Below are 115,343 nucleotides of genomic sequence, written 5' to 3' on the forward strand. Positions count from 1 at the left end.
TATCGGCTCAGAGCTGTTAGGCTTAAGGTTACTCATTAGTGACACCTAACGCTTGTTTTTTGGTTGGGTTAACGTCTTTTATGGATTTTCCAGATTCGACCATTCTAACGAATAGTTCTTCTAATCTATTGGATTTATTGCGCATACTTAATACTTGTATCTCTTTTTGAGTTAACTGTTCAAAAACGGAGTTAAGGCCCGATTCCTTAGGCACATCCACTTCTAAAGTATGCTCGTCAACTAAACGGTATTCGAAGCCATCTAAAGTTAAAGAACTTAAGTTCTTTGATAAATCCAGCACAAAGGTTTCAATGTTTAATGTGGCAAGTAAGGCCTTCATACTGGTGTTTTTGACAATAATACCTTTATCAATAATGGCGATATTGCGACATAACATTTCTGCTTCTTCAAGATAATGGGTGGTAAGAATAATTGTCACACCTTGGCGATTAATCTCTTGTAAAAAAGACCACATAGAGCGGCGTATTTCAATATCTACACCAGCAGTAGGTTCATCTAGAATAAGTATTCTAGGTTCATGCATTAATGCTCTGGCGATCATTAGCCGTCTTTTCATGCCACCAGAAAGTTGTCTGGCAGGTGAGTCACGTTTGTCCCATAGGTCGAGTTGCCTAAGATATTTCTCAGCTCTGGGTTTAGCGACATCTTTAGGCACCCCATAATAACCTGCTTGGTTTAGCATGATCTGTATTAAAGGTTCGAATTGATTAAAATTAAATTCTTGCGGTACTAGCCCAATACAAGATTTCGCTTCGATAGGTTGAGTCGCTAGCGAGTATTCAAAGATATCAACGTCACCTTGAGTTTTATTCACTAGCGAACTAATGATCCCTATGGCAGTTGATTTACCTGCGCCATTAGGGCCCAGCAAAGCGAAAAAATCGCCTTGCTTTACTATTAAGTCGATGCCTTTTAAGGCTTTGGTGCCCCCCTTATAGGTTTTAGTTAATCCTTTGATACTCAGTGCGTTCATATTGACTGCCAGATAAAGTGTGAATCGAAATTGGGATATGCTCATGCATTTAAAATGTGTGCTTTATATATCGAATTCTAGCGACTAAAATTTGTAAAGATGTAGTTTATTTTAATAACAGAAGAGTCATATAACGGAGCTATAATATTGTGTTTACTATGCTTAATTCAAGCTTATGTGTGAATTGTTTTAGATTTGAGTCGAGAACGGGATATTGTCAGACAACTCTGATTTTTAGCAATCGCTTATATTTTCCAGTTATTGAAGTGATTAGCATTACGCCTAGTTCACGATTATACAGTTTAGGTCTGTGCAACGGTGATGGGAATGAGTTAGCTTTTATTTTATATATTAAAGAGACAAAAGGGCAATACGCCATTTTGTCTCTAATTAGAGACTATGATATTAACAGCCTTCAGGATCTGCCCCCAATTTTTTCTTGGTTGCAATGCATGCATCTTTTAATTTTTTAGCTGCATCAGTTTTTAACTCAGCTGCTTTTTCCTTAGTCGCATTGATGGTTTCAGAGGCCTTTTTAGCTGTGGCATCGTATGCGTCACCGGCCTTCTCTTTGGCTTCGTCATAAGCCTCAGTTGTGCTTTCTTTTAAATCATCAGCCATATCTGCTGCGCTGTCAGCAAGCTTAGATGCACCCTCTTTAGTTTTGCCATATAACACTGATGACTTTTCCTTTGCTGTAGTTACCATTTCTTTGGTTTCTACTTCTACTTCTTGTGCCGATTCTTTCTGTGTGTCAGTGCAAGCGCTCAGCCCAATGCTTAGTGCGGCAAATGTCATTGCTAGGGTTATTTTTGATAAGGTCATTATTATTCCTTGTGATGTGTCTAATAAATAGTGTCTCGCTTAATACGCTCTTAGAAAAAGCCTTTAGCTATAAAAAGCCTTTAGCCATAAAAAGCCTTTAGCGAATTCCGTTCCATGTTTTCAAAACGTTGATAAATATGGTGTTTATAAAGATTACTTTATATTCGTCAGAAAAAGAGGTTATTTATGTCTTTAATTGACGACAGGTTCGTATTACGTCGCAGTTGCTCGCACCATAAACCTATGAATTGGGTTCGGTAACACACTGTCAAATGGATAACAGGTAACTAGGGTAAGGCTGGATTGTTCAACATCAAAAGTGTCGTTGTAATTTTTACTTTGAATATAGTTTAGCTGTAAATTCAAAGCAATACGCAGCGTTGTCACTTTGAACTGTTTACGCTTGTGTCGGGTCTTTACTTCGATAAGGTCACCTTTCTTGAGTCTTTTTAGGCTATTAAATTGTGTATCACGGTGACCTATTATCACGCTGTTACCTTTTTTCCCGGTTCAGGTGTTGAGCTGATGTGGGTCGGTGCAAAAGCCAAGTTTCTAGCACTGGCACCAGCCAGCACATACCAGCTTTTGTCCTTAATGATGAGTTCAGCCACTGGATGAGTATCTGCCCAAGGCCAAGGCTTGTGTTGTTTATCAGACTGTAGATTTTTATGCCAAGCATGAGCGATGAGGTATTGTGCTAACTCTGCTTTTGCAAAAATATAAAACCCGCCAGAAAATTGGTAAACACCCAGCAACAGACTCAAGGTTATAATTTTATGCCTGATGACTAGGGATAGTAGTTTTGAAATACTACCTTTCTTCTTGTAAGTAAGTACATACATATAGCTAATCCAATTAAAATTAAGCCTGTTATTATCTTGATGGGTGCTGAAGTCGCTGTCTGAGGAAGGCTGCCAGATGATTGAACTAGTTGATTTGAGGTGCCTTTAGGTACTGGATCTGCTACTTTTTGAGTGTTTGATTGAACGTCAGCTGGGCCAGTTGGCGTTACATCTACGGCGACTAAGCTGGTGTGCTGACTGACTAAATGATGTGCAAGAGCTGTTTCTGTAATCTGAGATTGGTATTCATTTTGCTCGGCTACGGAACTGCTAGGTCGCATACTCGCGCGGCGCTTATCCCTAGTCAACTGGCTTATTTTTTCTCTAGCCCATAAAACATTGAGCCCTGAGATTGATTTTTGACAAGTCATTGCCAGAGTCTATATAACTGCTAGTGCCTAAAGAACTGCCAGAGCCTGAAGAACTGCCAGAGCCTAAAGAGTGTCCTGCTTCAATTATCCCGGCAGTTAGCCGGTAGCTCAGCACCAGCGGTTCGTCTTTATATAAGTCGCTTATAACGTTAGGGTAAAACTCTAACTGCCTATTCGATTGCAAGCTGCTGGAATTTAACTGCAACTCGATATCAGTCAAGGCTGGGTACTGTAATTTAGTTAATAATGTAAGCATCTTTTCTTGTACCTGAGCAATCGACCCAATGTAGGTAAAGGTTCCTTTGCCCATTTTGGCTGCTTCACTCATAAAGTAACTGTTAGGTGCACTACCTATACCCACAGTAAATAGGCGTGTGTTTACAAGCTTGTCAGCGATCAACTGCATTAATGATTCTTAGTTGCCCACGCTACCATCAGTAATGAAGACTATTTGGCGCAAAGTGCTCGAATCATTAACTCTAGCTTGGGAAAAGGCTAGTTTTAATGCACTTTTCATTTCTGTTCCACCATTGGCAGATAAACTATTTACAAAATGTTTTGCATCCTGTTTATTATTTTTGTTTGCTAATTTTGGTGATTTCCACAAATTTTGTGCATAACTATTAAATTCAATAATATTAAAATTGTCTGTTTCTTGAAGTTGCTCAACAGCCAAAAACAGTGCTTTTTTGGCTTGTTTAATAGCGTCGCTCTCCATCGACCCTGATGTATCGAGAACAAGAATCATTTCCCGTGGTTGAGTCTGCGTAACCTGCTCTGTATTGATTGGAGGTAGCAACATTATCAAACCATATTCATCGCCGTTAACTTGCTGGGTATAATTTACAGACTGCGGTGCTGCGCCTAATTCTGGTCGCCAGTTCAGAACAAAATCTTGGTTAGTAACACTGCCTTTTGATATTTGAATATGATGACTCCCATCTGTTAGTCGTTTAACAGTGATGGGATGGAATTCGCTTTTAATGCCTTTCACCTTAAAACCAGCATGTAAACTTACCCTTAACTCGGTGTTTGGTTGGTTATAATTGCTGTAAGGAAACTCTGACGGTGTTTGTGTCTCTGGTGTCTTGTCGCTGGGGAAGTATCGAGGTGTAATGGTCATAGGGAAACGCAGACTATATTGTTGTCGGTCAAAATTTAGCGTTTGCTGATATTCAATTGTCACTTTAATCGTCTCACCTGGGCCGATATTCGCTATGGAATTAGAAAACATATTGGGCCGTTGCTGTGCCACTAAACTGGCTTTTATGCCCTGCGCTTTAGCCTGAAGATAAATCTGCTTTGCTTCAGATTTTTCCTTAATCTTACCTTCTATTTTGCGCTCACCCACTGTCATCAAAAAATGATCGACGGCGGCATTTTCGGGCAAAGGAAATACGTATAGTGCATCGACCCAATTTTCACCAGTATTCTTAAAGGTTTGGGTCAGTTTAGTACGAGCGACGATACCTGTTACCTTGATATCAACTCTGGTTTTAAGAACTGGGCTTAGCGAGTGTTGTGCAACTGTTTCGCCCTGCACTAATTGTTGATGAATAAAAAACAAGGTGCCACTTTGGGCACTTTGATGATCTCTTATGGGTAGATTGATGAGAGCGACATTTACTTGTTTGTCTGGTGATCCTAATTTACCTGAAATGGAAGGTGTGTTGTGTTTGTTGGTAAAAGCGGGCACTGCATATTGCAGGGCCCCTATCGCAATAACCACCAAACTAACAACGGCAAGTTTAGGTAGTGATGACATAGCAAGGTTTCCTTTTTTATTGATTAGCTGCTGTCATTTCTGTCTGGTCATCAGATACTTTTAACATGACTCGGCGATCAAAAAAATCATCTTCGAAATGCACGCCTGCGCTAACTAATGAAGATTCACCGAATGAGTTAGTGATGACTTGCTCTTCTCTAACGTTCTTATTAATGAGGTAGTTTTTTACTGTTAACGCACGTTGCTCAGAAAGAGCTTGATTAAACGTGCTGTCGCCACGTTTATCAGCGAAACCTGATAAGGTAATGCTTAATGCGGGATTTTTTTGTAAAGTTTTGGCTATCAAGTCTAACTGTGATTTATAGTGTGTCTCTAAAACATAAGAAGCTGTTTTAAATTGAATATTACTTTCAATTTCCGGAACGCTATGATTAAACGTAGCTTGTTCCAACGCACTATCCATTGATGCTATTTGAACCATTGCACGTTCTTTTGCTTGCTCAAAATTCTGTTGCATTACAAACAATTGTTGGTCTTTTTGTTCAAGTGCAGTGTTAGCTGTTTCTAGCTTTTTATCAGAGTTCAGGTCATCAGCTATCATCACACCAAAAATGCCTGCGATTATCCCGCCTAGTGGTCCAGCGATGGCGGTGCCGATTACTACGCCTGAGCTAAGGCCAATGACTTCGTTGGTTTTTTCTTGAACACTGCGTTGTTCAGCAATTGCGCTGCCAGACAATAAGCAAGTGAAGGCGATCGCGGTAGTCATTTTAATACTGGTTATTTTCTTGTGTTTCATTGTTATCTCCAAGAGAGTGGTTGTTTGATTCCTCTCTAGTAAACAAATATTGTGTGGCTAATTCAGGGAGGGAAAATGGCAATCTAGAGGTCAATTGTGGCGGAAAAATGGAAATTGTAATTTTTGGCTATTTATCGACTTAACCTAAAGATGTTTTGCGATATAGTTCAGCTATAACTAAAGCCGCTATGAAATAAAGCGGCAATAAAGTAAACAGGCACAGGCTATGTCAAAACGTATCGCCTTGGTTGAAGATGACCAAGCATTAAGGGAAAACTATATTGCTGCGCTTAGCAAGCAAGGTTATGAGGTACAACCCTATCCTAATCGAAGTAGTGCAGAACAGGCATTTTCTGAGCGACTACCGGATTTGGCGATCATTGATATTGGTCTAGAAGATGAAATAGATGGTGGTTTTGCTGTTTGTCAGCAATTAAGAAGTTTATCCAAAACCTTACCTATTATTTTTTTTACTGCGCGAGATAATGATTACGACACTATTTGTGGTTTGCGTATGGGCGCTGATGATTATCTGACCAAAGACATCAGTTTACCGCATTTATTGGCCAGAATAGCTGCACTGTTCAGACGGACGGAACTATTAGATAGGCCACAAGCACAAACTGACCTGATTCAAACAGGTGATTTGCTGATGGACAGCAAACGTATGACTGTCAGCTGGAAAGGGCAGGGCATTGAACTAACTGTTACCGAATTTTGGATGTTACACGCGGTTGCTAAATTTTCGGGACATGTCAAAAGCCGCCAACAACTGATGGATGAATCAAAGATGGTCGTGGATGACAGCACCATTACATCCCATATCAAACGTATTCGTAAGAAATTTATGCAGCTAGACCCAGATTTTGACTGTGTCGAGACCGTTTATGGTATGGGGTATAGATGGAAAAGCGTGTAAATATGTTGTCACCGCTTAATGTCAGTTTGTGGGTGGCAAGTATATGAGCCGATTTCGCTTTGGACTGCGTCTTAAATTACTTTTTTTCTCTTCTTTTTTACTGGCTATTCCTTGGTTGGGATATCAATACGTATGGGAAATGGAAACCTATCTGCGCATAGGCCAAGAGCAAACCATGGTAGGTACTGCTCGTGCTGTGGCTACTGCTTTACATGAGCGCCCTGCGTTATTTGATAGTCAATCAGCCTATTTAACTGACGTTAAACCAGGCACTGATTTATACGCCCATAAAATTGCCTATCCTATTCAACTGGACGGCAAGTTAGACGATTGGCAAGACTATCGGCATTTGGCCATTGCTTATGGGCAACAAAACCTGATTGATCCTATTCAAGACTACAAATTGGACAGCCTGCACTTTAAACATATGGTGGGGCAGTACGATAGATTCTTATATGCAATGTTTGATGTCACGGATGACAAAGTATTACTCAGGCCAAACAATAGTTTACGTATTGATAAGAACGATCACTTACAAATAGCCATGACAGATAAAAATGGTTTGTTTCAACGCTATATTATTGCACCGTCAAAGCCCGGTTGGGTGAACGCATACCTGCTAAAAGATGACTTAAACTCGTTACAGCCAGAAAGGTTAGAAACTAAGATTCAAGGGCAATGGAGGGATACGTCAAACGGTTATCAACTCGAATTACGTTTCCCCTTGGCTATGATTTCAAGCAAAATTGCGTTTGCTATTGTTGATGTTGATGACCCAAGTACTAGAACTGTGGAACACATAATGGGAACAGCTAATCCGTCGCAAGTTGATTCACTGGGCACTGTACTGGTGCCTTCGCCGGAAATAGAGCAAATTCTTAAAGGGCTTAAATACTCAAATGCTAGGGTTTGGGTGGTAGATAAACATATGCGGGTACTCGCTCGTTCGGGCAATATTCAAAGGGCGTCTGGCGTGCAGAGTGATTCACAGAATAACTCACATATTGGCTTTGGAAGTGGGAATAAGTCACTGGATCAACGCAGCTGGTGGAAATATATTGAAAACAACTGGTTGTTACCGCTTTATTATCAAATATTGACTAAACCACCTGCTGATTTTGTAGATGACCTACGTGACGCATTTGCATTACAAGGCCAAGATATAAGCCAAGCATTAAAGGGTACACCCAGTTCTTTGTGGCGCTTAAGTTCAGATAATAAAGCGGTGATTATGTCGGCTGCTCATCCTATTTATATTGATGAAACGGTAATGGGGGCCGTGGTAGTAGAACAAACTACCAATGGTATTCGTACCCTTAGAAATAAAGCTCTGGAACAGCAGTTTCATTATATATTGCTGGTTATTTTAATCAGTACACTGGCGTTATTTTTAATGGCTTCACGTATTTCTTGGCGTATTCGTAAACTTAGAAATGAAACCGAAAGTGCAATTGACCAACAAGGCAAAATTATTGGCGATATTGTGCCTTCGACTACCCGTGACGAAATAGGCGATTTATCGCGTACCTTTACTCATGTGCTAAGCAGGCTCAGCCAGTACAATACTTACTTAGAGAATATGGCTTCTCGTTTGTCTCATGAGTTACGCACTCCTGTGGCGATTGTTAATTCTTCGTTAGACATTCTGCTATTGGAAGAACAAAACCCAGAGAAAAGACAATACGTGGATCGTGCGAAACAAGGTATTACCCGATTAAGTAAAATACTCTCAAATATGAGTGAAGCAACACGATTAGAGCAGGCGATCCAAAGCAACGATCGGGAACCCTTTGATTTAGATGAATTATTAAGAGGTTGTGTGGCGGGCTATCGTTTAGCTTACGCCGCTAGAAAGTTTGATGTGCAAGTGTCGGTGTCTAATTCGAAATTTCATGGTGCCCCTGAGTTATTCGCTCAGATGTTAGATAAAATCATTGCCAATGCGGTTGAATTCAGTCGAGAAAATTCTGCAATTAACTTGCAAATGGTGAATAGTGATCAAGGTTATGTGCTGACCATTGCTAACCAAGGCTGTTTGCTACCAGAGAATATGCAACACCAATTGCTTGATTCTATGGTCTCAGTTCGCAAACAACAAAACACCGAGCAACCTCACTTAGGCTTAGGTTTGTATATTGCTAAAATCATTGCCCAATATCACCAAGGTGATATCAGAATAGATAATCTTAAAGATAAATCGGGTGTAGTGGTGACCCTGGTGTTTAAGGATTAAAAGGCATGTGTAGCTAAGCTTACTATAGCCTAAATCAGCCTAGCCTCGTTTGTGTTTACGTGCCATTCCCCAACCTATGATACCCGCACCAATTATCGCGCCAATCCAAGCATAAGGTTCTGTGTCGGGTGAAAGCTGTTTGGCAAAGACGATTGTCATCATGGAAAAAATACACAGTCCCCAACCAAAAATTTCGACTTTACTTAAATATTTGGAGAGAAAAAAACTCGATTCTTTGGGTTTCTTTTGCATGCCTTGCCTCAGTGGTTTTGATACTTAATATACAGTGGGTCATATTCGACAATACGATACCAGCTAAATCAAAAAAACCAAGGTTTTCAGTCTACACATGGGTTCGCTTTCATAAACTCAGAGTTTAACTGACTGAATAAATGATGGGTGTTTATTGCGTATATAATTCAGGATGAATAAATGGGGCCATAGCAAGAATGATGGCTTGTCGGTATACACTTTCTCTTGTGGCTATACCATTGGTTAAAAGGCCTATAGCACCCTGCTTTTGTTTGACGTTGTCAGTATTAAAAAATCTGTCCATAACATGACCTAATTCTTCACCGTTTTTCAGTGCTTGATAGATGACGGGGGGCAAAGGCAGATTACAACTGCGTCCTATAGACATTTGCTTTTGATTTGCGATAGCTACAAATGCAAAAGTGGCTGGGCCGTATTCGAATTGGTCGACCCCGCCTTCAAGCGCAATATAAAAGTCAGCTTGAGAGTGTTGTTGGCAATATTGCACCCTATTGATGGCGCCAAATTTAGTTTCCTCAGTATTCATAGGCTGCTCAGATACGTTTGATGGAGCGTTTATGCCCACACATTCCACTTCTTTTAAACTTAAAACGTCACATATTGCGGTTCGAGCAGCACTAATTTTTACTGGGTTTTTTGATCCGACTACAATTTTTATCATTCTGATCCCCGATGCCTCATAAAATATTAATACGGTAAATTATTTAAGCGAATAGCTTTAAATTGTAGCACTAAGCGCTTTATTAATATTAAAACACTGCTCGATTACCTCGATTTTGCACGATATAATATTTGCTGTTTTTAAACCATAATAATAAGAGATACGTGGACCACCATGAATAATGTACCTCCAGAGTCTTTGATCCGCACTTGGGTGTGGATGATGTCCGAAAATAACGATCCAGAACTGATGAATAAAGGCCGAAAAAACCTGATTAACGCCTTTGGTAGTTTACAAAAAGCGATTGAGTATATCGAACAACAAGTTGATTCTAGTGAAGAGAATTAAAGCTTATTTGTTTTGAAAATTCATCAGTTAAAAGGTTACATTCAATCGATTTATTTGGTCGAGTACCCACAACAATTGTTGCTGCTTGATGGCTGTTGTCGTGTAGATATCAGTATGCTTGAACAGTTTATTACTGACGACTTAAGTCGCCCCTTCTCTGACTTAAAACTGATTGTAGTCACTCATATGCATCCAGACCATGCTGGCGCAGCCCATAAATTACGAACAATAACGGGTTGTAAGATTGCTAGCGCCAATATGCCGAAGCAGTGGTATACAGGTCTAAGTGGCAGACTTTCGCACCTAGTAGATATTGCTCTAGCCACATGGGTGGCAAGTAGAATAGGCAAAACTAGAAAAAATCTATGGTATTCGCCTCATTTGAAAATTGACTATGCATTGACTGATCAAGATACATTACCTGGTTTTGATGACTGGCGTGTATTACTGACAGCAGGTCATACCGATCGTGACTTATCTGTTTTGCATATAGCTTCAATGCGAATTTATGTAGCAGATTTATTAGTTAAGGTAAAAGACCGTTTTATACCGCCGATCCCAGTGAATTATCCTCAACAATATAGGGCTTCAATTTTAAAAGTACAGGCCTTACGGCCTGCCTCTATTATGTTGGCCCATGGTGGTGAAGTCATGTTAACCGAGCAAGACTTTGCGCATGTGTTGACAGTGGCGCCTAGAAAACCTTTTACTATTTGGACGCCAGCTAAAAATAAATTGAAGCGTCTATTACTCAGAAAAAAAGGCTAAGAATATATAGTCTTTTTTGAGTAATGTACTTCCAACTCTCCATAGTAGTGATTCTTCAGAGTACTACTTACTTTGAGCCAGAGTTGATTTATATCCGCATCGCTTTCATCTCATTTACACAATAATCTACCGCTCTTACTGTTAGAGCCATAAATGTTAGTGAAGGGTTTTGTACCGCGCTTGAGCAAAAACTTGCACCATCGGTTACAAATAAATTAGTAACGTCGTGACATTGATTAAAGCTGTTTAACACTGACTCTTTTGGATCTTTGCCCATCCGTGCTGTGCCGACTTCATGAATAGCCAAACCAGGGTTGCTGGTCTCGATCGAGTTATAACTATCGATTTCTGTTAGCCCTGCTTTGGTTAGCATCTCAGCTGCTGTTTGTTCGGCGTCTGCCATCATTAATTTTTCGTTCTCAGACCAAGTACAATCGATGTGGATGAGTGGAATGCCCCATTTATCAGTTTTAGTGGGGTGTAATGCCATGTAATTATCAAAACGTGGCAACATTTCACCTTGTGCGTGAAGGCCCATTCTCCATCTTCCTGGTTTACTAAGTTTGTCTTTGAAGTTTGCACCTATGCCTTGCTGATTAGCATTACTCTGCCAGTTTTCGCGATGACTGCCACCTGACAATCCATACCCACGAACATAAGTTTGTTTGTATAAAGAGGGTTTGTACTGAAAATTAGGGACTAATATGCCAGACGGTCGTCTACCTGAATAATATTCATCTTCAAAACCTTCCACTGTGCCTGTAGCACCTGCATTGTAGTTATGATCCATCAAATAATGACCCAGCACCCCAGAACTGTTAGCAATACCATTTGGGAAGGATTTAGTCTTGGTATTTAACATGATTTGCGCAGAGCCTAAAGTCGACGCGCATAAAAACACCACTTTAGCAAAATACTCTCGAGTACTAAGATCGTCGTTATCGACCACCCTTACACCTTTCACGCGTTGAGTTTTTTCATCATAAATCAGACTATGCACCACACTGTTCGGGGCAATCGACAAGTTACCTGTTTTAGCCGCAGCGGGTAGAGTAGAGCTTTGAGTAGAAAAATAGGCTCCAAAAGAACATCCCTTTTGACATTCGTTTCTGGTTTGACAGGTAACACGGCCTTGTTCTAAATGTAATTGTGTAGGCTGGGTTAAGTGTGCAGTGCGTCCCATGATGAGATGCCTATCTGGATATTGCTGCTCGATTTTTTGCTTCACATGTAACTCGGGAGCAGTCATTTCGAATGCGGGCAAAAACTCACTGTCAGGTAGTTGTTCAAGATTTTCTGAGCTGCCACTTATGCCTGCAAATTTCTCCACATGGCTGTACCAAGACTCAAGATCTTTGTAACGAATAGGCCAATCATTACCATGGCCATCTTCCTTATTAGCAGCAAAGTCATAATCACTGAGTCGATAAGACTGACGATGCCAGATAAGGGATTTCCCCCCTAATTGATTGGCTCTTATCCAATCAAACCCAGTCCCTTGTTCTGTACTGTAAGGCAGGTCTTTGTCATTACCAAAGAATTGTTTTGTCATGTCGCTGAAGGCATAACATTTTTTTTGTACCGTGTATTTTTCTTCAGTGAGTAAATTATCGACCTTGGTTCTATTTTCAAATTCCCACGGGCCTTTTCCTTCAGTAACATAGTCTTTTCGATGTTCGACTACTCGCCCGCGCTCTATCATTAAGGTCTGCATACCGCGCTCACAAAACTCTTTAGCAGCCCAGCCTCCAGTAATACCCGAACCTACCACAATGGCATCGTATACTTGGTCGCTTTCGTGAATATATAAATCTGTAGTCATATAATTTACTCGTGATTCCGTTTGGTTACGTCCATTTTCTATCAATAGAAACTAATAATATGCCTGTGGACCCCAAGATTTTGTATCTAAATTGGCAGGGATAGAACCGATAAAACCACCAGGAACAGGTTGGTAATTAAGTACTTGTGTGGTGCCTACTTCAGAGGTGAAATAGCCAAACACGATCAATGCTTTAAGAAACTTAAATTGACCTTTTTCAATATCTGACAATATGCTATCACTTTCAATGTCTATCAAAAGTTGCTGCTGCTGTTGGGGTTGCAATAATATAAATGTTTGACCGAATTTTTTAAGCGCCTGCATATCCACTGTATTGATGATTTGCTTACAGTCATCTTGCTGCTGTTTTGAGTGGCAGTGTTGAAGCTGGTGGGGAATAAATTCATGGCATCCCACTTCGACCGCACTAGGGGTGTTTGTTTTAGGCAGTATGGTTTCGCATAGGCTGTAAAGAACGCTCAATTCATGTTCTGAAAACAACGTACCATTTTGGGATGATTTGGGTCGTTGTACCGCAAATTTTTCGGCCACAGGTAGACTACAACCCGACAGCACTGCTGCAGCCGTAGTTGCACCAAATAAAGCAGCCATCTTTTTCATAAACAAACGGCGGTTATCTTGGTCATCTGTGTGTATATCTAACTCGGTTTTATTTGAATTAGTGGACATAACAATCTCCTCAATATTATTAGACTTAACACCTGCTTTATTTGGTAACATCAAATTATTAACGGACGCTTGGCTCAGAATTTTCTTTTCGCATAAACCAATAAAACCCGCCAAAAATAACAATTAAAGCAAGTGGGAAATACAGTAAGTTATTCAATGCAGCTTGGCCTGAAGCCATTGCTAAGTCGTTACCTGCTAAGCCCGCAATTTCAGCTTCTCTTGCTGCTGAATCTATCCAGCTCCCAATTACTGGATTCCACATACCTACCGCAAACATACCTGCGCCACCCATGAGTGACATGCCTAACGCACCTGTTTTAGGGGTATATTCACTGGTACAGCCAATCATTGTTGGCCAGAAGTACGTGACACCTAAAGCAAATACAACAGCAGCAAAATAAACAGCACTGCCTTGTAACTGCGTCATTAGAAACAATCCTAAACTAGTCAATATCGCTGAAACAAATAATACGCCAGCGGGACTGAGTTTATGCACCAGTGGGCCTGCATAAAAACGACCAACGGCCATAATGCCGGTAATCATCGCTAAGATAAGCATAGGCTGTGCACCAGAAGCGCTTAATATTTGATTGATCCATTGGCCTGGGCCAAATTCGCTGACGGCTGTCATGGTCATGCACACAATTAAAAACAGATATATAGGGTTAAGTAAGCCTTTTAAATTACTGCGAGTAGAGTTTTCTGCTTGGTTGAATTCAGGGAATTCAAAACCTAACATCATTATGCCGTAAATAGCTGTTGGAATTAACATAGTGGCGACTTGTGCTTCCCAGCCTAATCCCATTTGAGTCATACCTGCAGAGACGAGAGAGCCAATCACAATACCGCCAGGAAACCATACGTGAAACCGGTTTAACATGGTGGTTTTATTGTTGGGATAAAGTTGCGCAATAATTGGGTTACAGCCTGCCTCTACCAAACCATTAGCGATGCCAATAAGGAAGGTTGAGATCATCAAGCCCCAAAATCCATCAGCAAAAATAGTTAATACAATACCTAAGGCATGACCAATAAAGGCTAACCAAATAATCAATTTAGCGCCGATAGCGTTATACAATATTCCGCCAAATATCATGGCAACAGGGAAACCTAAAAAGGCCATACTGGCTATCCAGCCAAGTTCTTTTCCGCTTAAGCCATATTGCTGACCTAAATCACCTAATATTCCTGCTCGAATAGCAAAGGTCATAGACGTCACTATTAGGGCTATACAACTTATACGAAAAATGCGTTTAGCGTCTTTATCTGAAATGTTGGCTGTCACATCCATATTTTTCACCTTATTTAATACCGAGTATTTTATTATTCATGGCAACGTTTTTTTCTACACCGGCAAAGTCATCAAAGGCTTTGTCAGTTGGTTTAATCAGATGTTCGCTAATAAATTTAGCCCCCTCTGCTGCCCCGTCTAGGGGATGTTTAATGCAACATTCCCATTCCATCACAGCCCATCCATCAAAGTTGTATTGGGTCAATTTGCTGAATATAGCTTTAAAATCGATTTGACCATCGCCCAGAGAGCGAAAGCGTCCTGGCCTATCTATCCAATCTTGATAGCCGCCATATACACCACATCGTCCATTCGGGTTGAATTCAGCATCTTTTACATGGAAAGCTTTAATCCGCTCATGATAAATGTCGATAAAGGCAAGGTAGTCGAGTTGTTGTAAAACAAAGTGGCTTGGGTCATATAAAATATTAGCTCGTGGGTGATTGTCAACCGCGGTTAAAAAACGTTCAAAGGTCACACCGTCATGTAAATCTTCGCCTGGATGCAATTCATAACATACGTTTACACCTGCCTCATCAAAGGCGTTTAAAATAGGTAACCATCGTTTTGCTAATTCTGCAAAGCCCTGTTCTACCAAACCGGCAGGGCGCTGTGGCCATGGGTACATGGTGTGCCACAATAAGGCACCAGAAAAAGTTGCATGACCTTTTAAGCCTAAACGTTGACTGGCTTTAGCAGCATATTTCATTTGTTGAACTGCCCACTCGGTGCGTGCTCTGGGATTATTTTGTAGATGTTTTGGGGCAAAACCGTCAAACATCTGGTCATAAGCAGGGTTTACTGCCACTAATTGGCCTTGCAGGTGAGTAGATAGCTCGGTGATTTCTAGACCAGCTTGACTGGCAATGCCTTTGATTTCGTCACAGTAGTCTTGGCTTTTTGCCGCTGTTTCTAAATCAAATAAGCGGTCATCCCATGTAGGCACTTGAATGCCTTTAAAGCCTAATCCTGCTGCCCAATTACAAATGTCAGGAAAAGAATTGAACGGCATGTCATTGCCAGCAAATTGCGCAAGGTATATGCCTGGGCCTTTGATTTGTTTCATTAGGATACTCCTGAATTTATGGTGGGGGATAAATCGAAATCATGCCATTTCAATTCGGACTGACTAAATTTAACCGTGTTTTCGATAAAAGCCATACCTCGAATTGCTTGTTCAATGCCAGGAACATCGAATGTTTCGTTTGAGCATGGCACACCTTGTTCAAACGCTTGGATCTGTTTCGAAAAATTTTGATAAATATTGGCGAAGGCTTCTAAATAACCTTCAGGATGTCCAGCGGGAATACGCATGGCTGCCTGAGCATCTGCGCAAAATTCACCCACACCCGTGCGGATCAATTGGGTCGATTTGGTGTTAGATTTTAGCCATAAACTATTGGGCTCCATTTGTGACCAGTCGATACTGCCTTCATCTCCGTATATCCGCAAACGCAGATTATTTTCTTCGCCCACCGCTATCTGACTAGACATCAACACCCCTCGAGCGCCACTATCAAAGCGTAACAATACGGTGCCATCGTCGTCGAGCTTCCGGCCATCAACCACTGCGTTTAAATCTGCACACATGGCTGAAATTTTTGTATCTGTCACATATTCAGCCAAATTGGCGGCATGTACCCCGATGTCACCCATACAGCAGCTGACACCTGCTCTTGATGGGTCAACACGCCACTGCGCTTGTTTACTAAGCTCATCATCTTTATTCGCCAACCAATCTTGGCTGTATTCCACAACAACTTTTCTGATCTTCCCCAAAACGCCAGTGGCGATTAAGTGTTTGGCTTGTTTAATCAAAGGATAACCGTTGTAGGTATGAGTGAGTCCGTATAGTTGAGGCGAGGTTTTTAATATATCAGCTAAATCCAACGCTTCTTGAAGTGTGAAAGTAGCCGGCTTATCACTGAGTACATGAAACCCTGCTTCTAATGCCGCTTTAGCCACAGGAAAATGCAAATGATTAGGCGTAACAATAGACACAAATTGCATTCTTTGGTGCTTTGGTAACTTCGCTTCTGCAGCGAACATTTGTACGTAATCGGCATAACAGCGCTCAGCAGGTAAATAGAGTTTTTTACCTGAAGATATACTTTTTGCTGGATCCGAACTAAAAGCACCGCATACTAATTCAATATTGCCATCTAGATTAGCTGCCATACGATGCACTGCACCGATAAATGCGTCTTGGCCGCCACCGACCATTCCCATTCTTATTTTTGTGGATTGTTCCATGCTATTACCAAGTATTGATTTATGAGATTAATCAAATAATAAAAAGTTAAATATATGTTAATTATGCTAGCGTATTAACGATACTTATGTCTAAGATAAATTCGGCAATTCAATGCAATAAATTCGGCGCGTTCCCTTTTCATACTACTTTTTAAAACAACCACCTTTGTCGTTCACCTTTGGTTTAGAATGATCAAAAGAACAAAAAACGTCACAACACCTCCACTGTATATAAGAAATAAATAAGCTTAAAAGTGAAAGGAAAAACATGAGATTAATAACTGGTTTGTTAGGGGTAATGATTTTTTCGGCATCGGCCAAATGCCGAGCTTCGATATTTATACAGCTGATTTAAGTCTGCAAGGTAGTCAGCTAAAGGTAAGTCACCTTAAAGCCCTTACTAAGAGAGCAGAATATGATAACCAGCCTGTGTTTTTACCTGATGGTAATTCACTACTATATAGCGCTGCGCTGACCACTAACAACCTTAAGCAAACTGACAGTATGCTTATTTCACTTGAGTCTGGTGGGATCTCAAATCTTTCAAATTCAACAGAAAGTGAGTATTCACCAACGTTAATGCCTAATGGAAACAGTTTTTCTGTCATTCGGGTTGTGAACGACCAGCAAAAATTATGGCGTTATCCATTATACCCTCAACAACAATCAGCTACGCCTGCAAGTGAGTTGCTGACTAACATTAACCCCATTGGATACCACGCTTGGGTAGATGATAACCGAGTGATGTTGTTTGTTCTTGGAGAGCCCCAGACGCTGCAAATTGCTGATGTGCGAAAACAGTCGAGTCAAGTCCTGGATAAAAACCTCGGTCCAAGCTTGTTTGCGATACCACAATCGATATTGATGAGTTACACCGTATCGATTGGTGAAGGGGAAGATACCTAGTGGCAATTGAAAAGTTATCATCCAGAAACAGGCCAGATAGAACTGTTAACCACTTTGCCTAAAGGGGCTTATTATTATGCTTGGGCCGCAAACGGTTATGCTATTGCCGCAGTGAATAGCATATTGATGCAGTCGGATAAGACAAATTTTGATGGGGGCTGGCGGCCATTTGCGGATGTTTCAGAGGACTGCCCAATGGGAGTAACGCGTTTAACAACTAACGCACAAAATAGTAAAATTGCACTAGTATGCACTTTATAATTAGCTCGCTATTAAGCGCGAGCTGAATTTTGTTTAACTATCAGAATAGCTTCTAAAAATAAGGAAAGATTATGCTAAAGATTGCGACTTTCAATATTTAAAATTTAGACGTGTCGAGCGGTGACTATAGCACCACTTTACTCGAACAGATTCTTGCTTTTCACGGCACTTTGGTCAGGCTGGATGCCAACCCTGTGCTTACAATAATTACAGGGGCAGGAACTAGCGGCGCATGCCGAAATCACTCCGAACGAAAATTATCGGCACTGGAAACGTTAATTTTTGATACCCAATACGCTCACTATCAAATAGTGCATACCGTTACCTCAGACGAACAACCCTATGATAAACCAAATTCAGTCATACTATCCCGTTGGCCAATCTGCGTGTCTTTGCAATATAAACACCATCATTTAGATAAACTAGAATATTGAAAAGCCACAGTTTTTCCGGTTGAAACGGCAAAATATATCAGTTGGGACAGGCCTATTTTGTATGCTCAAGTGCAAGTACCTGATATCGGTTTAGTGCATGAGATGAATTTACATCTAAAGTCGCGTATAGCATCAAACATAAACGGCCAAAAACCAAATAATTACATATGGAAAAGTGCGGCTGGTTGGGCTTAGGGATATTTTATTTCTTCTATCAAGCGTGTGGACCAAGCACTCGAAACCAGAATGTTAGTGGATGCAATCTTTAAGCATTCACCGAATGCGAAGATTGTAGTTTGTGGTGATTTTAATGCTGAGCCAGGAGAAGTTAAGGTAGAAGCAATATGCGGTAGTGTTGAGAATACCGGTAATTCAGATTTACGTGGCAGTGTTTTGCCTCCATGTAGTTCTAGCATTGCTGAGTTAATTAAATTTAGTCAACTGCATCTCGGTAAAGGTACTTGTTAGTTCATATGTTGATTTCACAGTCTGTGTAGCACTTGTTTGTCAAAGCAGATATCTGCAATGAGAACCTGCATGATGAGAGTTTGCCATTTGCTAGCGACATTAAATATTCAGAGTCTGGCCACGCACCTTTTTTAGCGATGTTTAAATAATGAAAATCTACGCCCATAAACCGATCGTACAGGTCTTTATCAGTATTAACACGAATTGAAATTCGCTAGGTTATTTTCAGTCATTCTACGTTGTCTGCTGCAAGCTCATAGGTATTGTAAATAGCTTTGACTTTGTATGAAAAATTTGTACATACTTATGTTGAATTATCTTTTAATCAATACCGAACAATGAAATTTATTGCGCCAGCAATACTCTAAAATAGGAAATAGACATGTTTAAGCAATTATTTATTGACCACCCAAAGTCTGTCAACGAGACATACATACAACATTTTTTTACCGCAATGAGTTTTTCAATGAAGCTTTTTAAGGCAGCAATCGCCTGCTTTATACATGCCTTAGTGCCAGGTTTGTGCATAAAGACTGGCAGTAAATCGATATCGGAGTTGCATCTTAAGATGCTCACTTTTAGGGTTAAAGGTAGCAGTGAGGTAGCTTCAACTGAACATCTTGAAGGTTCGATAGAATATATGATCTAGCGAGTGTGTGATTATTAAAGGTAGATCAGCTTAGGAATAATATTTTTTTAGCACTTTCAGCATCTTGAGCACGACACACCTCGCCAATTTTAAGCGCACCCGTTTTAGTCATCATTTCACGGCCCACATCTGCTGACACAGAAACAACTAAGCCTCCGTTTGTTTGAGGATCTAGCAAACACTTAAGCACCGCTAAATCTATATCATTGGTATCACATTGATTTAGCATCGACATAAGCTGTGGCATTAATGTGGATTCAAATCCTCGGCGGCTCAAATCAAGTGCGCCACTCATTAATGGCACATTGTCGGTTGAAATTTTTATACAATATTCTGTTCCTTTAAGCATTTCTAAAAGGTGCCCAATAAGACCAAATCCAGTTACGTCGGTGGCGGCATGTACCTCTTTATCTTTTAGGGTCAAAAAAAACGGACGATTTGATTGCAACAAACTACTCCACAAGGCTGTAATACTTTGTGTTGTTGCCGCACCTTGGGTATCTGCCGCGAGTATAATGCCAGAGCCTAATGGTTTATTTAAAAGTAACCAATCACCGTCTTGAAGGGTGTTTTTTTGCCAATACGAATTACCTGCTGCATTAACTACTAACGCTAAGTGCGTCTCAACCCCTTCAGTGCTGTGGCCACCGACTAATGTAGTTTCATGGTGTAGCAAAGTTTCTGTGACGCCTTGCATTAAGCGTTTAAAGTCCCGTTTGGTCAACCGCGGATGTTGAAATTTTAAATTTACCCAGACCTGAGCGCTGGTAGGTTGCAAGCCCATGGCGTATAAATCATTGATGGCGTGATGGGTCGTGGCGACCCCCAATTTATAATAATCGTCACTAAAAGCGCGAAATCCATCCATGCTCTGCAATAACGAGGTGTTGTTAATAACCGCAGCAACAGGCGCATCTTCTGCCTGTGTTAAATCAGTATCAAAGTTTTTGTTTGGAAAAACACTGAGTTCTTTCAATGTCTCACTTAATAATTCAGGGCCAATTTTACTGCCACACCCAGCGCAATGCATGGGTTCATTGTTCATTTTAGGCATAGCGGGTAGGTTTTTAGAAAACAAAGCCATAAACTTTTGATCGATATGATTTTTCCATCGCCAAACCCATTCGCCACTTAAACTTAACCAGCCCCGTTGGCCCACAGCAACTTTGCCACCAAGTGAAATCAGTGATAAAAAATCGGTTTGCAACGACAGAGGCGTCATCGTTTGTTGGCTAAATACAGCATGCAAATTTTTGGTTAAAAAGGGTGCCGAACGCACCGCGTAAACACCTGCTTTGGGCCGAGGTGATTTAATCATTGTCGCCACATCACCGCAGGCAAAAACATCCTTGTGGGACGTGCTTTGTAAGTACTCATTCACAGCAATAAAGCCACTTTCGTCAGTATCGAGTCCTGCAAGTTTGGGCCATATAGGCGCAGTGGCTGGTGTGCACCAAATAGACTGTTGAATATTTAGTGTGTTGCCTGAGTCTGACTCAATTTCATTTTTAGTGACGCGGGAAACTTTAAACCCAGTAATTAAATCGATGTCGTACTGCTTAAGTGCAATAGCCACCTGTTTTTGTACGTTTTTATGAGAGCCAGGTAGTAACGTAGCGCCAGACTGCACCAAAGACAGCTTCAAAGCCTCACCTGCCTGCCTAAACCGATAAGCAATGGCCAATACCATTTCGATACCTGCAGCACCGCCACCAATAATCGCCCAATGGGCAGTATTATGTGCGGAACTCTTATCGTTAGTATCTTCGGTTTTTTCAGCAAGTAGTTTTCGCCACGTAGCAGTGAGTTGACTGACAGGTTTTACTCCAACAGCAAATTCACGGGCACCTTCAACATTGACGTTGGGTGTTGAACCGGTATTGATCGATACTTTGTCGTAGCCGATGCTGGCTTGGTTTTCTAATTGAATCGTTTTATTAGCGACATCAATCCCGTTAACGCGCCCGTGAATTAACCGAACCTGAGCCGCTTTGCACAGTTTGTTTAAGTCTAAGTGTGTTTCTGCTTCGCTGTAATGCCCGGCAATGTAACCAGGTAGCATGCCTGAATAAGGCGTTAACAAGGTATCGGTAATCAGTGTTAAGCGAACATTGTCTATGGGTTGCATCGCCAACATTCTTAATACCAGTGAATGTGTATGCCCACCGCCAATAAAAACTAAGTCACGTTCATGCATGATGTTGGTTTCTTATAAAAGTATTGGCAATCGCTTCATAGTTCGCGTGAAGAATGTTCATGATAATACTTCTAAACATCATTATTGTGTGGCCAGCCATTGAATGATCTCCTGATGAGTTCCTTTAAAAATAGTCTTTTCACTCTTTTGCTGATACTGATATTCGTATATTGGATCGTAATATTCACTGAGTAATATGTTAATAATGTCGTCAAACTCGGACCACTGGTTTTGACTTTTCAGTGCGATAATGGCTGAGCTGAGCATTGAGTTAATTAATGTGAAACGATCCCCTCCTAAGCGTTTTTTAATACGTAAAACTGCCTCTCGAATAAACTCATCCAATAAATCGTAAGACGTATCGGGGTTACTTTTTTGATAATGTTCAAAGGCATACATAAAGTAGTCTCTGCGAATGCGGGCAATACGTTCTTCATAAGGGGTTTCGAGCAAAATGTTACTCGCTAACTTAGTTGCCTCTAAATATTCTGGCAATATTACAATGCGACCAATTAGGCGTGACTCATCTTCAATCAGTACCGGTGAATCGCTCACATGGATGCGTTTTAACCATGCCACTGACCAAGCGTTTTCAAAGTTAATCTGTGCAGGCTGTGGAACAAAGGTTTTACCAAAGGCGCTGCCCCTATGGTTTGCTAAACCCTCTAGGTCAATAGAATGTGGCCAATCGTTGATCACTTCTGTTTTACCGCTGCCAGTTTTACCAGAGAGAACAAGAAATCGACTTTCACTGGCACGTTGTTGTAATTGCTCGAGCAGATAAGTGCGCATCGCTTTATAGCCACCTTCCACATAAGGTCGGTCTATGCCTACCTCATTCAGCCATTGCTGCGTAATGTGAGAGCGTAAACCGCCTCTAAAGCAATAAAAAATTCCGTCAGGGTGCTCATTAATGAAATTTTTCCATTGTTGTAAACGTTGCGTTTTTATATCCCCAAAAACTAATTGATGGCCGAGTTCAAGCGCCGCATCAGAACCGTGCTCTTTATAGCAGGTACCTACTGCTTCGCGCTCGTCATCGTTCATCAATGGCGCATTGATGCTAGAAGGAAAAGCCCCTTTAATAAACTCGATGGGCGCACGTACGTCTATCATCGGTGTATCGGATAAAAACAGCTGTTTGAAGTCGGTGATAGATTGCAAATTTAGGACTCAGATGGTGTGAAAATGTATTATTACGTGGTACGCAGGGTAACTCAAATAAGATTGAGTTTTTATTGATTTCTGCGTCAGAAAAATCAGGCGTAAAGTTCAAATTTGTTGCTGTCTAGGGTCATTAATTGCATCAGTTTGGGATGCATAAAAAGCTTTTCTTTACCTACTTGCTGTTCCTGTAATACACCAATATCCACCAATTGTTTAAGGTATACAGACGCGGTCTGCCGTTTGGCAATGTCTTTTTCAACCAGATTGGCAATGCGGCGATAAGGTTGCTCGAAAATGACTTGCACTAATTCGAAGTTATACATTTTGGCAAGTTTAACCTGATAAACTCACTGGTGTGTTCAATCAACGCTTTAACGACCGCTATTTTAGCCGTGGTCCATTGGGCCATTTGGGTAACGCCCTTTAACATTTAGATGCTCTAAGCTTGCCAGTCGCCGTCTTTGGTGACGCTATTTAACAAAGCGTAATATTCGGCTTTGTGCTGCACTAAATAGCGACTTAAATACAAGATGGGCAGGGTTAACAAGTCTTGCTCAATCAAATACAGAATATTCAATAAGCGCCCCGTTTTGGCCGTTGCCGTCATGGAAGGGGTGAATGGCTTCAAACTGGTAATGGCTTATGGTCATTTTAATAAGCGGATCCAGCCCATCGTTAGCGTGCAGAAATTGCTTCTCATTGCTGAGTAAATCACAGATTTGCTTTTCACCCAAGGGCGGCGTGTAAACAATATCACCACGACTAGGGTTGGCAATAACGGTACCGAGCACTTTGCGAACATCCATTTGCGTGCCTTTACGGTGCAACATACCTCAATTGCAGTATCAGTGCACAAAGGTCGCTCTTTAAGCCGTATAAAGCCATCATATAAATCGGTGCGATAACGCAAAGCTTCTTTAGTCGCAGGGTCTGCCTAGCTATCTTCCTGCGCATATTAAAACAACTTATCTGAGGTCATGATGATGCTCTCAATCTAAGAGCTGTCTTTTGCTTCTAACAAGAGTAATAGATTAATTAATAAGCCTTGATTGGGTAATAATGCCCTGGCCTGTTTAAGTTCGCCTAGGGCGGTGCGGGTCGGAATACAAGCTTTAAGTACAGGTACAGAATCCTCCACCTCTGCAGCAGGTGGCAGTGGCGGTAGTTGATTAAAGGGAATGTCGGCTTGCCAAGTCATGTTTAATTTATCTCGTTCTATCGACATGAAATGAGTATATATCGATGAGATCGATAGGTAAGGTCATTGTGTCGATAAAATTGAACCTTATTAACATAATTAATAAACTTGTATAAATATTCCAATTTCTACAAATTATTCAGTGCTTAAATATAGTTAATAGCGTTTTTTAACCATTTGCAGTAGACCTCTATTTACGCCCACAACTCAGCACGGCGTATATGGCCAATGATACAATCAAACTGATCAACTGAGGGAAGATCACCCATTGTGAACATTATTCTGCGTGCTCCTTAAAAAACAAAACCCACTTTAAAAGCGGGTTCCAAAAACTTATGTCTAGTTTCAAACTTTAATATCCAGTTTCAAATATTAATATACTCCTACAACAAAATATCTAAATAGTGTCTTTCTATTCCACTGTGACACTTTTTGCTAAGTTTCTGGGTTGGTCAACATCAGTACCTTTAATCACCGCTACATAATATGACAGCAGTTGAAGGGGTAGGGTATACACTATCGGTGCTATTGCTGCTTCACAGTGAGGTACATTGATCACGCGCATAGTATCGTCGCTTTTGAAGTTGGCTTGTTTGTCAGCGAAGACGTACATAATGCCACCGCGAGCGCGGACTTCTTCGACGTTTGATTTTAGTTTTTCGAGTAGTTCATTATTAGGTGCGACTACTATGACCGGCATTTCGTCGTCGATTAACGCTAATGGCCCATGTTTAAGTTCGCCAGAGGCATAAGCTTCAGCATGGATGTAAGAAATCTCTTTGAGTTTAAGTGCCCCTTCCATCGCTATGGGGTATTGATCGCCTCTACCTAAAAACAAGCTGTGTTGTTTATCGGCAAATTCTTTAGCCAGTTCTTTAATCCCTGCAGTTAACGTCAGGGTTTCTTCTAACTTAGCGGGTAAGCTATGTAGTGCTTTCACAATGTCGTCGTGGTCTGTTTGAAGCATGTTGTTATGTTGGCCAATCGCTAGGGTCAACATTAAAAAGCCAGTAAGCTGCGTCGTAAATGCCTTGGTGGAGGCAACCCCAATTTCTGCCCCTGCGAGGGTCATAAAGGCTAAGTCTGATTCTCTCACCAAGGATGAACCGGGTACGTTACAGATAGCTAAACTTGCTGAGTAACCTTGTTGTTTGGCAAGCCTAAGTGCCGCGAGTGTGTCAGCTGTTTCACCAGATTGTGAAATAGTGACGATCAAACTATTGGGATGCACAAAGGATTTTCGGTAGCGAAACTCTGAGGCAATTTCAACATTACAGGATACATTCGCATATTGTTCTAACCAGTATCGTGCTGTCATGCCTGAATGATAACTGGTACCACATGCAATAATTTGCACATGTTGAATGCCGGCAAATATTTTGTCGGCACCTTGGCCAAATATATTGGGGCTGATACCGGTATCACTTAAACGGCCTTGCAATGTGTTACGGATAACACTTGGCTGTTCGTGAATTTCTTTTAGCATATAATGGCGGTACCCACCTTTGTCTCCCGCATCGTGCTCTACATCAGATTCAATCACCTCTCGCTCTACGACAGCGCCACTTTGATCGTAAACCTGAATACTGGTACGGGAAATTTCGGCCACATCGCCTTCTTCTAAAAACATAAAGCGGCGAGTCACAGGCAATAATGCCATTTGGTCTGAGGCGATAAAGTTTTCGCCTATGCCTAAACCAATCACTAATGGGCTACCAGAGCGGGCAACAATAATGCGTTCTGGTTCCTGTTTATCCATAATAACCGTACCGTAGGCACCATGAAACTTAGTCACAGCATTTTGTACTGCTTTAAGTAAATCACCGCATTTATCCAGTTCTAAGTGAACCTGATGGGCAATGGTTTCGGTGTCAGTGTCTGAACTAAAACCATAACCGGCTTGGGTCAGTTCTTGGCGTAATGTTTGGTAGTTTTCGATAATACCATTGTGGACCACTGCAATACGCTCAGATGATAAGTGTGGGTGGGCGTTGGCTTCGGTTACTCCGCCATGGGTCGCCCAGCGTGTATGAGCTATACCGGTTGCACCTTTAACAGGTTGTTCTTTTAACGCTTGTGCCAGCTCTTTTACTTTACCTATTCGTCTGGTACGGGTGAGATTGCCTTGACTATCTAATAGAGCAACGCCGGCGGAGTCGTATCCTCGATATTCTAAGCGTCGTAAACCTTCTAATAATATTTCAACTACATTACGTTCGGCAATCGCCCCTACAATCCCACACATATTAAGCCTCAATCTCTGTTGTATTGGCGCAGATAACGTCTACGCCGTATTGTTCAATTTGTTGTTTTACATCTGCTGATATTTTGTCGTCAGTTACTAGAACCGAAATTGCACTCCATGGCAACTCTACATTCGGTATTTTTCTTTGGAATTTTTCCGACTCGGCCATAACAATCACTTGATTGCATACCTTGGCCATTGTTTGGCTTAATTGTGTTAATTCGTTAAACGTGGTGGTGCCTTTTTGCGGGTCCAAGCCAGCCGCGCCAATAAAAGCTTGATCAAAGTTATATTCATTAAGCACCAGTTCAGCCATTTTTCCCTGGAAAGAATGGGATTGAGTGTCCCATGTCCCTCCAGTCATTAAGACTTTAGGTTCGTTTTCCCGCTCTAATAAATAATTGGCTACTTGTAATGAATTAGTCATCACCAGTAAACCCGTCTTGTACTTTAATTCAGGCAATAATGCGGCGGTAGTACTGCCACTGTCTATGATGATGCGATTATGATCTTTGATAATAGAAGCCGCAGCGGCAGCAATCGCTTTTTTGTACGGAGATACCTTTTCATCTGACATTTCAGAGGAACTGGTGGGTAGTAAAATAGCACCACCAAATTTTCTGAGCAGTAAACCATTGCTTTCAAGTTCAATAAAATCCTTGCGAATAGTCACTTCTGAAGTGGAGAACAACTTGGCTAATTCATCTACTGCTACTTCACCAGTGCGGTTAAGCAGCTCAACGATTGTGCGTCTTCTTTGTTGGGTATTTCGTTTTTGCATGTATTTAGAATAAGTTTCAAATCGAAACTTATTCTAAATTTAATCTTACGAATTGCAAGTTATGTTTTTGTGAAACATTAAACTGAATCCACTTTAGGCATTTGTTAGGCATCAAAATTTGCGCACACAGAGCACAACATGCAGCTTACTTTTTTTGTGGTCGCTGCCAATTGCTTACATTTCTTTGCTTCGCTCTGGCAATGGCTAATTCATTAGCGCTTACTTCTTTAGTCACAACAGAGCCAGCCCCAACGGTTGCATTGACACCTATAATGGCTGGTGCCACCAGTGCACTGTTCGAGCCAATAAAAGCGCCATCACCAATAATGGTTTTGAATTTATTTACACCATCGTAATTACAGGTAATGGTACCAGCACCAATGTTGGCACCCTCACCAACCACGGTATCGCCAAGATAAGTGAGATGATTGGCTTTAGAGCCTTTGCCTAAGATGGTTTTTTTCATTTCCACAAAGTTACCTACACGAGACTGCTCCTTCATAACCGAGCCTGGGCGAAGTCGAGCATAGGGGCCAACACTACAGTGCTGGCCTACAGTGGCTTGTTCTAAGATTGAGTTGGCGTGAATAGTCGCGTTATCTTCGATGATGCTGTCTATTAAAATACAATTAGCTCCGATAGTGACGTTTGAACCAATTTTCACTTTACCTTCAACGATGACGTTCACGTCTATGCTGATATCTTGTCCGACGTCTAATTCACCTCTTAAGTCGAAGCGTGATGGATCTAATAATGATACACCTTGCATCATTAATGCTTGCGCTTGTTCCGATTGGTAAGCTCGTTCGATTGAAGCAAGTTGCACTCTATTGTTGATCCCTTCTACTTCAATTGCTGAGCTGGGCTGTGAAGCATGGATAGATTTACCTTCTTTGGCGGCCATTTCAATCACATCAGTTAGATAGAATTCGCCCTGAGCATTATTGTTGTTTAGGGCAGACAACCAACGTTTTAGATCTTTGCCCCCCATAATCATCATACCGGTGTTAGTTTCTTTGATTTGACGTTGTGATTCAGAAGCATCTTTGTGTTCAACAATGGCGGTGATTTGTTCACCTTGTCTGATTATGCGACCCATACCAGTCGGGTCTTTTAGTTCTACCGTAAGCAAAGCCAGGTCAGCATGTTTTTTTACGGCTATTAACTGCTGCAATGTGGACTCTTTAATTAGCGGCGCATCCCCCACTAATATCAGAACATCTTCATTATCTTGTATCTGAGGCGCTGCTTGTTGAACTGCGTGGCCAGTGCCTAATTGTTGGTCCTGTAAACACCATGTCAAATCATTGTGGCTCAGCTTATCTTGCAACTGCTCTCGTCCGTGTCCGTATACTAAGTGTATATGCGTGGCACCTAATTTTTTTACTGTATTAATGATGTGCTGAACCATGGGTTTGCCGCCAATGGGGTGCAATACCTTAGGCAAAGAAGATTTCATCCTAGTGCCTTTGCCTGCTGCTAAAACTACTACTGAAAAAGTCATTCAATTTCCTTTAAAAGAGAGATACCTGTTGCCCACTGGTGCGACATCCTAAATATTAACACATTCTACTTATTTGCTAATGTAGTGTCAGTAGCTGAATTAGTGTAAAAAAGTTTGGTTTATTCATATTCCAAGAATACTGAAGAAAGTGCAGCTGAATCATCAGAATAGTCATTCTAATATAAGGGCTTCAGATAGATTTCAACCAATATTAATAAAAAAAAGTACCAGGCTGATTACTCTGTAGACAATTCTCCGTTATGATAGGGTTCAGTGCCTTTTGGCATGTGTTATTGGAAGACAGATTAGATAAATTAAGAGCAAGGCTGCCCGTGAATATTTTTCGTACATTACATCGAAGTATCTTAATGCTGTTTGCAGTGGTTGTGATATCTATCGTCACCTTAGTCCATATCAGTGTATCTAAAATAGTTGCCGAACAAAGTAGAGCCCAACAAAAATCCCATTCTCCCGCGTTACAATTGGTTGTAGAACAGCTTATGCAGCCTTTGCATATTTCACAGACATTAGCTAAAGCAAAAGAGCTCAAAGACTTAATGCGCAGTCCGAAAGACAATGAAGACCAAATATTTGCGACCCTAAAGCGCCTGAATAAAGAATTTTCATTAAACTTTTTTATTGCTAGTGAGATTAGTCGTATTCAATATGATTCAGAAGGTAGAAAAATCGAACTGACTGAAGATAAAGTTGATTGGTATTTTCGATATAAAGCCCAGCCAGAAGATGCTATGGCCGATATTGGACAATGGCAAAATCCTCAGTTTTACATTGATTTAAAAATTTACGATGATGAAAACAATTTTCTGGGGGTATTTGGTGTAGGAAAAAGCCTGAATGCATTTACCAAAGTGTTTAATGAATATAAAAAGACCTACGGATATGATTTTATTTTTGTTGATCAGAATAAAGATATTACTCTAACATCTGATCCCGAGTTACTAATCAAAGGTGTGACGTTCAAAAACCTAGCAGGTTTACCATGGTTTCAAACATTAAAACCTGAGCAACAACAAGGGTCATTGAATAATTTGTTATTGAAAATTAATGGCCAAGAAGCACTGATAGCAGAACTTAATATTCAGCCCTTTGACTGGACTTTATACATCATTACTCCACTGCAATCTCGACAAACTGAAATAAGTCGAGGCTTTATTATTAGTATAGTGACCTTACTAGCCGTGATATTTGGATTGTTTTTATTGATATACAACTTGTTATATTACTTCAAAAAAGATATCCAAAAAATCAAACAAATAGATATCCTGACCGAGCTGGCTAATCGCAGTAACATCACCTTAAAATTTGAAGAACTGATGTATGAGAAGCAACCGGTAAGTGTAGTGTTAATTGATTTAGATAATTTTATGCCTATTAATGAAACTCACGGTAGGAAAGCTGGCGATATAGTGCTGCGTCAAGTTGCACAAATGTTACAACAGGATTCTCGTGAAAAAGATATTTTAGGGCGCTGGAGTGGAGCTGAATTTATTTTATTGATGCCTGATACTGGTCCTCACGAAGCGGTTGAATTATGTCAGGAGTTATGCAAAAAAATGGCGGCTATGACTATTACTACGGGGACAACATCTATCCATATAACAGGTAGTTTTGGGGTATCTTTTACTGCAACGCCTCGCTCTATGTCTGAAGTTATTTCTGCGGCAGATGATGCCTTATTTTCTGCCAAACGTGATGGTAGAAACATGGTTAGGATGCAGTTAATTGATTCTGATTGAAGCATTCAGCGTGTTGGATTAGATAAAACAACACGTTGCTCCAATTCTAACAAACCTGCTTTAATTGAAGTACCCCACGCATAACCCGTCAACTTGCCATTACTGCCGATAACACGATGACAAGGAACAACAATCGTAAAGGGGTTGCGCCCATTTGCTGCGCCAACAGCCCGGACTGCTTTTGGGTTGCCTATATCTTTGGCAATATCCGCATAACTAAGGGTTTTTCCATATTCGATAGTAGTCAGTTGTCGCCAAACTTGATGCTGAAAATTAGTACCTTTTGTGTTTAAGTCCAAACTAAATTGAGTTCTTGCACCTGCAAAATATTCTCCCAATTGCGCAACTGCTTGTTGGGTATTCAAACACCGATTGCTTGTTTTACACATATCTGTGACAAAGCGGATTGACGTAACGCCATCTTGGTCGGCACAAATTTCTAGTGTGCCAAACCTTGTATCCAAATATTCGAAAAAATGATTAGGTTTAGTCACGTCATACTCCAGAGTTGCAATGTTAGGTAGCTTCGCCATGGACGCGCTAATTCAGTTTCTATTTTTATTTTTGCCATTTGTTTTTTATAATTAAGTCAGTGTTGAGCCATATGTCTGGGCATGATTGCCCCCGCATTTTTGCATAGGCTACAGTCCAAGGTCCTATGCCTTTTATATTTAACCAAGTATCTACAGAAGCGTCTTGTGTGTCTGGTGAATCTGATGAGCCTACTAAGTTAAGGTGATGTTTTGCAAGCAGCCGTAAGGTTTGTTTGCGACTCTGTGGCATTTTTAGAAAACCAAGCTGACTATTTGCAATCGCTGCAGCTATTGGAAAATAAAGTTTCTCACCTTGTGTCTCGCCTAATTCCTTGGTTAATTGGGATAATAAGGTAACGGCCGCTTTGACTGATATCTGCTGACCTAGAATGGCACGACAGCCCGCTTCAAATGTATCCCATACACCGGGTATTCTTAATCCTGTGACTACCTTGTCTTCCGGTACTCCGCATCTTACTAATTGAGTTTGGATAGTTGTGGTATCTGCGTTGATATCAAACATTCTCTCAATATTACTTAATATAGTCGCCAACTTTTCAATATTGGGTAGACTTATATCTACCTTCAAATAATGTTTGTCTTGAATGCTTGAAATGTTAAACCAACCTTTATCTTTTCCAATAACAAACGTTCTCGAATAACAATTTCCGGTGATACTCTCAACCCCTTTAATTGCTCTCAAAGCCATGAAAGATTGTATATGCTACCAATTGAAAGGTGGCCGAAAAGCTAGCCTAAGGCTAATAAGCTCGTCTTGCTTGTTTTTACCGTGCTTGATTTGTTTGGGTGTTAAGCCGGTCACCTTTTTGAAATTATGTTGCAATCGCCGAGCACTTGCAAAACCACTAGCATGTGCAATATGTTCAATCGGCAAGTGGCATTCGTGAAGTAGTTGCTTTGCAAATAAAACCTTATCAAATAATTGATATTGTTTTGGACTTAAGCCTAAGTGTTGCTGAAATAGCTGCCGAAAATAGCGATCGGTTATACCTAACTTAGTGGCGATGGCTTGAATGCTCAGTTCTCTATTTTGCCTGAGTAAACGCATCCCTCGATGTACCGTGGTATTCACTCCTTGCCATGCGCAGGAGTGGGGTGCGCTGTCAGGTCGGCAGCGTAAACAAGGTCTATAGCCTGCTAACATGGCTTGCTGAGCTAACTGAAAGTACTCTACATTTTTTTCAAGTGGGGCATTAGCTGGACAAATTGGTCGACAAAATATATTTGTCGTTTTAACCGCAATAAAAAATGTGCCATCAAAACGAGGATCTCTAGTCAGTCGAGCTTGTTGATAATCTGTATTCATTATTGTGTGCTTTGATGCCATCGTTATGTTTATTCTAAAGACTTCTATCGAATTAGTGCGACAAAAACGGTAGTCAATAGTGGTTAATAATAACAATTCATAATGATTGTTGATCCTAAGTACTAACAAGGAGGATAATGGCCATTATTAGGCTAAATATAGTTTAGCCAGTGCAATCTAATATAGGAATAATGTGACTTCTTTTGTTTATATCATCATGGGTTTATTAGAAATACTAAGCAAACCTGAACAACTTTCACTCTTTCATGTTTAAGCCCGTTCTAGGGCCTCTGTTGCTTTTAAGCTTATTGAGCCAGCAGAGTTTTGCTGCAGATAATTGGTTGAGTAAATTTTCTCAAGATATTCAACGCAAAGCGCAAGAAAAGAATCTGCCTGGATATACTTTTGCTTATATCGAAAAAGGTAAACCTGCTTCGGTGGTTGTATATGGCAAAGAAAGTAAATCAGGCAAACCTATTGCCATAGATACTGTCTTTAGGTTGGCTTCGGTATCAAAAACATTTACATCAATGTTAATAGCCAAATATGTTGCACAAAATCAATTGGATTGGCAAATGCCGGTAGCGCAATTGGTGCCCGAGTTCTCTCATGCAAAAGGGAACAGCGGCGAGTTGGTATTACAACATGTTATTGGCCAATCGAGTGGCTATACGCCTAATGCTTATGATAATTTAATTGAAGCAAATTATGCTGTTAAGCGAGTGCTTACTATGCTTTCAGACCTCAAACCTTTGTGTCAGCCAGGGCAATGTTATACTTATCAAAATACCTTGTTTGCAGTGGTAGACGGGTATTTTGAGCAACATCATTCTTCCTATGGCCAGGCCTTGACTCACACTCTGATTGAACCATTAAACATGCCTAATGCGAGTGTTGGAAAAGCGGGTTTAGAGTCATCTGCTAATTGGGCAAGACCGCATGTAGCGATTTCAAAAAATCGCTGGCGTTCGACTTCAGTACGAGAAGATTATTACAAGTACTCTCCCGCAGCTGGTGTCAACGCGAGTATGCGGGACATGGTTATTTGGATGCGGGCACTTCTAGGTGAGTCGCCAGAAGTTGTTTCTCCTGAGTTGATTTCCCAGGTAACCACTCCGCTCACTAAAAGTACCAATGAAGTGTATCGCCGCCAATGGCGTAAGTCTCTGACGGATGCCCACTATGGACTAGGATGGCGCATCTATGATTTTGCAGGGCATACTCTTAATTATCATGGCGGTTGGGTACAGGGTTACCGCGCAGATATCGCATTTTCACCGGAATATGGCGTGGGTTATGTGATGTTGATGAATGCGGAATCCAACTTGATTAATGAGTTTACGCCTGACTTTTGGGCCCGCTGTTTTAAACATCTAGAACAAGTAAGCTTACTAGCAGGCTCAATCCAAACAGCACCTAATACTATTCAGAATAAATAATTTTTAGGTGCTAGGTGCAGGTTATTAAGAGCTAAGTTTTTAAATAGGTATAACCCTTAAGACAATATTCATAGAAGTCTGTCCATTTAACGCCTTCTCTAGGTTTCATTTTCCCCTGTGAAACGTGGACATCGATCATTTTCTTCAGGCTTTTGGCCATTGAACTTGGATGATATTGCATGATCGATAATACATCTTCAACCGAAGATCCCTTGACCATTTCTTCAATGTAAAAGCCCTGTGGATCTTCGTCATGACTAAATATATGTACTTCGTTCAAGCGACCAAACAAGTTATGCATGTCACCCATCACATCTTGATAAGCACCGGTTAAAAACAAGCCCAAATAATAGTCTTCATCTGGCTCTAGTTTATGCATCGGCACAATATTTGATATACCACTTTCGCTAATAAACTGGTCTAACTTTCCATCGCTATCACAAGTGATATCTACCAAGGAACAGTTGATGGTTGGTTTTTCATTCATTCTGGTCAGTGGTACTACAGGTAATAATTGGTCTATTGCCCAAGTGTCGGCAGCTGATTGAAATACTGAAAAGTTGCATAAATACTGTGAAGATAACGCAAAGTCTAGCTCTTGCATTTCTTCGGGTACAAACTCAGCGTCCTTGAGACGCAACTGAACAGTTTTCATAATCTGCCAGTACAAGGTTTCAATTTTTGCTAATTCTTCTAGGGATATTACCCGCAGTTTAAATGCATTTAAGGCCTGTTCTTTAAATTGCGAGGCGTCATTAAATATTTCTTGAAGGTTGTCTTGTTTATCAATGATGTCTGCTAGTTCTCGCATATCGCTCACTAAGATGTGTTCACCATCCACAGCCATAGTATCTACGCCGGTTCCGTGTGCTTTTATCTCACCTACCACCTCAGTTACTACGCAGCTATGATGCGCGGTAATGGCTCTGCCACTTTCGCTAACTAAAGTAGGGTGGGGAACATTTTCTAAATCACACACTTGCTTCATGCCATATACAATGTCTGCAACATATTCTTGCATGTTATAGTTTCGAGAAGAGTCATTGGTTGATTGACTGCCATCATAATCAATTCCTAAACCACCCCCAACGTCAACATACTCTAATTTGAAGCCCATTCTGTGCAGCTCAGAGTAAATCATTGCGCCTTCGATGATGGACTCTTTTACCGCACGAATGTCAGTTAACTGGCTACCAATATGAAAATGTAATAATTTTAAACAATCTGCCATACCGTGTTCTTCAAGATAACGCGCGGCATTGATTATTTCACTGATAGTTAAGCCAAATTTAGCTCTATCACCACCAGAGCTTTCCCATTTGCCTCGACCTTTTACCGTCATCTTCGAGCGAACACCCACAATTGGCATTATATCCAGCTCTTTAGCCGTTTTTACTAATAGAATTAGTTCTGAAAACTTCTCGATGACTACAATCGTTTTTCGACCCAGTTTACGACTTAATAGAGCCAACTGCATAAATTCTTGGTCTTTATATCCGTTAAGTATGGTGAGTGACTCAGAATTGGTATTCAGCGCCATTACCGTCAAAAGTTCAGCCTTTGAGCCGGCTTCTAAACCATAGTTAAAGGGGGCGCCCGCATCGACTATTTCTTCTACCACTTCACGCATCTGGTTCACTTTTATAGGGTACACACCCATATATTCGCCTTGATACTCAGCATCTTTAACCGTTTGTTGAAACGTTTGGTTAAGCAATGCTACTTGCGAGCGCAGAATATCGTGAAATCTCACCACCACAGGAAATTGAATTCCTTCTTGTTTGATTTCATCTATTACTTCTTTGAAATCAATGCGCATGTTGGTATTAGACGGATCGGGGGTCACATGCAAATTTCCATTTTGACCAATCTCAAAATAGCCAGCGCCCCAACGTTTTACTCGGTAGATATTTTCCGAGTCATCAACTGTCCACTTTATAGTTTTTGGCATAATATTTTACTGTCTATCAAAAGGGTTGAAACAAGCAGATTATAATAAACAACAATTGTGCTGGCTAGCACGATTAATCGTTATTAAACCAAAAGTAATGATGCTGATCCTAAAAACACAAAAAAACCTACCACATCAGTCATTGTGGTTAGTATTACGGAGCTAGCAAGAGCAGGATCAATCCCCATTTTGTCGAGTAACACTGGGATCATTATGCCTGCTATAGCAGCAATAAGCATATTGATAATTAACGCCACTGCAATAATGGCTGACAGCCACGGGTTGTCAAACCAAAAAGAAGTAATAGCCGATACAACTAAAGCCCAAAGTAAGCCATTAAAGAAGGCCACTAAGACTTCTTTATTCCCAAGAGCCGTCAGGTTAGATGTGGCTAACTGGCCTGTGGCCAACCCCCTGATGGTTACGGTTAATGTTTGGCTACCAGTAATGCCGCCCATACTTGCTACAATGGGCATCAATACAGCCAATGCGACTACTTGTGCCACTACTTCATCGAAAATACCTATCACAATTGAAGCGGCAAAAGCAGTTAATAGATTTATCCCCAACCATACTGCCCTGCGTCTTGAGCTCGTAAAAACAGGCGCAAATAAGTCTTCGTCGCTAACGCGGCCCATATGTGACAACTGAGTTTCATAATATTCTTGATAAACGTCAATGGCATCTTTAACAGAAAAACGTCCGAGTAAACGCCCTTCTTTAGTGATAACAGGTAACATCGAGCGACCACTACTTTTTACTGCTTCAGACGCTTCAAACAGGTCTAGGTCCGCCTGCAATACGTGATCTGAAAATTCAGCCACATGAATAAGTGGAGTACCTGCTTCACACGAAAATAATTGATTTATATCTACTTGGCCTAAATAGTGCCCCGTATCGTCGACTACTAAAATACTATCGGTATAGGTGGGTAGGGCCTCAGTCTTCAGCGTTTCTAATAATACGCCTACTGACACTCTCTTATTGACAGCGTATACATCATGGTTAACGTAACGACCCAGTTGTTCGTCGGAATAGTTTAACGCCTCTTCGATTAGACCTGACTCTTGGGCGCTAAGTTTTTTGATCAAATCTTTTGCTACTCGGTGGGGTAAAGCATCGAGTATTTCGACTAAGTGTTCGGTGCTGCTGGCAAACGCAAGGTCTTCAATGTTCTGATTAGACAACAACGACATAAGTTTCTCACGAGAGTCACCTCGCATCGCAGCCAAAATGGGTGACTTTTTACTCTCATTGAGTGTTTGCCACAACTCAAACCGTAGGTCTTTGGGTAGCCCCTCGAATACAAAAGCCCAATCTTCAGAGGAGAAATCTCGGGCAATAATAGGCACTGCGACTTGACCTTATTTAAGTCGATTGAGTAACCATAAAAATGCACTTTTCCGCTGTTCTTGACTGACCATCTATATCCCCTTAAATACCGACCCATATGGTATCGATAAAAGTTAAGTTCGCCATAGTGATTTATTATAATTTTGGTGTATCTTATATGCAGCATACAACGTCAAAGTAAATACCCATCACTTGTAGCCTTAATCTCACTCAATAAAGTGCTTTTAAAATAAATAAATAAATAACTAGAGAAGTAGCTATGCAAGATAGAGAAACCAAACCAACCCCAAGCATTGACGACACGACACATAAATTAGAACTTAGATATCTTACGCTCGAAGATTATGTTGATGTGAAGGAGTTAATGGATGTCGTCTATTTACAAGTGGGAGGTGCGTGGCCACTAAAAAATTATCAGGCTCAGCTTAATACTTTTCCAGAAGGTCAGATTTGTATTGAGGACAAAGGCAAGGTAGTAGCCGCTGCAATTTCGGTCATTGTGGATTATGAAAAATTTGGTGACAAACACACCTATGATGAAATTACTGGAGATGCTTACTTAGGCACGCATGATCCAAAAGGTGATGTTTTATATGGTGTAGATATTTTTGTTTCGCCAGAATATAGAGGCCTTAGGTTGGGGCGTCGCTTGTATGAAGCCAGAAAAGAATTATGTAAAAACCTTAATCTAAAATCGATTATGGCTGGTGGGCGTATACCCAATTATGCAAAACATGCTGCCACTATGACACCCTATGAATATATCGAGGCTGTGAAATCTAAAGACCTGTTCGATCCCATTCTAACGTTTCAGATTTCAAACGGTTTTGAGGTGAAACAAATACTCAAGGCTTATCTACCAGAAGACAAAGCGTCGATGGGTTATGCCACTCTTCTGCAATGGCATAACATTTATTATAATGCTGAATCTCCCAAGCTTTTTGGTGGCCACAGAAATACAGCACGAGTGGGTTGCATACAATGGCAGATGCGCTACTTTCACGATGTCGCAGAATTATTGCAACAAGCTGAATATTTTATTGATGCTCTTTCTGATTACAAATGTGATGTGGCACTATTTCCTGAGTTTTTTAATGCGCCGCTTATGGGTATCAAACCCGCCGAAACATCAATCGATGCAATATGGAATTTAGCGACGTACAGCGACGAAATATTAACTGAAATGTCTCGTTTGGCTGTGTCATATAATATCAATGTAATTGTAGGTTCAATGCCGGTTGTTAAGGATGATGAATTATATAACATCAGTTACCTATGTCACCGAGATGGGCAAATAGACTGCCAATATAAATTGCATCCAACACCTCATGAAAAGAAGGATTGGATCATGCAAGGTGGCGACAAACTTCAGGCCTTTGATACTGACTTTGGTAAGATAGGAATTCTTATTTGCTACGACGTGGAATTTCCAGAACTAGGCAGAATTTTAGCAGAACAAGAGATTCAGATACTCTTCATTCCTTTCTGGACAGACACTAAAAATGGGTATCTTAGAGTGCGAATATGTGCCCAAGCAAGGGCAATTGAAAACGAATGTTATGTGGCTATCGCGGGTAGTGTGGGTAACCTTCCTAAGGTAGATAATGTTGATATTCAGTATGGACAATCGGCTGTTTTCTCTCCTTCTGATTTTGCTTTTCCTCATGATGCGATCGTATCAGAAACCACACCCAACACAGAAATGACGTTAATTGTAGATTTGGATTTGGATAGATTGACGCAACTTCGAAATGAAGGCTCAGTCAGAAATTATCTGGATAGAAGACGTGACCTGTACAAAGTTAAGTGGACTGGGAAGTAAGTAGGCGCTTACTCTTTTTTTATGACAAAAGATGGATATTTAAATGTTCTCTCTTCACTAGCTTTAAATTCTTGCGGCTTAATGTTTTAGGCTGAATTATATTGAAAAACTTCATCAATAGACTGGCCAAACACTTCGGCAATTTTGAAGGCAATCTCAAGTGTAGGTGAGTACTTACATTTTTCAATGGCCATGATCGTTTGTCGTGTTACGCCAATCAATTCTGCGAGCTCTTGCTGAGTCATTTCATCAGCAAAAAAACGCAGTTCTCGAATTTTATTTTTGATGGGGAGAGTAGACAAATTAGTGACTACCTCTATGATAAAGTTGTGTAGAAAATCGAACTACTTCAGAAAAAATGAAACTGAAAAGCAAAATATGTGCAGTTAAAAATGGGATGTTTAGCACCTTAAATTGTTCAATAAATTCCGGGCTTATTTCTAGAGAAACCATTCTTCCTAATGTTATTAACACGCCAATAACTAATACAGTGTAGCCAAAGTTGTTACCTTTATATTCGAATAATTTATCTCCTTCATCAGCACCAAGTTTAGCTGCTTTACGATTACTCATCGCAAGCACTGTTTGAAATATTATTTCAACAATAATGATGAGAACAAAAGCGCGACTTGATAGTTCTATTGCTGCGGTTTTAGCGACCTGTTCAGGTAGGTTACCTAAAGCTATTATATTAAAAAATAGTCACTAAAAATCAGCAGGGTGGAGATCAATGAAATCCAAATACTTTTTTCCCTAAAAGACATATTCATAAAAGTTGCTCCTTAATTATAGTTAACATTAAGTTGATAATTATATGCTTTAAGGGTGCTTTAGTTGTCTTTAAACCCCAATGTCTTCATTCCACAGCTGAGGATGTGTATCTATAAAACTTTGCATAAGGTGTATGCATTGTTGATTTTGTAACACCTCTACGGATACACCACGAGCAATTAAAAGAGCTTCGTCTCCTAAAAATGTGTAATTTTCTCCTACGATTACCTTTCCGATGCCGTATAAAATAATAGCTCCTGAACACATTGAGCAGGGTGATAAGGTAGTATAAATAACCGATTCTCGATAAGTCTGAGCAGACTGACGACCTGCATTTTCAAATGCGTCCATTTCGCCATGTAAAATTGGGCTACCGCTTTGCACTCTCCGGTTGTGACCACGGCCGATAATTTTGTTGTTATGTACGATAACTGAACCTATCGGAATCCCCCCTTCGGCTAATCCTTTTTGTGCTTCTTCGATTGCGGCTTGCATAAATTTGTCCATGAACACTCCTTAAGTATGGCTTCAGTTTTTGTGTATAGCTTGTGTTGTGAATATTGTAAGCCGCACTTTTTCAAGTGCTTTTTGGGTACCTTCAATATCTAAATTGAGCAAAAATTCATCGATAATGGGCGTGGCTTTATCGGCATAGGCTTTCTTACTATCGCGGTCGAAAAATTGGGTTATGCCTTCAGCATTAGTAAGTGTAATGTAAGCTTCTTGCACTAAGCTGGAGTTTTTTTGTTGGGCGTTTTTATGAGGTGATAACATCCCTAAACTTATATTAAAGTTCTCTTGATTAACACTTTGTGCGGCAAATTGAATGAATAATTTGGTTAATGCCATGTGTTCGGAAGTGGTCGGTACAACTAAAACATCAAGGGGGGCTTCTTCGTAATAAGTTAATTGGTTATTGAATATCGGAAACTTAAAATAACCAATTTTATCTATAATTTTTTCTGGAAAATTTTGAACGGCATAATTTCCTAACATCGACATCCCGATGAGACCACTAGATAATAGTGGGAGTCCCTGTTTCCATTCCAAATCCTGATGGTTTTGAATAAAGTAGTTTGCTTCACTGATATATTGGAGTTTCTTTAGGACGTTTTGTATCCTCTCATCTAAATAGGATGCCTCACCTCGCATAAGGTCTTTATGAAACTGTATACCGTTCAACCTCAGGTTTAAATAATCAAGCCATGCTGTAGCAGGCCAGTTACTCTTATTACCAATATAGATGGGTGACACATTATTTTGCTTGAGAATGTCACAAACTTCGATAAATTCGTCCCAATTACTGGGCTCAGTTAGTCCAAATTTTAAAAATAAAGGTTTATGGCAATAGGAGCCTATTTGATAATAAAATATAAGTAAGGCATAGATTTTTTCTTCAAGTGAAATGGCATCAATAACTACTTTTTCAAACATGCCGGTCATTTCTTTTGCAGTAAATATATCGCTTATTGAAGCAACGTTGCCTTGTTCAATGTATTCAAATAAACGCTCACCTGCGTGCCAGTTCAAAATGTCATATTGATCTGATAACAACATCTGCGGAAATTTTGTTTTAAACACTTCGCTGGTAAAAGAGGTGATAGATATCTGCGTATCTGGGTATTCGTCTTCAAACGCTCGGATTAAATTATAATAGGCCGCGCGCTGAGCACTATTTGATATAGATGCTGCAATTTTAAGCTGTTGTTTAGCAAGAACTGGAAATATTAGAAGTCCGATTATAGTGACGATTAAAATACGAATACTTTTTCACCTCTGGTTTTGCATAATTAAAAATAAATAGCTGAATTGAGCGATGCAAAAGATTCAAGTATCAAACATTTATTATAATTAGATATTGACCCTATGGGTACTGGGAGCGGTGCGTTTAAGTTTCGAATTTTTTTATTTTCCCATGCAAGTTGGACATGCCTCTTTGTTAATCATAAGTGTGTAGCTAAAAGATAATATTCCACCATTAAGTAATTAAAACTTCACCTAACTTTCCATTTATTATAATTAAAAATCAATAGCTTAATAGGTTTAGCTCGAAATTGGAAAAGTATAAGTCGGCTATAAGCAATGTATATCTGTCAATAAATTTTTTTGACTATAATTTAGCAAAAAAGTAGGTGCAGTTATGTTGTTATTTATTATTAGTAGCTTTTTTATCGTAGTCTATATTGCTTTGAAGCGCACAGGGTGGATTAAGCCATTGCTATCAGACCTAGGTAACGTTGTATGTTTTTTTGCGGTGTTTGTTTTTATCCTCAGCACTTTTACAAAAGCCATGCATAATCACTATTTAAAAAATCAATCTTAAGGCTATTTACGTAGCACAACACTTTTTGAATTTCTTGCCACTTCCACAACTACAGGGGGCGTTGCGATTTAATGTAGGAGTCGTGGTTTGTGTTGCAGGCTTATTTAAGATTGCGTCTAGCTCCATAATATTTTCTTGTTGATTTGCATCAATTTCGATATTTGCAATAAGTGACTTGTCTGACAGTATTGACTCGATTTCTTTTTTGCGCAGCTCTGAATTGACCACTAGTGTTAAGGGCGAATTTACAGTGCCTAATTTCACTTTTCTGTTAGTATTATAGCCAAATCGTTGATATTTTTCTCGCACCTCAATGCGACCTTTGAAAAAAACTTTATGCATTATCTGATCCTAATATAGTTAGGCACAGATCATAGCAGGATAAGTTGAAGACACTAACTTAAAGCTATCATTTTGTGGGTCTTCACGTGTCGAAATAGCCTAATTCACATTTGATTAAGGTTTCTTCTAATAGGATACTCGTTATCCTTGTATATCCAATGGTTACGTGAGCATGTTTAGAGTCATTTTTTTAAGTCTTATTTTTTTCAGCTCATCGAGTTATGCCAACCAACCATTTGATATTTTCGTAAAGCATGAGTTTAATGCTACGGATTCTATCACTGGAGTAGGGGTAACGATGTCCATAGGTCCAAGACATAGTTTAGTCAAAGGCGAGCTTGTCTCATCCCTCAACTATGCTGAAGTTTTAGATGACAGGGGGGGCATGCAAAATTTCCTATCGCTGGATACAGGTGTAAGGTTAGGATTTTACGGACAGGCTTTTTTCTACATTGAGGCTGGTTTTGATGCATTTGAACTTGTCGTAGATGATAATCGAGATGATAATTACTTTAATGATGGCCAAGAAGATAATGCGATAGATGGCTATGCTGGTTTAGGGGCAGGGATCAACGCAAAAAATATCCGCATAGAAGGTTTTGTCAAAGCTCGTCAGATTGATAGTGAAACTTGGGATAGCGACAAACAAATATTTTACGGGTTACAACTTTCCTTGTCTTTTTAATCTTTAGGTATGTAAAAATCTAGCCACTGTCGTCGAAACTAGGTACCTATGTCTGGCAATCAAACAACTAGGCGCCCACTTTCAGTCATGCGGGGCATTCGCATTGTTAGACGACCCCCCCTTTATTGAGCCGTTAATAAGAATATTTGTCTAAAATATCTTGGTAAGTATTATTGTTTTTTATTTTCTCTAGTTGTGCATTAAATTCATAAAGTTGTTCTGGTGCCACACTTTTTTGACTGAACATCACATAAGCATTTCCAGTTTGTATGGTAATACCTTGGGCAACAATGTAATTAGATAATGCTTTGCGCCTAAGTAATGAAGCCCCAACAAAACTATCCTCAAGATATCCGTCTATATCGCCATCTAGTAGTCTAGCCACATTGAGCTCACCCATAATGGCATTTAAAAAATACTGAGATGTCTCAGGGTTATCTAGATAATCTGTTACCTCTGGACCATAAACGTAGTCCCCTACTATCCCAATTTTACTGCCATTTTGAGTAAAATCAGACAGGGTTTGATACTCGGCTCGAATATTATCGCCGTTGCGAATGTAAAGAGAAAACTCTTCCATTCGGTATGCGTCACTAAAAAATGCAAACTGCTCTCTGGCTTCGGTCTTAGATGCTCTCAATAGTATGTCCACTTCCCCCCCTTTCAGCGCCTTTAACAAATCAACCCAAGTGCCTTGTTGAAATGTGAGTTGGCATCCTATGCCTTTAACTACTGCTGCAACTAATTCAATATCTAAGCCTGCAACCCGATCTCCAACATCTACATATTGATACGGTTCCCATGCGTCAAATCCAAGCACAAATTGGCAGTTTTTGGCGGGTGCCTTGTTCTTTATCGATTTTATTGCTTGAGTATCAGCTTCAACAATAGGTGTTGGTAAGGCTTGGTCACTTGTCGATTCAGGTTTACATGCGTTAACAAGAAAAGATAAAAGTATAAGTAAAAATAGATTGCTAATTTTCATAGTTTTTTTGCCTCTTATAAATTCCTACTAAGTGTAATTTAGTATTTGTATTTAGCGAGTCTATCGACAAATTGTTAACATCCGCTTATCTTTAATACCGAAGCTTAGGCATCATTTGTATTTAGTAAGTGTGTGTTTTAATTCAATGTTAGATGTGTTGCGCATATTAAGGTGAGCTACGGGCAAAGGTTCGAAGAAGATAAGCCAAGCAATAGCGTGCAGTAAAAAATACTTTATTACGCGTTTAGGTTAAATAATCGCTTGACCTTAGATGTTACTCTAAGGATTACTATTTGAGTCAAAGATTACGGAGGTAAAATGAAAATAAGTGATTTAGCAGAGCGTTCTGGTATCAGTGCGCATACATTACGTTATTACGAAAAAACAGGCTTGTTTAGTGCTTCACAACGCAACGAAAGTAACTACCGTATATATTCACAAGATGATCTAACCACGGCTAAGTTTATAAAACGTAGTAAAGAGTGCGGTTTTAGTTTGGCCGAAACAGCTACGTTATTGGCAATTAAGCATGACAAAAGCCAGCATGTGTGTGCTGAAGCTAAGTCGATTACCAGTACCAAAATAACCGATATCACGCAGCAAATTGCGCAGCTAAAACAGATGCAAAAGACATTACAACAGCTAGAGCAATATTGCTGTGGTGGTCAAGAAAGTGCAGAGTTTTGTTCAATCATCGCTGCCTTGGAACAAGAGTAACAATATGGATCTTCTCTCAAATTTTGTGTTGCTCTTTACCGAGTCTGCACCTTTTTTATTATTAGGTATGTTTATCGCTGGGATGATCAATCAATGGATCCCGCGCACATGGGTAGAAAAAACATTAGGCAGTAAAAGTTCAATACTAACTGCAGCGCTGATTGGTGCACCGCTTCCGTTGTGTTCATGCTCTGTTATTCCCGTTGCAATGGGAATAAGACGCAGTGGTGCAAGTAAAGCAAGCACCGCTAGTTTTTTGGTTGCCACACCTGAAACGGGTGTTGACTCGATTGGTATTACATATGCGTTAATGGGCCCCATAATGGCAGTGGCACGACCCATTGCAGCAATTTTTTCTGCCATAGTCGCAGGGTTATTAGTACTTTGGTTTGGCAAACAAGAGAGTGCAATTGAGCCAGAACCTGAATCGCAAGGCAAATCACAAAGCAGTTGCTGCCATAAATCCAGTGCTGTTGCGTTTACCATTAGCGATAAAATAAAAACTGCTTTGGTGTTTGGTTATGGTCAGTTACTACGAGACTTTATGCTGTGGTTTCTGGTTGGTATTTTCTTTGCGGCTTTGGTGACTACTTTAGTGCCTGCGGGGTTCTTAACTCAATATGCTCAGGGTATCTTGGCTATGTTAGTGGTAGTGGTGATATCAATTCCTATGTATGTGTGCGCTACGGCTTCAACTCCGCTTGCTGTAGGTTTGTTGTTATCGGGCATCACACCCGGTGCGGCTTTAGTATTTATGTTGACGGGGCCTGCTACTAACATCGCCACCTTGATGGTGATTAAAAACGAATTAGGCAAACGTGAGCTCGGTCTGTATTTACTGGCTATCATAAGTAGTGCATTGGTCTCTGGGCTGATGTTAGATTTTCTGTTTGAGAAATTTGATTGGGAAATGCAATTATCCCATGGCGAACATTCAAATATGATGGGAATATTTTATCAAGCATGTGCCTTAGTGTTAGCTGGACTGATTGTGTACCAGCTTCAAAAAATGCTGCTCCCTAAGCTATTTAAGGCAAGTTCTATATAAGTTGCGACGTCCTGAAGCAATATATTTATGCCTAAAGCTAATAAAGGTAATAATTACTTACAAATAGTAAGGTCAAAATAATTGCTGATGGTGTGTTGGTGGTGTATATCACTATGGTAGCTAATCACACATTGTACTTTGGGGTAATAAATGACAATTAATTGGAATGGGGATGCTCCTATCTATATTCAGTTATACCAACAAGTAATACAGCGCATTCTGGATGGCAACATTCAAGAAGGTGAAGCTTTACCTTCGGTTAGAAAAGTTGCGGCTGAATATCAACTTAATCCCGTTACTATTTCTAAGGCTTATCAAATGTTACAGGATGAGCAATATGTTGAGAAACAAAGAGGAAAAGGTTTGTTTGTTAAGCCTGGAGCACCTCACCGCATATTGGAAAATGAGCGAACGTCTTTTCTGGCTAACGAGTGGCCACTGATATTGCAGAAAATCTCACGATTAAAGCTTTCAATAGAAGAATTGCCACGCACCATCAAGGGGAATAAATAATGTCAGCTATGATCTCGATTTCAGGACTACATAAGTCTTATAAAAATAAGCAGGTATTGAAGGATGTTAATTTAACCCTAGGTGCTGGACAAATCTTAGGTTTAGTGGGCCCAAATGGTGCGGGTAAAACAACCTGCTTACAGGCGTTATTAGGTCTAACCACATATGACGGTGACATAGATGTTTTAGGATACAACCCGAGCAAAAACAGGGAGAAAATGCTGGCTGATGTCGCTTATATCGCCGATGTTGCTGTTTTACCAAAGTGGATAAAAGTCGACCAAGCTCTGACTTATATGCAAGGTGTACATCCGAACTTCAATCGACAAAAGGCTGAAGCGTTTTTATCCAAAACCAATATACCTGCAACAGCTAAAGTAAAAACCTTATCCAAAGGTATGGTGACACAATTGCACTTAGCTTTAATTTTAGCCGTTGATGCAAAAATACTGATTTTGGATGAACCTACACTTGGCTTAGATATTTTAACCCGTCGTCAATTCTATGCACATTTATTGGAAGATTTTTATGACGCAGATAAATGCATCATAGTCACCACTCACCAAATCGAAGAAATAGAACATATTCTGACTGACGCCGCATTTATTCGTGATGGTAAGATTGTACTAGATCAAAGCGTGGATGATATTCGCAGTCGCTTTAAATTAGTCGCAGTTGACAACGAACATCTCGAGCAAGCCAAAGCCCATAACCCACTTTTTACCAACAGCATGATGGGCATCACTAGCATGTTATTTGATAATGCCGACCCAGCTATTCTCGCTACTTTAGGTAAAGTAAGTACACCCACATTAGCTGATATTTTTGTCGGAATGATGACCAAGGAGACTATCCAATGAACAGTTCACAAATCATCACCAGTTTTAGAAAAGAAATATGGGAATTTAAAAAAACCTTATTTTGGGTGCCGCTCATCATCGCTGTTTTTATTATAGTTGCGCCTTTGTTTCAATTGATATTGATGGAAGATTACCAATCGGCTAAGTGGTTAGATATTGTTACCAATGTAGATAATTTAGCGAATGTTGAAGGGTTCACCCGTATATTCCTGACTGCCATTATGGGGATGTTCGTTCCATTTATTATGGTGTCGCTGATCATACAACTTTATTATTTTACGAATTGTTTGTTTGACGAAAGACGTGATTTATCCATTTATTTTTGGCGATCACTGCCTGTTTCAGATGTATTAAGTGTTGGCGTTAAGCTGATCACTGGGGCGTTAGTGGTACCAACGATATTTATGCTGGCAGCCACCTGTGTGGTGTTTGTTTTTCTATTATTTGCACTCATTGCTTGCTTGGTGTTGTCGATAGGGTATGACGTATCTTTGTGGGGATTATGGAGCAGTGCTGATATTATTAGCAACTTAACTTCTATATGGTTAAACTTGCTACCCTATGCATTGTGGATGTTTCCTGTCTTTGCATGGTTAATGTTAGCCTCGATGTTTGCCAACAAAGCTCCTTTTTTATGGGCCATATTACCCATAGTTGCCATAGTGCTTATTGAATCTTTTGTCGTGAAATATTTGCACCTTGATGAGGGGTTTTTCTTGAATACATTACGTGAATATTTTGCATTCGGCCAAGATTTGTTCTCCAATAACGGTGCGAATATTGATTCACCTAGGTTCGTGGTATTTTCGGCCTTGTCCTCAAAAGTCAGTATAGTTGCAACACTAATAGGAGTGGGGTTGATGTATATCACTTACTGGTTAAGAGTCAACAGAAGTCACGTTTAACAAAGATACAATTCAAGCAGCTGCCACTTTCAGTACAATAAGTTTATGCACTGATCGTGAATTAAATTTATGCAGATACTAACTTAGCCCTCCCTGTCAGATGAAATCCTTTAGGTCTGCTGGCACAAGTCGTCGCTGCAAACCCGAAGGGGGTCATCAGTGCTTATGGCTTGAATGTTGGGATGCGAATATCAGCGTAAAATCTCACTGAACTTTTAAGGTGATGATAACAATCAATTACCAGCCTTCCATTTGATATTGCAGCCCATAGAGGGTGTCTGAGTTGTGTCAATATGATGACCAACAAGCAGTGCATCCATAGCCTGAATTAAATTGTGACCTGTAGCTTGGTGTTGAGATGAATCGTAGTTTCCAGAAGATATTCGGGTCGGTCTTGAACTATCGAATTGACCTCGATAAACCAGTTTTTGTTCACCATTAAATAAATATAAATCAGGTGTGCATGCTGCAGAGTAGGCTTTAGCAACCTCCTGTTTTTCATCCAGTAGGTATGCAAAAGGGTATTGACGGGCCCGTTTTTCCTCAATCATATGTGCCATATCGTCATCGGGATATTGTTCGATGTCGTTACTATTGATGGCGACAAAAGCGATACCCTTTTTTTGATACTGTTGCGCAATCTTTGCCAACTGTGGTGCAATGTGGATAACATAAGGGCAATGGTTACATATAAAAGCTACCACCAGACCTTGAGTGCCCTCGTAGTCGGACAAACTTACTATATTGCCATCTGTATTGGGTAAACTAAAACTCGCCGCTTTGTGGCCTAGCGGCAACATATTGGAGGGGGTCATTGCCATGTTTGTTTCCTTAATTTAGGATAAAATGATATTCAATAACAGTTTACCTGCTCTATTCATTACAAGGTACACATTCACTAATATTGGGTTTTGAAAAGTAAATATGCAACAAGAATTAGAAATTGATGATTTAGTTAAAGGCACAGGCAAAATTGCCGTGCGTGGAGCATTGATCACCGCTCACTATATCGGTTGGCTTGAAGATGGTACAGAGTTTGACTCTTCCTATAAAAAGAATGCCCCTTTTCAAACCGTACTGAGTAATAAACGCGTTATCCAAGGTTGGATACTAGGCTTAAAAGATATGCAAGTCGGCGGCAAACGTCGTTTGCGAGTACCCGCACATTTAGCGTATGGAGAACGCCAGATTGGCACGATGATCCCACCTCACTCCAATCTAGTCTTTGAAATTGAATTATTAGAAGTGTTAACCAGAGATTAAAGAGTCATCTGCAGGATATAAATGTTATTTAGGCATATGAAATTATACACCTTAGCTTAATTCTTTTTTCATCACTCCATTAACTTAGACGTTACTAGTCAGAATATATTCATTTGCTGACTCAACAAAATTGTTTGGAAAAAGAAATATTGTTCCAACGCAGAAAAAAGGCAGCTGATGTTGAACAAAAGAAAAACACGAAAGAGCTTTTTATCCATAAAAAACCTAACACTCTGCATAATGGATAAATGCATGGGTTGCCGCTTTGAGCGAAGCTAAGGCCGCCAATGTATTTGCCCTTCGTGATTGCCAATCCGGTCCACATTAAACGTTTCGAAGGTGCCAATGGTCAACGTGCTAAAACTGACAAACTTGATGCCCAGTTGATAGCCCATTATGGCGAAGCCATTAAACCTAAGCTGTCAACCTTAAACCAGACATCATGCAGTCTATGAGTGACTTAGTCGCTAGGCGAAATCAACTCCTTGTTATGCAAACCATGGAGAAAAATAGAATGCAGATATTGCCCCAACATCTAGAGATGACCATAAAACCTGTATTAACCGTGTTCAAAAATCAGATAGAGAAGATTGAAAACAAAATAGTCTCATTAATTGAAAGCTGCCCAGATTATCAAGCTAAAAACATCACCCTGCAAAGCATGAAAGGTATTGGTAAAATAGACTCTGCTTCCATCATCAGTAATTTACCTGAGTTAGGTTATATCAGCATTAAACAAGCGTCTGCATTAGTCGGTGTTGCGCCTATGAATCGAGAAAGTGGCCGATACAAAGGACATAGAAAAATCCAAGGTGGAAGACATCAGGTCAGAACCGTTTTATACATGGCAATGATGTCGGCTATACAAAGTAATCCTGTTTTTAAAGAGACTTATCAACGATTAGTAGCAGCTGGAAAACCTAAAAAAGTGGCTATCATCGCTTGTATTAGAAAAATGGTAGTTATCTTAAATTCTATGCTAAGAGATGGGGTGATGTGGGAAGCGCCAAAGGCTATAAATTAACTATTGGCGCCATAGTCTCTTGTTAGGCAAACCCTCCGTTTGCACCAATATTTTGGCCTGTTACCCATGATGCCTCCTCACCAACAAGGAATAACACTATACGGGCAATATCTATTGGTTCGCCAATACGACCAAGTGCAGCCATTCCCGCAAGTCGATTTATAACCTCTTGACTTTTACCCTCAGTAAAAAGTTCAGTATTGGTTGGGCCCGGTGAAATTGAGTTGACCGTAATATTTCGCGCACCAACCTCTTTTGAAAAAACTCTTGTGAGCTGCTCTACAGCCCCTTTGGTCGCACAATATGCTCCATACGTTGGTAGCATTAGGCGGGTCGTAGAGCTAGAAAAATTAATAATACGTCCGTCATTCTCAAGCCGTGAAGCTGCCTCACGAAGTGTATTAAAAGTACCTTTCACATTAACAGAAAATATCTGTTCAAAATCATCATCCGTTGTATCTTGAATTGTTTTATACAAAATAGAGCCAGCATTATTAATAAGGATGTCTATTTTTCCGAACTGGTTAATCGCCAAATCAAACATCAACTTAACTTCGCCTGGATTACTGATGTCTGCCTTTATAGCAATGGCATTTCCACCATTAGCTTTAATATCAGAGACAACTTTATCAGCTGATGTTTGGTTGCTAGAGTAATTAATAACTACGCTTGCTCCAGCATCCGCTAGTGATATTGCTATCTGAGCACCTATTCCTCGCGACGATCCTGTAACGATAGCAACTTTATTATTTAGCCGTTTCATAAAATTCCTTAGTTTAATACGTGGATATGACTTGATAGCGCCTAAAGCTTAATATAACTGGAAAATACGGAGTGATAGCGAGTGATTTTCCAGTTATATTTTTGTTATATTTATTTTTTATAGTTCATCAATTTTATTGAAAAGTTTTTTGAATCCATTCCACATCACTGCAAAAGGAATTAATGCTGGTAGGATTATAATCCAAATATTGGAGCCACTTAAGACAGCAATTCCAGAAATTAGGCCAAATGAAATTCCACCTAAAACCCCAATAGCCGGAAACATCACTAGGTATAATTTTACCTTCTTTTTCAGTTTTGTCTTTTCTCGTATATTCATACTCTCATTCACTTTCGGTATCCTTCGAAAATATAACGCTTAACATATGGGGATTTTAGGAGCGTTTTTTCAGCGAGTTAAATTCCCGCTGACTTGGCTTGTTATACGAATATTACTCTGTAGTTTTTAAATTTTTTTAGCCTTTCTACACTTTTCTCTATCTTCGGGGTGCCCATGACTACAATCTTCCGAAAGTTCACCGACAACCAGGGCAGAACCAACATAAATTGCAGCCTTTATTGGATTGTTAGTACTAGCATTTGGATGTAATAATCGGTGCTTAATTTCATTTTTTGTACATCCAGATATTAATAAAATCATACTTGTTAATGCTAAAATTTTCATATATCCCCCAAACTAGATGAATTCGTATAACGCTTCAAATATGGGGCGCGGATTTTTCGCGTCCCTGCCATGATTTTTTTGTTATATTTAGAATGTACAGGATATTTTATGCATTTTTTCCGCAACATTTCTTATATTTACGCCCGTTACCACAAATACAAGGATCGTTACGCCCAACTTTTGGAGTCGCCCTTACAATAGGACTTTTAGGTGGGCAACAACTTGTGTTACTGCAACTAGGCTCATTACCTTCAAGTAATTCATCGGACAATATTGTACTGTTTTCATTCATATTAACTTCAACTCTCTTTTAAAACTTTTACGTTGACCCTAAAAAATAAATATAACGCTTTTTATAAATGGCGCGCGTTTTTTACGCGTCCAGTGAAGGCCGTTCTTTGGCCGTAACTATATTTAATAAACTTGTTATAAATCGTGACCTAATGACTTAACGTGCTCGATTACTAGACCGTGGCCGCTTAACAATGCTGAAAATCTGATTTTTGCACCACTTTCAAAAGTCAAAGTATACTAATTTGGAGTGGCGTGAAACTTTATTTGTTTTAGATTAGCCCACAACTCATCTTTTGAACCAGACCAAGGAGTACGAAAACTGTATTGATTTTTCATCAAATTTCCCATGAACTTTAAAGGCTTCACCATATGAATATATAGCTCCTAGACCAAAGCCCGCGATTAACCCGACTATCGGATAAAGATTTCGTTCAAGATTAATATCAGTAAAAAGCAATCCAAAAAAACATGCTCCGACTATGAGTAAACACACCCAGAATAGACATGAAATAATGAGTCCAAACTTGAGTTGTCCATCAATTGACTTATGACTGGTTCTTAAAGAAACGTACCCACATAAAATAATAGAAACAATCCCGCCTATTATTCCACCTATAGTGCATGAATCCACTCCAATCCTCCTTGAGATTTATAACGCTTCGAATAGGTGGAGCGCGCTGTTTGCGAGTCGGCTCTAATTTGTTTGTTAGCGGCCGCATAACGTGAAGCGGGTTGAATAATTTGATAGACTAACAAACTGCACGGTCCTTATTTAAATTGTGTAATTGCATTATCCATTGCCTTTTTGTTTGCCAGTAATTGTTGATTAAATATTGCCAGACTTTTAAGTGTACGTGAAGTTAAATTACCAACAGTGACAAACTAAAAAAGCTAACCGCTTTGCACGCCACTTACCGACAACCACCTGATAATGGCTTTGGCCTGCTAACGCTTAACATATGGGGATTTTAGGAGCGCTTTTCAGCGAGTAAAATTCCCACCATGATGTTTTTGTTATGTGCCTTTGCTAACAATTTAGCGGGTGCAAAAAATAACCACTTGATTTTTCGAAACGAATACTTGGTACAGATAGCGTCTCTCCGTTAATAATTATGTTGAGGTTTTCGATCGTTAGCACTTCAAAAAGTTTGTTAGGTAACAAGATAGATTCAAAATATTCGTCTTCTGAGCTATCTGAATTATTTTTCATGATTGACCCAGCAAAGTACTCAGCTGTTTGATAATTATCGCCTCGGCTTACAACCCTAGCAAAGGAGTTTATAGTCAAGTCAACATTTGTATCTTCGGCGACTCCAGTAATAGTCTGTTTTGGCCAAATTACCTCTGCACCGTCTGGTATTGTTAATGTAACTGAGAAAAAACGCTTATCACCAAATATACGCATTGAAAACTTGGAAACTACACCCTTAAAATTCAATATTAGTGTGTTATCTGCTCCAACCTGCCCTCTACAGGACTCTTTCTCAACAGAACCACCGTATGCTCTTGGATAATAAAAATCCTCTTTGATAACAGCACAAGAACAAAGAGTTAACAGAATTAATAAAGCAATCAGTATCTTCAAATCAACCTCATTGGCACATAACTCCCAATAAAGGGCTAAAAATTTTTTGCTGAAATGTTGAGGAACGAAAACAGCAAACTGTTTTTAGTTCCGCTTGCTTGGCTTGTTATATGCCTGCCTGCTCATATAGCTCTAGAGGAAGTCCATCTGGGTCACTAAAAAATGTGAATTTTCTAGTGGTATATTCATCTACTCTAATCGGCTCAACATCTACACCTTGAGACAAAAGATAAGCTTTTACTGATTCAACTGACTCTACATTAAATGCTAAATGTCTTAAACCTAGAGCCTCAGGAAAGCTCGGTCTATCTGGCGAATTAGGAAAGGAAAATAATTCTATTTGACCACCATTTGGTAATTTAAGATCGAGTTTAAATGAATCACGTTCTTCACGATAATTCTCAGCTATAACCTCTAATCCAAGAATTGAAACATAAAAATTTTTAGACTTTTTATAATCTGAGCAAATTATAGCGGCATGGTGAATCGATTTAAGCACCTAACCTCCTTAGTATATAACGCCTCATTAAGAGGCAAAAAATAGTTGGTTAAAATAAGCGGCGAAGGAGCAAAAACCAACTGTTTTTTGTCCTTGTTTAATTTCTTGTTATGTTAGTTCTATTTCGTCGAATTTCAAAGTATAAAAGTCCTTATTCAATGAAGCTTTCCACTGCTCCATGTGGCGATAATTTTCAATATATTGTTGATAGCTTTCTATCATGCTTTCACTAACATTAAGACCGTAAATGATTGACTTAACAGCGCCAACTTTAAAAAGGTACAAGCTGCTAGGGTCAGAACTAAGCTCAACAAGGTTATTAGCATATGCCTCTCTTCTATCTTTGTCCGAAATCTGGTCGAGGTAAATAGTATATTGACCATTATCATCTTCGATACCTAGTTCCAGTAACTTATTTAAAACAAATTTGTTTTTTAATCGATGGATATCATTAACTATAACCTTATCAGCTTGATCTAAGCGAAGAGTTACACGGTGTTCTTTCTCGTATATCCATTCATCGCTTTTCTGTTGAAATATTTCAAAGAAAATTCGGTCTTTGCCTTCAGCGGTAATGTTAGAGTAATCAAAATCAAATTGATCTACACGGTATCTAGGCTGTTTTCTATACATAACTGGAATGCATTCGCCACGAAACATTTCATAGTCTTCAAACATGCTAGTTGAATTAAGTTGAGGTTCGTGCAAATGAGTAAACATATTCCCATCAAAAGCAGATTTTGACCAGAAGCCAATAACAGCACCTTTATGTTCATTAGCATAATGAGACCACATTAATAAATTATCTTTAGCTTCGGTTAGGCTAATGACCCCTATTTTATTTTTATTTGTCTCAATATGAGTTATTAACTCACTTGGCGACTCACATATTTCAAAATGAGGGCAAAGTTCAGATAATGCATTTTCACAATATATGGCTTCAAAAGGATCGTTTAATGCGGATAATTGAGTTGCTCTAATATAGCCATCTTTCAAGAAGTACTCAGGATTAGACATGTATTTGTATAAAAGCTGCAAGTCAACTCCTAGGCTTAATATTGCGGAAGAACATAACGCTTCGAATAGGGGCTGCCGGTTAGGCAGTCTCGCTTGCTTGAATGGTTATGTGTATCTAACAGTTTGGTAATCACTATTAATTCCTTTTTCGGATCAACAGGTATTTCTGCTAAGACTCGAAGTACTCACGTATCACAGCAAGACTAGCAGAAGGATTGTCACCAAACATTTCATGCCCTGCATTGGGAATGACCACTAATCGCGTTTTTGGAAAGGTTGTCATTTGGGCACGCTGTAATTTTTCACCAGTGAAGGCGCTGCATTCGGACGCAATGAACAGTACCTCGTCAGTATAGTTGTGGGCAACCACACCGATTTGTGAAAGATCAGTTGAAGGGCCAAAGATGGTGTTGAAGGCTGTAGATCCAAAGCGGCTGGGTGGAACAGGTACGTTTGGCTCTTCAGTACTGACAGGTTCGCCTGCACAGGTGTAGCCGGACGCAAATGAGCCAACGAATGCTTTTGCCATCCTGCCAGAGATATAATCGTTGATAGCATCAGTATCTTGCGGTTTCATGTGGAAGGTTTCGAAAATAGTGGGCAGCAGTACCCGATAGAACCCCAAGCCTTGTGAGTTGCTCTGCCGTTCACTAAAACGAGCCAAAGAGGCGTTATTAAGTGCCCCAGGCTCTGCTAGTGCCGCCTTGGCAACAAATTCAGGATACTGCCCAAGGTAACCTGCAACAAGCATTGCGCCCCACGAATGGCCCACCAAGTAGACTGGTTCTCCCTGTCCATAGTGGGTGACAACCCGATGCAAGTCTGCGATAGATGACTCTAACGAAAGTTCGGATGCGTCGACCCGTGGGGACAGGCCTGAGCCGCGTTGGTCATAGAAGACAACGAAGTAATCGTTCTCTAGCTGGTGCAAGTTGAGTAGATAGCCATAGTTACCACCCGGCCCGCCATGAACAACGACCACGGTAGGGTTCTGTGGATCGCCAAAAGTCTCGGCGTGGAAGACTACACCATCGATCTCAATGTGGGGAATTGTTGGATCAGTTGCAACTGTATCGGGTACACCATGATCGCCAGCAGTAGAGATAAATAAACCAATACCTATGATGATGACAATTCCGATTAGCAGGCCAGCAGTTTGAATGACACGAACTATTATTTTCACCTTCTCACTCCCTAGAAAAACTCACGAGTTGTTATAACTGCTATTTTAAATTTTGCGATATCATCCGAGGCGGTATCTTAGACAAGATCTTGGTTCCACCAAGGCCATATGCAATAAACGGAGACATACCATATAAATAAAACGCAATCACATAATATCCACCATTGCCACCAAACTCACCTCTGCTATATGCGATGTATCCAACATATAAACCGGCTACGCCTAAAACTAAGCTTAATATACGAAAAATCACCTCTCTCATTTTGCCCTACTCCCTCTCTATAATATTTTTATCGACTTTTAATACCAACGAAGAAATTAATTTTTCCGTATATTCTTTTATTCCGTTCACTACCAGTAATACGGGCTTATAACGCTTCGCATAAACAGCGGAGCAAGTTGGACGCTTTTTTACTCAGTTTGTTTTGCAAAAAAACGGCCTACTTGCGGAGTCTAGTTTTATGCGTTTGTTAGGCGCCTTTGATTAGTTTTGGGAAGTTTTCGTTTTGAACAATCTTGCCAATCAAATTTTGGACTGCTGGCATCAAAGCTTGGGCTGTTTGATTACAAGCAGTCTCTCCATAAAAGCTACTTGTAAAAGAGTAACTTTCTTTAACGGATATGGACTCTCCATTAGAGGAATTCAATGTCATAGCGATATCCCAGCTACCTGATGCAGAGGAGAAGTCGATAGAATCTAATATGCCAGTGAGGGTTATAGGAGCATCACCGTCGAAAGCCTCTGCCATTTTTAACTCATCAATAAATGCCTTACGAATGAATCCTTCAAACGATTGGCCATCTGGAGTTTTTATTGGCCCAACACCTCTACACATAATACTAGTTTGGCTTTCCCCGGAATTACTGAACTCACCAACATTAATATTAGAATCAGCCATTTTCTTTAATGATGAAATATTGTCTACCGATACAGCATAGCGATTAACTGAGTACGTGGAACACCCTGAAACTCCTAAAAGTACAAGAGTGACTAAACCTATTTTTTTTAACATTTTTATGTTTCCTTTTTATATTTAAATATCCGATTTACTTCGAATTTTTGCCTAACGCTTCACAGCAGCCGCGCCGCAGTTTGGCGTCGGATGACTGTGCTTGTTAGGCTTAAATTGCATATCCACTAATTTAAACCTTCGGTAAGTCGCGTTTAAAGACCAATATTAATAAATAAATTAAAGCGATTGGCGGGATGAATGCAGTGAAAAAACCGATAACGGAAACAAGTATCGGTGTTTCAGTTTTTCTGCGGCCTAGGTATAAACTTATACTCGCCATAAAAACGCCTAACCCAACAATAAAAAAAAGCAGTTGCGAGGGACTAATTCCAAACATTTTATTTAATTCCTTTTTTAAGCCTAACGCCTACTTAAGCGGAAAAATATAGTTGGCTAAAATGTTGAACGAAGTAAAACAGCCAACTGTATTTTTTCCGTTTGAAGTTCTTGTTATGTGTTGGACTCTTCGCTAGTGCTCATTAGAACCAAGCGGAACTCCCCAAAGTTTTTACCAAGAATAAGCTTTAATGGAATGATTGAAATTCCTAGGCCGATTAAGAAGCCAATGGGTTGAACAATTAACTTAATAATATCTGTAGAAGTACCAAGCATACCTAGAATAAAACCTAAAACACCGCCGATAATAGCACCAATAATAACAGCTCCGATAATTGCTATGATGTTACGCCAAAGATATGACCACCAAATTCTAGCTGCTCGTTTCCATGTTATTTCTAATTCCATTTAATACTCCTTAATTTGATTGATATTGACACATAACGCCCTGTTAAGGGGCAAATTGTAGTTGGCTATAATGTGAAGCGAAGCGGAACCAGCCAACTGTAATTTGTCCCACTTGAACAGCTTGTTAGAAGTGCTTTACTTCGTACTCTTTTGTCTTATTTTTAAGAACTGAAATCATTGATTTAGATAACATTGCTAAAGGCTCGACTAGCTCCATATACTTTTCAAAATAAGTTCCTCGCATACTGATTGGGAGCCGATTTCCAATTTTAGCTAAACTAGGTGAAAGGTAGGGGATATCGGTATGAGCGAATAACTTTGACCGATACTCAATTGCTAACCTATGAACTTCAAGATCCGTAACCCAATTTTCGTCTAAACGCCAATTATGCTTCTTATGGACTGCTTTATTTCCAGAGAAAGGTCTAGCGTAAGCTATAACCGCAGCTTTAAATAAAGCCATTTTAATTTCATTGTTATCACTACTTTCTAGTAATTCAAGTGTTTCAGCACATTCAAAAAAATCTTGAATCGCGAATCGAAAGAAAACATATCGTTCTTGAGTTTCATCTTTCATAGATATCTAAATACACCTAAATTTGATAGCACTACTAACGATTCACAGCAGCCGCGCCGCAGTTTGGCGTCGGATGGCTGTGCTTGTTAGTGCCCACGGTACAGGCAGGCGCTTGATTGATGTGACTAGCTAACATGCGGTGCCGTAACTTTTTGAAGTGGAACTTTCTGTAGAACAACATTGATAAAACTGAAGATATTGAAAATATGTGATGACCAACTCCCTGGTTATGGTGCTACGAACTTACCAACTTCACGTAACTAAAAACTAACAGATTTGTGTACCTACTGGCAAGTAACAACGATGAAAACGGATAGGGCTACTAACGCTTCGCATAAACAGCGGAGCAAGTTGGGCGCTTTTTTGCGCCGTGTGACTTGCAAAAAACCGGCCTGCTTGGGGAGTCAGGTTTAATGCGTTTGTTAGGCATTACTAGCACTTAATAGATATTTTTCAGCTTCTTCAATAGAATTAATTACATATTCTTTAGATACGCATATCAGCGTTTCATGAAATGTGACTCCCGGAATATCACTAATCTTTTTTATGTCAACCGCATGCGAACCAGCATGAATAATACTGTTTCTAATAACTCTTAATTTTTGTAAGTTAATATACTCTTTATTAACATCATCCATATTTACACCAGCAACCTTTACTAGGTATTTATGATAAACAGCAAATTCATCATCTGCTTTAATGTCTTTGAACTTTAAATTTAATTTAAGGCTTAGCTGTTTTTGTTTACATATTTGTTTTAGCCAAAAGTCTAGGCAACTATAAAGATTACACAACATATCCAATTTTACATATGATGTGAAATGACCTAAATCTGAAAACTCAGTTGAAGTGCCTACAACTTCAAAAATTTTGTGAAAATATATTCTCAAATCATTAATGTCATCTGCAATCCGATTTTTTCATGCCCATGCGTGATTGATGCCTAGCGCCTTAATAAGCGGGCGCGAAATTGTTGGGTAAAATTGGGAGGAACGAAGATAGTCAGCTGTTTAGCGTCCGTTTGAGTAACTTGTTACATGCCTCTATATTAGGCTACTGTAGCGTTCTTTCTAACTGTGTGAAAAATGCCCACGTACCACCAATAAGACAAATCCAGTTTAATGTAGCCTTAAAATTCTGCATTACCTCTGATAGAGATGGACTTATTTCTAAAACTAAACTGTATAATTCTTCGTAGTTTTCTGGACTAGCGGTTTTTAATGTTTTAAAGAAAACAGCCAGTTCAGCCTCTTTTATATCTAAGAATTGTTCTCTAATTTTTTGAAGTTCAGATTTCACTGTTTCTGGTGTGTAGTTAAAAACATCAGCAAAACTACCACACTTAGGGCAACTCATACGATTACCTGACATATTTATATTTGGGTAAGGACCATTTATTAATTGCTCTGAAGTTAATTCACATACAAGAAAAGAATTCGCGAGAAAGGTATGTTTACAATTAGGGCACGCTGCTGCAGGACTCCATGTGATACTTTTCATTATAACTCCTTAGGTTGATACTTACGTTGGCATGTAACGCTTCATTAAGAGGCAAACAAATAGCTGGTTAAAATAGTGAACGCAGTGAACAAAACCAGCTGTTTTTTGTCCTGCTTGAATGACTTATAGTTCGACCAAGCCACTTAATCTAACAAAGTAACTTACTATTATATTAGGTGGAACATGCTTCTGTTGGTTACGAATATTTAATGGCAAACATTAAATGTTTCTAACAAGACGTTCGAGCCAACAGAGCAACTCATTTCAAAACGCATACTCAGGGATTGCCGACCACGACTATCTATAAGACCTGCGAGAAACGAGATTTAAGCACATTCCATCTGTAACATTACTCGGAGGAGCTGCAAAATGAAAGCATATAATATTAATGATTTCGCTGCTTTAATCGGCATTGATTGGGCAGATACAAAACATGACATATGTGAATATCCTATCAACACACAAAAGTACCATTATTGTATTATTAAGAGTAAACCTGAAGCGTTTCATGACTGGGCAATGAGCCTTAAACAGCGCTACCCAAATCAACAAATTGCCGTGGCTTGCGAACTAAAAAAAGGTCCTCTTATTTATGCCTTAGCAAAATATAGCCACCTAACCTTATTTACCATTAACCCGTCATCCGTGGCTAATTACCGTAAAGCTTTTACGCCAAGTAACGCGAAAGATGACCCTTCTGATGCACTCATTCAAGTCGAAATACTTACACTGCATATGGACAAGCTCACCGTCATTGAACCCGAGTCAGCGGCTATGCGCTCACTTGCACAGTTAGTTGAGTACCGTCGGAGCTTAGTTCAAGATAGCGTGGATTTATCCAATAAAATAACCGCCACCTTAAAGAATTATTATCCTCAAGCACTTGAATGGTTTAAAGAAAAAGACACCTTCATCTTCTGTGACTTTATCAGTAAATGGCCATCACTTACCAAAGTTAAAAGAGTAAAAAAACAAACACTCTTAGACTTTTTCAACAGCCATAACTCACATTATTCTCAGGTAAATGATGCACGTATCTTAAGCATCAAAAGTGCTATGCCATTAACCGAAGACATCGGCGTGATAGAACCGAACCAACTATTAGTTGAAGTGCTCATTGCACAATACAGAGTCTTACTAAAGGGAATTGAGTCGTTAGATAAAGCCATAAAACTGGCCTACAAGTCGCACGATGACAAGGTGATTTTTGACAGTTTCCCAGGTGCTGGCCCTCAACTAGCCCCAAGATTATTAGTGGCCTTTGGGAGTAATAGAGAGCGTTATAAAGATGCGAGTGAACTGCAAAAGTATGCCGGTATTGCGCCTGTCATTGAGCGAAGCGGAAAGAAAATGTGGACACATTGGCGCTATAGTTGTCCGACCTTTTTAAGGCAAACCTTTGTGGAATGGGCTGGTTTTTCGATACGTTATTCATTTTGGGCTAAGGCTTATTATGAACAACAAAAGAGCAAAGGAAAACCACATAACAGCATCATCAGATCGCTAGCTTTCAAGTGGATTAGGATACTATTTAGGTGCTGGAAAACAAGTATGCCATACGATGAGTCAAAATACTTAGAGGCCCTAAAACGAAGAGGCTCGCCTCTATTAAAATTTGCGGTAAATAGCTAATTTATACTTGTTGTCCACCTCAGGGCGTGTTGTTATAAGCCAACTTTTGGAAGTTTATCAGTTTTAGTTAGCTCGAAACTTTTCAAGTTTAGTATTGTTGAATATGACACACCAGCCTTTTGATAAACTAGGAATAATTCCATTTTATTTAGCATTGTATGATCCACTATAGACTCCACTTCTTGTATTAATTCCTTATAACCCGAACCATCAGGTTGTGTAATAGCTATTGTTGTTAAATCACCAGCAGATAAGCGATTATCATTATCTGAGTCAAGTTGAACAAGTTGATATAAGATTGCAATAATAGGTTGTTTTGAATCGTAATCTCCTTTTCTTAATTTATCACTGCGTTCAATTAAATAATTTGTATGATCAAACAACCACGTTTTTTGAGATGTTTCAGTGTTTATAAATAAGTGATTTCTTGTTGAGTTTGACGATTTACTGAAATAAGCACGATCAAATGATTGATCAGAATAAAGTGGAATCATTAGCACTTTCCCATCATTTATTTGAGTTAGTTGTCCGAATCTCCAGTTTTCTTTTATTTCAGCATTTTCTTCAATATTTACAATATTTCTGGTTGTTCTTTCTCTCGTCACATCCTGAAAAAGTTTAAATACGACAAATAAAAGAACACCAACAGCAAGTACGCCCGCGACTGAAATTACTAGCCCGTTGAAGCGCCAAACTAATTTAAAAAACTTATTTTCTTCCATGATACTCCAAACCTAGTATTGGCTTATAACGCTTCGCATAAACAGCGGAGCAAGTTGGGCGCTTATTTTGCGCTGTTTGTTTTTGCAAAAAAATCGACCCACTTGTGGAGTCAGGTTTAATGCGTTTGTTATAAGCACGTTAACTCATTGAAGTCGCTAGCTACTTTATCAATTTCGCCAGTTTCGTGCGACCAAATATAGATAGAATCACTATAGTTACTATTTTGCTTAAGTAGGACTAGTTGATCACCGCATCCGTTGCCAGCTATAGCCAGCGCGTTTGAAGGAAAATTCCTGAAGCCTTCGCAGGATTTGGTTTCAGTGATAATATGATTGCAAGTACGTGCGATGCGCTTTCTATCAGATTTATCAAGAATAGGATACTGCTCCCAAACATCACCAGAAACTTCAATTTCACCACCGTTATTTTCTAGCATTGCAGCTTTGTAATTTACGGGGAGGTTTGCTTCTAATTCTGTTTCAGCCTGAAGTATGAACTTCTCTTCTAGGTTGAATGCCACACTTAACTCCTTTAGTGCTTATAACGATTCACAGCAGCCGCGCCGCAGTTTGGCGTCGGATGACTGTGCTTGTTAGTGCCCACGGTACACGAGGGCACTTGATTGATTTGATTAACTAACATGCAGCGTTAGCCCTTTTTGAAGTAAACGGTAAGCAAAGCAACAGAGCAAAACCTGAAGATATTGAAAATAAGTGATGACCTTCTCCCTGGTTATACTGCGACAACCTAACCGACGGTAATTAACTAAAAACTATCAGACTTGTGTGCCCACTTGCAAGTAAGCACTGTGAAAAATGAACAGAGCTACTAACGCCCTGTTAATGGGCAAAATATAGTTGGCTAAAATAAGCGACGAAGGAGCAAAAGCCAACTGTATTTTGTCCTTGTTAAACAGCTTGTTATGTTTTGTTTTTACCAAACTTTCGAATTAGAAATTTTAGAAGAAACACACCTAAAATAATAATTGAAGTCCAAAAACTTAATAAGTAAACCACTACAACAGTTGGGCCAGATGAAACAGCAAATAAACCACAATCGTACCCACATGTTTCCATTCGATACATGGCCGAAGCAAAAATCATCAAGCTTAACCCAAAAACTACCGAATAAAATACTTTCTCTTTTCGGCTAAACAACTTATCCATAAGTTAACTCGTCTAATGAAAAACATAACGCCTACAATAACGGGAAAAGCTAAGCGACAGCGAGGCTTTTTCCCAATGAGCGAAGCGAATGTTGTTTATTGTTTTGTTAGGTAACATTGCTGACACTACCTTGTTTGTCACCTAACTTACCACCAAGTGATAATGCAGCTAGCACCCCTAGAACTTGAAATGGCATAAGTAAGAAGCCACCAACTAAAAACGCTTGAAGTATATGACCATCGATGAGACCAGTGATAATAAAATAACTGATAAAAAGAGTGTTTAGAACTAACAGAATAATAGCCTTTGGATTTGGTAATTTACGTTTAAACAACAAACCCACACTGATCAGAAATATCAATGGAGTTGTAAAAAACGAGATAGCCAATATTTCCGTTCCCATATTTGTTACCTAACGCTTCAAAGCACTGGCGCGCGCTTTTTGCGCGTCCGTGTGCCTTTGCTTGTTAGTGCCCACGGTACACGCAAGCACTTGATTAATTTTATAACTGACAAGCAACACCACAACTTGCTGAAGTAGAAGATTGAATTTACCTGCGGTAGTGAAGTTGAAATGTGTGATGTAAATGTGATGACCAACTTCCTTTTAATGGTGTGACTGATTGCCACACACTGCCGAGCTAAAAACTTACCAGTTTACGTACCCAATTACCAGTAGCCACATTGAATAACGGATAGGGCTACTAACAATTTATTCGACGACATAAAGGGATCTTTCACGCAACCTCTATGTCGTCTATAGTTCAGACCATATTTTTACTCGGCCCCTACGTATCTCTTTTATAAACGTTTTCATCCAACCAAGCAAAAGATAATTGCTGAAATACCCCAGAATGTCCACGATCTGCTCTTATTGGACAAATCACATTATACTGTCTATAAATACAGTATAATTTATCACAAGGACGTTCCCATGAACAACTCCCCGTTTTTGCAACATATCATCGAAACCATGCGTGAAAAACGTTATGCCAAACGCACGATAGAGGCTTATCTCTATTGGATAAAATTCTATATTAATTTTCACAACAAACAGCACCCCGCTCAGCTAAATGACAGTGATGTTGAAGCCTTTCTAAATTTTCTGGTGAATAAAAGAAAAGTGGCTGCGCAGACTCAAGCAGGTGCATTAAATGCGCTAAGTTTTTTGTATAAGGCCATTATTTAAAAACCGTTGACGATGAAACTAAATTTTGTTCGCAGCCAACGCCAACAAAAGCTGCCAGTGGTATTAACCGTAGACGAAGTTAAACACTTACTTAAACAAATTAGCGCCGGTTACTATTTGCCTGCAAGTTTATTGTACGGTAGCGGATTAAGATTAATGGAGGCCACTAGACTCAGGGTAAAGGATATCGATTTTGACTACCATTGCGTAAGAGTATGGAATGGCAAGGGCGGAAAACATCGAGTTGTCACCCTTGCAAGTGAATTAGAAAATCCGATTCATAGTCAAATTGTTAAGGTAAAGCAGTATCTGCAATTAGACTTAAACAATACACAATTTGCTGGTGTTTGGATGCCTCACGCATTGCAATTAAAATATCCGTCTGCCAATAAAAGTTTGAACTGGCAATACTTATTTCCCTCAGCAAAACTGAGTATTGATCCTGAAAGTCAAAAACTTAGGCGCCACCATATCAATGAAAAACAAATACAGCGAAATATTACTTTTGCGGCCGGTAAAGCTTGTATAGAAAAACATGTCACACCTCACACCTCACACCTTGCGCCATTCATTTGCCACCCACCTCTTACAATTAGGCGCAGACATCCGCACTGTACAAGATCAACTAGGCCATGCTGACTTACGTACCACACAAATTTACACCCATATTTTGCAGCGCGGAGGTAATTCTGTGGTGAGTCCACTTTCTAGGCTTTGAACACGGCCTCTTAGGCAATTACCCCATTAACAATAGGCTCAAATGCGGTAAGACTATCCATTAATACAGCACTACCCAAACCATTTTGTGGGAATATATTGGCAAAGTTGCCTTGTTCACCGTGTAGCGCCATATAATTTAAAACCACTGTTTCTACTAATAAATTAACGTTGTTCGCGGCGGGTGTGGCAGCCGTTTCGACTGATGCGTCTTTGCGCATATAGCCAATTTGTTGGTGTTGGGCTTGTGTTTCAGCCGTTGCGCCTATTAATTGTGGTGTGCCGCCGGGGTTGTAGACTAAAAAGAACGATGATGCGGTAGATGAATTGTCACCTGTCCACACGCCTTTGCCGCGACCATTAATTGAATCATCTATCATGCCGTTACTGGCCACTGAGCCGTCACTGCATACATACATCATAAGTGGCACGCCTACTCGTGCGGCATATTCTAAGCAGGCTCCCATACATCGGCCTGCCCGTAAATCGCGCACTTCGCCTGTGGCTCTGTCACCTGTGTGATAATCAAACCCACCCATGGTGATAGTGCCTGCTCCTGCAAAACCGTTGATCACTAATTTCATGGTCGAGGCAGTTTTTCGAAATTCACTATCACCGTCAAACTCTTGTTGGCTGAAAATACCGCTTTCGCCTACTATGTCGGCATCAAGCTCAGGATTAAGAGAGGAGGGGTCGCCAAATCTGTCGGCGATATCCGCACTTTTTACATAGCCACAATTGACAAGATCTTTTAACACATCGTCTGTGGTAATTTGGGTACTCACTTTGCCGAGTTTCATGGCGCTAATTCGTTGAATCGACTCCATCACAGCGACTGAGTCTTGCTGACTTAATAAACCCACTAAATCCCCTGTATCTACTAAGCCAGTCACATCTGAAGGTCTGTCGACTTTAGTGGGACGCTTGGATGTGTCTATCATGGCAGCGGGTGCCATAGAGTTGCCACCAGAGTCTGAATTGCGGGAACCAATTAAGGTTAACAATGAGCCATCAGAGCCTACTTTATTAATGCCATACATAGGGTTGTGAGGATTATTGCCGGTATCATTTTCAGAGCGTGCAGGAATGACCGCTCCATTGACGTTGGCACGGTTAGTCACATTCAATTTATCCTGAATGCCCCGCAAAAATGCGCTGTCGGAGTGAAAAGCTAAACCCAGTTCGGTATTGATAAAATCACTCAAACCTGTATCTGGATTAGCGATAGAGGGAATGGTGTCGCCGGGTAAACCCAGTTTGCTATAACCTGAGGTACTTAGAAAATCTAATTGTCCACCACGGCCGCCCACTAGCACATTGGAACCTGAAATATTTGCACCACCTGCCAAATCGAATACGATAAAAGGAATTTTTCCAGCGCCTTGGGTGGCAATACCACAGTGACTTTTTAGCGCTTCTAAATCGGGTGATAAAGCAGCATGGGCTTTCCCCGGATTGGCAAACAAACTTAACACTGAACCGCTAAGGACAGTGCCCATACCGGCCATAAAACCCTGAGCGATAAAATCACGGCGCGTCACCGGTTTGGCATGGCAAGCATGATAAAGAGGGTCGTTTAAGCCAATTGGATTCTTGTTGTTCATTTTCACCTCTTTGATTTCATAAATTTATTAGCGCTGATAGTACTGAGAGCACTGAGAGCAACGAGTGCCACATACTGAGAAAAGAGTTTAAGCACTATGCCCTTCCTCTGTGTCCTCTTTTTCCTCTGTGGTGCAAAATGCTTTTGTGCTTTTCATTGATTAAATTTCTAACACCAGCAACGTCTATTAGCACAGAGACCGAGTGAATAAGTTTAACCATCTGTCACTTTTCTGTGCAGTTGATAATTTTATCTAACACTTATTGCATCGTAATTGCAGCACTGCCTAGCGCACCAGCACATACCGCTTTAACGACTGTTTTGGTGTAGTTGGCATCGCATATTTTACCGTTATTGCAGTCGGTTAAACGCGTGATTAAATTATCTAATTCATCGATTACATCGCTGTTAGTTGGCTGGTCGCTTAGACTGGTACCCAACATCCTAGTGGTTAACGGAGTTAACACTAAGTTTCTGTCTTGAGCGGTAAACGCCGACGATGCATTTTGACTAAAATCGAAACCCGTAAAATAGTTGTCTCTTAGGTTTTTGGTCTCTACTAACTGGTCGCAATATTTGATTGCCATTTGTGTGACAGCCATCTGATTAGAAGCTAAAAACCCATCCATATTGGTCACCGAAGGCAGCTGTTGTTTTAACTGTTCAAACGCGGTTTTAACGGCCGAATTGTTCATAGGCACAGTGGTTACTGCCGACATACTGGCATGTATTTCGGCAAAGTTACGGATGCCAATTTGTGATTGTGCTTTTAAGTCAGCGCTGGCAGCTGGGGCAGGGGGATCGGCTTCCACTACCACGTTTGTTTGGTCAGCTAATACTTCAAAGGTCAAGAAAAACTCATCTACCTCAACACCTTTTTCAACGGGGATGATAGTGCCTAAAGCTGATAATATTTGCCCTTGACCTGCTACATAACCAGCTTGAGTGAGTTGAGTATTTAGATTTTGGTATACTTGGCCAACATTGGCTTCGCGCCCATTGATACCGATGCGCATACCTTGCAAGGGGATGTCAGTAATACTGGCACTGCTATCTAAGGTAACAAAAAAGGGGTCGCTGAATAAGTAGCTGTAATTATCAAATTGACTGACTTCTAACACCACATAACTTTGTGCGATGTGGGTGATGTCACTTACTTCGAACAGTAATAAGAATTTTTGACCAATGCCTACATCAAAATTTTGCGCGACTTGCTCTGCACTTAATACCCGATTATGGACAGCGACCATTCTTATTGACCCCGCCCAAGGAATATCTCCTGATACTTCATTACCCAATACAAAGGCATAACTGTCGTTCCAGTCTGCAAAATTGCCTACCTCGGTGGTATCGGTATCACCCGTAAATTGGCCATTAACGAATATTTGTCTACCATTTACCGAGTCATAATTAACCACCACATGTTGTAAACTGGCTTGCAGCACCTCTGCAGCATCAGATGACGACAACGCAGGTTGGCCATTTAAATCTGTTTTATCGGTGCGTAATAGATAATTGTAGTTATATAAGGTTTGGCCTAACGTGAAGTTGCGAGTGTCGGCACCACCCGAATAACTGATGATCCTAGCCGGACCTTCTTGGGTGACATTGGCGGGTACTACCCACGCTTCTATTGCAAATTCACCTGTCGCAGTGATGAGGTTGTGTAACTTTTTACTGCTGGTCGTTGACCCTTGGGCTTTGCCGTTAAGTAGCTGAATACCCCAACCACCTATCCAGCTTACCTCTCCATTTAAAGAGAGGTTAATAGCAGGCTCAACACCGCTGGTATCGAATGCGGTGGTGCCAGAGCCCGTTTTAAATTCCCATTTTGCTATCACATCAGTTTCAAAACGTCCGCCACCTGTGGCAAGTGTGCCATCAAAAATAGTTAAGGCTTTACTGTTGATTAATGCCGCATCTAAATCAGTTACATCAATGCCATCGGCCATATTTTGAAGAGCATTGATAATATCATCTGCGTTACTGCTGCAATCACTCCAACAATTATGAAATTCGTCGCGCACTTTACCTACAAACCTTGCGTTGGCAGGTGTGTCGAGATTAATTCTGGCTTTTGACGCAGCATATGCTTCGTCAATATCACTTGACGCAAAATAAGGTGAAATAGGAATAGTGGCAGAGTTGGTATGGCAATTAGAGCAGTAGGTTTTTAATATTGGGTAAACGTTGGCAGCAAAAAGCTGAGTATCTGCCGGGAAGTTTTTATTCGCACCCGGCTCTTTTGCGACGGGCGCTTCTAGTTGAATTTCGTTAGCGGTACTTTCTGTGGCTCCCCAGTTGCTGATCCAAGTCGTCATAATATCAGCACAAGCGGCGTCACTGGTTAACCAACAGTTGTGGCCCCCTGCTACTTTTGAAACTAAAGATGAATCTTCAGGGGAGGTGAAATTTACCAACGAATTTGCTGCGCTGTAAGCCAAATTAATATCATCATTACGCGCAAAAGCAGGTGACTGATTATCTTGCACATGGCAGGCACCGCAGCGGTCTTGTGAGCTAATGTTGTCCCATAATTCTAATTTGAATTGGGTCACGTCTGGTGTTGATGCTACGGGGCCGGAATAGGTGATAGGTGTATTATCTAAAGGAGCGGGTGCCGGCGTTTGAATCACATCAGCCGAGCCACCACCACAAGCCGTCAGTATCGAAACAATAAATACTAAACCCAATGCTGTAAAAAAATGGCTTAGATTATTTGAAGGTAAAGAGGTCACGTTATGGCTCATTTTTATTCCCCTTTACAGTAGTCAGCGGAGTCGGCAAACACTTGTTTGATGTTGTAGCCGGTGCCCGTAAATGTGTTGGTCATGCTGGTAATTTGTGTTCTGTCTGCGACATCTTGTGGTGAGCGTAAACAGATGTTTTCAAATACTTTGGTGACCTGGCAACTAGCAAACTGTCGGCTGTTGGCTAGCTCTTGGCCCATAGATTTAGCACCGTTACCGTTATCAGGTAACGACTCATCCCAACCTAGGTTCTTATTTAAACCCTGTCGCCAATAATTGCTCCAGTTGTCGTTGTTGGTAATAAAACCATAAGGGAAGTTATTGCTATTAATGTGATATTTACTCTGTGCCCGCGAACCTGTTTCGGCATCGGTTTCGCCAGCTTGGTTGTATTGGAGTGAGCCTTGTTCACCCTCGGGATCGCTGGCAACATTGTACTCGTAGTTATAATAAGCAAATGCCTGCGCGAGTGGATCCATGCCTGAGTGACAGCCCACGCAAGAGTTATTAAATATGCGGCTATCACCACCGGGGCTGCGACTCACATCTTGGCGGATGCGATCGGGACTGCGGCTAGTGTCTTTTAAACCTTCCAAATCAGTGCACATATGATTAATTAAAGTAAAGCGGAACATGGCGCGATTGGTGCCGTCTTTAAAATATGATTTAGCGGCTGCGCGTGAAGTCATCACACCTGCCGTTGCATCTGCAGGTAAGCCTGTCACCGCTGATTGTGTGGTCGCTTGCAACACTTGTTTTAAATCAGCACTTTGGACATCTAAAGCCTGATAATGAGCATTACTAGTGATGGAATACGCAGGTACACCAGCGCTTGCAGCACCTATATATAAAATATCGCCACTGAGTATTTGCCTAAAATCAATTTCGTCGCGAGTGATGCCAATAACCGTCGCAGTGTAGTCATTCAAAGGTGCAAATACATCAGCATCTTCGTTAGTCCAAGGTGTTATCCAGTTTTTTAAGGTCACTGAATAAAAGGCTGGGTTGTCCATTGCGATATCCGCGGCCCCGCGCACATCATCTGCATTAACAAGACTTTCCATTTGATCCAGTACATCGTTATTCGGTGGTACACCTGCCAATCGGTCATGAATGCGTTTGGCTTGTTCTCTTGTGCCGGCATAGGTGTGCGGTAGAGTGGTTAAACTGACAACAATTACTGCCCAACTGACAGCGATTTTAGTTGCGCCAATTTGTCTGACTAGATGTTTCAAGTTTCAACTCCTCTTACCGCCAATAACGATTTATGTGGCTTGTTATGGGTTTTAGTCAATAAATCTATTTATGACAATACTACTGATGCAAGTTAGGTTTGGTAATTCATACCTAAAAACGGAGGGTTAGTTATAAAAAACGTATTTCTTAGTAAACAAGTTCCTAAGAGTAACTCGAATGGCTACAGTCTCTGTAGCGTAAATACCGTACTTATATGGCAGGTGTTTAACGCTTAACCAGCGCATATTCAGCATGTTTAGCATGAATTACGCCATTTAGTTTAATGGCATGAGTTACATAGCGTTTATGGAATGTAGCATCAATAAAATGATGGGTGCATTAGTCAAAGTGTTACTTATATCAGTCTGTTTTTTGAAATGCAGGTGTTTTGATTCGCCTTGCAAAAATTAACTTCTATGATTATCTGTATATTTATCAATGAATTAAGTCTGTTTGGTTAAAGTAATGTTAGTGTCTCTGATTAAATACATTAAATGTGGCGTTGCATGTCATCAAAATTATTATCAATAAAGGGTAGACTAAAATGGCATTATTTTTATCAAGTGCTGTGAAATGTTACGAAGTGCTGAGAGTATAAATTAACGTATTGAATAACATTCCTAATGATAGAACCATAAATTGCTCCCTAAAGCTGTTAATGCAACTATCCATCCCCTGCTAATAGATAAAGGTAGCTGTCTGTAGACAGTTTTTGACTGCAACAGATACTGATAAACTATTTGTGTTTTATTAACGATAGCGAAAACGTTTTATTAACCATAGTGAAAATACCTTGAAGCACTGGTCATTATCAACACTCAACCATTTTAGTCTGACACGCGCAGTCGCTATTCTACTCTGTGTTCAATTTATGGGCTGTGGTGGTGACCAATTATTAACGGCAGAGCAAGAGCCAGATCCAGTGGTAGTAGACGTCCCGATTGCTTATGTTAAACGGCCCGCGCCATTAGATGAAGATTTGGTATTGGTGACGCAAGATTTACGTATTCCGAATGATTTCTTACCCGGCGCGCAGCTATTTATCAAACCAAGGGCATCGGTTAGCGCCCTTGAAAAAAACATTTCAGACGGCGCATTTTTTACTGAAGATGAAATAATTGCGGCATCAGAAACATCCCCCTTAGCCGGTTATGATGTAAAAGATTTATCGGTGTCTTATGACGGCACTCATTTGCTGTTTGCAATGCGCGCACCAGAAATTGAAGATGCTGATGATGACGAACAACCCAGTTGGAATATTTGGGAGTATGACCTAACGGCAGATGCTCTTCGGCGTGTTATCGCTTCTGACTTAGACGCTGGCTTTGGCCAAGATACCTCACCTACCTATTTGCCTGATGGGCGTATTGTTTTTAGTTCGACTCGTCAACAGGCTAATCAAGCGCTTTTATTAGACGAAGGTAAACCTCAATATCAAGGGTTGGATGAAGACCGCGATGAAATTGCCTCTGTTTTACATGTAATGGATGCCGATGGTAGCGACATTCAACAAATATCTTTCAATCAAAGCCATGATCTTAATCCTATGGTGCTTAGTTCAGGCAAAATTTTATTTAGTCGTTGGGATAACGTAGCTAACAACAATAATATTAACATTTATCAAATGAATGCCGATGGCAGTGATTTAGAGATTGTCTATGGCCGACATAGTCATAATAGTGAGCTCTCTGCTGAAGCCTTGCAATTTACCCAATTGACCGAGCAGCCTAATGGCCAGTTATTGGCTGCGCTTCGGCCGTTTGTTAGTAATGGTTGGGGCGGTGAATACGTTAATATCGATATCGCCAATTACATTGATAACACTATGCCACTTGCTTCACAAAGTGGTTTAAACGGCCCGGCGCAAGTATCAGCCTTGTTCGATAATATTTTAATTGATGGCAGTATTTCACCTGGTGGTGTGTTCTTAGCAGTCTATCCACTTTGGGATAATAGCCAAAGGATGTTGTTTAGCTGGAGTCAATGCAGAGTATATGATCCCGAACAAGTTTTAGATGAAAATGAAAATGAAAATGAAAGTGAAAGCGAAAGCGACGTACGCACCATTTTACCCTGTGATGATGAACTGATAGCCAACCCACAAATAGAAACCGCACCGCAGCTGTTTGGATTGTGGATATTTGACCCTATTGACGATACCCAGTTAGTCATAAATGTACCTGAGGAAGGTCAATTTTATACTGATGTGGTGGCCATGCAGCCTCGTGCTTTTCCCGCAGACGCACAACAAGCTGAAGAATTTGACCAAGACTTAGCGAACAATAATTTAGGACGGGTGCACATTAAAAGTGTTTACGACTTTGCGGGTACCGACATCACGGCACAAGGCATTGCAATAATGGCCGACCCCACTCAAACCCCTATTGGCGACAGACCCGCGAGATTTTTGCGAATAGTGAAAGCTGTGTCCATTCCAAACGAAGAGGTGCGAGACTTTGACAACTCTGCATTCGGTCGCAGTCGCAATCAATTGATGCGAGAAATCATTGGTTATGTACCCATTGAGCCTGATGGCTCGGTGTATTTTGAAGCGCCCGCTAATGTGCCTTTAGCCTTCAGTGTATTGGATGTAAACGGCAGGCGAGTAGGTGAGAGGCATCAGAATTGGTTACAGTTAGCTGCGGGTGAAGTACGCACATGTAATGGTTGTCACAGTCAAGACAGCGAAGCCCCTCATGGTCGTGCAGATGCTGAAGCAGATAGTATTAACTTAGGCTCGGCTAATACGGGCAGCCCCTTTCCTAATACTAATCCAATCTTGTTTGCTGATTTAGGCGATACCATGGCGCAAACATCAGGTAGGATTAACGGCATCAATATTCCTTTTCAAGATATCAATTTTGAAGATATCTGGACAGACCCTGCTATGCAAACCCCAGCCAGCAGTTTCGCTTACCGCTATGGCGACTTACAATCGCCCTTACCTATTACTGCGGCTTGTGCGCTTAATTGGACAAGCTTGTGCCGTATTCAAATTAATTTTCCTGAGCATATTCAACCTATATTTTCATTAGACCGGCAGGTGTTTGATGAAGACGGCCTGCCGCTACTTGAAGATCAAAGCTGTTTAAGTTGCCATACACCTGAAGGCGAAGATGGTTTAGCACAAATTCCTGCTGCCCAATTAGATTTGCGTGCAACGCCGTTAACTGACAACCCTGATTTTCTCAGCAGTTATCGAGAATTAATGTTTGGCGATAATGAACAAGAGTTAGTTGAAGGTGCATTACTTGATCGTTTGGTGATTGTCACAGACCAAAATGGCAACACTGTGTTTGAAGTGGATGAAGCAGGTGAGTTAATTTTGAACGCTGAGGGAAATGCTATCCCAGTAACCCGAACTGTGGGGGTGGCTAATAGTATGTCTGTAAATGGCGCGCGTTCGAGCAACCGATTCTTTATTCCTTTTAACACGGGTGGATCCCATGAGGGATGGTTAACGCCCGCTGAGCTAAAGTTATTATCTGAATGGTTAGATATTGGTGGTCAGTATTACAATGATCCCTTTGCGGCACCGCTAAACTGATGTTGATGCACTGCAAACAGGTATTCATGCATTCTTTGAGTTTACTCAAGCTGGGTCTTGGAATATGGCTGACATTAGGGTTAATGGTTAGTCAGGCCTTCGCTGCTGAAAATGTGCAAGTGCAGGTTAAGCAGCCTTACATTGAATTACATTCTGGCCCTGCGGGTGGTTTTCCTGTTATTCATGTTGTGGAAAAAAATCAGTGGATCACGGTATTAAAACGTCGCACCAACTGGTTTAAAGTCGAAACAATAAAAGGTGTGCGAGGCAGTGAAAAAGGACTTGTCGAAGGAAGCTCGGAAGCAAGCTCGGAAAGACGTGGGAAAGGAAATGTTCAAGGCTGGGTAAAACAAGACGCATTACACCTGACCCAAAGTAGTAGTGGCCAACCAGTAAAGCTGTCCGATGGTTCATTTGAGTCTTTTGCCCAGCGTAATGTTGAGTTTGGGGCTTTAGGTGGTTCGTTTGAAGGTGTGCCTTCGATGACCGTATTTGCTGATTGGGTGGCAACTGAAAACTTAGCCGCGGGGATAAGTGTGACCCAAGCGTTAGGTGATTTATCTGAAAATCAATTTTTTTTAATACGAGTGCAACACACCACTTTTCCAGAATGGCGCGTGTCTCCTTATATCACTCTAGGCGCAGGGAAAATCCGTACACAACCTAGAGCCAACTTAGTTCAAAGTGGTGATGAAACTCGCACCAGTGATTTATTGGCTGCAGGTATAGGTTTACGATATTACATGGCACAAAATTTTATGCTTAAGCTTGAATACCAGCACCTTCAAGCATTAACCGACAGAGACATGAACGAGGATTTAGAACAATGGAAATTGGGATTCGCAGTTTTTTCTAGCCGTACTATGCACCGTACTAGGCACAGTGATGAGTTTTTCTGTGCTCGCGCAACAAGGAGCGCAACAAGATGCAGGGGAGCAAAACACGCAACAAGAAACACCACAAAGTGTCATCGAACCTAGCGTTGAACGCCGCGATATTAACGAAGCTAATATCGACTCAGAAAATTTTGAATTTGGCATGTTAGTGGGTGTCATTAGTATAGAAGATTTTTCATCTAGCATGCTGGTCGGCGCGCGCGCTGCTTATCACGTTAATGAAGATTTTTTTGTTGAAGCCACCTATGGACAAGCTGAAGCGGGAGAAACCAGTTTTGAAGTACTCAGTGGTGGTGCGCCATTTTTAACCGATGCAGAACGAGATTACCGCTATTACAACGTGTCATTAGGTTACAACCTCAATGGCGAAACCTTTTTCACAGACCGTTGGGTGTTTAACTCTGCCACTTATCTTACATTAGGCGCCGGCAGCACCGAGTTCGGTGGTGATGAACGATTTACCGTGACATTAGGAGCGGGTTACCGATTGCTGTTGACTGACTTTTTTGCTTTGCACATCAATATGAAAGATCACCTGTTTAACTCTGAGTTAATCGGTGAAGAAAAAACCACCCACAATATTGAATATGGCCTGGGTGCCACGTTCTTTTTTTAGTCAGTTGTTTACTTGTTGAGAGACTACAATATGCCGTTATTTATTAAAAACATTGACCCAAAAACCAGTACCAAACTTTGCCGTCGTTTAGAGTTGGCAGTGGTCTGCATTGTCCTTTTCTTGACTTCTATGAATAGCTTGGCAGTTAATACCAAAGGCCCAGCCCCTGACTTTACGTTAGCCAGTAAAGAGGGAGGCAATGTGCGTTTGCAAGAACAACTTGGCAATGTGGTATTGATCAATTTTTGGGCCTCATGGTGTGGCCCATGCCGTGAAGAATTACCTTATTTGGAAGAGTTACAACAAGAATATGCCGATTTGGGTTTTACCATCTTAGCGGTCAATGTAGACGAAGATCCGTCTAAAGCTAACATCTTGTTAAACGATATTGCTGTTTCTTTTCCTGTGTTATTTGATGTCAATGATAATGTCAGCAAATTGTATGATGTACAGGCTATGCCAACCACTGTGATCGTTGACCGCGATGGTAATCAACGATTGGTGCATTACGGTTATAAAAGTGGCGATGAAGTGAAATACAAACAAGCCGTTAAAGCATTACTTCGGGAGTAGGCAGTGAATGCAATTAAAACCCACTCGTTGCGCTTGTTTTTGACCATGATGGTCATTATGACCTCGGGTTTAACCAGTGGTTGTAGTAGCACCTTTGAACCTTGGGTAAAGCCTTATGAGCGGGACAATCTAGCCGACCCTATCATGAGCATGAATCGTAACCCAGTATCGATGTCTTATACCCACCATGCTTTTCAAGCCCGTGAAGGTGCAAGAGGCGCGGAAGGTGGAGCAGGAGGCGGTTGTGGCTGTAATTAGACGGAAAATGACCCGCCCATCTGGAACACGGCGAAAATTAATGATTCGATTAATATTTGCAAGTCTTGTGCTCAGCTTATTGGTTTGGCAAGCATTTGCTGCCGTGTTACCCCAAGACCGGTCTGATGCGATGTACCATTCCTATCAAGGTGGTGGCATGTCGATTGATGGTCCATCCATTTTGTTACGCAAAAAAATTGGTAATTATGTTTCTGTCTCTGCTAATTATTATGTTGATAGCATTTCTGGCGCATCCATAGACGTGTTGGCTACTGCTAGTCCCTATGAAGAAGAACGCACCGAAAATAGTGTTGGGGTTGATTTCCTGCATAATAAAACCTTGATGAGCCTAAATTACACCACCAGTTCAGAAAACGACTTTGAAGCTGAGTCGATTCACTTAGGGGTTAGCCAAGACTTTTTTGGTGACCTCACCACGCTCACTCTTGGATACTCTAAAGGTAATGATGAAGTGGGTAAAACCGGTGATGATAATTTTCTAGAACTGGCTGAACGACAAAATTACCGACTGGGGATCACTCAGGTTATTACTAAAAATATGATATTAGGATTGAGTGTAGAGAACATATCCGATCAAGGGTATTTGAATAACCCTTATCGTTCAGTGCGCTTTTTAGATGCTAGCAGTGCTCGTGGTTATCGTTTTGAAACCGAAGTTTACCCTAACACTCGCAGAAGTAACGCAGCCGCTATCACCGCTAACTATTATTTACCTTATCGTGCTTCGGTGTATGGCGAAGCCAAGGTATTTTCGGATTCGTGGGGCATCGAAGCGAATACTATTAAGTTGGGTTATATCCATACCTTTGGTGAAGACTGGATTGTGGAATTGCGAGGGCGGCATTATCAACAAGACAAAGCTGATTTTTATCAGGATTTATATACTCGAAGTGCTGAATTTAATTTCCGCGCCCGGGATAAAGAAATGAGTACCTTCAATAACTTGTCTTTGGGTTTAAGCCTAACTTATGAATTCCAATTTTCAGCAGCAAATTTTTTCAAAAAAAGCACCATCAACCTCGACCTTGATCATGTTAACTATGACTATGATGATTTTAGAAATGTGCTAGCGGTAGATGCACCAATAGGTGCAGAGCCGCTTTATCAGTTTTCGGCCAATATCACACGTTTGTACGTGTCCATATTTTATTAGTGCCCTTTGATTGTCCAAAGGCTATAGGAAGTTTAACCGCATGAGTTTTTATTCAGAAAAAGCACCTAAAATTAACAGTGTTCATTGGTTGATATCGTTGCTGGTGGGGTGTTTATTAAGCATCAGTTTAAGCGTCAATGCTCAGCAAAATGAGCCGTTAGCTGAGCAACCCATCAACACTACTGTTACTGAACAATTACAACAACTGAGAAAAGAAGTGGTTGCCCTTAACCGTGATTTGTTTGTGCTAGAAGAGGACTTATTGTTTCCATCTAGCACTCAGGTAGTAGTCTATCTTTCAATGGATGTGGGTGCTTATTTTAACTTAGATGCGGTTGAGCTGAAGATTGATGACAAGGTTGTTACGTACCACCTGTATACCGAAAAACAAATTCAAGCCTTGTTTAAAGGTGGCGTGCAAAAATTACATATCGATAACTTAGCCCAAGGCAAGCATCAACTCACTGCCTTTTTTATCGGTAAAGGACCACAAGATAGAGAGTATAAAAGAGCCACCAGTATCACCTTTACTAAAACTGCAGAGGCTAAATCTTTGGAATTAAGCATTATTGATTCTAGCCTTAAGCAACAGCCTGTTTTTGAGGCGATAGAGCTTTAATATGTTGAAGTGGTTTAACGCGTTAAGTTGTTGTTTTACTTTGGTGACGAGTTTCCACATCAATGCCAAAGATGACGCCCAGCAGACTCAGCATCGCAATTCTGTGGCGCTAAAAAAAGCTTATCAACAAGTATTGTACGAATATTATCAAGGCAATTTTTCCTTAGCGTTAACCCAAATGGCTATTTTAGAGCAGAAGTTCCCCAATGGGTTGACCCAGATACCCGATTCTTTGAGTGGCTATCAAGTTGAACCTGAGTTACTAAAAGGCGGGATCAGTTTGGCCTATGGTTTAGATAACCAAGCTGCTAATATTTTCCTGCGTTTACTAAAAAATAATATCAAGCCTGATGTCACAGCCTATTCTTGGTTATTGTTGGGTAAAACGTATTATCAAAAACGCCAGTTTTCAGATGCTGCACATGCTTTTCAGCAAATTAAACCACACACTGCAGATGAATTATTTGAGCCATCCACTCGCGATAATTGGCTGTATATGCAATCGCAGTTACATGGTTTTTTATTAAAACAGGGCACTAACACTACTAATACTACTGATATTCAATGGTTACAACAGTTATCAGAGAATTCCATTTACCGCGACTATGTTCAGTACAACCAAGCGTTAGCCTTACTGCAAAAAGGTAATAACCAACAGGCTATTTCTGTTTTGTCTACTTTGATAAATAACGATAATAGCTTTGTCAGCCGCTGGATGGATTGGGCTGATCCGCTATTTAGTGATAACGATGCACCAAATGTTGACGCTGAGCGAGACGCTATTCGCGACCGCGCTAACCTAACGCTGGGTTATACATTACTACAAAACGCTGAGCCTTTTGAAGCGTTCAGAGTGTTTGAAAATATCCGTACTGATGGTTTAGACGCAGAAGCCGCGTTGTTAGGTTATGGCTGGGCAGCGGCTAAAAAGGATGAATTACAAACTGCCTTGGCGATTTGGCAACGCCTAATACTCATGCCGCAAAATAGTGAATACACCCTAGAAGCTTATTTAGCCAGCGCTTATGCCTATGAAAATGCATTTGCACCACGTCAATCATTGCAAGTTTTGCAATTGGGCCTAGATCGCTTCAAACAGGCTTTAGTGAACCTCAATCAAGCAGAGAAAGAGGTTAAACAGCGCCAGTTTATTTTGGATTTACTGCCTAATAAAGACAAGCAGCTAAGCGTCGACGCGGATGTAAGCCTGTCGCTGAATACTAAAGGTCGGCCATTTAATACGGCTCAGCTGTTTGATAGTGTGTCTGTCAGCAATGAGTTTAGGGCAGGGTTGTTGGCGCTTGAGCAAAATCGTGACCTACAACAGCAATTGCTCAATTGGCAACAACGACTGCAGCAATATCATTTGATGTTGGACGAAAGGCAAGTTGAGCGACGCAAACGCGCTAAACACATTTTACAAAATCGTATTTTAGAGCAATTACCCGCGCTACAAGCACAGCGCGATGTCATTGCGCAGGTTATCGCTACCGCTCAAAATCAGCAAAATGGCCAAGTTTTAATGAGCCTACAAAGTCAACAATGGTTAGACCGAGTAAAGCGTTCGGAAAAACGTTTAGTCACTATTACTCAACTTAAAAAACAGCTAGATCAACCTCTTTTAGCTGATTCTTATGAAATGCGGGTCGAGCGCGTTGCAGGGCGTTTAATATGGCAAGCAAGTGAAGCTTACAGCGCAAATCATTGGCAAGCCCAGAAGGCATTGCAGCAACTCGATGCTGAAATTAGCAAAGCACAACAACGTCAGCAGCAACTTCTTAAGCAGTTGGCCGCCAAACCTGACTTTGCTGAGCAAAGAGACAGAGTCAGCTCGTTGGCACAGCGTATTAGTACTGAAATTGTCAAAAGTAATGGCTTACAAAATGCACTGGTTAGCCAGTTGTCTGACACCTTTACGCAGTTTATTCAGGCGCATAAACTAAAGGTTAGTCACTATATATTGCAGGCGCAATTAGCCATGGTACGTTTGAACGATCAAGCGTTACTAAAAAACAGTGACAGCCAAACACCACTGAATGACACATCAGTAACAGAGGATGACCCGTTATGAAATTAGGTTATTCACTGCTCGCGGTTGTAGCTATGTTGTTAACGTTATCTGGATGCGGATTGTTTTCAAGTGACAGCCCACAACAGGTGCCACAAGCACCCTCTATCAGTAAACAAACTCTTGGCGATGTATATTTTGAAACATTGCCACTCGACCATACACCTTTAGAGCAGCCTGAAACTGAAACCATGCGAGACGCCTATAAGGCGTTACTTGATATTGTCGCTGACCCGCAAGCTACCCAAGGCGATCCGCTAGTTAAAAAAATAGTCCAGTACCGGCTCGCCGACTTAGAAGTGTCTCTGGCAGAGCAAATGCAGGAAGACGGACTACCTATTGATTCAGCTGGACACCAATTATTTGATTTAGCCATAGAGCAATACCAACAATTGCTGGTGGAGCATGCACAAAACCCAGATAACGTAGAAGTGCTCTACCAGTTAGCTAAAGCCTATGAACAACAAGGTCAAATGCAACAGAGTTTTGCTACTTTGCAGCAGTTATTAATACAATTTCCTCAGAACATCTACCTCGCTGAAATCCACTTTAGGATGGGAGAAGTCGAGTTTAATCGTGCTAACTACGCATTCGCTATCAATGCCTACAACAATGTTTTGGCACAAGGTGACCAAAACCCCTATTACGGCACTGCGGCATATATGTTGGGTTGGGGTTATTTTAAAAATGAACAACAAAGCGAAGCATTGAAGGCATTTACTACCTTGCTTGATCATCAATTACCGAATGAAATTGTTGCCCAGCAGATGTTGACTCAGGTAGACAGTCAAGCACAAATTGAGCGTTTACCTGTGGGTGAAAAACGTTTGGTAAACGACACTATTCGTATTATGAGTTTGTTGTTTTCTTATCAGGACAGCCAGCTTTCTTATCAAAATAGCGACGTTGCATATCCAGCTCAGAGTGTTGCCACTCATTTTAAAAATGTCGAAAGTAGGCACTATGAATATGTGTTGTACGACGCATTGGCGCAACACTACCTGAACAACGACAGATACCGTGATAGCGCTAAAGCATACCAAGCCTTTACTGAAAATCACGGCGACCATTTTCAAGCGCCGATTTTTGCGGTTAAACAAATTGATGCTTATATTCTAGGTAAATTTCCCACTTTAGTATTACCCGCCAAGCAGGGGTTTGTGACACGTTACGGTATTGCTGGAAAATATTGGCTTAATTGGCCAATTGTGTTGCAAGAACAAGTGGCACCTTACCTAAACGAATATTTACAAGAGCTTGCACAATATGAACATAGCCGCGGGCAAATGTTAGCCAGCGCGAGTCAAAAAACTAACTTTGAGGTGAGTGATAACAATCGACCTTCACCTCAAACGCTACAAGCACAAGCCACACAAGCTTTGTTGTTAGCGTCTAAGTGGTATCAGCAATTTATCCTGACGTTTCCTAAGGATAAGCAAACCCCTGAATCAACTTACCGTTTAGGTGAAGCTTTATACGAAGCGCAGCAATATGCAGCGTCTATTCATGCATTTGAACGGTATGCTTATCAGCATCTTCAACCTAATACGCATATAACCACTGCTCATCCTAAAGCAGCAGAAGCGGCTTATGCTGCAATTTTAGCTTATCAGAAAATTCAATTATTGCCTGAAGTGCCTTTAGTCGCTTTAGATTTATTAGGCCCAGTAGGTTCCTTAGACTCTTTGGCATTGCAAAATAATAACCAGCATTCTAGTTGGCTAGACAAACAGCTGATTGCTCAAGAAAACTTTGTGAATAATTTTGTTGATGATCCTAGGGCAAGTGACATTCTGTATAGCCGCATGCAACAGCTTTTCACCTTAAAACGTTATGACTTGGCTATTGCTGGGGCTACAAGATTATTGGATTGGCAACCAAAAGTGCAATCTGATAAACGCTTAGCCAGTTACTTAGTAACAGGGCACAGTCAATTTGCGTTACAGCAGTATGCACTGGGGGAAACGACATATGACCAAATTCTACGACTGTTGCCAGATAACGATCGCCGTCGCCTTGATATTCGCGATCGATTAGCCGCAAGCATCTACAAACAAGGTGAGCAGAATGTTAGCAACAACTATTTACCCTTGGCGGTTAACGACTTTTTAAGAGTGTTAGCAAAAACACCTGGGTCAGCTATTCGTGTCAACGCACAATATGATGCCGCGACCTATTTGTTAGAGATGCAACAATGGCAACAAGGGATTGATTTATTTGAAGACTTTAGAGGCCGTTTCCCCAAAGATAAGCTGACGGCCGGGATCCAAGATAAGTTGATTGAGGCTTATCAGCAAAATAAAAATTGGCAACAAGCCGCGGATGAATTATTGGTTTTACACCACGCTAACCCTGAGTCTGAGGAGGGCAGGCAAGCCTTGTATGTAGCGGCGCAGTATTTGAACAAGATTGATAACAGACCACAGGCATTAGAGGCTTACCGCACTTATGCCCACAGCTATGCTAAGCCCTTTGCTGAAGCTAACGAAGCCCGCGTCATTATGAGTGAGTTTTATCTGGCAAGTAATGAGCCCAGTAAGCGGCGTTTTTGGTTGAATAAATTAATTCAAGCAGATAAACAAGCACAACAATCCCCCGATATTGAACGTGCTGTTCGGACTCGATATTTAGCGGCAATGGCGTCCAATGTGTTTGCCGATGACAAGCTATATGTATACAAAAAAATCAAATTAACGCAGCCATTAAAAGCTAGCTTAGCCAAGAAAAAAACGGCATTAAATAATGCGCTCGATGCCTACAATAAAACCTTGGATTATAAAGTGGAAGAGTTCAGTACTTCAGCCAACTTTAGTATTGCCGACATTTATCATCAACTTGCCAAAGATTTGATGACATCCAGTAAGCCAAAAAATCTCAATGCCTTGGAGCTGGAGCAATATGATTTACTGCTTGAAGAGCAAGCTTACCCGTTTGAAGAAAAAGCCATCGATATTCATGAAACCAACGCCAAGCGAAGTTGGCAAGGCAGTTATGATGCTTGGGTCCAAAAGAGTTTCAGTGCCTTAGAAAAACTGTTGCCAAGCAGATATAACAAACAAGAAAAGAGCGTGGAGGTGACGGATGAAATTTACTAATATTATCTTGAGTTTGATGAGCCTCGCTTTACTCAATAGTTGTTCTAGTTTATTGCCTTTTGACGAAACAGAAAAAAACGTGTCAGAAGCCGTAGAAGAGCCACTGAGACCATTGCAAACTAAGGTAAACACTTTACAAACGCTGCCTAATCTATATAAAACCCAGACGAGAAAAGATAAAGCCAGTGCCCAGACTCTACACCAATTCCAAGGGGCTTTATTACTCAAGCAGCAAGGTAAGCTGTCTCTAGCTAGGGAACGGTTTATTGCTTTGTCTGAACAATACCCAAACCTTTCAGGAGTCTGGTTACAACTAGCATTGTTGGCTAAGCAGCAAGATAACGATGATATACAACTACAGCACAAAGAGATGACCCGATATCTTAATAATGCGATTTCTGCTAATCCACTCAATTACTTAGCCCACAACGAGTTTGCTTTGGTTTTGCGGCAACAAGGTCAATTTCAGCAAGCTTTAAGCCATTATGAATCGGCCATAAAAAGCTGGCCTGCGTTTGCAGAGGGATATCTCAATCGCGGCATATTATACGATCTGTACATGGGGAGAAAGTCTCTGGCTTTGGTCGATTATGAGCTTTATCAAGCGTTGTCGGATGACAATTCACGGCAGTTAAAAGGCTGGATAATTGATTTAAAGCGGCAAATCAAACGTGACCAAGCAGTCACTGAAGCTGGAGCGATGTTATGAATACAATCAAGGGCTGTTTTTTGGGGATGGTTTTTGGCATGGCGTTATGTTTAATGAGCAGTATGCTTCATGCTCAAGAGACTAGTGTTATTAAGTTAGAAGAGACCATTCGAGGTAACCAAGAGCAGCCTAAAGTACTAACCATAGTGCCTTGGCAATCCCCTAAAACAAAACAAGCTTTACCTAGCCCTATTGTTGAACGAATCAATAAGACGTTTGTGCCGTTACAACGGGACGAACTGAAGCGTCAAATTCAAATTTTAAATAATAAAAATGTTATACCCCAACCCTTAGGCTAATACCTAAAAAACCTGGGTTAATAGATATAATTAACAGATTACTTAGTAGGAGTCAGTGATGGATTTTTTTGAAGTGGTAGTTCGGTTTTTTCAAGAGGGCGGTGCGTTTATGTTTCCTATCGCCGTTGTGTTGGCAATAGGCCTAGCGATAGCTATAGAGCGATTTTTCTTTTTAAGTTTCTCTAAAAGTGTCAATAAAAGAGCTTTTAAACAAATGGAGCCGCTGCTGAATAAACATGATTATAGCGGCGTGTTAAGTTTTGCTAGTAATGATAAAGCGCCTATTAGCCGTATTATTGGTGCAGGTATGGCGCGTTTGAATCACAGCCAAAGGCGTGAAGATATCGAATATGCGATGGAAGAAGGTTTAATGGAAACGACGCCTCGACTAGAAAAGCGCACTGCTTATTTAGCGACGCTGGCAAATATCTCAACCTTATTAGGTTTGCTGGGAACTATAATTGGTTTGATTGCCGCATTCTCTGCGGTGGCGACAGCTGACCCATCAGAAAAAGCCAGTTTGTTATCCCAGAGTATCTCGGTGGCAATGAATACGACCGCCTTTGGTTTGATTGCAGCTATTCCACTTTTGGCTTTTCACTCGGTGTTACAAACTAAAACTACTGAGATCATTGATAGTATGGAAATGGCTGGGGTGAAATGTTTAAACGCATTGATAGCCCGTAATGATTTGAATACCCAATCTCGTTCCACTGATGAGAATCGATAGATTTCTATTAATAGATAATGATCAATAGATAACGGTTCATAGAATATGCCAACAGATTCTCCAAGCATAGGAATAAGATATGGCGGGTAAAGCTAAATTCGGGCGAAGTGGTCGGCGCATCAAACCAGAAGCTGAACTGGACATCACCTCTTTTATGAATTTGATGATAGTACTGGTGCCAGTGTTATTGATGATGATGGTGTTCTCAAGGATCACCGTTTTAGAACTTGCTTTACCGCAGCTTGGCGAAGCAAATGAACAAAACATTGATGTGAAAGATCAGCGTTTGGAACTGGTTGTCAGAGCCGACAATATTGCTGTGTATTATCCGCAAGGGTATTTGGTTAAAAATATCGCGGTGACCGAACAAGGTTATGATTATCCCACCTTACAAATGGTGCTAAGGCAAATTAAGCAAACTTTAATAAACAAAAATATGGATAAAAAAGCAGCGACGTTGTTGCTGGAAGAAGATATTCCTTATCAAGTGATTGTGGCCTTAATGGATACCACGAGATCGTATCAAGATGTACTGATAGCTTCAGTTGTTGATGCTGAACTTTTTCCCGAAATTTCCTTAGGGGATGCACCTGCCGCTATTGAATCTAAAGCGGTGGCAGCAACCGAACTTATTCCTGGCGCATCAAGTGAGTCTTCTAGGAGTGCAAAATGAAAAAATCAGCCAGAGCTATGCGCATGCAGCGCCATCACAAACGTATGGCCAAAGACTCTAAACTCAGTTTAGTTTCTCTGATGGATATTTTTACGATTCTGGTGTTTTTCTTAATGGTTAACGCATCAGAAGTGCAAGTGTTACAAAACAGTAAAAGTGTGGAATTGCCTGAATCAACGGCACAACAAGCAGCGAAAGAAACTTTGATTTTAATGGTCAACAATAACGACTTGATCTTGCAGGGCCAAAAATTAGCCGACGTACAGATTATTCTGAGCCAAAATGACGATGTGATCCCCGAACTGGCAACAGAGCTGGCATATCAAATTAATCGCGCAGGTAACAGTGGCGATAAAGATGCCGATGGCAATGATATCGAAAGAGCGATTACCATCATGGGCGATAAGAATATTCCTTATACCTTACTCAAACGTATTATGCAGACATGTGCCCAAGCTGGGTTTACCAATATATCTTTGGCTGTCGAAGGGCAAGAACCTTCTTTGCAGCCCGATGCAGGCGATGTGAATAATGTGGTTGTAGCGCAAAGAGACGGACTATGAGTGCAGTCAGCATGAATGTGCACACCGCCACAATAAACAGTAAGCTGTCAGAGCCCAATGCATTTCTTACTGTGCTGCCTTGGTCTTCCAGTGAGCTTGAAAATAAACGCTTTAAAGTTATCACTATGGTTGTTTTGTGTATCACTTTAGCCTTTGCGGCAGTGGTGAAATGGCAGGAATTACCAGAACGGGCTCGCGCTGAGAAAGAAAAAGTACCGGCACAATTGACGCGCTTAATGACGCCCAGAAAAGTAGAACCAGCAAAGCCGAAACCTATTCCAGAGCCGAAGACGGTTGCACCGAAGCCGGCCGCACCGAAGCCGGCCGCACCTAAGGTTGAAAAGCCTAAACCTTTGCCACCTGAACCAGTAGAGCCAAAAAAGACACCGCCAAAAGAAGTCAAAAAAGCGCCTCCTAAGCCGGTTAAGGTCAAAGTGCCCACCCAAGCAGAAATAACCGAACAAGCAAAAACTAAAGCTAAACAATCAGGTCTATTAGCCTTCCAAGATGATTTGGCCAGTATGCGCGATAACACTAGCCTGAGTAATTTAGCGGATACCGAAACCATTAAAGGCGCAGGAGCCAGTAACCAAACCCAGCGTAAGTTTATCGGTAAAAAAGTAGCGGGAAATAGTGGTGGCGTAGATACCAGTGATTTGACGACTAATGTTGGCTCAAAAGGTGAGCTGGCAGGCAGGAAAAACACTGAATATGTCGCACCTAGTGAAGGTTTAGCATCATTGGCAGCTAAACAACTTGAAATACAAGACCGTGTTTTGGGTAGCCGTCAAACGGAATCCATCCGAAAGGTGCTTGATGCTAATAAGGGGGCTATTTACGCCATCTACCGTAAAGCGTTACGCTCGGACCCTAGCTTGCAAGGTAAGGTAACCGTTAAATTAAGCATAGATCCAAATGGTGGCGTGTCTGAGGTTGAACTGGTCTTTAGTGAACTTAATTCAGAAGATGTTGAAAATAAATTACTGCGTCGCATTAAATTGATCGATTTTGGTGACCAAAACGTGACTAAAACCCTACTCGATTATTCGTTTAACTTTTTACCCTTCTAAGATAATTAAATATGTTTAATGAATATGTCGAATTTGCTGTGACATATCATAAATGGCATCCCTAAATGTAGTCTAGGGAGATATTATGCTCCTTGTACTAATGGGTGAGTAGTAATATATTGTTATCAATAAATTTTTTAATTTCTCAGGAACGATAATGCACCCAACATTTCAATCCTTAGCGAGTTGTTATCTGTGAGCCCTGTTGAAAAGACAATTTATACAACGCTGTGTTTTTTATTGATTATGTTACAGCCTATTACAACTTGTCATGCCGCTGAAGACGTCATCAAATATGTCAATTCAAGCTCCGATCGTGACCAACAAAAAACCTATTATGTTGCTTTGCTACAATTAGCCTTAAAAAAAGCAAAGCATAAATTTGGCCCCGCCTCTTTACAAGCTTTTGGAACCTCTATGGTATACCGACGCAAACTGATGAGTCTCAATAGTGGCAAGCTTGATGTGATGTGGGCCATGACTTCAAAGCAACGGGAGCAAGACTTGTTACCCATTTTGATCCCTCTTTTCAAGGGACTTATCGGTTATCGAGTAATGGTGATCCAAGATACCAAGCAGCAGGAATTAACACATACACTAACTACACAGCAGATTAAGAATATGGTTGCAATACAAGGAATAGATTGGGCGGATACAGATATTCTTCGGACAAATGGTTTCAAAGTAGAAACATCAGATTGGTACAAAAGTTTGTACAAAAGTGTGAGTGAGGGATATTACGATTATTTTCCTCGGTCTATTTTAGAGCCTTGGGCAGAAATGCAAAAATATCGATTTAAAAATTTAGTGGTTGAAAATAAACATCTACTTTATTACCCGGCTGCCATGTATTTCTTCGTACAAAAAGATAATAAAGCCTTAGCGCAGAGATTGGTGTTTGGTTTAAACCAAGCTATTGACGATGGCAGTTTTGACAAACTTCTTTATAACTATCCGGCACATCAAGAGGCACTCTCTAAAGGAAAATTAAGTACTAGGGTTATTCATAAACTATCGAACCCTTTTCTACCTAAAACAGCTCCATTAACTGATAATCGTTTGTGGCATCAACTGCAATAATGAGCACAATATTCGCAACAGCCAATTTGTTGGGTATTGTGATTGTATCTAATCTATAACCTGCGTAAAATCCGCCGCGGAGTTGGCCAGACAATCGCCGTTCAGTTTTCATTCTTGAATTTCTGAAGGGAGGAAAGTCCGGGCTCCATAGGGCAGGGTGCCAGGTAACGCCTGGGCGGCGCGAGCCGACGACAAGTGCAGCAGAGAGAAGACCGCCAGTTTGTTATTCGTAATAAATCGGTAAGGGTGAAAGGGTGCGGTAAGAGCGCACCGCGTTGCTGGCAACAGTATACGGCAAGGTAAACTCCACCCGGAGCAAGACCAAATAGGATCTCGTATGGCGTGGCCCACGTTGAGATCGGGTGTGTTGCTGGAGCCAGTGAGCGATTGCTGGCCTAGATGAATGATTGTCGCTGTTTGTTTTCGAACAAACTTCACAAAACCCGGCTTATCGGCCAACTCCAACTAATTGTACAAAAGGGATGGCGCATGCCATCCCTTTTTATTAACCATTATTTTAGGCCTTGGTTAATCTACAGCCTAGAAAATAATGAAGTAATTATCAGAACTGCTTACTCTAGTAAGTCTTTTAAAATAACTCCACGGCTCACGTATTGTATCTTCTGATATGCTTTCATTAATATTTTTTTTAATGCAAAATGCTTATAGACTAGTAGTTTATAAGCATTAAATTAATATCTGTTAAGTTTTACTAGAACGAATAACCCACACTAAAGGTGATTGTTCTAGGTAAAATAAAGCGCCCATTGGGTGCTGTTGGGTTACGAGGATCACCTTCCGTTAACGCATCTTCATCGGTTAAGTTCTGTATGGCTATATTCATGTTTAAGCCACTATCATTAGCAACGGTGAGTCCTAAATCAAGACTTTCGTAACCGTCTAGCACGACCGTGTTGCCGGGATCAGCGAACCTGTCATCAATAATAGATAATGTGCCGTATAACGTGGCGTAGAAATGTTCCATTTCAAAGTCATAGCTTGGTGTAACACGTAATTGAAAACCTGGCTGACGCTGGGCTTCATTACCAATGATGGTCGCATCGGCAGAGTCTACAATTTCCGAATCTTGAATGGTTGCATTCAGCGATATAGCGAGTCCATTATCAGCATAGTATGCTGCATCAAATTCAATACCCATGGCTTCGGTTGCGAATAAATTTGATACGCCGCCGGGTATAGGCGTTTGAGAGCTTTCGACTTCATTATAAAAGCCTGTTGCATAAACATTGTAATTTGAGGTAGCAAGTTTATAACCTAACTCAAATTGAGTGACATCAGAGATGAGGTCATTGCCGTTTGAATAGCTACCGAAATTATCGCGAAAGTCATCAAAATAGGGCATTTTGCTACCTTCACTATAGCGCGTAAACACACCTGAATCTTTTTCAAACTGCCAGTTCACACCCAGAGTATAAGCCACATCAGATTCATCATACTGAACCGCTTTAGTTATGACCCCATCCAAACCTTCATCTACACTGTACTCAATTTCATGATTTTCGTTTCTTATACCGATATCTGCACTTAGGTCATCACTAAATTTATAATCTAAAGCCGCATAAAGTGCTGTGGTTTTACCATCACCGGTGCTGTTGATATCGTAGTTCCAGCCGCAGCCAGCCACACTGATATTACATTCAATACCAGCTAGCGCTTCACCACCACTTTGCACCACGTGATACGCGTGATTACCTAATGCCCACCAGTCATTCGAAGAATAACTAGAGCTGAAAAGCCCAACCGAAGCCTTGAGGGTATCGGTTGTCTTTGTTAATGCTAAATCATTAGTAAATGATTCGATGTCTTTACGCACAACCCAGCGACCAAGTTGTTGTACCGCTGTGCTGCCACTGTATACATTACCTGTTACTGAACCTGTAGCAGAATCACCACTATCAGCGACGGATGAGAGGGCTACCGGGTCGCCATTTGTCACTAAACCTAAAGTATCAGCTTCACCCTTGGTAAAAGAGAAACGGTCGACAAACGTCCAGCCATCACCTAGTTCTAAGTTAATGCTTCCGCCAGAAACTGAACCATCCCAGCCACGGCCTTCACCAAAATCAACAGCTTCACTGGTGCTATCATCTTCTGGACCGTAGTTGATGGTGGCTTGTCTGTTTAGTGTACCTAAATGTACAAAGCTGTTGTCCACACCATCTATTAAAGGTGAAGGTGTGTACCAAGTGCCATGATCATCTGTGATGCGGGTGTAAAGGTTAATTTTACCGTTGTCTAATTCTTTGGTCAGGTTGATGGTAAATTGATTGCCTTTCTCTGAGGTGAAACCAGCGTCTCTTACCCCTGAGCTTTGTTGTACGTAACCCCCAATCATGTAATAAAAGTCTTCATCTAATGCACCACTTAGTACTGCATCAATACGTTGTAACCCATAGTCTGACGTGGTGTACTTAAATGTACCTTCGGTTATTTCGCTGCCTTCTTTAAGCAAGAAATTGGTGGTTAATCCTGGTTGTCCATTGGATAATACTGAAGCGGGTCCACCCCGTAATGCATCCATGAACTGAATCGTTTCGTCAACGCGAAATAATGTAGAGTTCTCAAGAAAAGAAACGGAAGGAGGGGTATATATCCCAACTCCTTGCAGTTGAACCGTTAAAAAAGGTGCATCGCCACCACCAGGAAAACCCCGGACAAATACGTTGGCGCCTGATACTCCGCCAGAGCTTTCTGCCCAAACACCCGGTACTGCTCTAAAAAGCTCGGCCGTGCTCTTAGGGGCTAACTTTAAAATGTCTGCTGCACTTAATGAGGTAGAGGCATAACTCGCGTCTACCTTTCTAATTGCGGTACCACTTGCTGTACCCGTTACGATAATTTGTTCAATAAAACCTGTGTTGTTACTTTCATCTGACGCTTCTTCTTGAGCGATAACTGGGCTTGCTATGATAAATGCAATGCTGAGTGGAAGTAATTTTTTATGGAATGTTTTAGTTTTCATTGTTGTTACCTACATGTGTGTTTGTGTTCGACTTGTAAACCATATGTAAAAATGCAATCGTTTGCAATTGTTTTGTGCAATCGATTGAAATTATTTTCAAATAATACAAATATGCTAGAATAAAATTGTGCTTGGGTATCAGCATAAATACTTTTTTACTTACTTGTAGAGTCTGAATACATCTTGAAAACAGATAAAAAATTAACCCTTGCTGGACTTGCCAAACTTGCTGGCGTCTCAACTTCCACCGCATCAAGAGCTTTAAACGATAATCCCGTTATTAAACAAGCCACCAGAGATAAAATAAAAGCCTTAGCAAGTAAGCATAATTTCAGTATTAATGCAGCTGCTAGCCGTTTGCGTACTCAAAAAACCAATGTGATTGCTGTGATCCTAAATCTGATTGACCATACTGAACAAAGCATCAGTGACCCTTTCTTACTTAAGGTGGTGGGTGAATTGAATCAGGCACTTAACCATAAAGGCTACGAATTGTTACTGTCTAATTCTTTTATGGCGTCTGACGATTGGGCAAACTATTTTCTATCCAGTAGCCGCGCAGATGGCATCATTGTGGTTGGACAAGGTAAAAGCGATGAAAAAATTGATGCTGTAGCAAGGACTGGACTGCCCATGGTTGTGTGGGGCGACCCCACATCAGACGTTGATTACACCGTTGTAGGGAGTGATAACAAGTTAGGTGGATATATTGCGACCCAACATTTAATCGACAGCGGCTGTAAAAACATTGCGTTTTTAGGTGATCCAGAGCATTTGGAATTGGCTGAACGTTATAAAGGATATCGTCAGGCTTTGTCTGAAGCAGGCGGTGTGCTTGAAGACAGGTTAACCTTATCTATTGATATTACTAGTACAGCAGCTTATGAAAAAATTAGCGAAACGATTTTACACCATGGTTTATTTTTTGATGGCATCGTCACATCAAGTGATATGGTGGCTCTAGGGGCGCTTAAGGCTTTAAAAGAGCGATACATTGGTATTCCTAGTGAGGTGGCTATCGTTGGATTTGATGATATTGCGATGGCAGAGCTGTTCCATCCTTCGCTTACCACTATCAGACAGAACGTTAAAAAAGCGGCAGAAGTGATGGTCAATCAGTTAGTTCTTCAGTTTGAAGGCAAACTAACACATTCTACTGTTATTGATATTGAGTTAATTCCGCGGAATTCTACTCGGCACTAAATAATAATGTGTATATAAACAAGCATTAAAATGCAAACGATTGCATAAATTTTGAGTTGCATATAGACTAACCTTATTATGTGCCTATGAGTAAAGTGTATATGTCTAGATTGCTTGTTATTGTTGCGATAGCCGCCTGTTATTTTATGTTCGCCATTATGTTGAACAGTGTCGGCACGGTTATCTTGCAATCCATAAACAGTTTTGGTGTCAGTAAACCAGATGCCAGTACTCTTGAAGGTTTTAAAGATTTATCCATAGCCTTTGTGTCTTTTTTTATTGCCTCATTTATTCCAAGAATGGGGTATAAAATCGCTTTGCTAATCGGCTTGTTATTGGCAGCAGGAGCCTGTTTACTGACCCCTGTTTTGGGAGACTTCATTGCGATAAAAGTGTTGTTTGCCTGTATTGGTATATCGTTTGCGCTGGTAAAAGTGTCGGTTTATTCCCTTGTTGGCCAGCTCACCCATGACACGCGCTCGCACTCATCACTGCTTAACACCATTGAAGGTATTTTTATGCTGGGGGTGTTATCTGGATATTGGATCTTCAGCGCTTACATTGATCCCGATGCGCCTACTTCACTCGAATGGCTTAACGTATACTATCCATTAGCAGCAGGGTTATTTATCACTGCTTGTATTGTTTTATTCTCACCGATCCAGAAAACCCCAGTTGTATCTCAGCCTAATGGCTTGACCCAAGAGTTTGTTGAAATGCTAAAGTTGGCTTATAAACCGCTGGTTTTAGTGTTTGTTTTATCGGTGTTTCTGTATGTGTTAATCGAACAAGGGATTGGCACTTGGTTACCTACTTTTAACAGTGAAGTATTACACCTACCTGTTGACGTGAGCGTACAAATCACCAGTATTTTTGCGGCTATGATTGCTATTGGTAGATTAATGGCTGGGCAGATATTGAAGTTTGTGAATTGGTATTTATTCCTGAACATATGTATCGCGATGATGGCGGTTTTGATGTTGTTGAGTTTGCCCTTAGCGGATGACATAGACGCAACTGCTGTTACCGGTATTTTTAATGCACCTATCGCCGCCTATCTTTTGCCGATTGCAGGTTTGATGATGGCCCCTATTTACCCGATTATTAATTCTGTGATGTTAAGTTCTTTAGAAAAAGCAAAACATGCACAAATGACTGGGCTAATTGTGGTGTTTTCTGCACTGGGTGGTACTACCGGCTCCATTATTACGGGTCTTGTGTTTGATACCTTTGGTGGAAAAAATGCCTTTTACTTATCACTACTTCCCATGGCGTTACTTGCGTTTACTTTGTTCTTCTTTCGTAAGTCGACCAATAAGCTGTCTTCTTCCACCATACAGAATGAGCAGTAGCCGTTATGTCAGATACTAATGAAGCAAAACAGTGTCTAGAGCAAAGCCTAGATTTTTTCAGCAGTGACTTATTTAACGATGTGCAGCTAGCTGGAATATTTGCCGATAGTAAAACATTCGCCGACGCTTATCCTAAATTCTCATGGTCTGAAATATTCGCTGATTATCAAAAAAATCAGACCTGCAAAGGGTTTGATCTTAGCGACTTTGTGCAGCAGCACTTTGTCATTCCTGAAACAATATTACTCAGCAACGATACCGATAAAGGCTCAGTGAAAAGTTATATTGAATCGTTGTGGCCAAAACTTGAAAGACAGCCAGATAAACTAGACTTATGCTCTTTGTTACCCCTTTCTCATCCTTATATTGTGCCGGGGGGCAGGTTTCGAGAAATCTATTACTGGGACAGTTATTTCACTGCTTTGGGGCTCAATGAGTCGGGTCGGCAAGATATCATTCGTTCAATGATTTTAAACTTTATTGATTTACAGGATACGTTAGGGTGTATTCCTAATGGTAATCGCAGCTATTACAATAGCCGTTCTCAGCCCCCTGTATTAGGATTGATGGTTGAAATGTATTTACAGAATATTGACACGCTTCAGACAAAGGTAAGAAGACAGTTTCTAGAACACTGTGTTCAAGGATTAGACAAAGAATACCAATTTTGGATGCATGACAAAGAGCAATTAGTGGGCACTACTAAGGCAATCAAACGTGTCGTAAAAATGCCAAACGGGGTGTGTTTAAATCGCTATTGGGATGATAGCGTTGAGCCTAGGCCTGAATCATATCGAGAAGATATCGAGGCGGCAGAAAATATTGCAGCAGCTAAAAGACCTGCTTTCTACCGCAATATCCGCGCAGCCTGCGAATCAGGTTGGGATTTTAGTTCAAGATGGTTAGCTAACCAAGATGATTTATCGACAATCCAAACCACGCATATTGTGCCTATCGATCTCAACTGTTTGTTGTATAAATTAGAGACCTTGCTAAGTCAATTTTATACTGAATTGCTTGAGAGTGAACTGAGTTCAAAATTTGCGGCTTACGCCCAAATTAGAAAGGATGCGATTAATCAATATTTATGGGATGAACAAGGTGGTTTTTATCATGATTTTGATTTTATACAAGGTCAAAAAACAACGATTCAATCACTCGCTGCTTGCTTACCTCTTTTTTGTCAGATTGCTTCACATCAACAAGCAGAGCACATTGCAGATAAACTCGAAAATTCGTTTTTAATGGAAGGTGGTCTAGTTACGACACTCAACGACACCGCGCAACAGTGGGATGCGCCAAATGGATGGGCGCCCTTGCAATATTTTGCGGTGGTTGGTTTAATGAATTATGGGTTTGCACCACTATCGGTAACTATTATGAATAGATGGATGACTACGGTGGAGCAACAATTTATTACTGATAACAACATGATGGAAAAATATAATGTTCAACATAGTCAACGTGTTGCACAAGGTGGGGAGTATGAAGTTCAGCATGGTTTTGGTTGGACCAACGGTGTCTCATTGGCATTCTACCAACTGCTAGATGCTGATACATATAGCAACTAAATTCACCTAACCCGTCGCGTAAATGAAGTCTACCCCTCAACCTAATCGAAAGCTGATGCGACGATTTAGATAGGTACAGTGATTGAATGTTCTCTTTTGACAAAAGATTCAGCGTCTTTCATTGCATGAGGTCCTAAAAAAATTCAGATGCAAAGAACTGCAGGCTAAGTGTTAACCCGCAGTTCTGATACCTCCCGGTAAGCTAAAGTATTAAGATATTTGGCGTTCTTGTCCTTCCCAGTAGGGTTTGCGTAACTCGGTCTTAAGCACTTTATTGGCACCAGACAATGGAAATGGCTCGGTTGTGAATTCAATGCTATGGGGGCATTTGTATCCGGCAATCAGCGTATGACAGTGTGATTGCAATGCTTGTGCGGTCACTTCGATACCAGGGTGTAAGATCACTAAAGCATGCACACTCTCACCCCATTGTTCGCTTGGAATACCAATTACGGCACTCGTGGCAACCGCTGGATGCTGGCCAATTGCATTTTCCACTTCAGCTGAATAGACGTTTTCGCCTCCGGAGACGATCATGTCTTTGACACGGTCCATTAGGAAGATAAAGCCGTCCTCATCCATATAACCTGCATCGCCTGTTAGTACCCAACCGTCGCGGATTGTCTCGGCGGTGACCTCAGGTTTGTTCCAATAGCCCAACATAGTGGTTGGCCCTTTAACGGTGATTTGTCCCACATCGCCGCGTGGTACCTCAAGCATGTTGGCATCGACTATTCGGACTTCGCAAACGCGTGTTGGACGTCCCGCTGAGCGCAATTTTCCGGCCTTTGGGCCTTCCAGCACGTGATATTCTTCCGACAGTACTGACGCTATAGGGCTTAACTCTGTTTGGCCAAAAGCCTGTATGAAAGAGGTATTGGGAAACTTCTTAAACGCATCCACCAGTACTGACTGGGTGATGGGCGAAGCACCGTAGGCAATCTGCCGCAAAGATGACACATCAGTCTGTGCCAGCTTGTCGCTTTGCATCACCATTTGTAGCATCACGGGTACCAGCAATACCTGGCTGGGTTTGTGTTTCTCGATGGCAGCCAGTGTGCCATCAGGTGTGAACATGGGTATCACCACATGGGTTCCCGCCATAAAAGTTACCGCACTAAACCAAATTAAATCAGCGATATGAAACATCGGCGCTGCGTGTAGATAAATAGTTTCTTCTTGCATGTTGAGTTCGTGAGCATTGGCAACACCACCCACATAGAAGTTGGTATGTGACAACATCACGCCTTTGGGAAAACCCGTTGTACCACCGGTATAAAAGATACCAGCTAGATCATCACCAGCTCTGCCCGCATCTGCAACGGGGGCATTGCATGCGACAATATCCTCGTAGTTTTGCATGCCATCAGGCGTTTCAGCATCGCCGCAATAGATTATGGTTTTAAGACCCTGAACCTGTGATTTAAGTTCTGCAGCGACGCCTTTAAATGCCTCATCCACAATAAGGATCTCAGCACCGGCATCATTCAACGCATAGGCACATTCAGCCGCCGCCCAGCGAATGTTCATCGGCATCATCGCTCCGCCACCCCAAACAGAAGCAAAGTAGTATTCAATAAATCGATCAGAGTTGAGTGACAATAGCGCTACTCGGTCTCCTAATTTCATGCCCAGTTTTTGCAAGCCTCCAGCCAGCCGTGCGACGCGATCTTGCATTTGGGTCCAGGTTTGCTGCCTGTCCTCATAGATGGTTGCAATCCCCTTGGGATTGATCTGTGCTGCGCGTCTGAGAATGGATGCGATTTGCATGGGTAATGACTCCTTGGCGTAGTTTTATATTTCTTTTAACGACATTAATACCTTTTCAGCCAATATGGTAGATACCCATTTAAAAAAATCAGTTTTAGATAAATTGTAGTTGTGCTGCATGTATCTTTGGAAGTAATTTATGAGATAAATCATAAGTTGGTCGAGACACTTATTAATCAAAGCGTGTTAGGATTTTTTAAATAACTGAATGATTAATCAGCTAAAGCTAACCGTCTTAACCGCTAGTAGTGGCTATAGACAGAAATTTAAGTAATGTCGTTTAATGTTCAATAATTCATCGAAAGTAGAGCAGCAACTGCGCACTACTGGGTTTAAAGTGATGCTAGGTTTTGCGTTTATTATTTCGGCGATTATTGTCATGACTGAGCTTAATAACCCTTTGATTGCCTGGGTGATAACCTTTACTTGGTTCATATTAGCTGCCATCGCTTTAATCAGGCCAAAGTATAATCATTGGTGTGCTAAAAGTTGGGTATTAATATCAGTGCCACTGGCACTTATATTAATACTCTCCAATGGTCTTATCCCAGCAACACTGATTTCGTTAGCTACTATTTTTCCCGTGATGTTAGTCAAACATTACTGGCGATTATTTGCTGTTATTATTTTCGCCAGCTCCACTGTGTTGGTTCCCTTTGCTGATTTACCCTATGAAAAAGCTATTTGGCTAAGATTAAGTATTTCAAACGCGATCGTTGCCATTATGGTGCTCGCACTGGTCAGTTTCTTAGAAAAAGCATTAGTAGCAAGTCTGGATAAGTCAGATGAGATGAAAAAAGCGTTGATGCGCGAGCGTGAGGCTAACCAAACCCAATCTAAGTTTTTAGCCACAATGTCCCATAAAATTCGTACGCCCATGAACGGTATTTTAGGTTTTTTGGATGTTACGTTGTCTACAGATTTGTTGGAGCAACAACGCTTACATCTTGAAAAAAATCAAATGTTCTGGCGATGTGTTGCACCGTATCCTTAATGATATTCTAGATTTTTCTAAACTGACTGCTGGCAAACTTATTATTGAAAATGTGCCAATTAGTGTTCACCAATTAATCGTTGATACTGCCGCCATATTACAATCAGAGGCACAACTAAAAAGTATTGATTTAACCTTTAGCGTTGATGATAACGTAAAAGCGAGCCTGATTGGCGACCCAACGCGTATCACCCAAGTTATGAATAACTTGGTTAACAATGCGATTAAGTTCACCGCTTTAGGTAAAGTGAATATTGGCGTAACCATAAGCAATCAAACAGATACTATTCAAACTGTTGAATTTTGTGTAAGTGATACCGGTATAGGTATTCCAAATGCTAATAAGGAGCGTGTTTTCAGCATTTACGCAAGCCGATGATTCCACCGCGCGGAAATTTGGTGGTACCGGTTTGGGTCTGAAAATTGCAAAAGATTTAGTTGAAAAAATGGGTGGTCAGATATGGGTAAATAATATTGATAAAGTTGGTAGTCAGTTCTTTTTCACGCTCAGCCCAAGAGTATCTGCAGAGCCCCCCATTAATAAAAAAGCATTTAAACAGGCGCGAACACAATTTGTTGGCAATGTTTTGGTAGCTGAGGATAATGACATTAACCAAGTGGTAGCCCAGCAAATTCTGCTTTCATATGGGCTACAAGTTGATCTCGTTGATGACGGACAGCAATGTATAGATGCACTTGAAAACGGACATTATGATCTGGTGTTTATGGACTTACACATGCCAAATGTTGATGGCTTTGAAGCCTGTTCAATAATAAGGCAAATAAATCCCAACATTCCAATTGTGGCTTTAACCGCTGCGGTATTAAAAGACGAGGTTCAAAAGGCATTGGATGCGGGTATGGGTTCACATCTGGCCAAACCAATCGTTCATGTTCAGCTAAAATATGTCCTAAATCGATATTTGGCTGAGAATAAGAATTAACAGAAACTACTTGTGTACTGAGGGCAACCTTGCAAGATTAAGATTAAGAGTAATTAGTTTGGTTGATGCGACTTTCAGCTAATGGTCAAATTAGATTGTGAGTTGATCAATTTAGACCCTTCGTTTGCAGTTGCCAGTTGTCCTATGAGTGTTTAAACTTTGTTTGGCCACGTCCGGTTGTCCTTAATAAGCTCCCATGCCGGCCAAGAATCATCAGCTTTCCAGTGAGATACCCATTGTGGAATATCGGCCCCAGGCATAGGTCGAGCAATTCCATAACCCTGCGCTAACTCACAACCTAATTGCAACAGTGCCAATCCATGATCAATCGTTTCTACACCCTCTGCTATCACGTCACGGCGGAAGGCTTTGGCCAGTCCTATTACGCCTTCAACTATTGCGCAATCGTCAGTATCTTCTAGCATGTCGCTCACAAAGCTCTGATCTATCTTAATCAATTGCGCTGGCAAGCGTCTTAAATGAGTGAGTGATGAATATCCCGTGCCGAAGTCATCTAAAGCAAAACGTACACCAAGCTTGTGGCATGCATTCATAGTGGCAGACACTTTACTGATGTCATGCAATGCACTGGTTTCTAATATTTCCAATTCTAAACAGTTTGGGTTTACTTCAGGATGGGCTGCCAACAATGCTGCTACGCGAATTGCGAAGTTACCTTGTTGTAACTGGTAACCGCTGATGTTGACACTGATAGGTAGATTGACTCCTATGCTTTGCCACTGACTTATTTGTGACAATGAACTGGATATGACCCATTCACCTAGCTCTAGGCTAATAGCTTGACCTTCAATGACGGGTAAAAACTCTAAAGGTGGCACTAAACCACGCTCCGGATGCTGCCAACGGATTAAGGCTTCTACGCCTATTACTGCACCAGTGCGCATATTCACCTTGGGTTGATAATACAGCACAAACTCACGGCTATACAGAGCTGAGCGAATATCACTTATACTTTCTAGTTGCATTTTGCTTGCATTAGCAAGTGCCGTATCAAATAGGCGATATCGGTTTTTACCTGTTTGCTTAGCACCATACATAGCTTGGTCGGCGTGACGTATGAGTTGGTCTGCGTCTGACCCGTCTTGTGGATAAAGTGTTACACCAATGCTAGCTGAAACCTGCATGACGTCGTTACCTATGGTAACAGGATCGGAGGCAGCCTGAAGTAGACGTTCTAATATAGGCGTAATTTCTTCAATGTTGTCTAAATCCACCATAACTGCGATAAATTCATCACCACCAATACGTGCTAACGTATCGCCTTCACGTAAGGCGGCTTTCATGCGTTGTGACACGGTAATGAGTAGTTCATCACCCACATTATGGCCATAGTTGTCATTGACCTCTTTAAAACCATCTAAGTCCATAAACGCCACCCCTAATGACTGTTCGCGACGCTGACACAGGGCTATCGCATGACTTAAACGATCAGCCAGTAAAACCCGGTTAGGCAGATCAGTCAATACGTCATAATGAGCTACGTGTTCCAATTGCTCTTGATATACCTTCATCGTTGTAATGTCAGTGCATAATGAAACATAGTGCTGCACTAAACCTGCCGCATTTTTTACGGCGCTGATAGTAAGCATTTCGGGATACACGTCACCATTTTTACGGCGGTTCCATACCTCGCCACTCCAATGGTCTTGTGATAGTAACGTAGTCCACATTTCGACATAAAATTCTGACGAATGACGCCCAGATTGAAGCATTCTTGGGTTTTCTCCCAGCACTTCCTCTGAGGTGTAACCAGTCATTTGGATGAAAGTATCGTTGACTTCAGTAATAGTAGCAGTGGCATCGGTTATCATGATGCCCTCATGGGCATGGCTAAACACACTAGCGGCACGTTTTAACTTTAGTAGCAGAAGTTCCTTCTCTTTGTTGGCAATGAGCAGTTCATCTGCCCGCTTATCTTTCTCTTTGTTTTGAAAGGCAAGTTCTTTGTTGGCAATGACTAGTTCATCAGCTCGCTTGCCTTTCTCTTTTTTTGCAATGGCTAATTCATCAGCTCGCTTGCCTTTCTCTTCTTTGGCAATGGCTAGTTCATCTGCCCGCTCATCTCTCTCTTTGTTTTGAAAGGCAAGTTCTTCTTTGGCAATCTCTAATTTATCTGCCCGTTTAGTGATGTCCTCCATGGTTAATAAAACAATTCTTTTTTACCTTCAGCTTGTTCTACCTGGCGTGCATTCAAGCGCATAATTCGCCGCCCGATATCGGCAAAATCGTGCTCAACCATATAGTCATCAAAACGGGTGTGCTGCAGTAATTCTCGTAGTTCGTGAATATCCCACTGCCTATTGCCTAGCTCAAAAATTTGTCGCCCGGCTGTGTTTTCAGGTTTGGCTTTAAAAAATGTATAAAATGAACGGTTTACTGTGACTACCCTTAAATTTTCATCCATTGTAATTAAGGGGTCCCGCAGTGTATTAATAATACTTTAGACGTGCTCCAACATCTCCTTTTGGGTTTTCGATTTTAACATTTACACACTCCTAATATTGCTTCACTGTGTGTTTGATCAATACTGACAGGGGCGTGCCAACCAGAGTAAGTGTCGATCTTTTCTGATTGGGGCTGAATACTAGGGCGGGGTGTTAATGCCGATATGATAGGCTGGAAATACTGTTTTGATGATAAGCAATAGCCATTTATTAATGGGTCATGGCTAAAGCAGATAAAAGCTAACCAACTTTGGGTCAAGCTCTTTAATCCTAAAGTAATTACTAATACGTCAATGATTTTGGCCGTGACAGCACAAGCATGTCTATTTTTTAGACTATTGCGAAACAAAAATTCATAAGCCAATAAGTTTTTGTTTAAAATACACTGCCGTGGAACATAAAAATTCAAAATGATATTCTCTTTGTGAATCGTAATAGTAGACCTAAACTAAATGTTCATATTAAAAATATTTTATCGCTACAGATTACTAATATGGACTTTACACTAAATAGTCATATGGTAAGTACGTAAAACTAGTGATTTTTACTGTCTGCATCTGAGTATTTGTGACATGTTTTATGGGTGTTTTAAGTAAACATAATGTCTAAAGATGATTTCAAATACGGAGAACGAATTGGCTTTTTATGTACTCATAAATTTGAATTGAAATGTAATAGGTGAATAAGTCGGGGGATGGTGTTGGTTTTTCTAATACAGTAGCCTAGCTTTATTCTTGCCAGGCTACTGATGGTAAACACTTATTTCAGAGTAAAAATAAACTGTCCTTTGGCATTGATCTCGCGACTAAACTCGCCCTCAAAATACAAATAATTGAGATGAGCAAACGCTTCTGCAATCGCAAAATTCATACTGTGAGAGTTCAGTTTACGCTTAAACAACACAGGTAAACATTGCTCTATGGTTTTGCCCTGCTCACAAAAAACTCTAAGGTTATCTAAGTGGGCATGGTGATGACCAATTAGATCATTAACGCGGGTATGTAATCCATGAAAAGGCTGTTTATGTGAAGGTAACACCAAGGTATCTTCTGGCAATTGAGTAAATTGTGGCAGAGTGTCTAAGTACATTTTCAGTGAATTAGCATCCGGCTCGGTACTGTATACACCAATATTTGGCGAAATACCGGGTAACACATGATCCCCAGAAATCAAGATGTTGCTGTCTTTGTTAAATAAGCAGACATGCTCTGGTGAATGACCACGGCCAATATACACCTGCCATTCATGTGCACCAATGCGTATATGCTCACCTGCTTGCAAACGATAGAATTGCAATGGAATAGGTCGAATAACTTGGCGTATCCCTTTGCTCTCTTTGCGATTTTTTTTGGCATTGTGAACATAGTCTTCAGACATACCACAGCGCACTAAATATTCATCATCTTGCCAATCAGATGCGCCGCAAGGGCCGGCGAATATTGCTCGAGCTGTGAAATATTCAGCCTGGCTCATATACATTGGAAGTCGAAATTTTTCTACCAAATAGCCTGCCATACCAATATGATCAGGATGCATATGGGTAACAATCACTTTAGTAATTGGCTTACCTAAGATGTCGAGTATCGTATCCCACAGCTCTTCTGTTTCGCGGGTGCCAATGCCGGTATCGATTAACGCAAAACCCTCTTGTCCATCTTGATTATCTTCCAGTAAATATAAGTTAATGTGGTCGAGATCAAAGGGCAATGGCATGCGCAACCAAAATATGCCGGGAGCCACTTTTTGCAGTGTGCCTGGCTCGGGTATTTCAGCATCTATAAACGTTATTTGCATGGTCTTTGCTCCGCCTGGATAAATGATATCGTTTGGTATCATGTATCCAACATGAATTTGGGTAAGTAACTATTAGACCCAATAATAGTAACAACTACCAAGCATCATTATGTATTGAGAAGTATCAGGGGTTTGAATTAGAGCTATTGGTAAACGTATTTTTTAGATCGGTTTGGTGTGAGATGTATTTTTTGTGGTTTAACCAAATAGTTAAACAGATGATTGAATAGTTACCTTGCTGTTTATCAAAACATGCATAGATACTAAGTCGTCGTCGGGGTCTAATTCATGTCTTGGATGCATTTAGTTAGTGACTAACCCATGTTGAGTTAGCCACTTAAAGAGAATGCGATTTTAATCGATGTCGCTAGTTTCCAAGCTTGGTTGGAAAGGCTGGAGCAGTATCGTGGCGCACTGGCTTAAACGTTTTAAGCTGCTCTAACACTTCACTAACAGCCTTTTGTAACTGTGCGTCTTCACCTTTATTCACTCGCGTAGGGTCAAGCTCGACATCGATATCCGGTGCTACGCCTTCATTCTCGACGCGCCATTCATGATCGGGTGTAAAGAAGCGAAAGTGTGGCACGGTTTGACCGCCACCATCTATAAGTGAGCGATTAGCGGAAATGCCAATTAATCCACCCCAAGTTGTTTTGCCAATTAGCTTGCCTAATCCCATACGTTTGAAACTGTAAGGTAGAAAGTCGCCACCTGAACCTGCATCTTGGTCAATTATCATCACTTTTGGACCATATATAGCTGCAGCTGGCGTACTTAATGTCATATCACCAGAACGGTATTTCCAGCCCGCTAAATACTCGCGACTTAGCACATCGGTAATATAATTGGCTGCTTGGCCCCCTCCATTGCGACGTTCATCGATAATCATCGCTCGTTTATCAATTTGCGCGAAGAACATCCGGTTAAAATAGGTAAAGCCGCCAGAAGCGGTATTAGGCAAATATACATAACCTATTTTACCATCACTTAACTCATCTACTTTTTTGCGATTGGATTCAATCCAGTCCCAGTTTCGCAGTGTGCTTTCGTTGGCAATGGGTTCGACTACCACTTCTTTAGCGTTTTTGTTCGAGCCGTCTTTACTAACTGTTAGGCTGATTTGTTTGCCCACGGTATTCACAAAAAATTGATGGAAGTTGTCACCTTTACGTAGTGTTACACCATTGACTGCAATAATCCGGTCGCCTTGTTGTATACCTACTCCAGGAGCCCCCAGAGGTGCTGTAATAAAAGGATTCCACGACCCGCCAGTGTATATCTTATCTACTACGTACTGGCCTTTTTTGAGGCGAATATCCGCCCCCAGCAACCCTACTTGAATCGGTGTTTCTGTATGTACATCACCACCATAAATACGATTGTGTCCCACCTCCATTTCGGCAATCATTTGTACCATTAGCCAGTTTAAGTCTTCGCGGCTACCCACATGACTTAGCAGTGGTAGGTATTGTTGGTAAATAGCGGTCCAGTCGAGGCCATGAATATTCGGATCGTAAAAATAATCACGCTCATTGCGCCAAGCTTCAGCAAAAATTTGTGCCCATTCCTGTTTAGGGTCAATCAGTGCTTTGACATCATTAGTATTCAAATCTTCGGGTTCAAACTTTTTGGCCACTTCACTGACTTTAAATGTGTTTTTGGCAAAACCCAGCAGTGCTTGTTTACCGTCTGCTGACAAACTGAAACTTTCAACAGTGTTAAGTACTGTTTCAACTTTTTTATCTTCAGCATTAAATCTTAATAAGTCTGCCGTATCTAACGCACGTCCATTGGGTTCAATGCTGGCACCAGCCTGAGTATTTTCTAGAAAATATAAATGCCCGTCATCAGCGACAGCTAAATCAGAATAAAAGCGTTTCGGTACCGGTAGCGCGACAATACGTTGAGCAATGCCTTTAGCATCAATTTTGACTATTGGTGCGGGTTCAGCAGATTTTGTGTCATCTTTTTTGTCAGTTTTGTTTGCCGCCAGTTTTTCTGGTGATTCGTCGCCACTTTTAGGTAACAGTGGTGATTTGCCATCGGCTTGAAGTACTACAGCATACAAACCAAATCTTTGCGGGCGTTCCTGAGTAGACAAATCTAGCCCAAAGCTACTGGGCCCTGCGTTAGTAGATGAAGCAAAGTATAAATATTTTCCATCGCGACTAAAGGCAGGCCAGTCGTTATGGCTAAGACCATCAGTCAGGCGCAGCGTTTTTTTACTGGAAAATTGGTAAACATAAAGATCCCATAAGTAGTTATTGCCACTTTTAGTGTAGGCCAGCCAGTCGCCGTCGAAGGACAATGCGCTATTGAAACCTAGCATGTTTTGCTGTTGATCAATTTTCTGGCGCTTTGAAGAGTCTAAGTTAATGACCCACATAACTAAATTTGAATCTGAATACACAATGTTTTTAGCGTCTGCAGTCCAATGAAGTAGGGTAAAATCTGCGGGGTAGTCACCAAACGAAAAAGTATTTAGCTGTTTACCTGATTGTTCTGCTAACAGCAGTTTTTGGGTGCCACCATGATCAGAAATATAAGCAATTTGATCACCTTTGGGTGACCATAATGCATCGCGTTCGCTGACGCCCGAAGTACCCGTAATATTACGAGTACTGCCGTCTTTTACCGGTACAGTAAAGACTTCACCGCGGCCACTGATTAATACACGTTTGCCGGTGCTGGATAATTGGCTACTAGTGATTGCCTGCATGGCATCTTTGAACTGAGGTCGTATTTGTGGCAAATCTGGTTTGATATCTATGCTGAGTTTTTGCGTTTTAGCTTGTTGGGTATCAAGCACAAACAAAGCACTACCTTGGGCATAAATAATATCTGTTGCATAGGCATCAGCGCTGGCGATATCCCAATCTTTGAACTGGGTAACTTGGTTAATGTTGCCGTTAGCATAACGATATAGGTTTTTAGTTTTGTCGCGGTCAGACAAAAAGTACAAGTCATCGCCAATCCACATAGGATTAGTGTCAGAAGCATTTTCATGGGGAACTTCGATGTAACTGTTTTTAGCTAGGTCCATGATCCAGATGGGTGGGGTGCTGCCACCACGATGATTGCGCCAGCCACTGGCGCCAATATGCGCAGTGCGATAGGGGCGGTAGGCAAGCAATTTCCCATTGTCATTAAATTCTCCTTCGAAGGCTAAGGCTTGCATCACTTTTTCAGGAAAACCAGCATCAGTATTTACTTGGTACAAATGTCCTGAGCGGCCACTTGCCATTTCTCGCGGTGACATGAACATTACAGATTTACCTTGCGGGTCCCAGCCAACTACCCTATCGCTGCTTGGGTGCCACGTCAGGCGACGTGGTTGACCGCCATTGGAATCAATCAAATACACATCGTCGTTACCGTCATAACCTGCAGTAAAGGCAATGGTTTTGCCATCTGGGGAAAAATGAGGAGCTTGTTCAATTGCGGGGTGTGAGGTGAGGCGTTGAGGGTTTTTTCCTTGACGATCGGCAACATAGATGTCACCGGCATACACAAATGCAATCTGAGTTTTGCTGATGGCCGGTTGTTGCAGCATTAGGGTCTCGGCTTGTGCACCGATAGGTAATGTGAGTAAAGCTAAATATAAAGCTTTACATGGAGTTAGCCAGCTTAAAAGTTGTTTATGCATTAATCTTATCTATTCTCGATATAGGAGTGTTTAAACAATAAACCACATCCCTGATCGACGCAACAGGCTCTGATTTTGTTGAATTTATAGTTAGCCTGATTAACAAGATAAGGTGGCGAGAAATGAGTTCCGACTATAGAAGTCTTTAGGTATTAGTAAGAATGCACAAGTGTTTAAACTGCTCTCAATACTAACCTCAACACCTGCGTTGACTCGCAATCAGAAATCTTATGTTAGTGCTCATATAGGCGCTAGTTTAAGCAGCCGAAAAACATAAATAAATCCAATTTTATCTAAATTAGCGAGGGTATCTAAATAAAGTATGAGTCGTTGATGCCAGTTATTATCTGTATATTATACTTCTAATCGCCCCACATTTTCTTATGTGAAAATTGAATGTCCGTTTTAGGGACGATAAAATTCTAGCTGTTTACGACACTAGCATCAGGCTAATTAAGCCTTCGCAAGTGGCCTTGTGCATGTACCGCGGTACCGCATAAGTAAAGCGTGCTTCTTTTAGGGCGGCACTGGCGATTTGCGAAATATCCTTTTGCTGTAAAGCAGCCAGTTTATCTGGAATATCAAACTTTTGCTGCATTTCCCTAATGTGATGAATGAAAGCGTCTGCTAGCTGTTCATTATTGCCGTCAGCTGAGCCGATGTTACAAGCCTTAGCTAAATCAGCCAGTCGATTCGCACATTTAGATTTCGAATAATCCAGTACATACGGCATAACTATCGCGTTAGCTAGGCCATGTGGCGTGTGATAAAGCGCGCCAAAATTGTGTGCAATAGAGTGCACGTAGCCGACCCCTGCTTGTGTGAATGCCATGCCTGCGAGATTAGATGCTTTTGCCATCGCCTGCCTAGCCGCTATATTGCTGCCATTGGTTACCGCTGTTGCTAAGTTTGCCATGATAAGTTGGGTGGCTTCAATCGCTTGCATATCGGTGCGTTTTAGGGCATTACGAGATATGTACGCTTCTACAGCGTGGGTTAATGCATCCATTCCGGTCGCTGCCGTAATATGAGCAGGCAAGCCAGCCATTAGCTCCCCATCTAATGCTGCGGCGATAGACATCAGTTTTAAGTCCATTAAGGGTAATTTACGTTGTTGTTCTGGGTCTGAAACTACGGCAGCAATAGTTACCTCAGAGCCAGTACCCGCCGCAGTTGGAACGGCATAAAGGGGCAAAGTACCACTGAAATAAATTTTGAAAAGCCCCGCCATTTTAGCAATAGACTTATCACTTTTACCTCGAGCTGCAATGACCTTCGCCGCGTCAATAGATGAACCCCCGCCCACCGCCAGTATTGCTTCGCAGTGATTGTCCTTAAGTACGCTAATACCAGCTTCAATTTGTTGGATAGTTGGGTCTGGTTTTACACCGTCGTATATTACAACTGTCACGCCTAACTTTTCCAACTCCGCCTGCATAGCATCTAACAATCCCAGTTTGACCAACATGGATCGGTGACTAGTAATACTTTTTTGTGACCCACTGCGGCAATATATCGGCACAGTTCCAGAGAAGAACCTGGGCCATCAAAAATCTTTGGCTATTTAAACGGTAAAATTACAGTAATGCCTTTGAAAATAATCATATAAATTCGTAGACATATAACTTTCAGGGCAAACATGCTCGTTCCTAGATGAAATATTAAGCAGCAGCGCTGCGTGCAAAGATAATAAATGATGTTTTGAATGTATTAAATGTATTGTGGTTGAAGTTACGATCGGTCATGTCAAAAGAGGTCAAAATAATCTACTAAAATTTAAATTTAAATTTGATATTGAATATCTGAAATTTATTGATCTGAATTTAATAATATCAAGTTTTTACGAAGAAAGAAGGGCTAATCAAAAATATAGAATAGTGGCGTGTTAAGATTTTAACACGCCAGAAGTGCTTATACTGCTTGGGTTAATATCTCGCGACTTATATCTATTGTGATATCGCCATGCTCGCCAAGCTCTGTCATGCCGTGCTGTTTTAATCTATCAATCAGTAAATCAATGTCATCACCGCCAAGGTCCACATCAGATAAACGTATGGGGACTTGCATCTGTTTGAAAAAGTCTTCAGTTAGACGGATTGCTTGGTCAATGCGGGCGTTGTCATCACCTTCGTTTATGTGCCAAACACGGGTTGCATATTGCAGTAATTTTTCACGCTTTTGCTCACGGCGCACTTTCATTACCGCAGGTAATACGATGGATAAAGTACGCGCATGGTCGATGCCAAAAGCGCCAGTTAATTCATGGCCTATCATATGTGTTGACCAGTCTTGTGGCACACCTGCGCCAATAAGGCCATTCAATGCCATAGTCGCCGACCACATGATATTAGCTCTAACTTCTAAGTCGTCTTTGGTGTCAGGCGCTAATGCCTTCGGCCCTTCTTCGATCAAGGTTTGCAATAACCCCTCACTAAAGCGGTCTTGCACTTTGCCATTAACGTTATACGTTAGATACTGTTCAATGGTGTGAACAAACGCATCAACCACACCATTTCCAATTTGACGATCCGATAATGACAACGTCACACTGGGGTCTAACACAGCAAATAATGGGCGGACTAGAGGACTAGAAAAAGGTAGTTTATTACCCTCTCTGGTTACCACTGAGTTGCCGTTGCTTTCAGAGCCTGTAGCAGGCAAGGTTAATACCGCGCCAATAGGTAATGCTTTTGTGATCGGATGATTTTTAGCGAGAATATCCCAAGGATCGTCGCCCTCAAACAATGCAGCAGCGGCAATAAATTTGGCGCCATCAACGACTGAGCCACCACCGACTGCAAGTATATAATCAATCTTTTGTGTTTTTATAATTTCTTGCGCTTTCATCAACGTGTTATAGGTTGGATTTGGCTCTATGCCTGAAAATTCAAACCAAGTATGTTCACCAAGGGCATCAATCACTTGTTGATAGACGCCATTGCCTTTAATTGAGCCACCACCGTAAACTAGTAATACTCTAGCGTTTAATGGGATCCCTTTTGAAAGCGCTTTAATTTGTGCTTCGCCAAAATGAATACGGGTTGGGTTTTGAAAATCAAAATTTAACATGTTTAATCCTGTAGTTATCTAAAACAGATTAGTTAAGCCGGTTTACTTGTAGCTCAACTACAGCCATTAAGCTGAAAGGTGAGTCAGTAATTTTTCAGCTACTAATGCTGAACTTGCTGGGTTTTGACCGGTGATGATAAGGCCGTCTTGTACTACAAATGCATGCCAGTCTTGTGCTTTCTGGTATTCGCCGCCGCGTTTAATCAATTCGTCTTCAAGTAAAAAAGGTACAACATTTGTTAATTGCACTGCTTCCTCTTCACCGTTAGTAAAGCCGGATACTGCTTTTCCTTTAATCGCAAACTCACCAGAGGCTTGTTTTACATTGAGTAAGGCAGCACTGGCATGACAAACCGTAGCAACGGCCTTGCCTGCTCTTAGAAAGTTTTCAATTAGGGTGATTGAGTCTTGGTTGTCAGTAAGATCCCATAATGGACCATGCCCGCCTGGATAAAACACCGCGTCAAATTCACTCTCGTTAAGCGAAGACAATTTTACTGTTGTAGCAATTTTAGCTTGTGATTCAGCATCGGCATAATAACGTTCTGTGGCCGATGTTTGGAAGTCTTCAAGTGTGCTAGTTGGATCAATAGGTGCTTGCCCACCTTTTGGAGTCGCCAGTGTTACTGCAACACCCGCATCGATAAATGCGTAATAAGGGGCAGCAAATTCTTCAATCCAAAAGCCTGTTTTTTTACCGGTGTCGCCCAACTCATCGTGTGAAGTCAGTACCATTAATATATGTTTAGTCATAAGTGCTCCGTATTTGTTATCGACTGTTTAATTTTCTGTGTCCCACTATATGCTCATGAATCAATCTGAACAATGCAGATAAAATTGACATCATTGTATTAATAATTGATACAATTGGTTTTTTAATTTTTGGTGGTGTGTATGGATGTCTCATTTGAACAGCTAAAAAGCATGGTTGTATTTGCTCAAGTGATTGAACAAGGTAGCTTAAGTGCAGCTGCTAAACATGTTGGACTATCTAGAGCGGTGGTCAGTTATCATTTGAAAAAGCTGGAAGCCCAACTTGAAGTTAAGCTTCTGAATCGTTCTACCCGCTCGATTAACCTTACTGAAGCTGGTCAAGCTTATTATGAACGCTGTCGCGTTATTGCTGAACAAGCGAGTGCAGCTAATCAGCAAATTGAAAACTTTAAAAACGAAGCGATTGGATTACTTAAAATCACCTGCCCAGTCAATATTGGCTTGCAGACTGTTGTACCAGCCCTTAATGCATTCAAGAAAATTTATCCTAAAATAGAGCTTGATGTCATGCTTACTGATGAAGTGGTTAATATTATGAAAGAGGGTATCGATTTAGCTATTCGTGGGGCACCTTTGCCTGACTCAGGTTTGCAAGCAACTAAACTTGCCACCCTACAAACGTGTCTTTGTGCTGCACCGGAGTACTTTCTTAAATATGGACGTCCAAAAAGCCCTGCTGATTTAAGTCATCATCAATGGGTGATTTATAAATTAACCCCGGTTGTCGTCACTCTAACCAAGGGCAATCGTTCGTTTAGTGTGACTACGAAAGGCGGCATTAGCACCAATAATGCGGCTGCACGTACCGCGTTTGTTGAAGCGGGGCATGGCTTGGGACGTATTCCTACTTACGACGCTTGGCCAAAAGTGAAAGCAGGCACCTTAGAGACCGTGCTTGATGATTATTCACTTAGCGACATCAATGTTTACGGGGTTTTTCCTCCTGGGACAGCCAACGCTAAAAAACTTAGGTTATTACTTAATTTTTTAAAAGAGTTTTTCAGTAGTCAAATTCACCTAAAAACAACTTAGAAAAATTTAGGCTCGCTTCACAATCAGACAATGAGTGTATGCCTTACATTTAGTGTACTTTTTTGGTAAAGATGTATAAAAATTCAGACCTACTTTGTATCTAAATCAGTTATTAAGTTAATGAGGGGCAAAGTCAGTTAATTGCTCATTACCGACATATGCAGACGCTTATTGACCTGCTTAAACTAACCTGATGTAGTCAAATAAATACCTAATATAAACCATTTTAATTATAATAAAGAAGGCATGAATATGCTCATTTATGTCACCATCAGTGTCACAGATTTAGATAAATCAGAAGCCTTTTATAACGAACTATTAGCGCGAAAACGCTGATAAAAATGGATCGTATTATTTTTATGGGTAAAAGTATGGCTGAACCATTGCTAGCCACTTGTACTCCCTACAATGAGGAACCACAAAACTGCGGTAACGGCAATATACTAGCCATCGCTCCGGGTTCAAAAGAAAAATGTGATGAAATGTATCATCGCTCAATAGGCTTGGGCGCAACCTGCGATGGCGAACCTGGACAACGTATTCCTGATGTTTTTTATGGTGCGTACTTTCGTGATCTTGACGGTAATAAAATAGTCTTTAATCACTTCGGTTAACTTCTCACAGGCAACTTCTTAATGGAGCATAATGAGGGTCGACTGGGCTCTCAAAGTGGGCTTTAATTTTTGTGGTTTCCTTATGGAAGGTCATCCCCCATCCCAAGTAAACGATAAGTGGCGTCGACATGTGATACGCGTTGTATGATATAAGGTACGAGACATGCGATAATTGCAGTAGATGTTATCTTCTTTGGCTTGTAACAGTGTTTTGATGAAGTAATCTGTACTTGTGAGCAGTAATTTAGAACCTATTTCACTTCGCTGTATTAAGCTTTTTTTCTATAAAGTAAGCACTATGCAAGTTTACCTCGTTAGTTAAAAAAAGAGCTGTTGGGCAAAATTTGAACGTAATCAATTTGTGCTATGAATTGATTTTCTTGGAACACATTGTGCATCCCCGTTGGGATTCAGATTGTTAGTTAATTAGGAATAGACATGAAAAAAACTATGATTGCAGTGGCGTTATCAACCTTTATCTTATCCGGGTGTGCGTCTAATACTAGTAATACACAAAAAGGCGCTGGGATTGGCGCAGTTATAGGGGCCTTGGTGGGTAAAGGCACCGGCGATAATGATAAAAAACGTTATGTTTGGGGCGCAGCGTTAGGCGCATTAGCGGGTGGTGCCATAGGTAGTTATATGGATAAACAAGAAGAAGAGTTTCGGGAAGAACTCGCAGACAGTGGCGTAGAAGTGTATCGAGAAGGCGACAGCATCCGTTTATCGATCCCCGGTAATATTACTTTTGCTACAGGTAGCGATGCAATTGTAACGGGTTTTTATCCAGTCTTAGAAGACGTTGCAAAAGTGTTGAATCGTTACGACAAGACGAAGCTCAGTATCGAGGGGCACACTGACTCTGTTGGCGATGTAAACTCTAATCGAAAATTATCGATGCAACGAGCAAACAGTGTAGCCGTTTACTTGCAAGCTACCAGTGTTGAAGCTAACCGTTTGCAGACGCTTGGAATGGGTGAGAGTAAGCCGATAGCAGATAATGCTACTGCTCAAGGTCGTCAAGCAAATAGACGTGTTGAGCTACGCGTCATCCCATTGTAACGTTAACTAAAAGTAACTTAATACAAAAGGTGGCTGTTTGGTACAGCCACCTTTTTTTGTTTATAGCATAAAATTAGTCAGTGATTTTTACTGGTACGCAGCCGTTTTCATCCAACTTTTGCCCTTTAACGAACATAGACAGCTTTCTGCATAGTACATAAAAAACAGGTGTGAATATTAAGCCAAAGAACGTTACGCCTAACATGCCACTAAACACAGTGACGCCTAATGCCTGACGCATCTCAGCACCTGCACCCGTTGCGATAGCCAATGGGATAACGCCTAGAATAAACGCAAATGAAGTCATAAGGATAGGTCGCAGCCTAAGCTTAGCCGCATCAACGACAGCCTCGTAAAGAGGCGTCCCTTGTTGCTCTAGATGGCGGGCAAATTCAACAATCAAAATCGCATTCTTGCTGGCAAGCCCGACTAGAACAATCAAGCCCACTTGGGTCAGAATATTATTATCCATGCCCATTAACCACACCCCCGCAATAGCGCTGAGTAGACACATAGGCACAATCAGGATAACCGCTAAAGGTAAGGTCCAGCTTTCATATAGGGCTACCAATAATAAAAATACAAATACTACCGCCATTATAAACGCGATGCTCGCTGAGTTACCGGCGTTTTGTTGCTGATATGCCAGCTCTGTCCATTCAAAACTGATGCCATCAGGTAATATTTTTGCAGCAAGTTTTTCCATGCTAGCAATGGCTTCACCAGAACTGAATCCCGGGGCGGTGCTACCTAATAAGTCTGCAGCGGGGTATAAGTTGTATCTAGGCACACGCGACGGACCTGATTGGTTTTTGAACGTAACCACAGAGTTAAGTGGCACCATATCACCAGATGCATTTTTAACTCGAATCCGGCCAATGTCATCAGATGTCATTCTAAAGGGCGCATCGGCTTGAGCTGTGACTCTAAAGGTTCTGCCTAGGTAACTAAAATCATTCACAAAGGCGCTACCTAAATATAT

At 40.9% G+C, this 115,343-nt stretch carries 111 protein-coding genes, 1 other RNA gene and 4 pseudogenes (1 of these 116 running past the window's edge); 49 read left to right on the plus strand and 67 right to left on the minus strand.

The window, feature by feature from the left end; genetic code table 11:
• Nucleotides 1-28: 28 nt before the first annotated feature.
• The 8 genes from C427_RS02250 to pdsO form a co-directional block, all read right to left on the minus strand.
• Nucleotides 29-994: an ABC transporter ATP-binding protein gene (locus tag C427_RS02250; RefSeq protein WP_007640435.1), complete on the minus strand. Its 966-nt coding sequence runs from the start codon at nucleotides 992-994 to the stop codon at nucleotides 29-31.
• A gap of 405 nt (nucleotides 995-1,399) precedes the next feature.
• A complete protein-coding gene (locus C427_RS02255; protein ID WP_007640437.1) occupies nucleotides 1,400-1,819 on the minus strand; it encodes a hypothetical protein in 420 nt (139 codons plus the stop codon).
• A gap of 213 nt (nucleotides 1,820-2,032) precedes the next feature.
• A complete protein-coding gene (locus C427_RS02260) occupies nucleotides 2,033-2,308 on the minus strand; it encodes a sortase domain-containing protein (protein ID WP_007640439.1) in 276 nt (91 codons plus the stop codon).
• Entirely contained in the window at nucleotides 2,305-2,583 is a 279-nt protein-coding gene (locus C427_RS02265; RefSeq protein WP_007640441.1) for a sortase family protein, read from the minus strand. Before C427_RS02265 ends, C427_RS02260 begins: the two co-directional genes overlap by 4 nt.
• 23 nt (nucleotides 2,584-2,606) lie before the next feature.
• A complete protein-coding gene (locus tag C427_RS02270) occupies nucleotides 2,607-2,942 on the minus strand; it encodes a hypothetical protein (RefSeq protein WP_007640445.1) in 336 nt (111 codons plus the stop codon).
• 43 nt (nucleotides 2,943-2,985) lie between these two features.
• On the minus strand, nucleotides 2,986-3,438 hold the full coding sequence (locus tag C427_RS23895; RefSeq protein WP_015430344.1) for a vault protein inter-alpha-trypsin: 453 nt from the start codon (nucleotides 3,436-3,438) through the stop codon (nucleotides 2,986-2,988).
• 9 nt (nucleotides 3,439-3,447) lie between these two features.
• Complete coding sequence (locus C427_RS02275) at nucleotides 3,448-4,797, minus strand: VIT domain-containing protein (RefSeq protein WP_015430345.1); 1,350 nt, start codon at nucleotides 4,795-4,797, stop codon at nucleotides 3,448-3,450.
• 16 nt (nucleotides 4,798-4,813) lie between these two features.
• Entirely contained in the window at nucleotides 4,814-5,557 is a 744-nt protein-coding gene (pdsO, locus tag C427_RS02280; protein WP_007640447.1) for a sortase-associated OmpA-like protein PdsO, read from the minus strand.
• A gap of 226 nt (nucleotides 5,558-5,783) precedes the next feature.
• On the opposite strand from pdsO, the gene pdsR reads away from it, so the two are divergent.
• A complete protein-coding gene (pdsR, locus tag C427_RS02285; protein WP_007640454.1) occupies nucleotides 5,784-6,476 on the plus strand; it encodes a proteobacterial dedicated sortase system response regulator in 693 nt (230 codons plus the stop codon).
• 43 nt (nucleotides 6,477-6,519) lie between these two features.
• Nucleotides 6,520-8,709, plus strand: a complete 2,190-nt coding sequence (pdsS, locus tag C427_RS02290; protein ID WP_007640455.1) for a proteobacterial dedicated sortase system histidine kinase — start codon at nucleotides 6,520-6,522, stop codon at nucleotides 8,707-8,709.
• 39 nt (nucleotides 8,710-8,748) lie between these two features.
• Here pdsS and C427_RS02295 read toward each other — a convergent pair whose 3' ends face one another.
• Nucleotides 8,749-8,961, minus strand: coding sequence for a hypothetical protein (locus C427_RS02295; RefSeq protein WP_007640457.1), 213 nt, complete (start codon nucleotides 8,959-8,961; stop codon nucleotides 8,749-8,751).
• Between the two features lie 151 nt (nucleotides 8,962-9,112).
• The gene (gene yjjX / locus C427_RS02300) at nucleotides 9,113-9,643 is read right to left on the minus strand and encodes an inosine/xanthosine triphosphatase (RefSeq protein ID WP_007640458.1); all 531 of its coding nucleotides are present in this window, start codon (nucleotides 9,641-9,643) and stop codon (nucleotides 9,113-9,115) included.
• A gap of 174 nt (nucleotides 9,644-9,817) precedes the next feature.
• On the opposite strand from yjjX, the gene C427_RS26155 reads away from it, so the two are divergent.
• A complete protein-coding gene (locus tag C427_RS26155; RefSeq protein WP_007640460.1) occupies nucleotides 9,818-9,991 on the plus strand; it encodes a hypothetical protein in 174 nt (57 codons plus the stop codon).
• Between the two features lie 12 nt (nucleotides 9,992-10,003).
• Nucleotides 10,004-10,759: an MBL fold metallo-hydrolase gene (locus C427_RS02305; protein WP_007640462.1), complete on the plus strand. Its 756-nt coding sequence runs from the start codon at nucleotides 10,004-10,006 to the stop codon at nucleotides 10,757-10,759.
• 88 nt (nucleotides 10,760-10,847) lie between these two features.
• Here the strand turns inward: C427_RS02305 and C427_RS02310 are convergent, their stop codons facing one another.
• The 5 genes from C427_RS02310 to C427_RS02330 are packed head-to-tail and all read right to left on the minus strand — an operon-like array spanning nucleotide 10,848 to nucleotide 16,815.
• Entirely contained in the window at nucleotides 10,848-12,581 is a 1,734-nt protein-coding gene (locus C427_RS02310) for a GMC oxidoreductase (RefSeq protein ID WP_007640464.1), read from the minus strand.
• A 51-nt stretch (nucleotides 12,582-12,632) separates the two neighbouring features.
• Nucleotides 12,633-13,271: a gluconate 2-dehydrogenase subunit 3 family protein gene (locus C427_RS02315; protein ID WP_007640465.1), complete on the minus strand. Its 639-nt coding sequence runs from the start codon at nucleotides 13,269-13,271 to the stop codon at nucleotides 12,633-12,635.
• 58 nt (nucleotides 13,272-13,329) lie between these two features.
• Nucleotides 13,330-14,562, minus strand: coding sequence for an MFS transporter (locus tag C427_RS02320; protein WP_007640467.1), 1,233 nt, complete (start codon nucleotides 14,560-14,562; stop codon nucleotides 13,330-13,332).
• 10 nt (nucleotides 14,563-14,572) lie between these two features.
• Nucleotides 14,573-15,628 (minus strand): sugar phosphate isomerase/epimerase family protein, encoded by a 1,056-nt coding sequence (locus C427_RS02325; protein ID WP_007640469.1) that lies wholly within the window; start codon nucleotides 15,626-15,628, stop codon nucleotides 14,573-14,575.
• On the minus strand, nucleotides 15,628-16,815 hold the full coding sequence (locus C427_RS02330; RefSeq protein WP_007640471.1) for a Gfo/Idh/MocA family protein: 1,188 nt from the start codon (nucleotides 16,813-16,815) through the stop codon (nucleotides 15,628-15,630). The genes C427_RS02325 and C427_RS02330 overlap by 1 nt, the downstream gene beginning before the upstream one ends.
• 321 nt (nucleotides 16,816-17,136) lie before the next feature.
• Here C427_RS02330 and C427_RS02335 point away from each other — a divergent pair, with 321 nt between their 5' ends.
• The 5 genes from C427_RS02335 to C427_RS02355 all read left to right on the plus strand — a co-directional run bounded on the left by C427_RS02335 (nucleotide 17,137) and on the right by C427_RS02355 (nucleotide 19,533).
• Nucleotides 17,137-17,721: a TolB family protein gene (locus C427_RS02335; protein ID WP_007640473.1), complete on the plus strand. Its 585-nt coding sequence runs from the start codon at nucleotides 17,137-17,139 to the stop codon at nucleotides 17,719-17,721.
• A gap of 6 nt (nucleotides 17,722-17,727) precedes the next feature.
• Nucleotides 17,728-17,982 (plus strand): hypothetical protein, encoded by a 255-nt coding sequence (locus tag C427_RS02340; protein ID WP_007640475.1) that lies wholly within the window; start codon nucleotides 17,728-17,730, stop codon nucleotides 17,980-17,982.
• 110 nt (nucleotides 17,983-18,092) lie between these two features.
• Nucleotides 18,093-18,416, plus strand: coding sequence for a hypothetical protein (locus C427_RS02345; protein WP_041250435.1), 324 nt, complete (start codon nucleotides 18,093-18,095; stop codon nucleotides 18,414-18,416).
• 213 nt (nucleotides 18,417-18,629) lie between these two features.
• Nucleotides 18,630-18,884 carry a hypothetical protein gene (locus C427_RS02350; RefSeq protein ID WP_264369951.1) on the plus strand — a complete coding sequence of 85 codons (255 nt, stop codon included), beginning with the start codon at nucleotides 18,630-18,632 and terminating at the stop codon, nucleotides 18,882-18,884.
• Nucleotides 18,885-19,266: 382 nt separating this feature from the next.
• Entirely contained in the window at nucleotides 19,267-19,533 is a 267-nt protein-coding gene (locus tag C427_RS02355; protein ID WP_007640483.1) for a DUF6356 family protein, read from the plus strand.
• A 25-nt stretch (nucleotides 19,534-19,558) separates the two neighbouring features.
• Here C427_RS02355 and selD read toward each other — a convergent pair whose 3' ends face one another.
• From selD to glmU, 9 genes are all read right to left on the minus strand, one after another.
• The gene (gene selD, locus C427_RS02360) at nucleotides 19,559-21,730 is read right to left on the minus strand and encodes a selenide, water dikinase SelD (RefSeq protein WP_007640485.1); all 2,172 of its coding nucleotides are present in this window, start codon (nucleotides 21,728-21,730) and stop codon (nucleotides 19,559-19,561) included.
• An 81-nt stretch (nucleotides 21,731-21,811) separates the two neighbouring features.
• On the minus strand, nucleotides 21,812-22,894 hold the full coding sequence (gene mnmH / locus C427_RS02365; protein ID WP_007640487.1) for a tRNA 2-selenouridine(34) synthase MnmH: 1,083 nt from the start codon (nucleotides 22,892-22,894) through the stop codon (nucleotides 21,812-21,814).
• Between the two features lie 95 nt (nucleotides 22,895-22,989).
• Nucleotides 22,990-23,220: a hypothetical protein gene (locus C427_RS28400; protein ID WP_015430349.1), complete on the minus strand. Its 231-nt coding sequence runs from the start codon at nucleotides 23,218-23,220 to the stop codon at nucleotides 22,990-22,992.
• 116 nt (nucleotides 23,221-23,336) lie between these two features.
• Nucleotides 23,337-23,474, minus strand: a complete 138-nt coding sequence (locus C427_RS28405) for a hypothetical protein (protein ID WP_015430350.1) — start codon at nucleotides 23,472-23,474, stop codon at nucleotides 23,337-23,339.
• Nucleotides 23,452-23,727, minus strand: coding sequence for a Fic family protein (locus C427_RS28410; RefSeq protein ID WP_307531207.1), 276 nt, complete (start codon nucleotides 23,725-23,727; stop codon nucleotides 23,452-23,454). The genes C427_RS28405 and C427_RS28410 overlap by 23 nt, the downstream gene beginning before the upstream one ends.
• A gap of 164 nt (nucleotides 23,728-23,891) precedes the next feature.
• On the minus strand, nucleotides 23,892-24,095 hold the full coding sequence (locus C427_RS28415; RefSeq protein WP_015430352.1) for a Fic/DOC family N-terminal domain-containing protein: 204 nt from the start codon (nucleotides 24,093-24,095) through the stop codon (nucleotides 23,892-23,894).
• A 412-nt stretch (nucleotides 24,096-24,507) separates the two neighbouring features.
• Nucleotides 24,508-26,340, minus strand: coding sequence for a glutamine--fructose-6-phosphate transaminase (isomerizing) (gene glmS / locus C427_RS02375; RefSeq protein WP_007640490.1), 1,833 nt, complete (start codon nucleotides 26,338-26,340; stop codon nucleotides 24,508-24,510).
• A gap of 1 nt (nucleotide 26,341) precedes the next feature.
• Nucleotides 26,342-27,121, minus strand: coding sequence for a DeoR/GlpR family DNA-binding transcription regulator (locus C427_RS02380; protein ID WP_007640492.1), 780 nt, complete (start codon nucleotides 27,119-27,121; stop codon nucleotides 26,342-26,344).
• 145 nt (nucleotides 27,122-27,266) lie between these two features.
• Entirely contained in the window at nucleotides 27,267-28,625 is a 1,359-nt protein-coding gene (glmU, locus tag C427_RS02385; protein ID WP_007640494.1) for a bifunctional UDP-N-acetylglucosamine diphosphorylase/glucosamine-1-phosphate N-acetyltransferase GlmU, read from the minus strand.
• 332 nt (nucleotides 28,626-28,957) lie between these two features.
• Between glmU and C427_RS02390 the strand changes: the two genes are divergently transcribed.
• Nucleotides 28,958-30,382 (plus strand): sensor domain-containing diguanylate cyclase, encoded by a 1,425-nt coding sequence (locus C427_RS02390; protein WP_034899841.1) that lies wholly within the window; start codon nucleotides 28,958-28,960, stop codon nucleotides 30,380-30,382.
• Nucleotides 30,383-30,387: 5 nt separating this feature from the next.
• Here the strand turns inward: C427_RS02390 and C427_RS02395 are convergent, their stop codons facing one another.
• Genes C427_RS02395 through C427_RS26925 form a run of 3 tightly spaced genes read right to left on the minus strand, consistent with a single transcriptional unit; the run spans nucleotide 30,388 to nucleotide 32,242 of the window.
• Entirely contained in the window at nucleotides 30,388-30,915 is a 528-nt protein-coding gene (locus C427_RS02395) for a methylated-DNA--[protein]-cysteine S-methyltransferase (RefSeq protein WP_007640498.1), read from the minus strand.
• A 25-nt stretch (nucleotides 30,916-30,940) separates the two neighbouring features.
• Nucleotides 30,941-31,624, minus strand: coding sequence for an AlkA N-terminal domain-containing protein (locus tag C427_RS26920; RefSeq protein WP_015430354.1), 684 nt, complete (start codon nucleotides 31,622-31,624; stop codon nucleotides 30,941-30,943).
• A gap of 15 nt (nucleotides 31,625-31,639) precedes the next feature.
• A complete protein-coding gene (locus C427_RS26925) occupies nucleotides 31,640-32,242 on the minus strand; it encodes a bifunctional transcriptional activator/DNA repair enzyme AdaA (protein ID WP_015430355.1) in 603 nt (200 codons plus the stop codon).
• 266 nt (nucleotides 32,243-32,508) lie between these two features.
• Here C427_RS26925 and C427_RS02405 point away from each other — a divergent pair, with 266 nt between their 5' ends.
• Nucleotides 32,509-33,681: a serine hydrolase domain-containing protein gene (locus tag C427_RS02405; RefSeq protein WP_007640499.1), complete on the plus strand. Its 1,173-nt coding sequence runs from the start codon at nucleotides 32,509-32,511 to the stop codon at nucleotides 33,679-33,681.
• A gap of 31 nt (nucleotides 33,682-33,712) precedes the next feature.
• On the opposite strand, the gene speA is transcribed toward C427_RS02405, so the two are convergent.
• Nucleotides 33,713-35,632 (minus strand): biosynthetic arginine decarboxylase, encoded by a 1,920-nt coding sequence (gene speA / locus C427_RS02410; RefSeq protein ID WP_007640500.1) that lies wholly within the window; start codon nucleotides 35,630-35,632, stop codon nucleotides 33,713-33,715.
• Between the two features lie 83 nt (nucleotides 35,633-35,715).
• Nucleotides 35,716-36,984, minus strand: coding sequence for a magnesium transporter (locus C427_RS02415; RefSeq protein WP_007640501.1), 1,269 nt, complete (start codon nucleotides 36,982-36,984; stop codon nucleotides 35,716-35,718).
• A gap of 260 nt (nucleotides 36,985-37,244) precedes the next feature.
• On the opposite strand from C427_RS02415, the gene C427_RS02420 reads away from it, so the two are divergent.
• Nucleotides 37,245-38,807 carry a bifunctional GNAT family N-acetyltransferase/carbon-nitrogen hydrolase family protein gene (locus C427_RS02420; RefSeq protein ID WP_007640502.1) on the plus strand — a complete coding sequence of 521 codons (1,563 nt, stop codon included), beginning with the start codon at nucleotides 37,245-37,247 and terminating at the stop codon, nucleotides 38,805-38,807.
• 86 nt (nucleotides 38,808-38,893) lie between these two features.
• On the opposite strand, the gene C427_RS02425 is transcribed toward C427_RS02420, so the two are convergent.
• The 5 genes from C427_RS02425 to C427_RS02450 all read right to left on the minus strand — a co-directional run bounded on the left by C427_RS02425 (nucleotide 38,894) and on the right by C427_RS02450 (nucleotide 42,243).
• Nucleotides 38,894-39,109, minus strand: coding sequence for a helix-turn-helix transcriptional regulator (locus C427_RS02425; RefSeq protein ID WP_007640509.1), 216 nt, complete (start codon nucleotides 39,107-39,109; stop codon nucleotides 38,894-38,896).
• Nucleotide 39,110: 1 nt separating this feature from the next.
• A complete protein-coding gene (locus tag C427_RS02430; protein ID WP_007640511.1) occupies nucleotides 39,111-39,380 on the minus strand; it encodes a hypothetical protein in 270 nt (89 codons plus the stop codon).
• Nucleotides 39,381-39,647: 267 nt separating this feature from the next.
• Complete coding sequence (locus tag C427_RS02435; protein ID WP_007640515.1) at nucleotides 39,648-40,085, minus strand: nucleoside deaminase; 438 nt, start codon at nucleotides 40,083-40,085, stop codon at nucleotides 39,648-39,650.
• 21 nt (nucleotides 40,086-40,106) lie between these two features.
• A complete protein-coding gene (locus C427_RS02440) occupies nucleotides 40,107-41,342 on the minus strand; it encodes an ABC transporter substrate-binding protein (protein ID WP_307531261.1) in 1,236 nt (411 codons plus the stop codon).
• A gap of 565 nt (nucleotides 41,343-41,907) precedes the next feature.
• Nucleotides 41,908-42,243, minus strand: coding sequence for a PBPRA1643 family SWIM/SEC-C metal-binding motif protein (locus C427_RS02450; RefSeq protein ID WP_007640523.1), 336 nt, complete (start codon nucleotides 42,241-42,243; stop codon nucleotides 41,908-41,910).
• Nucleotides 42,244-42,415: 172 nt separating this feature from the next.
• Between C427_RS02450 and C427_RS02455 the strand changes: the two genes are divergently transcribed.
• Nucleotides 42,416-42,928: a hypothetical protein gene (locus C427_RS02455; protein ID WP_226991220.1), complete on the plus strand. Its 513-nt coding sequence runs from the start codon at nucleotides 42,416-42,418 to the stop codon at nucleotides 42,926-42,928.
• Nucleotides 42,929-43,061: 133 nt separating this feature from the next.
• Here C427_RS02455 and C427_RS02460 read toward each other — a convergent pair whose 3' ends face one another.
• Nucleotides 43,062-43,913, minus strand: a complete 852-nt coding sequence (locus C427_RS02460) for a substrate-binding periplasmic protein (protein ID WP_007640531.1) — start codon at nucleotides 43,911-43,913, stop codon at nucleotides 43,062-43,064.
• A 318-nt stretch (nucleotides 43,914-44,231) separates the two neighbouring features.
• Between C427_RS02460 and zntR the strand changes: the two genes are divergently transcribed.
• The 5 genes from zntR (at nucleotide 44,232) to C427_RS02485 (ending at nucleotide 47,956) form a co-directional block, all read left to right on the plus strand.
• A complete protein-coding gene (gene zntR, locus C427_RS02465) occupies nucleotides 44,232-44,630 on the plus strand; it encodes a Zn(2+)-responsive transcriptional regulator (RefSeq protein WP_007640533.1) in 399 nt (132 codons plus the stop codon).
• 4 nt (nucleotides 44,631-44,634) lie between these two features.
• Complete coding sequence (locus C427_RS02470) at nucleotides 44,635-45,678, plus strand: SO_0444 family Cu/Zn efflux transporter (protein ID WP_007640538.1); 1,044 nt, start codon at nucleotides 44,635-44,637, stop codon at nucleotides 45,676-45,678.
• Nucleotides 45,679-45,828: 150 nt separating this feature from the next.
• Entirely contained in the window at nucleotides 45,829-46,191 is a 363-nt protein-coding gene (locus C427_RS02475) for a GntR family transcriptional regulator (RefSeq protein ID WP_007640539.1), read from the plus strand.
• A complete protein-coding gene (locus C427_RS02480) occupies nucleotides 46,191-47,051 on the plus strand; it encodes an ABC transporter ATP-binding protein (protein WP_007640540.1) in 861 nt (286 codons plus the stop codon). The genes C427_RS02475 and C427_RS02480 overlap by 1 nt, the downstream gene beginning before the upstream one ends.
• Complete coding sequence (locus C427_RS02485; protein WP_007640541.1) at nucleotides 47,048-47,956, plus strand: hypothetical protein; 909 nt, start codon at nucleotides 47,048-47,050, stop codon at nucleotides 47,954-47,956. The genes C427_RS02480 and C427_RS02485 overlap by 4 nt, the downstream gene beginning before the upstream one ends.
• A gap of 233 nt (nucleotides 47,957-48,189) precedes the next feature.
• Here C427_RS02485 and C427_RS02490 read toward each other — a convergent pair whose 3' ends face one another.
• Nucleotides 48,190-48,777 (minus strand): thioredoxin family protein, encoded by a 588-nt coding sequence (locus C427_RS02490; RefSeq protein WP_007640542.1) that lies wholly within the window; start codon nucleotides 48,775-48,777, stop codon nucleotides 48,190-48,192.
• Between the two features lie 103 nt (nucleotides 48,778-48,880).
• On the opposite strand from C427_RS02490, the gene C427_RS02495 reads away from it, so the two are divergent.
• Both C427_RS02495 and C427_RS02500 read left to right on the plus strand, forming a co-directional pair.
• Nucleotides 48,881-49,219 carry an FKBP-type peptidyl-prolyl cis-trans isomerase gene (locus tag C427_RS02495; RefSeq protein ID WP_007640543.1) on the plus strand — a complete coding sequence of 113 codons (339 nt, stop codon included), beginning with the start codon at nucleotides 48,881-48,883 and terminating at the stop codon, nucleotides 49,217-49,219.
• A gap of 293 nt (nucleotides 49,220-49,512) precedes the next feature.
• Nucleotides 49,513-50,243, plus strand: a pseudogene (locus tag C427_RS02500) (IS110 family RNA-guided transposase); the annotation flags it as partial.
• A gap of 22 nt (nucleotides 50,244-50,265) precedes the next feature.
• Here the strand turns inward: C427_RS02500 and C427_RS02505 are convergent.
• The 14 genes from C427_RS02505 to C427_RS02575 all read right to left on the minus strand — a co-directional run bounded on the left by C427_RS02505 (nucleotide 50,266) and on the right by C427_RS02575 (nucleotide 60,102).
• Entirely contained in the window at nucleotides 50,266-51,006 is a 741-nt protein-coding gene (locus C427_RS02505) for an SDR family oxidoreductase (protein WP_007640545.1), read from the minus strand.
• A gap of 117 nt (nucleotides 51,007-51,123) precedes the next feature.
• Nucleotides 51,124-51,345: a hypothetical protein gene (locus tag C427_RS02510; RefSeq protein ID WP_034899823.1), complete on the minus strand. Its 222-nt coding sequence runs from the start codon at nucleotides 51,343-51,345 to the stop codon at nucleotides 51,124-51,126.
• A 126-nt stretch (nucleotides 51,346-51,471) separates the two neighbouring features.
• The gene (locus tag C427_RS02515) at nucleotides 51,472-51,690 is read right to left on the minus strand and encodes a hypothetical protein (protein WP_015430359.1); all 219 of its coding nucleotides are present in this window, start codon (nucleotides 51,688-51,690) and stop codon (nucleotides 51,472-51,474) included.
• 106 nt (nucleotides 51,691-51,796) lie between these two features.
• Nucleotides 51,797-51,982, minus strand: a complete 186-nt coding sequence (locus C427_RS28675) for an SEC-C metal-binding domain-containing protein (RefSeq protein ID WP_081589039.1) — start codon at nucleotides 51,980-51,982, stop codon at nucleotides 51,797-51,799.
• Nucleotides 51,983-53,011: 1,029 nt separating this feature from the next.
• The gene (locus tag C427_RS02525; RefSeq protein ID WP_007640557.1) at nucleotides 53,012-53,569 is read right to left on the minus strand and encodes a hypothetical protein; all 558 of its coding nucleotides are present in this window, start codon (nucleotides 53,567-53,569) and stop codon (nucleotides 53,012-53,014) included.
• A 106-nt stretch (nucleotides 53,570-53,675) separates the two neighbouring features.
• Nucleotides 53,676-54,068: an SMU1112c/YaeR family gloxylase I-like metalloprotein gene (gene gloA2 / locus C427_RS02530; RefSeq protein WP_007640558.1), complete on the minus strand. Its 393-nt coding sequence runs from the start codon at nucleotides 54,066-54,068 to the stop codon at nucleotides 53,676-53,678.
• Nucleotides 54,069-54,176: 108 nt separating this feature from the next.
• Nucleotides 54,177-55,106: a DUF2971 domain-containing protein gene (locus tag C427_RS02535; protein ID WP_007640559.1), complete on the minus strand. Its 930-nt coding sequence runs from the start codon at nucleotides 55,104-55,106 to the stop codon at nucleotides 54,177-54,179.
• A 148-nt stretch (nucleotides 55,107-55,254) separates the two neighbouring features.
• Nucleotides 55,255-56,268 (minus strand): alpha/beta fold hydrolase, encoded by a 1,014-nt coding sequence (locus C427_RS02540; RefSeq protein ID WP_007640561.1) that lies wholly within the window; start codon nucleotides 56,266-56,268, stop codon nucleotides 55,255-55,257.
• A 40-nt stretch (nucleotides 56,269-56,308) separates the two neighbouring features.
• Complete coding sequence (locus tag C427_RS02545) at nucleotides 56,309-56,530, minus strand: hypothetical protein (RefSeq protein ID WP_007640563.1); 222 nt, start codon at nucleotides 56,528-56,530, stop codon at nucleotides 56,309-56,311.
• Between the two features lie 208 nt (nucleotides 56,531-56,738).
• On the minus strand, nucleotides 56,739-57,281 hold the full coding sequence (locus tag C427_RS02550; RefSeq protein ID WP_007640564.1) for a hypothetical protein: 543 nt from the start codon (nucleotides 57,279-57,281) through the stop codon (nucleotides 56,739-56,741).
• Nucleotides 57,282-57,731: 450 nt separating this feature from the next.
• Nucleotides 57,732-58,025 carry a hypothetical protein gene (locus C427_RS02560; protein ID WP_007640567.1) on the minus strand — a complete coding sequence of 98 codons (294 nt, stop codon included), beginning with the start codon at nucleotides 58,023-58,025 and terminating at the stop codon, nucleotides 57,732-57,734.
• 124 nt (nucleotides 58,026-58,149) lie between these two features.
• The gene (locus C427_RS02565) at nucleotides 58,150-58,602 is read right to left on the minus strand and encodes a hypothetical protein (RefSeq protein WP_007640569.1); all 453 of its coding nucleotides are present in this window, start codon (nucleotides 58,600-58,602) and stop codon (nucleotides 58,150-58,152) included.
• Nucleotides 58,603-59,024: 422 nt separating this feature from the next.
• Entirely contained in the window at nucleotides 59,025-59,492 is a 468-nt protein-coding gene (locus tag C427_RS02570) for a hypothetical protein (RefSeq protein WP_015430361.1), read from the minus strand.
• Nucleotides 59,493-59,655: 163 nt separating this feature from the next.
• The gene (locus C427_RS02575) at nucleotides 59,656-60,102 is read right to left on the minus strand and encodes a hypothetical protein (protein ID WP_015430362.1); all 447 of its coding nucleotides are present in this window, start codon (nucleotides 60,100-60,102) and stop codon (nucleotides 59,656-59,658) included.
• Between the two features lie 369 nt (nucleotides 60,103-60,471).
• Between C427_RS02575 and C427_RS02580 the strand changes: the two genes are divergently transcribed.
• Nucleotides 60,472-61,734 carry an IS110 family RNA-guided transposase gene (locus C427_RS02580; RefSeq protein WP_007636175.1) on the plus strand — a complete coding sequence of 421 codons (1,263 nt, stop codon included), beginning with the start codon at nucleotides 60,472-60,474 and terminating at the stop codon, nucleotides 61,732-61,734.
• Between the two features lie 32 nt (nucleotides 61,735-61,766).
• On the opposite strand, the gene C427_RS02585 is transcribed toward C427_RS02580, so the two are convergent.
• The 4 genes from C427_RS02585 to C427_RS02600 all read right to left on the minus strand — a co-directional run bounded on the left by C427_RS02585 (nucleotide 61,767) and on the right by C427_RS02600 (nucleotide 64,026).
• Nucleotides 61,767-62,456 (minus strand): hypothetical protein, encoded by a 690-nt coding sequence (locus C427_RS02585; protein WP_015430363.1) that lies wholly within the window; start codon nucleotides 62,454-62,456, stop codon nucleotides 61,767-61,769.
• A 128-nt stretch (nucleotides 62,457-62,584) separates the two neighbouring features.
• The gene (locus tag C427_RS02590; protein WP_007636179.1) at nucleotides 62,585-62,977 is read right to left on the minus strand and encodes an SMI1/KNR4 family protein; all 393 of its coding nucleotides are present in this window, start codon (nucleotides 62,975-62,977) and stop codon (nucleotides 62,585-62,587) included.
• A gap of 400 nt (nucleotides 62,978-63,377) precedes the next feature.
• Nucleotides 63,378-63,623: a hypothetical protein gene (locus C427_RS02595; RefSeq protein WP_226991079.1), complete on the minus strand. Its 246-nt coding sequence runs from the start codon at nucleotides 63,621-63,623 to the stop codon at nucleotides 63,378-63,380.
• A gap of 106 nt (nucleotides 63,624-63,729) precedes the next feature.
• Nucleotides 63,730-64,026, minus strand: coding sequence for a hypothetical protein (locus C427_RS02600; protein WP_007636182.1), 297 nt, complete (start codon nucleotides 64,024-64,026; stop codon nucleotides 63,730-63,732).
• Between the two features lie 531 nt (nucleotides 64,027-64,557).
• Between C427_RS02600 and C427_RS26160 the strand changes: the two are divergent.
• A pseudogene (locus C427_RS26160) lies at nucleotides 64,558-65,530 on the plus strand (integron integrase).
• A gap of 10 nt (nucleotides 65,531-65,540) precedes the next feature.
• Here C427_RS26160 and C427_RS02615 read toward each other — a convergent pair.
• From C427_RS02615 to C427_RS02625, 3 genes are all read right to left on the minus strand, one after another.
• Nucleotides 65,541-67,133: a hypothetical protein gene (locus C427_RS02615; RefSeq protein WP_007636188.1), complete on the minus strand. Its 1,593-nt coding sequence runs from the start codon at nucleotides 67,131-67,133 to the stop codon at nucleotides 65,541-65,543.
• Nucleotides 67,134-67,392: 259 nt separating this feature from the next.
• Nucleotides 67,393-69,882 (minus strand): LamG domain-containing protein, encoded by a 2,490-nt coding sequence (locus C427_RS02620; protein WP_007636190.1) that lies wholly within the window; start codon nucleotides 69,880-69,882, stop codon nucleotides 67,393-67,395.
• A 2-nt stretch (nucleotides 69,883-69,884) separates the two neighbouring features.
• Nucleotides 69,885-71,117, minus strand: a complete 1,233-nt coding sequence (locus tag C427_RS02625; RefSeq protein WP_007636200.1) for a hypothetical protein — start codon at nucleotides 71,115-71,117, stop codon at nucleotides 69,885-69,887.
• Between the two features lie 794 nt (nucleotides 71,118-71,911).
• Between C427_RS02625 and C427_RS02630 the strand changes: the two genes are divergently transcribed.
• The 17 genes from C427_RS02630 (at nucleotide 71,912) to rnpB (ending at nucleotide 89,555) form a co-directional block, all read left to right on the plus strand.
• On the plus strand, nucleotides 71,912-74,665 hold the full coding sequence (locus C427_RS02630) for an HzsA-related protein (RefSeq protein ID WP_226991080.1): 2,754 nt from the start codon (nucleotides 71,912-71,914) through the stop codon (nucleotides 74,663-74,665).
• Nucleotides 74,666-74,691: 26 nt separating this feature from the next.
• Nucleotides 74,692-75,645, plus strand: a complete 954-nt coding sequence (locus C427_RS26165; protein WP_015430365.1) for a hypothetical protein — start codon at nucleotides 74,692-74,694, stop codon at nucleotides 75,643-75,645.
• The gene (locus C427_RS02640; protein ID WP_051075181.1) at nucleotides 75,551-76,177 is read left to right on the plus strand and encodes an outer membrane beta-barrel domain-containing protein; all 627 of its coding nucleotides are present in this window, start codon (nucleotides 75,551-75,553) and stop codon (nucleotides 76,175-76,177) included. Before C427_RS26165 ends, C427_RS02640 begins: the two co-directional genes overlap by 95 nt.
• A 30-nt stretch (nucleotides 76,178-76,207) precedes the next feature.
• Complete coding sequence (locus tag C427_RS02645; RefSeq protein WP_007636213.1) at nucleotides 76,208-76,750, plus strand: TlpA family protein disulfide reductase; 543 nt, start codon at nucleotides 76,208-76,210, stop codon at nucleotides 76,748-76,750.
• 3 nt (nucleotides 76,751-76,753) lie between these two features.
• On the plus strand, nucleotides 76,754-77,008 hold the full coding sequence (locus C427_RS02650) for a DUF4266 domain-containing protein (RefSeq protein ID WP_007636214.1): 255 nt from the start codon (nucleotides 76,754-76,756) through the stop codon (nucleotides 77,006-77,008).
• 40 nt (nucleotides 77,009-77,048) lie between these two features.
• The gene (locus C427_RS02655) at nucleotides 77,049-78,182 is read left to right on the plus strand and encodes a DUF3570 domain-containing protein (protein ID WP_007636215.1); all 1,134 of its coding nucleotides are present in this window, start codon (nucleotides 77,049-77,051) and stop codon (nucleotides 78,180-78,182) included.
• A 40-nt stretch (nucleotides 78,183-78,222) separates the two neighbouring features.
• Nucleotides 78,223-78,801 carry a hypothetical protein gene (locus C427_RS02660; protein WP_007636216.1) on the plus strand — a complete coding sequence of 193 codons (579 nt, stop codon included), beginning with the start codon at nucleotides 78,223-78,225 and terminating at the stop codon, nucleotides 78,799-78,801.
• 1 nt (nucleotide 78,802) lies between these two features.
• Nucleotides 78,803-80,872: a tetratricopeptide repeat protein gene (locus C427_RS02665; RefSeq protein WP_007636218.1), complete on the plus strand. Its 2,070-nt coding sequence runs from the start codon at nucleotides 78,803-78,805 to the stop codon at nucleotides 80,870-80,872.
• On the plus strand, nucleotides 80,869-83,964 hold the full coding sequence (locus tag C427_RS02670) for a tetratricopeptide repeat protein (RefSeq protein ID WP_007636219.1): 3,096 nt from the start codon (nucleotides 80,869-80,871) through the stop codon (nucleotides 83,962-83,964). The genes C427_RS02665 and C427_RS02670 overlap by 4 nt, the downstream gene beginning before the upstream one ends.
• A complete protein-coding gene (locus C427_RS02675) occupies nucleotides 83,951-84,673 on the plus strand; it encodes a tetratricopeptide repeat protein (protein ID WP_007636220.1) in 723 nt (240 codons plus the stop codon). Before C427_RS02670 ends, C427_RS02675 begins: the two co-directional genes overlap by 14 nt.
• On the plus strand, nucleotides 84,670-84,972 hold the full coding sequence (locus tag C427_RS02680) for a hypothetical protein (RefSeq protein WP_007636221.1): 303 nt from the start codon (nucleotides 84,670-84,672) through the stop codon (nucleotides 84,970-84,972). Before C427_RS02675 ends, C427_RS02680 begins: the two co-directional genes overlap by 4 nt.
• Before the next feature lie 58 nt (nucleotides 84,973-85,030).
• The gene (locus C427_RS02685) at nucleotides 85,031-85,702 is read left to right on the plus strand and encodes a MotA/TolQ/ExbB proton channel family protein (RefSeq protein WP_007636222.1); all 672 of its coding nucleotides are present in this window, start codon (nucleotides 85,031-85,033) and stop codon (nucleotides 85,700-85,702) included.
• Between the two features lie 79 nt (nucleotides 85,703-85,781).
• Complete coding sequence (locus C427_RS02690) at nucleotides 85,782-86,375, plus strand: ExbD/TolR family protein (protein ID WP_007636223.1); 594 nt, start codon at nucleotides 85,782-85,784, stop codon at nucleotides 86,373-86,375.
• A complete protein-coding gene (locus tag C427_RS02695; protein WP_007636224.1) occupies nucleotides 86,372-86,938 on the plus strand; it encodes an ExbD/TolR family protein in 567 nt (188 codons plus the stop codon). Before C427_RS02690 ends, C427_RS02695 begins: the two co-directional genes overlap by 4 nt.
• Nucleotides 86,935-88,008 carry an AgmX/PglI C-terminal domain-containing protein gene (locus tag C427_RS02700; protein ID WP_007636225.1) on the plus strand — a complete coding sequence of 358 codons (1,074 nt, stop codon included), beginning with the start codon at nucleotides 86,935-86,937 and terminating at the stop codon, nucleotides 88,006-88,008. The genes C427_RS02695 and C427_RS02700 overlap by 4 nt, the downstream gene beginning before the upstream one ends.
• Before the next feature lie 195 nt (nucleotides 88,009-88,203).
• Nucleotides 88,204-89,088: a transporter substrate-binding domain-containing protein gene (locus tag C427_RS02705; RefSeq protein WP_226991081.1), complete on the plus strand. Its 885-nt coding sequence runs from the start codon at nucleotides 88,204-88,206 to the stop codon at nucleotides 89,086-89,088.
• Between the two features lie 78 nt (nucleotides 89,089-89,166).
• Nucleotides 89,167-89,555, plus strand: an RNA gene (rnpB, locus tag C427_RS24310) — RNase P RNA component class A.
• A gap of 245 nt (nucleotides 89,556-89,800) precedes the next feature.
• Here rnpB and C427_RS02710 read toward each other — a convergent pair.
• Nucleotides 89,801-92,071 carry a TonB-dependent receptor gene (locus C427_RS02710; protein ID WP_007636227.1) on the minus strand — a complete coding sequence of 757 codons (2,271 nt, stop codon included), beginning with the start codon at nucleotides 92,069-92,071 and terminating at the stop codon, nucleotides 89,801-89,803.
• Nucleotides 92,072-92,254: 183 nt separating this feature from the next.
• On the opposite strand from C427_RS02710, the gene C427_RS02715 reads away from it, so the two are divergent.
• The 3 genes from C427_RS02715 to treF all read left to right on the plus strand — a co-directional run bounded on the left by C427_RS02715 (nucleotide 92,255) and on the right by treF (nucleotide 96,197).
• Nucleotides 92,255-93,274: a LacI family DNA-binding transcriptional regulator gene (locus C427_RS02715; RefSeq protein ID WP_007636228.1), complete on the plus strand. Its 1,020-nt coding sequence runs from the start codon at nucleotides 92,255-92,257 to the stop codon at nucleotides 93,272-93,274.
• 101 nt (nucleotides 93,275-93,375) lie between these two features.
• Nucleotides 93,376-94,626, plus strand: a complete 1,251-nt coding sequence (locus C427_RS02720) for an MFS transporter (protein WP_187292375.1) — start codon at nucleotides 93,376-93,378, stop codon at nucleotides 94,624-94,626.
• Nucleotides 94,627-94,631: 5 nt separating this feature from the next.
• Nucleotides 94,632-96,197: an alpha,alpha-trehalase TreF gene (gene treF / locus C427_RS02725; RefSeq protein WP_007636230.1), complete on the plus strand. Its 1,566-nt coding sequence runs from the start codon at nucleotides 94,632-94,634 to the stop codon at nucleotides 96,195-96,197.
• A 210-nt stretch (nucleotides 96,198-96,407) separates the two neighbouring features.
• Here the strand turns inward: treF and C427_RS02730 are convergent, their stop codons facing one another.
• Complete coding sequence (locus C427_RS02730; protein ID WP_007636232.1) at nucleotides 96,408-97,967, minus strand: long-chain-fatty-acid--CoA ligase; 1,560 nt, start codon at nucleotides 97,965-97,967, stop codon at nucleotides 96,408-96,410.
• A gap of 283 nt (nucleotides 97,968-98,250) precedes the next feature.
• Here C427_RS02730 and C427_RS02735 point away from each other — a divergent pair, with 283 nt between their 5' ends.
• From C427_RS02735 to C427_RS02745, 3 genes and pseudogenes are all read left to right on the plus strand, one after another.
• Entirely contained in the window at nucleotides 98,251-98,961 is a 711-nt protein-coding gene (locus C427_RS02735; protein WP_007636236.1) for a sensor histidine kinase, read from the plus strand.
• A gap of 199 nt (nucleotides 98,962-99,160) precedes the next feature.
• Nucleotides 99,161-99,413 (plus strand): annotated as a pseudogene (locus tag C427_RS26930) (ATP-binding protein); the annotation flags it as partial.
• Entirely contained in the window at nucleotides 99,408-99,905 is a 498-nt protein-coding gene (locus C427_RS02745; RefSeq protein ID WP_236613761.1) for a response regulator, read from the plus strand. The pseudogene C427_RS26930 and the gene C427_RS02745, both read left to right, overlap by 6 nt.
• A 152-nt stretch (nucleotides 99,906-100,057) precedes the next feature.
• On the opposite strand, the gene C427_RS02750 is transcribed toward C427_RS02745, so the two are convergent.
• The 7 genes from C427_RS02750 to C427_RS02785 all read right to left on the minus strand — a co-directional run bounded on the left by C427_RS02750 (nucleotide 100,058) and on the right by C427_RS02785 (nucleotide 111,632).
• Nucleotides 100,058-102,064, minus strand: a complete 2,007-nt coding sequence (locus tag C427_RS02750; protein WP_015430370.1) for a putative bifunctional diguanylate cyclase/phosphodiesterase — start codon at nucleotides 102,062-102,064, stop codon at nucleotides 100,058-100,060.
• 2 nt (nucleotides 102,065-102,066) lie between these two features.
• On the minus strand, nucleotides 102,067-102,330 hold the full coding sequence (locus C427_RS26935; protein ID WP_015430371.1) for a PAS domain-containing protein: 264 nt from the start codon (nucleotides 102,328-102,330) through the stop codon (nucleotides 102,067-102,069).
• Between the two features lie 799 nt (nucleotides 102,331-103,129).
• Nucleotides 103,130-104,164: an MBL fold metallo-hydrolase gene (locus C427_RS02765; protein WP_187292377.1), complete on the minus strand. Its 1,035-nt coding sequence runs from the start codon at nucleotides 104,162-104,164 to the stop codon at nucleotides 103,130-103,132.
• A gap of 367 nt (nucleotides 104,165-104,531) precedes the next feature.
• Complete coding sequence (locus tag C427_RS02770; protein WP_007636247.1) at nucleotides 104,532-107,810, minus strand: S41 family peptidase; 3,279 nt, start codon at nucleotides 107,808-107,810, stop codon at nucleotides 104,532-104,534.
• Nucleotides 107,811-108,240: 430 nt separating this feature from the next.
• Nucleotides 108,241-109,278, minus strand: coding sequence for an iron-containing alcohol dehydrogenase (locus C427_RS02775; protein ID WP_007636248.1), 1,038 nt, complete (start codon nucleotides 109,276-109,278; stop codon nucleotides 108,241-108,243).
• Between the two features lie 443 nt (nucleotides 109,279-109,721).
• Nucleotides 109,722-110,879, minus strand: coding sequence for an iron-containing alcohol dehydrogenase (locus tag C427_RS02780; protein WP_007636249.1), 1,158 nt, complete (start codon nucleotides 110,877-110,879; stop codon nucleotides 109,722-109,724).
• A 66-nt stretch (nucleotides 110,880-110,945) separates the two neighbouring features.
• Nucleotides 110,946-111,632, minus strand: coding sequence for a type 1 glutamine amidotransferase domain-containing protein (locus C427_RS02785; protein ID WP_007636250.1), 687 nt, complete (start codon nucleotides 111,630-111,632; stop codon nucleotides 110,946-110,948).
• Nucleotides 111,633-111,773: 141 nt separating this feature from the next.
• Between C427_RS02785 and C427_RS02790 the strand changes: the two genes are divergently transcribed.
• The 4 genes from C427_RS02790 to C427_RS02800 all read left to right on the plus strand — a co-directional run bounded on the left by C427_RS02790 (nucleotide 111,774) and on the right by C427_RS02800 (nucleotide 114,361).
• Nucleotides 111,774-112,685: a LysR family transcriptional regulator gene (locus C427_RS02790; RefSeq protein WP_007636258.1), complete on the plus strand. Its 912-nt coding sequence runs from the start codon at nucleotides 111,774-111,776 to the stop codon at nucleotides 112,683-112,685.
• A 246-nt stretch (nucleotides 112,686-112,931) separates the two neighbouring features.
• Nucleotides 112,932-113,021 carry a VOC family protein gene (locus C427_RS26940; protein ID WP_148285879.1) on the plus strand — a complete coding sequence of 30 codons (90 nt, stop codon included), beginning with the start codon at nucleotides 112,932-112,934 and terminating at the stop codon, nucleotides 113,019-113,021.
• Between the two features lie 5 nt (nucleotides 113,022-113,026).
• Nucleotides 113,027-113,299 (plus strand): VOC family protein, encoded by a 273-nt coding sequence (locus tag C427_RS02795; protein ID WP_007636260.1) that lies wholly within the window; start codon nucleotides 113,027-113,029, stop codon nucleotides 113,297-113,299.
• A 438-nt stretch (nucleotides 113,300-113,737) separates the two neighbouring features.
• Entirely contained in the window at nucleotides 113,738-114,361 is a 624-nt protein-coding gene (locus tag C427_RS02800; protein WP_007636262.1) for an OmpA family protein, read from the plus strand.
• A 73-nt stretch (nucleotides 114,362-114,434) separates the two neighbouring features.
• Here C427_RS02800 and C427_RS28680 read toward each other — a convergent pair.
• Nucleotides 114,435-115,343: pseudogene (locus tag C427_RS28680) on the minus strand (efflux RND transporter permease subunit); it runs 2,261 nt beyond the window's last position.

The sequence above is a fragment of the Paraglaciecola psychrophila 170 genome (assembly GCF_000347635.1).
In the GTDB taxonomy this organism is placed as follows: Bacteria; Pseudomonadota; Gammaproteobacteria; order Enterobacterales; family Alteromonadaceae; genus Paraglaciecola; species Paraglaciecola psychrophila.

What these genes read in the sequence shown, in the direction of transcription:
- C427_RS02660 (WP_007636216.1), top strand. Translation starts at nt 78,223, where the DNA reads ATGAGTTTTTATTCAGAAAAAGCACCTAAAATTAACAGTGTTCATTGG.
- C427_RS23895 (WP_015430344.1), bottom strand. Translation starts at nt 3,438, where the DNA reads ATGCAGTTGATCGCTGACAAGCTTGTAAACACACGCCTATTTACTGTG.
- C427_RS02565 (WP_007640569.1), bottom strand. Translation starts at nt 58,602, where the DNA reads ATGAAAGATGAAACTCAAGAACGATATGTTTTCTTTCGATTCGCGATT.
- C427_RS02665 (WP_007636218.1), top strand. Translation starts at nt 78,803, where the DNA reads ATGTTGAAGTGGTTTAACGCGTTAAGTTGTTGTTTTACTTTGGTGACG.
- yjjX (WP_007640458.1), bottom strand. Translation starts at nt 9,643, where the DNA reads ATGATAAAAATTGTAGTCGGATCAAAAAACCCAGTAAAAATTAGTGCT.
- C427_RS02710 (WP_007636227.1), bottom strand. Translation starts at nt 92,071, where the DNA reads ATGAAAACTAAAACATTCCATAAAAAATTACTTCCACTCAGCATTGCA.
- C427_RS02380 (WP_007640492.1), bottom strand. Translation starts at nt 27,121, where the DNA reads ATGCAAAAACGAAATACCCAACAAAGAAGACGCACAATCGTTGAGCTG.
- C427_RS02675 (WP_007636220.1), top strand. Translation starts at nt 83,951, where the DNA reads ATGAAATTTACTAATATTATCTTGAGTTTGATGAGCCTCGCTTTACTC.
- C427_RS02560 (WP_007640567.1), bottom strand. Translation starts at nt 58,025, where the DNA reads ATGGAATTAGAAATAACATGGAAACGAGCAGCTAGAATTTGGTGGTCA.
- C427_RS02505 (WP_007640545.1), bottom strand. Translation starts at nt 51,006, where the DNA reads ATGAAACGGCTAAATAATAAAGTTGCTATCGTTACAGGATCGTCGCGA.
- C427_RS02750 (WP_015430370.1), bottom strand. Translation starts at nt 102,064, where the DNA reads ATGGAGGACATCACTAAACGGGCAGATAAATTAGAGATTGCCAAAGAA.
- C427_RS02655 (WP_007636215.1), top strand. Translation starts at nt 77,049, where the DNA reads ATGATTCGATTAATATTTGCAAGTCTTGTGCTCAGCTTATTGGTTTGG.
- C427_RS28400 (WP_015430349.1), bottom strand. Translation starts at nt 23,220, where the DNA reads ATGTATAACTTCGAATTAGTGCAAGTCATTTTCGAGCAACCTTATCGC.
- C427_RS02405 (WP_007640499.1), top strand. Translation starts at nt 32,509, where the DNA reads ATGTTTAAGCCCGTTCTAGGGCCTCTGTTGCTTTTAAGCTTATTGAGC.
- C427_RS02615 (WP_007636188.1), bottom strand. Translation starts at nt 67,133, where the DNA reads ATGAACAACAAGAATCCAATTGGCTTAAACGACCCTCTTTATCATGCT.
- C427_RS26165 (WP_015430365.1), top strand. Translation starts at nt 74,692, where the DNA reads ATGCATTCTTTGAGTTTACTCAAGCTGGGTCTTGGAATATGGCTGACA.
- C427_RS02765 (WP_187292377.1), bottom strand. Translation starts at nt 104,164, where the DNA reads ATGCAAATAACGTTTATAGATGCTGAAATACCCGAGCCAGGCACACTG.
- C427_RS02430 (WP_007640511.1), bottom strand. Translation starts at nt 39,380, where the DNA reads ATGAGTAATCGTAAAGCAGCTAAACTTGGTGCTGATGAAGGAGATAAA.
- C427_RS02475 (WP_007640539.1), top strand. Translation starts at nt 45,829, where the DNA reads ATGACAATTAATTGGAATGGGGATGCTCCTATCTATATTCAGTTATAC.
- C427_RS02690 (WP_007636223.1), top strand. Translation starts at nt 85,782, where the DNA reads ATGGCGGGTAAAGCTAAATTCGGGCGAAGTGGTCGGCGCATCAAACCA.
- C427_RS26920 (WP_015430354.1), bottom strand. Translation starts at nt 31,624, where the DNA reads ATGGCTTTGAGAGCAATTAAAGGGGTTGAGAGTATCACCGGAAATTGT.
- C427_RS02325 (WP_007640469.1), bottom strand. Translation starts at nt 15,628, where the DNA reads ATGAAACAAATCAAAGGCCCAGGCATATACCTTGCGCAATTTGCTGGC.
- C427_RS26940 (WP_148285879.1), top strand. Translation starts at nt 112,932, where the DNA reads ATGAATATGCTCATTTATGTCACCATCAGTGTCACAGATTTAGATAAA.
- C427_RS02435 (WP_007640515.1), bottom strand. Translation starts at nt 40,085, where the DNA reads ATGGACAAATTTATGCAAGCCGCAATCGAAGAAGCACAAAAAGGATTA.
- C427_RS02275 (WP_015430345.1), bottom strand. Translation starts at nt 4,797, where the DNA reads ATGTCATCACTACCTAAACTTGCCGTTGTTAGTTTGGTGGTTATTGCG.
- C427_RS02270 (WP_007640445.1), bottom strand. Translation starts at nt 2,942, where the DNA reads ATGCGACCTAGCAGTTCCGTAGCCGAGCAAAATGAATACCAATCTCAG.
- C427_RS02670 (WP_007636219.1), top strand. Translation starts at nt 80,869, where the DNA reads ATGAAATTAGGTTATTCACTGCTCGCGGTTGTAGCTATGTTGTTAACG.
- C427_RS02695 (WP_007636224.1), top strand. Translation starts at nt 86,372, where the DNA reads ATGAAAAAATCAGCCAGAGCTATGCGCATGCAGCGCCATCACAAACGT.
- C427_RS02785 (WP_007636250.1), bottom strand. Translation starts at nt 111,632, where the DNA reads ATGACTAAACATATATTAATGGTACTGACTTCACACGATGAGTTGGGC.
- C427_RS02455 (WP_226991220.1), top strand. Translation starts at nt 42,416, where the DNA reads ATGTTTAGAGTCATTTTTTTAAGTCTTATTTTTTTCAGCTCATCGAGT.
- C427_RS28675 (WP_081589039.1), bottom strand. Translation starts at nt 51,982, where the DNA reads ATGAATGAAAACAGTACAATATTGTCCGATGAATTACTTGAAGGTAAT.
- pdsS (WP_007640455.1), top strand. Translation starts at nt 6,520, where the DNA reads ATGAGCCGATTTCGCTTTGGACTGCGTCTTAAATTACTTTTTTTCTCT.
- C427_RS02775 (WP_007636248.1), bottom strand. Translation starts at nt 109,278, where the DNA reads ATGTTGGTCAAACTGGGATTGTTAGATGCTATGCAGGCGGAGTTGGAA.
- C427_RS02770 (WP_007636247.1), bottom strand. Translation starts at nt 107,810, where the DNA reads ATGCATAAACAACTTTTAAGCTGGCTAACTCCATGTAAAGCTTTATAT.
- C427_RS02295 (WP_007640457.1), bottom strand. Translation starts at nt 8,961, where the DNA reads ATGCAAAAGAAACCCAAAGAATCGAGTTTTTTTCTCTCCAAATATTTA.
- C427_RS26935 (WP_015430371.1), bottom strand. Translation starts at nt 102,330, where the DNA reads ATGGATGAAAATTTAAGGGTAGTCACAGTAAACCGTTCATTTTATACA.
- C427_RS02585 (WP_015430363.1), bottom strand. Translation starts at nt 62,456, where the DNA reads ATGGAAGAAAATAAGTTTTTTAAATTAGTTTGGCGCTTCAACGGGCTA.
- C427_RS02480 (WP_007640540.1), top strand. Translation starts at nt 46,191, where the DNA reads ATGTCAGCTATGATCTCGATTTCAGGACTACATAAGTCTTATAAAAAT.
- C427_RS02680 (WP_007636221.1), top strand. Translation starts at nt 84,670, where the DNA reads ATGAATACAATCAAGGGCTGTTTTTTGGGGATGGTTTTTGGCATGGCG.
- C427_RS02255 (WP_007640437.1), bottom strand. Translation starts at nt 1,819, where the DNA reads ATGACCTTATCAAAAATAACCCTAGCAATGACATTTGCCGCACTAAGC.
- C427_RS02495 (WP_007640543.1), top strand. Translation starts at nt 48,881, where the DNA reads ATGCAACAAGAATTAGAAATTGATGATTTAGTTAAAGGCACAGGCAAA.
- C427_RS02515 (WP_015430359.1), bottom strand. Translation starts at nt 51,690, where the DNA reads ATGAAAATTTTAGCATTAACAAGTATGATTTTATTAATATCTGGATGT.
- C427_RS02250 (WP_007640435.1), bottom strand. Translation starts at nt 994, where the DNA reads ATGAACGCACTGAGTATCAAAGGATTAACTAAAACCTATAAGGGGGGC.
- C427_RS02450 (WP_007640523.1), bottom strand. Translation starts at nt 42,243, where the DNA reads ATGCATAAAGTTTTTTTCAAAGGTCGCATTGAGGTGCGAGAAAAATAT.
- C427_RS02795 (WP_007636260.1), top strand. Translation starts at nt 113,027, where the DNA reads ATGGATCGTATTATTTTTATGGGTAAAAGTATGGCTGAACCATTGCTA.
- C427_RS02355 (WP_007640483.1), top strand. Translation starts at nt 19,267, where the DNA reads ATGTTTAAGCAATTATTTATTGACCACCCAAAGTCTGTCAACGAGACA.
- C427_RS26155 (WP_007640460.1), top strand. Translation starts at nt 9,818, where the DNA reads ATGAATAATGTACCTCCAGAGTCTTTGATCCGCACTTGGGTGTGGATG.
- C427_RS02485 (WP_007640541.1), top strand. Translation starts at nt 47,048, where the DNA reads ATGAACAGTTCACAAATCATCACCAGTTTTAGAAAAGAAATATGGGAA.
- C427_RS02580 (WP_007636175.1), top strand. Translation starts at nt 60,472, where the DNA reads ATGAAAGCATATAATATTAATGATTTCGCTGCTTTAATCGGCATTGAT.
- C427_RS02720 (WP_187292375.1), top strand. Translation starts at nt 93,376, where the DNA reads ATGTCTAGATTGCTTGTTATTGTTGCGATAGCCGCCTGTTATTTTATG.
- selD (WP_007640485.1), bottom strand. Translation starts at nt 21,730, where the DNA reads ATGCATGAACGTGACTTAGTTTTTATTGGCGGTGGGCATACACATTCA.
- C427_RS02310 (WP_007640464.1), bottom strand. Translation starts at nt 12,581, where the DNA reads ATGACTACAGATTTATATATTCACGAAAGCGACCAAGTATACGATGCC.
- zntR (WP_007640533.1), top strand. Translation starts at nt 44,232, where the DNA reads ATGAAAATAAGTGATTTAGCAGAGCGTTCTGGTATCAGTGCGCATACA.
- C427_RS02735 (WP_007636236.1), top strand. Translation starts at nt 98,251, where the DNA reads ATGTTCAATAATTCATCGAAAGTAGAGCAGCAACTGCGCACTACTGGG.
- glmU (WP_007640494.1), bottom strand. Translation starts at nt 28,625, where the DNA reads ATGACTTTTTCAGTAGTAGTTTTAGCAGCAGGCAAAGGCACTAGGATG.
- C427_RS28410 (WP_307531207.1), bottom strand. Translation starts at nt 23,727, where the DNA reads ATGTTGCACCGTAAAGGCACGCAAATGGATGTTCGCAAAGTGCTCGGT.
- speA (WP_007640500.1), bottom strand. Translation starts at nt 35,632, where the DNA reads ATGCCAAAAACTATAAAGTGGACAGTTGATGACTCGGAAAATATCTAC.
- C427_RS02490 (WP_007640542.1), bottom strand. Translation starts at nt 48,777, where the DNA reads ATGGCAATGACCCCCTCCAATATGTTGCCGCTAGGCCACAAAGCGGCG.
- C427_RS02780 (WP_007636249.1), bottom strand. Translation starts at nt 110,879, where the DNA reads ATGTTAAATTTTGATTTTCAAAACCCAACCCGTATTCATTTTGGCGAA.
- C427_RS02460 (WP_007640531.1), bottom strand. Translation starts at nt 43,913, where the DNA reads ATGAAAATTAGCAATCTATTTTTACTTATACTTTTATCTTTTCTTGTT.
- pdsR (WP_007640454.1), top strand. Translation starts at nt 5,784, where the DNA reads ATGTCAAAACGTATCGCCTTGGTTGAAGATGACCAAGCATTAAGGGAA.
- C427_RS02335 (WP_007640473.1), top strand. Translation starts at nt 17,137, where the DNA reads ATGCCGAGCTTCGATATTTATACAGCTGATTTAAGTCTGCAAGGTAGT.
- C427_RS02545 (WP_007640563.1), bottom strand. Translation starts at nt 56,530, where the DNA reads ATGAGAGAGGTGATTTTTCGTATATTAAGCTTAGTTTTAGGCGTAGCC.
- C427_RS02745 (WP_236613761.1), top strand. Translation starts at nt 99,408, where the DNA reads ATGGGTGGTCAGATATGGGTAAATAATATTGATAAAGTTGGTAGTCAG.
- C427_RS28415 (WP_015430352.1), bottom strand. Translation starts at nt 24,095, where the DNA reads ATGACTTGGCAAGCCGACATTCCCTTTAATCAACTACCGCCACTGCCA.
- pdsO (WP_007640447.1), bottom strand. Translation starts at nt 5,557, where the DNA reads ATGAAACACAAGAAAATAACCAGTATTAAAATGACTACCGCGATCGCC.
- C427_RS02315 (WP_007640465.1), bottom strand. Translation starts at nt 13,271, where the DNA reads ATGTCCACTAATTCAAATAAAACCGAGTTAGATATACACACAGATGAC.
- C427_RS02640 (WP_051075181.1), top strand. Translation starts at nt 75,551, where the DNA reads ATGAGTTTTTCTGTGCTCGCGCAACAAGGAGCGCAACAAGATGCAGGG.
- C427_RS02595 (WP_226991079.1), bottom strand. Translation starts at nt 63,623, where the DNA reads ATGGATAAGTTGTTTAGCCGAAAAGAGAAAGTATTTTATTCGGTAGTT.
- C427_RS02395 (WP_007640498.1), bottom strand. Translation starts at nt 30,915, where the DNA reads ATGGCGAAGCTACCTAACATTGCAACTCTGGAGTATGACGTGACTAAA.
- C427_RS02420 (WP_007640502.1), top strand. Translation starts at nt 37,245, where the DNA reads ATGCAAGATAGAGAAACCAAACCAACCCCAAGCATTGACGACACGACA.
- C427_RS02700 (WP_007636225.1), top strand. Translation starts at nt 86,935, where the DNA reads ATGAGTGCAGTCAGCATGAATGTGCACACCGCCACAATAAACAGTAAG.
- C427_RS02790 (WP_007636258.1), top strand. Translation starts at nt 111,774, where the DNA reads ATGGATGTCTCATTTGAACAGCTAAAAAGCATGGTTGTATTTGCTCAA.
- treF (WP_007636230.1), top strand. Translation starts at nt 94,632, where the DNA reads ATGTCAGATACTAATGAAGCAAAACAGTGTCTAGAGCAAAGCCTAGAT.
- C427_RS02470 (WP_007640538.1), top strand. Translation starts at nt 44,635, where the DNA reads ATGGATCTTCTCTCAAATTTTGTGTTGCTCTTTACCGAGTCTGCACCT.
- C427_RS02600 (WP_007636182.1), bottom strand. Translation starts at nt 64,026, where the DNA reads ATGGGAACGGAAATATTGGCTATCTCGTTTTTTACAACTCCATTGATA.
- C427_RS02730 (WP_007636232.1), bottom strand. Translation starts at nt 97,967, where the DNA reads ATGCAAATCGCATCCATTCTCAGACGCGCAGCACAGATCAATCCCAAG.
- glmS (WP_007640490.1), bottom strand. Translation starts at nt 26,340, where the DNA reads ATGTGTGGGATTGTAGGGGCGATTGCCGAACGTAATGTAGTTGAAATA.
- C427_RS02550 (WP_007640564.1), bottom strand. Translation starts at nt 57,281, where the DNA reads ATGTTAAAAAAAATAGGTTTAGTCACTCTTGTACTTTTAGGAGTTTCA.
- C427_RS02575 (WP_015430362.1), bottom strand. Translation starts at nt 60,102, where the DNA reads ATGAAAAGTATCACATGGAGTCCTGCAGCAGCGTGCCCTAATTGTAAA.
- C427_RS02645 (WP_007636213.1), top strand. Translation starts at nt 76,208, where the DNA reads ATGCCGTTATTTATTAAAAACATTGACCCAAAAACCAGTACCAAACTT.
- C427_RS02320 (WP_007640467.1), bottom strand. Translation starts at nt 14,562, where the DNA reads ATGGATGTGACAGCCAACATTTCAGATAAAGACGCTAAACGCATTTTT.
- C427_RS02330 (WP_007640471.1), bottom strand. Translation starts at nt 16,815, where the DNA reads ATGGAACAATCCACAAAAATAAGAATGGGAATGGTCGGTGGCGGCCAA.
- C427_RS02510 (WP_034899823.1), bottom strand. Translation starts at nt 51,345, where the DNA reads ATGAATATACGAGAAAAGACAAAACTGAAAAAGAAGGTAAAATTATAC.
- C427_RS02620 (WP_007636190.1), bottom strand. Translation starts at nt 69,882, where the DNA reads ATGAGCCATAACGTGACCTCTTTACCTTCAAATAATCTAAGCCATTTT.
- C427_RS02685 (WP_007636222.1), top strand. Translation starts at nt 85,031, where the DNA reads ATGGATTTTTTTGAAGTGGTAGTTCGGTTTTTTCAAGAGGGCGGTGCG.
- C427_RS02800 (WP_007636262.1), top strand. Translation starts at nt 113,738, where the DNA reads ATGAAAAAAACTATGATTGCAGTGGCGTTATCAACCTTTATCTTATCC.
- C427_RS26925 (WP_015430355.1), bottom strand. Translation starts at nt 32,242, where the DNA reads ATGAATACAGATTATCAACAAGCTCGACTGACTAGAGATCCTCGTTTT.